A 115343-nucleotide genomic window follows, 5' to 3' on the forward strand; every position below is an offset into this window, starting at 1 on the left:
CCACGTCGAGCGACCAGCGCTGCGCCGCCTCGGGGCTCAGCGTCTTCAGGTTGCCCACGACGATGGGCGACTTGTTGATGTGGATGGTCTTGAGCGGCAGCCGCGTCGTGCCCTCGGGCAGGTCTTCGGTCTTGGTGAACATGCGATGGCGAATGGCCTCGACGCCCAGCGTGAACAGCTCGCTCGGGTCGTGCGCCAGGTCCCACACGATGACTTCGTTCTTGTTGGTCGGGTGCGGCGCGAGGGGCCACACGAGGGCGGTGCAGCCCTTGTCCACGCCGTACATGCCCGACACGTGCAGGAAGGGCCGGCCCACGCCCATCTCGCGGATGACCTCGTCTTTCTTGCGCAGGCGCAGGCAGAAGTCCCACAGCTTGGGCTGGCGCGTCTTGATGAGCTTGGCCAGCGCGATGGTCGCGCGCACATCCGACAGCGCATCGTGCGCGGCCTCGTGGGCCAGGCCATTGGCGGCGGTGAGGTGTTCGAGCTTGAACGAGGGCCGGCCGTCGTCGTGCTTCGGCCAGGTGATGCCTTCGGGCCGCAGCGCCCAGGTGATGCGCACCACGTCGAGCACGTCCCAGCGGCCGCATTCGTTTTGCCACTCGCGGGCGTAGGGGTCGATGAGGTTGCGCCAGAAGAGGTGGCGCGTCACCTCGTCGTCGAAGCGGATCGAGTTGTAGCCCACGCCGATGGTGCCGGGCCGCGCGAGCTGCTGCTCGATGGCGTCGGCGAACGCGTGCTCGGGCACGCCTTGCGCCAGGCACTGCTGCGGGGTGATGCCGGTGAGCAGGCACGACTCGGGGTCGGGCAGAAAGTCGGGCGCGGGGCGGCAGTACAGCATCACCGGCGCGTCGATCTCGTTCAGGTCGGCGTCGGTGCGCACGCCGGCAAACTGCGCCGGGCGGTCGCGGCGGGGCACGCGGCCGAAGGTTTCGTAGTCGTGCCAGAAGAAGCTGAGGTCGGCCATGCGCGTGCTCGCGGCGTGTTCGTCGGGGAAGGCGGGATTAGAACGCAGACGGGCATGGGGCTTCGGTGGTGGTCGAAGGCTTCTTACCGCCAAGACGCCAAGAACGCAAAGGGCGCAAAGGAACAACTCATGGCGCTGGGCGTAATCGGGCCTTCTCCTTGGCCTTCTCCTTGGCGTTCTTCGCGTTCTTGGCGGCTTGGCGGTGACATCTCTTTCACCCCCACCACTCGGGCCGACACCCAACCCCATCGGCTAAGCTTGCGCGCTCCGTTTCTGCCCCTTTGAAAGCCCCGCTCCATGACCCGCGTTTTCAACTTCAGCGCCGGCCCCGCCGCCTTGCCCGAACCCGTGCTGCGCCAGGCCGCCGACGAGATGCTCGACTGGCACGGCTCGGGCATGTCGGTGATGGAGATGAGCCACCGCGGCAAAGAGTTCATGTCGATCCACGCGCAGGCGATGGCCGACCTGCGCGAGCTGCTGAAGGTGCCCGCCCACTACAAGATCCTCTTCTTGCAAGGCGGCGGCATGGGCCAGAACGCACTGGTGCCGATGAACCTGCTGCGCGGCAAGACGAGCGCCGACTATGTGAACACCGGCGAATGGGCGTCGCGCTCGTTGGCCGAAGCCCGCAAGTACGGCCAGGTGAACGTGGTGGCCAGCAGCGAAGCCGATGGCTTTCGCCACGTGCCCAAGCAAGACAGCTGGAAGCTCGACCCCAACGCCGCCTACGTGCACATCTGCGCGAACGAAACCATCGGCGGCATTCAGTACCACTTCACGCCCGACACCGGCAGCGTGCCGCTGGTGGCCGACATGTCGTCTGAAATTCTTTCGCGCGCCTTCGACGTCAGCCGCTACGGCTGCATCTACGCCGGCGCGCAAAAGAACATCGGCCCCTCGGGCGTGACGCTCGTGATCGTGCGTGAAGACCTGCTGGGCCAGGCCCTGCCCATCACGCCCACGGCCTTCGACTACACGCACCAGGCCAAGAACGACTCGATGCTCAACACCCCGCCCACCTACGGCATCTACATCGCCGGGCTGGTGTTTCAGTGGATCAAGGCGCAAGGCGGCGTGGCCGCGATGGAAGCGCGCAACCGCGCCAAGGCGAAGCTGCTGTACGACGCCCTCGACGCGAGCGAGTTCTTCTACAGCCCCGTCGCCCGCGAAGACCGTTCGCTGATGAACGTGCCCTTCAAGCTGCGCGACGAATCGCTCAACGACGCCTTTCTGCAAGGCGCCGAGCAGCGCGGCATGGTGCAGCTCAAGGGCCACCGCCTGGTGGGCGGCATGCGGGCGTCGATCTACAACGCCATGCCGCTCGAAGGCGTGCAGGCGCTGGTGACCTATCTGGGCGAATTCGAGAAGACCAAGGCCTGACCGGCGCACGCCGCGCTGCAAAACGCGAAGCCCTGCCCGGTCGCCCCGGCAGGGCTTTTTTGCGCCCGGCTCGCTCAGTCGCGTTCGTCTTTCTTCTTGGCGCCGAACGGGTATGCACCGCCCGACTTGCCCTTCGGCGGGATCTTCAGCGACAAGACCATCGTGACCACGAGCGTCAGTGCCGTGAAGCCGAGTGAGGCCGCCACCGGGATCTTGTAGACGTCGATCAGCAGCATTTTCGCGCCGATGAACACGAGGATGATCGCCAGGCCATAGCTGAGCAGGTGAAAGCGCTCGTGCATGTTGGCCAACAGAAAGTACATCGCGCGCAGGCCGAGGATGGCGAACACGTTGGACGTGAGCACGATGAACGGGTCGGTCGTGATCGCGAAGATGGCCGGGATCGAATCGACCGCGAACACCACATCGACGACGGCAATCAGCAAGATCACCACCAGCAGCGGCGTGGCCATCTTCACCCCGCCCACCACGGTGAAGAACTTCTCGCCGTCGTACTCGGGCGAAATCTTGAAATGGCTGCGCACCCACTTGAGCGCCGGGTTGTTGTCGAGGTCGGGCTCCTGGCCGGCGGCCCACCACATCTTGATGCCGGTGAACAGCAAGAAAGCGCCGAAGACGTACAAGATCCAGTGGAACTGCGCGATCAGCCACGCCCCCACCAGAATCATCGCCGCGCGCAGCACGAGCGCCCCCAGGATGCCAATCATCAGCACGCGCTTCTGAAAGCCTGCCGGTACCGCGAAGTAGGTGAACAGCATCAGAAAGACAAAGATGTTGTCCACCGCGAGCGCCTTCTCGATCAGGTAGCCCGTCAAGAATTCGAGCGACTTGTCGTTGGCCACCGCGCGTGCGGCCGCGTCGCTGCCGGTGCCACCGAGGTACCACCACAGCCAGCCCATGAAGACAAACGACACACCGAACCAGACCAGCGACCAGATGGCCGCCTCGCGCGTGCTGACGCGGTGAGCGCCTTGCTTGCTCATCGCAAAAAAATCGACCAGCAGCGCGACGAGCACGAACGCCGCGAACAACGACCACATGAGAGGAGAACCGATGGATTCCATGACCGCCTTTGAAGTTGAGTGACCGAAGATCCACCGAGCCGCTCGCTGCTTGCGAACGCCAGGGGGACCTCAAGGACCCAAGGCTGGTCTTGCCTTGCCAACGATGCCGCGGTCGATGACCGGGTTCGTGGCCTGCAGCGCCGGGCCGGGTGGAGCGCACCGCGACCGTACTGACGACACTGCATCGGATGTGCGCCCTGCCCGCTGGCGACCCCGATGGCTACTCCCCAACTAGAGTTGGCGGGCAGTCTAGCAGCGCGAATTCGGCTTTGCATGCGCGGGCTGCGAGCCCGAGTGCCGCCCGGGGCTGTGCTGTGCACGAGTTGGCGTCCGCGCCCCCTGTATCCTTCGAGCTTTTACTCGAAAGGATCGACATGGCACTGTCAAAGAAGAAGCGCGTTGGCAAGAGAACCATTTCCGCCAAGCAAGTCCGCAAGACGGCAAGCGGCCGGAAGCGCCGCAAGGCCGACGGCACCCAGCCCTCGCGGGTGCTGTTCCCCACCCCGGCGCCCGCAGCGGCCTGAGGACTGAGGCAGGACCGGCGACGCGAAAGCAGTCCTCCCGCCCCAACACCAAGCCCTGCCATCAACAGCAGGGCTTTTTGTTGCGCGCTCCGAAACCTCAGAACCCGAACTTCCCATTCCCGTTGCGCCACTCGCTGCGCGGCGGGATGGCCTGCACCACGTCCCAGTGTTCGGCGAGCTTGCCGCCAGCCATGCGGAAGAGGTCGTAGAAGGCCACGGGCTTGCCGGCGAAGTGGCCTTCGCTGACGACGAGCACGAAGTTGCCCTCGCCCAGCACCCGGTGCACCTTGTCGTACTTCATCGTCACACCGGCCTTGGCCATGGCCTGCAAGGCCCCGCCCAGGCCAGACAGCTGGTCGGGGATTTGCGGGTTGTGCTGCAGGTAGTTGTCTCCATCGAAATACTGCGGCAGTCGGTCCATGCGGCCGTGCACCAGCACGTCATCGACGAACGCGGCGGCGAGTGCCTTGTTGGCCGCCGTGCGGTCGAGGTCGGTGACTTGCGTGGCGCCGTCGATCATCGTGCGCCCGCTGGGGTTGGGTCGGACCGGCAGGGTCTGCAGGTTGTCCCAGTGCTCGACGATGCGCCCGCCTTCGAAACGAAAGATGTCGAAGCCGACCTTCGGGCCGAAGAAGTCGTACTGCGTGTGCGCGAACACGAAGTCGCCGTCTTGAAACACGCGCGCCGTGTTCGCCTTGGCCGAGCCCTTGGGCAAGGCCTGCACCACCGCCGCAAAGCCGGCCCGGCCGTCGGGCACCGCGAGGTTGTGCTGGATGTACTTGTCGGGGTGAAGGACGCCAGCCGCTGCTGCGTCACCGGTCTCGATGCTCTTGAGCAGCGCGACGACCTGTGCCTTTCGGTCGGCCGCAGGTGCGGTGCCCGTCGGGGCGCCAGCGGTGGCGGCACAGCCGCCGAGGGCGAGGCTCAGCGCGGCCCATGCGAGGGCGTGGCGAAGAAAGTGCGTGCGATTCATGGAAGAAGGACCTGTGGTGTGGCGGAGCGCCGACTGTGCGTCGCACCCGCCGAAACGCCGAGGTGGGCAGCCGCCAATGCATGGTCAAAATCGAGCACACCCGGGCAAGTCCCAGCCCGTCACGCCCCCTGAAAGACCGAATGAGTGCGCCTTCCCGTTCGCTGCGCCACCAGCACTTCACCAATGCACGCCTGTCGCATGTCGGCCTTCAGGTGCTGACGCTGGCGCAATTTCGCGAGTGGTCGGCGTGGGTCGACCTGACCTCACCCGAACGCATCACGTTCTGCATCATCTTGGTGGTGACCGCCGGCCAGGGTGAACACGTGGTGGACTTTCAACGCATCGCGCTGGAACCCGGGGTCGCGGTCTTCGTGCGCCCGGGCGAGGTGCACCAGTGGTGCCTGCGCCCGGGCGTCGAAGGCGATGTGCTGCTGGTGGCGCCGCATGTCATGCAGCCTCGCGCGAAGTCGGGGCCGCCTGGCGTGGCGCACCCCTTGGGTCTCGACGACTGGCCCACGCGCTTCACGCTGTCGGCGCAAGAGCAGGCCAACTGGCAGGCGTTGCGCACCATGCTGCACCGTGAGCTGGCGCAGGCCGTGGTCGATGAGTTGTCGGTGTCGCTTGCGCACCAGCTGTACCGCTGCATGCTGCTGTGGCTGACGCGCGCCGCACGGCCCGGCCTGGCGCCTCAAACGCCGCAAGAGCTGCTGTACCGACGCCTGCAGCGCGAACTCGATGCGCAGGTGGCCAAGCGCCCGTCGGTGGCAGCTCTGGCGCAGCGGCTGCGTGTGTCGCCCACCACGCTCAACCGCGCCTGCCACGCCAAGGCCGGCCGCTCGGCCAAGGCGGTGATCGACCTGCGCATTGCACTCGAAGCACAGCGACTGCTGGTGCACAGCGGCGCGACCTCGGCCTCGATCGGCGCAGAACTGGGCTTTTCAGAGCCAACGAACTTTCTGAAATTCTTCAAACGCCACAGCGGCGTGACACCCGAGGTCTTTCGGGCCCGGCACCGGGTGGCGTGAGGCGCCCTGGGGCCGACGCGCGCCCGGACGCGTGGGCCCCGCCACGGCGCACGGCGATCCCCTGCAGCCGACAGAGGTACCGCCCGGCGCAGGTGTTAAGGTGGGTCGCCACCGGAGCCTTTATGAAATCACCCGCGTCTGCCCGCAGTCGGTCCATCGCCACGAAGGCCGCGCGTTCTGCGCGGGTCTTGCGACACGCACATTTGCGCGACCAGTTCCTGAGCACGGTCGATGCCTTGCACCGGCGGCGCGCCGACCTGGTGCCTGAAGACGTGATCACCGACTGCGTGGCACTCAACTGGCTCGAATGGAACGGCGGCGCCTTGTGCGTCACCACCACGGGCAGCAACATCTGCCAGCAGATGCGAAGCGCGCTGGCATGAGGCACGCGCACGCACCCCTGGCCTCGCCCGCTTCGCGGCACCGGCCATGATCCGGCTCGACATCGCGCTCGACCTCGACTACGACATTTCGGACCCCGGCTGCGACTTCATCTTCAACATCCACGCCGCGCACACGCCGCGGCAGCAGGTGCTGAACGAGTCGTTGGTGCTGAGCCAGAACCTGATGCCCCGCGTCGAGACCGACCCGGTCACACTCAACCGTTACCTGCGCGTGCAGGCACATGCCGGGCCCTTGCGCGTGTCGTACCACGCGACCATCGAGCTGGCGCACCACTTTGCTTCGCCAGGTGACATCGCCGAGGTGCCGATCGCGCGCGTGCCGGCCTCGGTGCTGAGCTACATCTACCCGAGCCGCTATTGCCAGTCCGACCGGCTGCACCGCCTGGCGATGCGCGAGTTCGGCCAGCTCTGGCAAGGCTACAGCCGGGTGCAGGCGATCCGCGACTGGGTGCTCGAACGCACGACCTTCGCGTCGAACACGTCCACGTCGAACACTTCGGCCATCGACACCCTGCTCGAAGGCGTGGGCGTGTGCCGAGATTTCGCGCACCTGATGATTGCGCTGTGCCGGGCGATCAACATCCCGGCGCGCTTTGCGACGGGCATCGACTATGGCGCCGACCCGGCACTCGGGCCGACCGACTTCCACGCCTACGTCGAGGTGTACCTGGGCGACCGCTGGTACATGTTCGACCCGTCGGGCACGGCGATCCCGATGGGCTTCGTGCGCTTCGGCACGGGCCGCGACGCGGCCGACGTGGCCTTTGCCACCATCTTCGGCACTGTCACCACGGGGGCGCCGGTCATCGGCATTCGGGCCGTGCCCGGGGCCGACGGCCAACTGCGCATGCCGCAGCACTGCGCCGATGCCATCTCGACCGACGGTTAGGCGATGCCCGGGCCCCGCCTGCGCGAGGCCACGGGCAACCGGCATCAGTAGAAGTAGCGGTAGATGCCGCCCTGGAAGTAGCTTGTGGCGATGAAGGCCCCCGGTGTGCCGAAGCTGCCCGGGTCGATGGCGAGGCTGCTCAGCTGCGTCATGCCCGTCCACAGCCGGTAGGTCGGGGCCAGGCCGGTCTTGTGCACGAAGGTGATCGAGTTCAGGCCCAGGCCGTTGACGATGCCCAGCTCGGCCACAGCCACCCAGTCGCCCGCGATCACGATGTCATCCAGCGCCTGGTTGATGGTGGTCTGGTAGAGCAGCACCGGAAGGCCCGCCGAACCATCGCTCTTGACCTGGATGCGGAACAGGTTCTGGCCGCCGACGTAGTACACGTGGCCGTTACTGACCGCCAGCCCATTCGGCATGATGTACAGCGGCGATCCCGGCAGCCAGGTGCCGAGGGTGTGGTCGAGGGTCGCCAGGTTGGTGATCTTGAGCTTCACGATGGCCGGCTTGGGCATGAGCGGCGTCGAGGGCGTCATCAAGATGGTGCTCTTGTCGAGCATGGTCATGCCGTTGTACCAAGCGGGCACGGCGAATGGCTTGCTCTTGACCTCGTCCGCCCCGCTGGCACCAGGCTTGATGCGAAACAGCGCGGCACTCTTGGGGGCCACCAGCTGACTCAGGATAGAACCTGATTTCCATACCGTGCACACGGCGTACAAATACGTGTGGTCGGTGGTCATGCCCGAGTAGAAGCACGAGTCGGCCCCGTAGGCTGGCGCCAGCATCTGGCAGTAGGTGAAGCCCGAAGCGGCGTCCATGCGGCAATTCGGGCTCGTATCCACCGTTCGCTTGACCTCGTGAACGCCATCGACCCCGGCGACGAAATAGCGTCCGTTCGACATGAACACACCGTTCTCGGTGTTCTTCAGGTTCGTCGGCGACACCAGTTGGTCGGCGTGGGCACCGTTGGATCCCAGCGCCAGGGCGCAGGGCAGCAGCAGCTTCAACAGGAACTTATGCATGGTTGATCCTCATGTTGTCTCTTTGTGGATGGGCCCGCCGTGGCAGCGCCTGCCGGTTATAGGCAGCCCCCCCGGTGGGCTGAATACCCAAACCGGGTTAAGCCGGCGCACCAAGCGGCCGGCTGGGCCACGCCCCGGCTCGGGCACCGCGGCGATCGGCGCGGGCACGCACATGCACATGCACATGCACATGCCCATGCCCATGCACATGCACATGCACATGCCCATGCCCATGCAGATGCGCACGCCCACGCCCAGACACGCGGGCTCGCACCGCGGCTGATGCCCCGGCGTCCTTCACGAGCAGCCATGCGATCGATCCCGCCGAAGCCGGTCGCCGATGCCGCTGAAGCGCACGCGCCGCGCATCCACGACCTGGGGTGGCTGTCCCTGCTCGATGAGCTCTATGCCCTGCTCGAAGCAGCGGACGAAGACCCTGACGACGCCGCCGGCATCGCGCCGTTCAGCCCCTTGCCCACGCACGACGCGCAGACGACGCCGTCGGGCGACGGGGCCAGTGACTGGCTCAGCGACTGGCCCCCGCCGTGGCAGCCCTTCATGCGGAGTTGGGCTGCGCGCATCGGGGCGCATTCGGTGGGCTGGGTTGCGCCGGGCTGGCTCGCATCGCTGCCGCCACCCGAAGCCGCGCTTCCACCCCGGCGAAGCCTCGTCGCATCGCCGCCGCCTGAGCAGGTCCAGTGGCCGACGATCACGGCGCTGAGCCCCTCGCCCGACGGCTTCACGCCCCAGCAGAGGGGCGAATTCCACGCGCTTTGCGCGCACCTGTGGGGCGCGCTCTCACTCAAGGCCTCGCTCGACGCGGCGCACAGCGACCTCGCTTCGCTGCGCGAGGTCATCGACGCATTGCCGCTGAACATCGCCATGCTCGACGAGCACCTGAACGTGGTACTGCTCAACCGGCAAAGCCGCGAACTGCTGGCGCGAAGCCGGCGGGTCGCGCTGCGCGGGGGGCGCCTGTGCCTGCCCGAGCAACAGGCGGCATGGGACCTCGCCCTGCAGGCGTTCGCCTCCGACATGAAGCAGTTGCATCACCAAGTGCAGGTCAACGGCTTGGACATCAAGTTGAAGCGTTTGCCCGGCCCGCATGCCCCGCCCTCGCCTGCGCGACTCGAGCCGCGGTGCGACGTGCTCGTGTTCATCCACGAACACGGCGAACCTCGGCACCTCCATGACATCACCCAGCCACCCGCCGTGCTGGCGGCCCACCTGCAGCATCACCATGCCCTGACGGACAAGGAGCTGCCACTCGCGTGGAACCTGGCCCAGGGCATGTCGCTGAAGCAGTACGCTGCGCTGACGGGGCGGTCGCTCGAAACGGCGCGGGCGCAACTCAAGTCGGTGTTCCGCAAGCTCGGCCGCAGCGGCCAGAAGGACATCGGGCTGCTCATGTTCGAGGCACTGCACGCCGTGACCCTGCAGCCGATGGGGCAGCACCTCGCCGCAGTGGCGTCCGATGGCCGCAAGGCGCGGCACCCCTCGTCTGTACCGCCGCCCCGCTTGTCCACGGGCGCGCCCCCGGCCTCACACCTCGACGACCGATGACCTCCATCACCTCGCTCGCCCCGGCGCTCGCCCTCGACCCGGGCCACGAACCGATGCCCGGTCCCGAGGGGCACGGCTCACCGACCGACGCGTTGCTGGAGGCCGTCTACCAGACCGCACTGAACCCCGAGAACCGCCTGCGTCTGCAACAGCAACTGCTGGTGCACTTTCGAGAAGACCGCAGCCGCGACGAGACCCCGCTGACCCGCGTGATGCTCAAGCACATCAAGCGGGCGCTTCGCCTGGGCGCCACGCACTCGGCCTTGCAACGTGAACGCCAACGTGTGCTCGATGTCATCGATGCGGTGGCGCCTCCGGTCATCGTGGTGGACGCGGCGCTGCGCGTGCTGGGCCTGAACCGTGACGCCGAGTCGCTGCTGGGCGGCGACAGCGCGTTCGGTGTCGAGGGCGGCGTGCTGTCGTGCCGCGAGCCCGGGACGCTTGCGCAGTTGATCGCTCAAGCCGACTGTCAGTCGTATGGCAGCGCGCGCATCGGCGGCGCCGGCCATGCAGCCGCGGGGCCCAGCACCGATGCACCCACCGGCCTGCTCGTCTACATCTACAAGAACCCGCCCACACAGGGCGGCGCAGTGGCGGCGACCTACTCGCTGCTGATGATCGACCGGCACCGTTGCATCCAGCAGTCGATTGCCTACCTGGGCAAGCGCGTCGGGCTCACGCCGCGCGAGGTCGAGGTCATCGACCTGTCGATCCAGGGGTTGGACCTCGATGCCATCTGCGCGCGAACGGGTGTCACGCTCCACACGCTGCGGCAGCACATCAAGAACATCTACACGAAGACCGGGGTGCACAACCAGAACGCGCTCTTTGCGCTGGTGCTTCGCAACATCGTGCTCGAACAGGCGGGCAGCAGCCACAACGGCAAGCTGCTGCCGCACATCACCGGCCTGGCGCACTCACGCACGCTGGCACTCGCCGATGGCCGCCAACTGGGCTATGCCGAATACGGCGCACCGAACGGCCTGCCGGTGTTGTACTTCCACGCGCTGAATGCCTCGCGCCTCGAACTGCTCATGCACGCCGACCGGCTGCGCGAGCATGGCATCCGACTGATCGCGTTCGACCGGCCGGGCTACGGCCACAGCTCGTTCGCTGAGCGCCGCGACTACCGCGAGTTCACCGCCGACGTGCAGGCACTGCTCGACGAACTGCGCATCGAGAGCGCCCATGCGCTGGGCGCATCGGCGGGGTGCGCGCACGCGCTGCATTGCGGCTGGGCCTTGCCGGACCGCATTCGCAGCGTGCATTGCACGGCGGTGGTGCCGCCGACCGAGTACATCCTCGCGTCGAACTCGCCCTCGGCGCTGAACAGCGCCATGAACCACTTCTTTCGCGTGGTGCCCAGCCTGCTGCGCCCCGCGATGGAACTGGCCCTGCTCGGGCAAAGCGTCGAATCGCTGCTGACCTCGCTGAGCCACGCGCGCGACAGCAATGCCTTCAGCCTGACGCCATCGGACATCGCCTACATCAACGACCCCGAGAACCTGCCCTACTTCGTGACCTCGATGATGGAGTCGCTGCGCCAGGGCACGCGCGCCTGGGCGATGGAGAGCGTGCTGATCAACCAGCCGTGGTCCATCGACCTGCACGACATCCGCCCGCCGATCCACCTCTGGTACGGGAAGGAAGACGGGCTCGTGCCTCCGGACATGGTGAAAGCCTTCGCCCAGGCACTGCCGAACGCCGCGCTCACGATGGTCGACAACCAGACCCACCTCTTCGTGCTGCGCAACCTCGACCAGGTGCTGCACGCGCTGCGCGCCGGCGAGCCTGCTGCCCAGGCCTGAAAAGGTGTGAACGGCGCCGCTCAGCGCCGGTTCACAGGCGACGCACTTTCACCGACTTGCCCTTCACCTTGCCGGCGTTCAGGCCGCGCATCGCGTCCTTGGCGATGCTGCGGTCCACAGCCACGTAGGTCGAGAACTCGTTGACGTTGATCTTGCCGATCAGCGCGCCGTCGAACCCCAGGTCTTTGGTGAGGGCACCCAGCACGTCGCCGGGGCGGATCTTCTCTTTGCGCCCGCCGGCGATCTGCAGGGTGACCATGGGCGGATGCAGCGGCTCGGTGTCGGACGCGGTCAACTCGCTCAGGGGCTGCCAAACGCTCGGGCTGCCCTGCATCTCTTCGATGCGGCCGACACGGCCCATCTCGTCCATGCTGGCCAGGCTGAAGGCCCAGCCTTCCTCGTCGCCCCGGCCCGTGCGGCCCACACGGTGGGTGTGCACCTCGACGTCGGGCGTGATGTCCACGTTGATGACAGCTTCGAGCTGCGCGATGTCGAGCCCGCGCGCGGCCACGTCGGTCGCCACGAGCACGCTGCAGCTGCGGTTGGCGAACTGCACCAGCACCTGGTCGCGCTCGCGCTGGTCCAGGTCGCCGTGCAGTTCGAGGGCAACGATGCCTTGACCTTGCAGCACGGCCGTGAGGTCGCGGCATTGCTGCTTGGTGTTGCAAAACGCCAGCGTGCGCGCCGGGCGGTAGTGGTTGAGCAGCAGCCCCACGGCGTGCAGCCGCTCGCTGTCCTTGACCTCATAGAAGCGCTGGCGGATCTTGCTGGTGGCATGGCGCTCGGTGAGCTTCACCTCTTGCGGCTCGCGCAGGTACTTGGCGGCGAGCTTGCTCACGTCGTCGGGATACGTGGCCGAGAACAGCAGCGTCTGGCGCTGCCTGGGCGCGTGCTTCACCACGTTGGCGATGTCTTCGGCGAAGCCCATGTCGAGCATGCGGTCGGCCTCGTCGAGCACCAGGGTGTTCAGCGCATCGAGCGACAGCGTTTCACGCGCCAGGTGGTCGAGGATGCGGCCCGGTGTGCCCACGACCACGTGCGCGCCGTGTTCGAGGCTGGCGATCTGCGGGCGCATGGTGGCGCCACCGCACAGCGTGAGCACCTTGATGTTGTCTTCGGCGCGAGCGAGCCGGCGAATCTCTTGCGTCACCTGGTCGGCCAGTTCGCGCGTGGGGCACAGCACGAGGCCCTGCACGGCAAAACGACGGGGGTTGAGGTTGGCGAGCAGCGGCAAGGCGAACGCGGCGGTCTTGCCACTGCCGGTCTTGGCCTGGGCGATGAGGTCTTTGCCAGCCAGGGCCAGCGGCAGGCTCGCCGCCTGGATGGGCGTCATGTGCTCGTAGCCCAGGCGTTGCAGGTTGGCCAGCACCGTGGGCGACAAAGGCAGCCGCGCGAAGGCCGTGGCGTCGGCGGTGGCGGCAGAGGAAGCGGTGGGCGCAGAGGCGGCCTTCTCAGGCGGCACGCCGGGGGTCGAGCGGGTATCGGTCATGCGAGATCGTAACTGCGGGCTGTCGATGCACCCACGCGCGCACCGCTGCACACGCACGCGCACGTGAGGCGCGCACGTGAGGCGCGCACAAGAGAAGAGCTCGTGAGAAGAGCGCGGTCATCGCCACCCGTTCGCAGTCATCGCAAGCTGACTCGCGGCTGACCACCAGCAGCATCTGACCGCAAAAGCCAGGTCATTTGTCACGCGAGGCGACGCAAGTCTCACAGGGGTTCACCGATACCCACTCACCCGCGGGATGTCGGGGTTGAGACGAATTTGGGGAATGCGTCACGGACGATGGGGAAGACCCCACGCATTTCACGAACTGGGGGCTTCTGGCCCCGCAAATCCACCTTAAGTCGCCTCAGCACCTCTCCGATATTCCGACGGAATGGGAAAAAGGGAGCGTGCGTTCGCGTGCGTCTTGGGCGGATCGACCGTCGATCCCCCTCCCCATGACGTCCGAAAGAACCCGTCGAAAAGCTGACATGGCCGACCCAACGCAATTCACGCCGACACCTGAGCACCGACTGGCATCACGCCAGGCCGGTGCTTTGGTGCTGACGGCGACAGCGTCGGCCGGTCTCACAAACGCCTGATCACAAAGGAAGCCTCATGGCCACGATCATTTCCGCCCTGTCCACCTCGCAAATTGCTGGCCTGGGGACTCGAACGATTGCAGGTTTGACGACCGAAGATTGGGCGGCATTCAGCACGGCGCAGATCGCCGCGCTGACCTCGGCGCAAGTGGCGGCCATTTCGACGCTGGGCATCACCGCGCTCGACACCTCGCACATGGCGGCCTTCGAGGTGCAGGACATCCGCGCCTTCAACACCAGCGCGATCCGCACGCTGAACTCGGACCAGGTCGGCGCGCTCAACAGCGCACAGATCGGTGCCCTCACGACCGGACAGCTGGCGTCGATGACGACCACGCAGATCTCCGAGATCAACACCGAAGACCTGAACGCCTTCTCGACGGCGCAGTTCTCCGGGCTGTCGACCGCTCAGATCGCGGCCCTCACGACCGACCAGATCGGCAACCTGCAGACCGACGACCTTCGCGCGCTGAGCACCAGCGCGCTTCGCGCTTTCAACAGCGACCAGCTGGCCGCGCTCAACAGCGCCCAGATCGGCGCGCTGAGCACCTCGCAACTGGTGGGCCTGAGCACCACGCAGATCGCGAACCTGAACAGCGATGACCTGAACGCGCTCAACAGCGCGCAGATTGCCGCGTTGACGTCGTCGCAAGTCGGGGCGCTGAGCACCTCGCAAATCTCGACGATGGAAACGGCCGACGTGGCCGCATTGACCAGCAGCCAGTTCGCCCGGCTCAGCAGCGACCAGGTCGCCGCGCTGACCACCGACCAGCTGCCGAACATCGAGTCGACGGACCTGCGCGCCCTCAGCACGCAGGCCATGCGCGCCCTGAACAGCGACCACTTTGTCGCCCTCACCTCTGACCAGATCGGCGCCTTCACGACCGGCCAGATCGCCGCCCTGACCACCGCGCAGCTGGCGAGCCTGACCACCGACGACCTGAATGCGCTGAACACGGCGCACTTCGCGGCGCTGTCCACCGCGCAAATCGCCAACCTCACGTCGGACCAGATCGCCGCGCTTGAGACGGCCGATGTTCGCGCCCTGACCACCGCCGGCCTGCGGGCCCTCAACAGCGACCAGCTCGCCGCCCTCAACAGCGACCAGATCGGTGCGCTGAGCACGCAGCAAGTCGCCTCGCTGACCACGACCCAAGTCGCTGGCCTCAACAGCGACGACCTGAATGCGTTCAACACGCAACAGATCGGCGCCCTGACGACCGCGCAAGTGGCCGCCATCAGCACCTCGGCCATCTCGACGATGGAGACGGCCGACCTCGCCGCGCTGAGCTCGGCCCAGGTGGCCCGCCTCACCAGCGCCCAGGTCGGTGCCCTGACCAGCGACCAGCTGCCGAGCATCGAATCGGCCGACCTGCGTGCCATCAGCACGACCGCCCTGCGTGGCCTGAACTCCGACCAGCTCGCCGCGCTGACCTCTGACCAGATGGCCGCACTGACCACCGCGCAAGTGGTGGCCTTGACGACCACCCAGATCGCCGGCCTGAACAGCGACGACCTGAACGCGTTGACGACGGCGCAGTTCGCGTCGATGACGACCGCCCAGATCGCCAGCCTGACCAGCGACCAGATCGCTGCGATGGAAACGGCCGATGTGCGTGCCCTGACCACCGCCGGTTTGCGTGCCCTCAACAGCGACCAGCTGGCCGCTCTGAACAGCGACCACATCGGTGCCCTGAGCACCCAGCAAGTCGCCTCGCTGACCACGACGCAAGTCGCTGGCCTCAACAGCGACGACCTGAACGCGCTGAACACGCAGCAGATCGGTGCCCTGACGACCGCGCAAGTGGCCGCCATCAGCACCTCGGCCATCTCGACGATGGAAACGGCCGACCTCGCCTCCCTGACGACCGCGCAAGTGGCCCGTCTGGACAGCGCCCAGGTCGGTGCCCTGACGACGGACCAACTGCCGAGCATCGAGTCGGCCGACCTGCGCGCCATCAGCACGACGGCCCTGCGTGGACTGAACTCTGACCAGCTCGCTTCGCTGAACTCCGCTCAGATCGGTGGCCTGACCACGGCGCAAGTCGTCTCGCTGACCACCACCCAGGTCGCCGGCCTGAACAGTGACGACCTGAACGCGTTGACGACGGCGCAGTTCGCGTCGATGACGACCGCCCAGATCGCCAGCCTGACCAGCGACCAGATCGCTGCGATGGAAACGGCCGATGTGCGTGCCCTGACCACCGCTGGTCTGCGTGCCCTGAACAGCGACCAGCTGGCCGCCCTGAACAGCGACCACATCGGTGCCCTCTCGACCCAGCAAGTCGCCTCGCTGACCACGACGCAAGTCGCCGGTTTGAACAGCGACGACCTGAATGCGCTGAACACGCAGCAGATCGGTGCCCTGACGACCGCGCAAGTCGCTGCCATCAGCACCTCGGCTGTCTCGACGATGGAAACGGCCGACCTCGCTGCCCTGACGACTGCGCAAGTGGCGCGTCTGGACAGCGCCCAGGTCGGTGCCCTGACCAGCGACCAGATCCCGAGCCTCGAAACCGCCGACCTGCGTGCGATCAGCACGACGGCTCTGCGTGGCTTGAACTCTGACCAGCTCGCCGCCCTGACCTCGACGCAGATCGGTGCGCTGACGACCGCCCAGGTCGCTTCGCTGACCACGGCCCAGATCGCCGGCCTGAACACCGACGACCTGAACGCCCTGACCACGCAGCACTTCTCGACGCTGACGACCGCCCAGATCGCCAGCCTGACCAGCGACCAGATCGCTGCGATGGAAACGGCCGATGTGCGCGCCCTGACCACCGCCGGCCTGCGTGCCCTCAACAGCGACCAGCTGGCTGCCCTGAACAGCGACCACATCGGCGCCCTCTCGACGCAGCAAGTCGCCTCGCTGACCACGACGCAAGTCGCCGGTTTGAACAGCGACGACCTGAACGCGCTGAACACGCAGCAGATCGGTGCCCTGACGACCGCGCAAGTGGCCGCCATCAGCACCTCGGCTGTCTCGACGATGGAGACCGCCGACCTCGCCGCCCTCACGACCGCCCAGGTGGCGCGTCTGACCAGCGACCAGATTGGCGCGCTGACGACGGATCAGATCCCCAGCATCGAATCGGCCGACCTGCGTGCCATCAGCACGACGGCCCTGCGCGGCCTGAACTCTGACCAGCTCGCCGCGCTGACCTCTGATCAGATGGCCGCGCTGACCACCGCGCAAGTGGTGGCCTTGACGACCACCCAGGTCGCCGGCCTGAACAGTGACGACCTGAACGCGTTGACGACGGCGCAGTTCGCGTCGATGACGACCAGCCAGGTCGCCAGCCTGACGACCGACCAGATCGCGGCGATGGAGACGGCCGATGTTCGTGCCCTGACCACCGCCGGCCTGCGTGCCCTCAACAGCGACCAACTGGCCGCACTCAACAGCAGCCAGGTCGGTGCCCTCTCGACCCAGCAAGTCGCTTCGCTGACCACGGCGCAAGTCGCCGGTTTGAACAGCGACGACCTGAACGCACTGAACACGCAACAGATCGGTGCGCTGACCAGCGCCCAGGTCATGGCCATCGGCACCGACGAGGTCGCCGCCATGGAAACGGCCGACCTGGCCGCGATGACCACCGCGCAGTTCTCGCGTCTGACGACGAGCCAACTGGTCGCCCTCACGACCGACCAGATCCCGAGCATTGAGACCGCTGACCTGCGCTCGCTGAGCACCGCCGCGCTGCGCAGCCTGACGACCGACCAGATCAACGCCCTCACCAGCGACCAGCTCGCCGGCTTGACCACCGCACAAGTGGCCGCCCTGAGCGCCCAGCCGCAAGTCGAATCGCTGACGAGCGACAACCTGAATGCGCTGACCACGGCCCAGTTCGCCGCGCTGACCAGCTCCCAGGTCACCTCGTTCACCACCGACCAGATGGCCGCGCTGGAAACAGCCGACTTCCGGGCCCTCAGCACCTCGGCCCTGCGTGCGTTCAATAGCGACCAGCTCGCTGCGCTGAACAGCGACCACGTCGGTGCCCTCTCGACGCAGCAGGTTTCTTCGCTGACCACGGCGCAAATCGCCGGCCTGAACAGCGACGACCTCAACGCACTGAACACCGCGCAAGTCGGTGCGCTGACCACCGCCCAGGTGATGGCCCTGAACTCGGCGCAAATCGGCACGATGGAGACGGCCGACCTGGCCGCGCTCACCACCGCCCAGGCCGCCCGCCTGACCAGCACGCAACTGGGTGGCCTGACGACCGACCAGATCCCGAGCCTCGAAACCGCCGACCTGCGTGCCCTCAGCACCTCGGCCCTGCGCGGCCTGAACAGCGAGCAGTTCGGCGCCTTCACCTCGAACCAGATCGCGGCACTGACCACCGCCCAGGTCGCCTCGCTGACGACGGCGCAAGTCGCCGCGCTGGCCACCGATGACCTGAACGCGCTGACGACGCAGCACTTCGCGGCCATGACCACGACGCAAGTCGCCAGCCTGACGACCGACCAGGTCGCTGCGCTGGAGACGGCGGACCTTCGCGCCCTGACAACGGCCAGCCTGCGTGCCCTGAACAGCGACCAGCTGGCCGCTCTGAACAGCGACCACATCGGTGCCCTGAGCACCCAGCAAGTCGCTTCGCTGACCACGACGCAAGTCGCTGGCCTCAACAGCGATGACCTGAATGCGCTGAACACGCAGCAGATCGGTGCCCTGACGACCGCGCAAGTCGCTGCCATCAGCACCTCGGCTGTCTCGACGATGGAAACGGCCGACCTCGCTGCCCTGACGACTGCGCAAGTGGCACGTCTGGACAGCGCCCAGGTCGGTGCCCTGACCAGCGACCAGATCCCGAGCCTTGAAACCGCCGACCTGCGTGCGATCAGCACGACGGCTCTGCGTGGCTTGAACTCTGACCAGCTCGCCGCCCTGACCTCGACGCAGATCGGTGCGCTGACGACCGCCCAGGTCGCTTCGCTGACCACGGCCCAGATCGCCGGCCTGAACACCGACGACCTGAACGCCCTGACCACGCAGCACTTCTCGACGCTGACGACCGCCCAGATCGCCAGCCTGACCAGCGACCAGATCGCTGCGATGGAAACGGCCGATGTGCGCGCCCTGACCACCGCCGGCCTGCGTGCCCTCAACAGCGACCAGCTGGCCGCTCTGAACAGCGACCACATCGGTGCCCTGAGCACCCAGCAAGTCGCTTCGCTGACCACGACGCAAGTCGCCGGTTTGAACAGCGACGACCTGAACGCGCTGAACACGCAGCAGATCGGTGCCCTGACGACCGCGCAAGTGGCCGCCATCAGCACCTCGGCCATCTCGACGATGGAAACGGCCGACCTCGCCGCCCTGACGACCGCGCAAGTGGCACGTCTGGACAGCGCCCAGGTCGGTGCCCTGACCAGCGACCAGATCCCGAGCCTTGAAACCGCCGACCTGCGTGCGATCAGCACGACGGCTCTGCGTGGCTTGAACTCTGACCAGCTCGCCGCCCTGACCTCGACGCAGATCGGTGCGCTGACGACCGCCCAGGTCGCTTCGCTGACCACGGCCCAGATCGCCGGCCTGAACACCGACGACCTGAACGCGTTGACCACGCAGCACTTCTCGACGCTGACGACCGCCCAGATCGCCAGCCTGACCAGCGACCAGATCGCTGCGATGGAAACGGCCGATGTGCGTGCCCTGACCACCGCCGGCCTGCGTGCCCTCAACAGCGACCAGCTGGCCGCCCTGAACAGCGACCACATCGGTGCCCTGAGCACCCAGCAAGTCGCTTCGCTGACCACGACGCAAGTCGCCGGTTTGAACAGCGACGACCTGAACGCGCTGAACACGCAGCAGATCGGTGCCCTGACGACCGCGCAAGTGGCCGCCATCAGCACCTCGGCCATCTCGACGATGGAAACGGCTGACCTCGCCGCCCTGACGACCGCGCAAGTGGCACGTCTGGACAGCGCCCAGGTCGGTGCCCTGACCAGCGACCAGATCCCGAGCCTCGAAACCGCCGACCTGCGTGCGATCAGCACGACGGCTCTGCGTGGCTTGAACTCTGACCAGCTCGCCGCCCTGACCTCGACGCAGATCGGTGCGCTGACGACCGCCCAGGTCGCTTCGCTGACCACGGCCCAGATCGCCGGCCTGAACACCGACGACCTGAACGCGTTGACCACGCAGCACTTCTCGACGCTGACGACCGCCCAGATCGCCAGCCTGACCAGCGACCAGATCGCTGCGATGGAAACGGCCGATGTGCGTGCCCTGACCACCGCCGGCCTGCGTGCCCTCAACAGCGACCAGCTGGCCGCCCTGAACAGCGACCACATCGGTGCCCTCTCGACCCAGCAAGTCGCCTCGCTGACCACCACGCAAGTCGCCGGTTTGAACAGCGACGACCTGAACGCGCTGAACACGCAGCAGATCGGTGCCCTGACCACCGCGCAAGTGGCCGCCATCAGCACCTCGGCCATCTCGACGATGGAAACGGCCGACCTCGCCGCCCTGACGACCGCGCAAGTGGCACGTCTGGACAGCGCCCAGGTCGGTGCCCTGACCAGCGACCAGATCCCGAGCCTCGAAACCGCCGACCTGCGTGCGATCAGCACGACGGCTCTGCGTGGCTTGAACTCTGACCAGCTCGCCGCCCTGACCTCGACGCAGATCGGTGCGCTGACGACCGCCCAGGTCGCTTCGCTGACCACCACCCAGATCGCCGGCCTGAACACCGACGACCTGAACGCGCTGACCACGCAGCACTTCTCGACGCTGACGACCGCCCAGATCGCCAGCCTGACCAGCGACCAGATCGCTGCGATGGAAACGGCCGATGTGCGCGCCCTGACCACCGCTGGTCTGCGTGCCCTGAACAGCGACCAGCTGGCCGCCCTGAACAGCGACCACATCGGTGCCCTGAGCACCCAGCAAGTCGCTTCGCTGACCACGACGCAAGTCGCCGGTTTGAACAGCGACGACCTGAACGCGCTGAACACGCAGCAGATCGGTGCCCTGACGACCGCGCAAGTCGCTGCCATCAGCACCTCGGCTGTCTCGACCATGGAAACGGCCGACCTCGCCGCCCTGACGACCGCGCAAGTGGCCCGTCTGGACAGCGCCCAGGTCGGTGCCCTGACGACGGACCAACTGCCGAGCATCGAGTCGGCCGACCTGCGCGCCATCAGCACGACGGCCCTGCGTGGCCTGAACTCTGACCAGCTCGCTTCGCTGAACTCCGCTCAGATCGGTGGCCTGACCACGGCGCAAGTCGTCTCGCTGACCACCACCCAGGTCGCCGGCCTGAACAGTGACGACCTGAACGCGTTGACGACGGCGCAGTTCGCGTCGATGACGACCGCCCAGATCGCCAGCCTGACCAGCGACCAGATCGCTGCGATGGAAACGGCCGATGTGCGCGCCCTGACCACCGCCGGCCTGCGTACCCTCAACAGCGACCAGCTGGCCGCCCTCAACAGCGACCACATCGGTGCCCTCTCGACCCAGCAAGTCGCCTCGCTGACCACGACGCAAGTCGCCGGTTTGAACAGCGACGACCTGAACGCGCTGAACACGCAGCAGATCGGTGCCCTGACCACGGCTCAAGTCGCTGCCATCAGCACCTCGGCTGTCTCGACGATGGAAACGGCCGACCTCGCTGCCCTGACGACTGCGCAAGTGGCGCGTCTGACGAGCAGCCAGGTGGGTGCGCTGACAACGGATCAGATCCCGAGCCTGGAAACCAACGACCTGCGCTCCATCAGCACCACCGCGCTGCGCGGTCTGAACAGCGACCAGCTCGCTGCCCTGACCTCGACGCAGATCGGTGCGCTGACGACCGCCCAGGTGTCGTCGATGACCACCACCCAGATCGCCGGCCTGAACACCGACGACCTGAACGCCCTGACCACGCAGCACTTCTCGACGCTGACCACGACGCAGGTCGCCAGCCTGACGACCGACCAGGTCGCCGCGATGGAAACGGCCGATGTGCGTGCACTGACCACCGCCGGCCTGCGTGCCCTCAACAGCGACCAACTGGCTGCCCTCAACAGCGACCACGTCGGCGCCCTGAGCACCCAGCAAGTCGCTGCGCTGACCACGACGCAAGTCGCTGGCCTGAACAGCGATGACTTGAACGCGCTCAGCACGGTGCAGATCGGTGCGCTGACCAGCGCTCAGATCGCCGCGATCAGCACCTCGGCCGTCTCGACCATGGAAACGGCCGACCTGGCTGCGATGACCACGGCCCAGTTCGCCCGCCTGACGAGCGACCAGATCCGTGCGCTGACGACCGACCAGTTGCCGAGCATCGAGACCACCGACCTGCGCGCCATCGCCACGGCCGCGATCCGCGAACTCAACAGCGACCAGCTCGCGGGGCTGACGTCCGACCAGCTCGGCGCCCTCACCACGGCGCAGGTCGGTGCGATGACCACGCAGCAGATCGCCCAGCTTGGCACCGACGACTTGAACGCACTGAGCACGCTGCAGTTCGCTTCGCTGAACACCGCGCAAGTCGGCGCCTTCACCAGCGACCAACTCGGCGCGCTGGAGTCGAGCGACCTGCGTGCGATCAGCACGGCCGGCATCCGCGGCCTCAACAGCGACCAGATCGCCGGCATGACCAGCGACCAGATCCGCGCCCTCACCGGCGCCCAGGTCGCCGCGCTGACGACCACGCAGATCTCGACGATGAACAGCGACGACCTGAACGCGTTCACCACGCAGCAGTTCGCCGCCCTGTCCACCGCGCAGATCACCTCGCTGACTTCGGCGCAGATCGGCACCCTGGAAACCGCCGACCTCGCCGCGATGACCACCGGCCAGTTTGCGGTGATCAACTCTGCGCAGGTGCCGGGCCTGACCACCGACCACATGGCGGCCATCGAAACGGCCGACCTGCGGGCGATGTCCACGGCGTCGATCCGCGCGCTCAACACCGACCAACTCGGCGCCCTCAACAGCGACCAGGTCGGTGCGATGAGCAACGCCCAAGTCGGCGCGCTGACCACCGACCAGGTGAAGGGCCTGACGACCGATGACCTGAACGCGCTGACGACCAGCCAGTTCGCCGTGCTGAACTCTTCGCAAGTCGAGGCCTTCACGACCGACCAGATGGCGGCGCTCGAAACGGCCGACCTGCGTGCCTTGTCGACGGCGGCGATCCGCGCGCTCAACAGCGACCAGCTGGCCGCACTCAACAGCGACCACATCGGCGCCCTGAGCACGCAGCAAGTGGCCGCGATGAGCAGCACGCAGATCGGCGGCTTGAACAGCGACGACCTGAACGCCTTCACGACGCAGCAGTTCGGTGCGATGAACACCGCACAGATCAGCGCCCTGAGCAGCGACCAGATCGCCACGCTGGAAACGGCAGACATCGCCGCGCTGACCACCGCGCACTTCGCCGCGCTGACCTCGGTGCAGCTCGATGGCTTGACCACCGACCAGATGTCGGCGATCGAGACCCACGACCTGCGTGCGCTGACCTCGACCTCGCTGCGCTCGCTCAGCACCGACCAGCTCAACGAGCTGACCTCGACGCAGATGCAGGCGCTGGGTGGCCAGGTGAACAGCCTCACCACCGAGCAGCTGGCCGGCCTGACGACCGACGACCTGAATGGCATGAGCGCCTCTCAGTTCTCGATCATGACGACGACGCAGCTCAGCAGCCTGACGACGACGCAGATCGCCAACCTCGAAACAGCCGACCTGCGTGCCCTGAACGCCAACTCGATCCAGGCGCTGACGACCGACCAGGTCCAGGCGATCACGACCGACCAGTTCCAGGCGCTTTCGACGACGCAGATCGCGGCCTTCACGACGGCGCAGGTGGAAGCCTGGACGACCGACCAGATCGTCGCACTGACCACCGCGCAGATCGCCGGCCTGCAAACCAACGACATCGCCGCGATGTCGATGGATCAGGTGGCGGCCTTCGAAGGTGAAGACGTCGGCCAGATGTCGGCCAGCCAGCTCGACGCGTTCTTCAGCGCCTCGCCGATCGTGCTCGACCTCGACGGCAACGGCGTGCGCACCACGGCAGCCAGCGACGGCGTGATGTTCGACCTGAACGCCACCGGCACGGTCAACCGCGTGGGCTGGGCTTCTGCCACCGACGGCCTGCTGGTGCGTGACGTCAACGGCGACGGCCAGATCAACGACGGCCGAGAGCTGTTCGGTGTGGCCACGCAGCGCGCCGATGGCACCCGCGCCGGCAACGGTTACGAAGCCATGCGCCTGCTCGACGGTAACGCCGACGGCAAGCTCGACAGCAACGACGCCGCCTTCAACGAGCTGCGCCTCTGGGTCGATGCCGACCAGAACGGCGTGACCGCCGAGGGTGAGCTGAAGACGCTGGGCGAGTTCGGAATCGCGTCGCTCGACCTGAATGGCCTGGTCGGCACCGAGGTGGACAACGGCAACCTGCTGGGCCTGGTGTCCAGCTACACGAAGACCGATGGCACCCAAGCCGCCATGGCCGACGTGTGGTTCGCCAAGGACGGTTCGACGCCGCCGGTGCAACTGAGCGACGTGCTCGCCGCACCGACAGCCGACGTGCTGCCGTCCGCCCCGGCGCAAGTCGCAGCGGTGGTGAACCCGGTCGATTCGGGCAGCGTGGCACCGAGCAGCAGCAACCTGCTCGGCCTCGATGACCCGACCAAGGCCCCGCCGCTGATCTAAGGCCCGAAAGGGCAGGCCGCAGCGTGCACTTCACCCGAGGTGTGCGCTGCGGCCTTCACACATGCCCCCGCCCTGTTCACACAGCCCGCCCTTGCCTCTTCATTTGGTGAACAGACCCTGACCCGCGCGGCCCCATGAAGTTTTTTCTTCTCAAGTGGTTCACCGGCTCGTCGCGGCTGCGCATCTTCCGATCGGGTGGCGCGGCCGCGCAGCCTGACGCGCCCGCCGGCAACGGCACCTTCACCGACGCACAGGTCGCGGGGCTCACCGCCGCGCAGATCGCCGCGCTGGCGACCGAACAACTCAACAGCCTGACGCCAACGCAGTTCGGCTCGCTCACCGCCGCGCAGGTGCCGGGGCTCACGGCGACGCAGATCCCGGCACTCGAAACCGCCGACCTGCGCTCGATCAACACCTCCGCAATCCGCGCATTGACGGCCGCGCAGCTGGACGCCCTCACCAGCGACCAGATCGCGCTGCTGACCACGGCGCAGATCGCCGCGCTCACCACCGCGCAGATCGCACAGCTGGCCAGCGAAGACCTGTCCGCCCTGACCACCGCTCAAACGGTGGCGCTCGGCACGGCGCAGGTGGCAGCCCTCACGCCCGCGCAACTGGCGGCGCTGACGACCGACGAACTCAACGCGCTGACGACCACGCAGTTCGCCGCGCTCACGCCAGCGCAGATCCAGGCGCTGTCGGTCGATCAGATCGCCGCCCTCGAAACCGCCGACCTGCGCTCGCTCAGCACCAACACATTGCGGGCACTCGATGCCTTGCAGGTGGCCGCGCTGACCACCGCGCACCTGGCCGCGCTCAGCAGCCTGCAGGTCGCCGCACTCACGCCCACGCAGATTGCGGCGATCGAGACGCAAGACCTCATTGCGATGAGCACGGCGCAGTTCGCCGCGCTCACCCCGCAGCAGGTGGCCGCGCTCACCACCGCGCAGATCGCGGTGCTCGAAACGGCCGACCTGCGCGCGCTGGGCACCGACGACATCCGCGCCCTCACCCCCGAGCAAGTGGCGGCGATGACCACCGCCGAGCTGGCTGCGCTGACGCCCGCGCAGGCGGTGGCCCTGACGCCCGAGCAGACGGCCAACCTGCCGCAAGAGGCGCTCGACATCCTCGCCCCGGCGCTCTTGCTGACCGGCACGGCGCAGATCGCCGCGCTGACCGCCGAGCAGATCGCGGCGCTGTCGGTGCCGCTGCTGCAGTCGCTGTCGCCCGCGCAGTTCGCGGTGTTCAGCTCGGCGCAGACACCCGGCTTCACGCTCGAACACATGGCCGCGATGGAAACGGCCGACCTGCGCGCACTGACCACCAGCGCGCTGCGCGGCCTGTCGGGCGACCAGCTCGGGGCGCTCGACGAGACCCAGTGGGTCGCTTTCAGCACGGCGCAGGTGGCCTCGCTCACCAGCGCGCAGCTGAACGCGCTGGCCGCCGAAGACCTGAACGCCCTCACCACCCAGCAGTTCGCGGCCATGGGCACGGCCCAGGTGTCGTCGCTGACGCCGGGGCTTGTGGCCACGCTCGAAACCGCCGACCTGCGCGCGCTGAACACCGCGCAGATCCGCGCGCTCACGCCAACGCAGATCGACGCGCTCACGCCCGAGCAGCTGGCAGCGCTCAGCACCACGCAGATCGGCGCGCTCACCAGCGCGCAGCTCGCCGCGCTCTCGCCCGAAGACCAGGCGGCGCTGGGCCCTGCGCTCTACACGGTGATGTCCACCGCACAGATCGCGTCGCTCTCGCCCGAGCAGATCGCCGCGCTGCCGGTGAGCACCTTGCAGGCGCTGAGCACGGCTCAGTTCGCCGCACTCACCTCGATCCAGACTCCGGCGCTCACTGCCGAGCAGATGGCCGGCCTCGAGACCGCCGACCTGCGTGCCTTCAACAGCAACGCGTTGCGGGCGCTGTCGGGCGAGCAACTCGGTGCGCTCACCATCACGCAGAGCGCCGCGCTCAGCACGGCGCAGATCGCCTCGCTCACCACCGGGCAGCTCAACGCGTTGCCTGCGGGTGACCTGGCCGAGCTGACCACGCAGCAGTTCGCCGCGCTCACGACCACCCAGGTCGCGTCGCTCGGGCCCACGCAGGTCGCTGCCATCGAAACTCAAGACCTGCGGGCGCTGAACACGAATCAGTTCCGCGCGCTCACGCCGACGCAGATCGACGCGCTGACCGACGAGCAATTGCTCGCGCTCAGCCCCGCGCAGATCGCCGCCATGACCACGGCGCAGTACGCCGCGCTCACGCCCGAAGACCTCGACCTGCTGGGCGCCGCGCTCTACGCGTCGATGGGCACGGCGCAGATCGCCGCGTTGTCACCCGCGCAGATCGCCGCCATGCCGCTGGCCAGCCTGCAGGCGCTGAGCACCGCGCAGTTCAACGCCCTCACCTCGCTGCAGACGCCGGCGCTCACGCTGGAGCAGATGGCCGCCATCGAGACCGCCGACCTGCGCGCCCTCAACAGCAACGCGCTGCGGGCCCTGAGCGGCGAACAGCTCGGCGCGCTCGACGCCACGCAGAGCGCCGCGCTCAGCACCGCACAGATCACCGCCCTCACCTCAACGCAGCTCAACGCACTGCCCGCGGGCGACCTGGCCGAACTGACGACGCAACAGTTCGCCGCGCTCACCACGGGGCAGATCAGCAGCCTGAGCGTCGAGCAGATCCCCGCCATCGAGACCAGCGACCTGCGCGCGTTGAGCACGGCGCAGTTCCGCGCGCTGACGCCGGCCCAGATCGACGCGCTCAGCGCCGAGCAACTGCTGTCGCTCAGCACGATGCACATCGCGGCGATGAGTTCGGCGCAACTGGCCGCGCTGTCGCCCGAAGATCTCGACGTGCTGGGGGCGACGCTCTACCTCACCATGCCCACGGCGCAGATCGCCGCGCTCAGCCCGGCGCAGATCGCCGCCATCCCGGTCGAGACGCTGCAGGCGTTGAGCACCGCGCAATTCGCGGCGCTGACCTCGCTGCAAACACCCGCGCTCACCGCCGAACAGATGGCCGGATTGCAGACGGCCGACCTGCGCGCCATCAACTCGTCGGCGCTGCGGGCGCTGTCGGCCGAGCAGCTGAACGCCCTCGATTCGACGCAGAGCCTGGCGCTGAGCACAGCGCAGGTGAGCCGCCTCACCAGCGACCAGATCGCCGGCATGACGCCCACCGACCTGGCCGAGTTCACGACGCAACAGTTCTTCGCGCTGACCACGCAGCAGATCGGTGCACTCACGCCCGAGCAGGCTGCCGGCATGGAAACGGCCGACCTGCGCGCGCTGAGCACCGCGCAAATCCGCGCGCTGTCGCCGGCCAGCATCGACGCACTGAGCGCAGAGCAGTTGCAGTCGCTCAGCAGTGCGCAGATCTCGGCCTTCACCACGGCACAGATCGCCGCGCTGTCGGCCGAAGACCTCGACCTGCTGGGCCCGACCCTGTATGCCTCGATGGGCACGGCGCAGATCGCCACGCTGAGCCCCGAGCAGATCGGCGGCCTCTCGACCTCGACGCTGCAGGCGATGACGACGGCGCAGTTCGCCGCCCTCACGCCGGCGCAGATGGGTGCGCTCTCGCCCGAGCAGCTGGCGGCCATCGAAACGGCTGATCTGCGAGCCCTCAACACCTCGGCGATACGGGGCCTGACGGCCGAGCAGTTGAGCGCCCTCGACTCGTCGCAGCTGGGCGCCTTGAGCAACACGCAGATCGGCGCGCTCACGACCACGCAGCTCAGCGGCCTGCCGTCGGAAACGCTGAACGCGCTGACCACGGCGCAATTCAACGTGCTCATTCCGACCCAGGTGCTGTCGTTCACGCCCGAACAGATCGCGCGGTTGGAAACGTCCGACGTTCGCGCGCTGGGCACCGGGGTGATCCGTGCGCTGTCCGACGAGCAACTGGCGGCGCTGGTGCCCGCGCATTGGGCCGCGCTGACGACGGCGCAGGTGGCGGTTCTGTACACGAACCAGATCGCGGCCTTGCCGGCCGAAGACCTGAACGCGTTGACGACGCAACAGTTTGCGATGCTGTCCACCGCACAGGTGCGCGCCTTCACGGTTGAACAGGTCGCGGCGCTCGAAACGGCCGACCTGCGGGCGCTGGGCACCGCCGCACTGCGGGCGCTGAGCGCCGAGCAGTTCGACGCGCTCACCGGCGAGCAACTGGCCGCGCTGTCGACGACGCAGATCGCTGCGCTGACGAGTGCGCAGGTGCAGACCTTCCTGCCCGAAGACCTCGCCGCCATGACGTCGGCGCAGGTCGCCGCGCTGTCGTCCGCCCAGGTCGGCCACCTGACGGGCAGCCTGCTGGGCGGCTTGACGCCCGAGCAGCTCAACGCGTTGAGCACCGCGCAATTCGCCGCGCTGACTTCGGCTCAGGTGCCCTCGCTCACCGTCGAGCAACTGGCCGCGCTCGAAACCGCCGACCTGCGCGCCATCAGCAGCGCCGCCCTGCGCGCGCTGTCGGCCGAGCAACTGGCTGCGCTCGACACCACGCACTGGGCGGCGCTCAGCACGGCGCAGGTGGCCTCGCTCAGCAGCACGCAGATCGAAGCGCTGGCGGCCGAAGACCTGAACGCGCTGAACACCCAGCAGTTCGCGGCCCTCTCGACCGCGCAGGTGCGCGCGATGACGGCCGGCCAGCTCGCCGCCCTCGAGACCGACGACCTGCGCGCACTCAGCACCGGCGCCGTGCGCAGCATCAGCGCCGAGAACTTCGACGCTTTCAGCGCCGAGCAACTGGCGGCGCTGTCCACCGCGCAGATTGCGGCCATCAGCACGGCGCAGATGCAGTCGCTGTCGGCCGCCGAGCTGGGCGCGCTGGGCAGCCATCAGCTGGCAGCCTTCGGCACGGCGCAGATCGGCAGCCTGACCAGCGGCATCGTCACCGACCTGCCCGTGGCCACCCTGAATGCGCTGACGAGCATGCAGTTCGCCGCGCTCACGTCGGCCCAGGTCGTTGGCCTGACCGCCGAGCAGATGGCCGCACTCGAAACAGCCGACCTGCGTGCCCTGACGACGTCCGCGGTGCGGGCCCTGTCGGCTGCGCAGCTCAACGCGCTCGACCCGACCGACTGGCCTGTGTTGAGCACCGCGCAGGTGGTGGCGCTGAGCACCGACCAGTTGCCCTGGCTGAGCGCCGACAGCCTGAACGCGCTCAGCTCGACGCAGTTCGCGGCGCTGTCGACCTCGCAACTGCGGGCCTTGAGCGTCGAGCAGGTGTCCACGCTCGAAACGGCCGACCTGCGCGCCTTGAGCACGGCCTCTTTGCGCGCGTTCACAGCGGAGCAGTTCGACGCGCTGCACAGCGATCACTTCGCCGCCTTGTCGAGTGCGCAGATGGCCTCGCTGACCACGGCGCAGATCCAGACCCTGAGCGCCGCCGAACTGGGCGGCCTGACGAGCGTGCAGCTCAACGCGCTGACCAGCCAGCAGATGGGCGCGCTGACCGGCGACCAGATCTCGAACCTGAGCCCCGCGCAGCTCAGCGCCTTCAACACCGCGCAGTTCGCCGGTTTCACCACCGCCCAGGTGCAGGCCTTCACGCCGGCGCAGATCGCTGCGATGGACACGGCCGACCTGCGCGCGCTGAGCACGTCTGCATTGCGCGCGCTGACGGCCGAGCAGCTCGACGCGGTCGATGCCTCCAACCCCACCGCCTGGGAAGCCTTCAGCACCCGACAGGTGGCCGCATTCACCACCACCCAGGTGTCGGGCCTGTCGGCGACCGACCTCAACGCCTTCACGACGCAGCAGTTCGCCGCGTTGAGCTCGCAGCAGGTGGCTTCGTTGACCGACGCGCAACTGAGCACGCTCGAAACCGCCGACCTGCGCGCCATTGCGACCGCCAGCCTGCAGGGGCTGACCGGTGCGCAATTCCAGGTGCTGGCGCCTGCGCACATCACCGCGATGACCACTGCGCAGATCGCCGGCCTCACGACAGAGCAGGCCGCCGCGCTGACGACCGACCAGATCGTCGCGATGACCACCAACCAGGTCATGGCCCTCGAAACCCGCGACATCGCCTCGATGTCGATGGAGCAGGTGGTGTCGTTCGAAGGTGAAGACTTCGGCGTGATGAGCGGCGCGCAAATCGACGCGCTGTTCAGCGTGTCGCCGATCGTGCTCGACCTCGACGGCAACGGCGTGCGCACCATGGCGGCGAGCGACGGCGTGGTGTTCGACCTGAACGCCACCGGCAACGCCGCCAAGGTGGGCTGGGCCTCGGCCAGCGACGGCCTGCTGGTGCGCGACCTCAACGGCGACGGTCAGATCAACGATGGCCGCGAGCTGTTCGGCGTGGCCACGCAGCGCGCCGACGGCACCCGCGCCGGCACCGGCTACGAGGCGATGCGCCTGCTCGACAGCAACGCCGACCTCAAGCTCGACAGCAGCGATGCCGCCTGGGGCGAGCTGCGTCTGTGGGTCGACGCCAACCAGAACGGCGAGGCCGATGCCGGCGAGTTGAAGACGCTCGCTGAATTCGACATCGCCTCGCTCGACCTCAAGGCCCAGACCGGCACCGAGGTGGACAACGGCAACTTGCTGGCCCTGGTGTCGAGCTACACCCGGACCGATGGCTCGCAGCACGCGATGGCCGACGTGTGGTTCGCCAAGGACGCGCAAGCGCCGAGCTTGCAAGAGCTGATCGCCGCGCCGTCGGCCGAGCTGATCGACGGGGCGACAACCAGCAGCGCATCGGCGGCGTCTGCACCGGGGGCCGGCGCCGCCCCGCGCACGCCGCTCGGCGACGAACCGCTGGCAGGCGGGCTGCCGCTGATCTGACCGATGCCCCGGGCGCGTCGGCCTCGCGTCAGAGGCGATGACGCGCGGCGGCGATCACTGCACGCTCACGGCCGCGCCGCAGCGGTTGGCGACGCACGCCAGCGCTGGCGGCGGCGTGATCACGGCCGCGCACACGGCATCGCTCGGGGCCAGCGCACGCGCTTGTTGCGCCAGCACGTTCTGGTCGGCCGCAGCCGCCGAGGCGGCCCCGGCCGAAGGCGCAGCGGTCGAATGAACGTGGTACGTCCAGTCGGGGCAGCGAGCCGACGGCGACAGGAAGTTCAAGGTGCCGCACTGCCCGACATTGGTACATGGCGTGTCGGTGGAGAGCGCGCGGGCTTCGGTCTCTTTGGCCAGGGCCCGATCAACGGCTTGTCGATGGGCTTCGCTGTCGTTGTCGGGACCGCCACAGGCTGCCAGCAAGAGGGCAGCCAGCCACGGGGTCACGCGAATGCAATGCATGGGTCCTCCCAGAGCGGTTGTGTTGTGTTGAACGGGTTCGCAGCTCAATGGCTGTTCGGGCCGGCACGGCACTCGGTGAACCAGACGCGCATGAGCCCTTCGGGCACGGGCGCGTCGGGTGCCGCCTCGCGGCGAAAGGCGGCGACGCGCCGGTCCAGGCAGCGCTCGACCTGCGCATCGCGTGAGGCAGCGGCCGGCACGAGGTCGCGCCGAGGCAGGCTCGCACTGGCTGGCGCCGGCGCTGCTTTCACCGCGGCGGCGCGCAAGGCCTCGGCCAGTCGTCCGGGTCGCGCGAGTTCCTGGGCCAGGCCCTGTGCGGCCTGCTGCTGCGCTGGCGACAGCTCGGCGCGCAGGCGGTCGCGATGGCTGGCCGCGGTGCGCGAGCCGTCGTCGCCCTGGCTTGCCAACTCGAAGAGGGCTTCGGCCAGCACCTTGTTCTGCGACACGCCCTGGCCGCGCTCGTGCAGCAGGCCCAGTTGCACCTGGGCGTTGTGGTCGCCCAGGGCAGCGGCCCGGCGGTACCACTCGGCGGCGAGGCGGGCGTTGGCCGGCATGCCCAGACCGCGCTCGTGCATGGCGCCCAGGCTGGACATCGCCTGCGCGATGTCTTGCGCCGCGGCTTGCCGATACCACTCGGCGGCGAGCGCGTAGTCGCGCAGCACGCCGTGGCCGCGCTCGTACATCACCGCCAGGTTGTGCTGGCCCGCGGCATCGCCCTGCACCGCCGCTTTGCGAAACCACTCGGCGGCCGCGCGGGCGTCCTGGGGCACGCCCCGGCCGGCGTAGTAGACGCCCCCCAGGCGCGTCTGCGCCGCTGCGTGACCCTGCATCGCCGCCTTGCGAAACCAGTTGATCGCCGCGGCGAGGTCTTGCGGCACGCCGCGCCCGCTGTCGCACAGGTCACCGAGCTTGAACTGGGCTTCTCGATCGCCCGCCGCCGCGGCCGGGCGGTACCACTCGGCGGCCTGCGCGAAGTCTTGCGGCACGCCCAGCCCCTGGGCATGCAGGTCGCCCACGCCGACCAACGCGCGGGCATCACCGCGCGCGGCCAGTGCCTTCCATTGCTGCATGGCGCTGGCGTAGTCGCGCGCCTGGAGGGCCGCCAACCCCTGCTCGTAGCCCGCCTGCGCGAGCGGCAGGCCCAGGCAGGCCGCCAGCAACAGTGCAGGCCAACGGGGCTTCACGACGCGAAAGAGGGGGAACGGGCGCATGCACAACTCCGGCCGCGCGGCGGCGCGCAGGGACTGTAGCGGAGGGTGATGCCGGGCCCGTCACATTGCCCACGCCAGCGCGCCGCCCGCAGGCGCCCGGGCGTTCAGGCCATCACTTCAGGCGCTGGCCGGTCACGTCCCAAACTTCCACCTGCACCGGAATGCCCACGCTTTGCGTCACCGTGCAGTAGCCCTCGAAGCTGGCGAGCACACGGTCGAGGTGCTCGAGCGCGCTGGCCGCGACCCCCAGGTGCAGGGCCGCGTGGATGCCGAGCACACGCAGGCGCCCCTCGGCGTTGCGGCCGACCTGCGAGCGCAGCACGCAACGCAGTGGCTCGGGCGACTGCTTGAACTTGCGCAACGCAAACAGCAGCGAATCGCTGAGGCAATTGGCCACGGCCGCCGACAGCAGTTGCACCGGCGATGGCCCGGTGCCCTGACCCAGCGGCGGGGGTTCGTCGGTGCGCAGGGCCGGCACGGCACCGCCGAAGTCGACCTCGAAGACGAAGTCGTGCTGCTGTTGCAGTTCGACCTGGACGGTTTGTTCACTCATGACGCAATCGGCAATGACCAAAGGGCGCCGCTTGTCAGCGGCGCGACGACAGCGGGCAGGTGTTGAGCCCGAAAAGGGTGTACAGCGGGCACCAGCCGATCAAGCCGGTGAGCAGCGGCACAACGCCAATGTAGGCCCACGGCCCCAGTTGCCCGCCGATGGCCAGGCCGATCAGCACCAGGCCGGCCAGCACGCGCAGGGCGCGGTCCAGAACGCCTTCATTCTTCTTGAACATGAGCTTCTCCTTCAACACGGGGTGCGCCCGCCTGCGGCGACATGCCGAAGCCGCGCGCCCTCTCGTTTGAAACATACCCCCGGCGAGGCCCCGGTTCGCTGACAAAACCGGCCCGAGCGACCGCGGGGCCGCACCGTTCTTGCGCCAGCGCAAAGCCGCCGCCCCACGGCCCGGGCGGGTCCGAACAAGGCCCACACGCCCGAGGGCCAAAGCGCTCTGCCTAAACTGGCCAGCTCATCGAACTCCACCCATGCAACAACTCCAGGTCGCAGGCGAGACACGCCGGCTGCTGCACCAGACCGATTGGTCAGCCACGCCGCTGGGCCCCATGGCGCAATGGCCGCGCAGCCTGCACAGCCATGTGGCGATGGTGATGGAGCTGCCCACGCCAGCAATCATTTTCTGGGGCCCCGAGCAGACGCAGATCTACAACGACGGCTACGCGGTGGTGATGGGGCCGCGACACCCGGCGTTCTTTGGCGCGCCCTACCGCGCCTGCTGGCCCGACACCTACCCGCTGATCCACCCGTGGATGCGTCGCGTGCTCGACGCCGGCGAGCTGATCGGGGTGACGCGCGAGTTGATTCCCGTGACGCGCTACGGCTTCGAGGAAGAGGCCTATTTCACCTTCACCTTCAGCCCCTTGCGCGACGACGAGGGGCGCATCGCCGGCATCTTGCAACCGGTGTTCGAGGTGACCCAGGCGGTGCTCGACGAACGGCGCGGCGCGACCTTGCGCGCGCTCGAGCCCCAAGGCCGCAGCGACGACACCGTCGCCCACACGCTGCGGGTGCTGTCGAACAACGCGGGCGACATTGCCTACGCAGTCATCCACCTGCACGACGAGGGCAGCGGCGCCGCGCTGCGCTTGGCCGGCAGCACGGCCCCGGACGAGCTGCTTGCAGCCCTCGACACCGCCGCCTCGCAGTCGGTCGTGCGGCGCGAGCCGATCCGCCTGGCCGCGCCCTCGGCCCTGGTGCTGCCCTTGTGCGACGACCCGGCCGGCCCCTGGCTCGGCACGCTGACCATCGGGCTGAGCCCACGTCTGCACTTCGACCGCAACTACCGCGAGTTTCTCGACGCATTGGCGCGCCAGCTGACGGCCGCGCTGCAACGCGCGCTCGCCTTGCAGGCCGTCGAGCGGCACCGCGCCTACCTCGACGACCTGTTTTCGCAGGCACCCGCCGGCATTGCGGTGACCGAAGGGCCCGACCACGTCTTCAGGCTCGTGAACCCGCTGTACCAGTCGTTGATCGGTCCGCGGCGCCTGCTGGGCAGGAGGCTGCGCGACGCCCTGCCCGAGCTGTTCGACCAGCCGTTCCCGCAGATGCTCGACGACGTTTTCGCCACGGGCGTCGCCCGCGTCGGGGTCGAAGAGCGCGCGCTGATCGACCGGGGTTCGGGCGCCGAAGAGGCGTTCTTCAATTTTGTTTACCAGCCACTCAAAGACGCGGTGGGCCGTACGACGGGCATCCTGATGTTCTGCTACGACGTGACCCAGCAGGTGCGCAACCGCCAGCAGACCGAAGCCCTCACCGATGAACTGCGTCGCGAGCACCGGCGCAAGGACGAGTTTCTGGCCATGCTCGCCCACGAGCTGCGCAACCCGCTGGCGCCCATCAGCTCGGCGGCCGAGGTGCTGCGCCGCGGCGACCTCGACCCCGAACGCGTTCGGCGCGCAAGCGATGTCATCGCGCGGCAGGTGCGCCACATGGCCGGACTGGTGAACGACCTGCTCGACATGTCGCGGGTCACGCGCGGCCTGGTCACGCTCGACCGGCGCGAGCAGGACATGACACGCATCGCGCTCGACGCCATCGAGCAGGTGCGCCCGCTGATCGAGGCGCGCCGCCACCGGTTGCACGTGGACATGCCCGCCGACCCGGCACACGTGTCGGGCGATGAGAAACGCCTTGTCCAGGTGCTGACCAACCTGCTGACCAACGCCGCCAAGTACACCCCCGAGGGCGGCGAGATCACCCTCGGCGTCGAGGTGCAGGCGCGCGCCCTCGTCATCCGCGTCACGGACAACGGCGTGGGCATCGCGCCCGAGCTGCTGCCGCAGGTGTTCGACCTGTTCGTGCAGGCCGAACGCAGCGCCGACCGCACGCAAGGCGGGCTGGGCATCGGCCTGGCGCTGGTGAAGAGCCTGGTCGAACTGCACGACGGCGACGTGGCCTGCAGCAGCCGCCTTGGCGAGGGCAGCGAGTTCACGTTGCGGCTGCCACGCCTGCCCACCGCACCCCGCGCGGGCCCTGCCCCGGCCGCCCCCCCGCGCGACCCGAGCCGCTGGCACGGCGCCTGGTGCTGGTGGTCGACGACAACCAGGACGCCGCCGACACCCTCGGCCTGCAACTCGAAGCGGCCGGCCACCGCGTGTTGGTCGAGCACGACTCGCGACGAGGCTTCGAGCGCGCCCAGCGCGAACGCCCCGACGTGTGCATCCTCGACATCGGCCTGCCGCACGAAGACGGCAACGCGCTGGCGCGCCGCCTGCGTGCCGCGCCCGAGACGGCGCACACGGTGCTGGTGGCCCTCACCGGCTATGGGCAAGAGTCGAGCCGGATCGAGGCGATGCAGGCCGGCTTCGACCACTTCGCCGTGAAGCCACCCGAGCCCGATTGGCTCACGCGCGTGCTTGCCAGCGTGCCGCCGGTTGCGGCGCGCTGAACCCGTCGCCCCTCGCATGGATTCGCTCACCCAATTGGCGCTCGGTGCCGCGGTCGGCATGGCCGCCATGGGCCACCGCACCGCCGCGTGGAAGGCCGCGCTGTGGGGTGGCGTCGCCGGCACGCTGCCCGACCTCGACGTGTTCATCGACCACGGGGACCCGGTCCTCAACATAGTGCTGCACCGGGCCGAATCGCATGCGCTGTTCTGGTTGACGCTCTTCTCGCTGCCGTTCGCCGCGGCCATCGCACGCTTGCACGGCGACTGGGCGCACTGGAAGCAGTGGTGGCTAGCGATGTGGCTCGCACTCGTCACCCACCCCTTGCTCGATGCGATGACGGTCTACGGCACGCAGCTCGCCCTGCCTTTCACGAACCACCCCTACGCCGTGGGCAGCGTTTTCATCATCGACCCGCTGTACACGCTGCCGCTGGCAGGGGGCGTGGTGTGGGCGCTCGTCGCCCGGGGCCACGGGCGCGGCCGGCACGCCCACCTCGTGGGCCTGGCGCTCAGCTCCGCCTACCTCGGCTGGGGTGTGGCGGCGCAGGCCCACGTCGAAGGTGTGGCGCACGATGCGCTCGCGGCACAAGGCATCAGGGCCGAGCGCGTGCTGGTCACGCCCACGGCCTTCAACAGCGTGTTGTGGCGCGTGGTGGCCGTGGGCGAGGGGCAGTACCACGAGGGCTTCTACTCGTTGCTCGACGACGCGCCGCGCATCGACTTCGACCGTTTCGACCAGGGCGAGGCGCTGGCACGGGAACTGGCCGCGCTCGACAGCGTGCAGCGCATCGCGGCCTTCAGCCAAGGCTTCTACGCCCTGCGGCAAAGCGGGCCCCAGGTGCTGCTGAGCGACTTGCGCATGGGTCAGGAGCCGAACTACAGCTTCACCTTCCTGATCGCCGAGCGGCGCAGCCAAGCCGTGCCGGTGCAGCCGCCGCAGTCGGTGGGCCGGCGGCCCGACCTGCGCCGGGCCCTGGCCTGGTTGTGGCGGCGCGCGCTCGGCGAGCGCATCGCGCCGCCACGCGGCTGACCGCCCCCGGGCGCCTCATGCGGTGATGGCCGCCCCCAGCACCACGCGGATCGCCCGGGCCAGCTCGGCACGGCGGTAGGGCTTGGCCAGCAGCACCACGCCGGGGTCGAGGCGGCCGTGGTGCACGATGGCGTTTTCGGTGTAGCCCGAGGTGTAGAGCACGCGCAATTGCGGTCGCAACTGCCGTGCGGCGTCGGCCAGGTCGCGACCCGACATGCCGCCGGGCATCACCACGTCGGTGAAGAGCAGGTCGATCTCGGGGTGCTGCTCGACGAGCACCAGCGCGCTCTTGCCGCTGTCGGCCGAGAGCACGCGGTAACCCAGCGCCTGCAGTTCGTTGACCGCATAGCGGCGCACCAGCTCGTCGTCTTCGACCACGAGGATGGTTTCGCTGCCGCCCACGATCTCGCGCTCGTGGCTCGTGTCGCGGACGCGGTTCTCGGTGCCCAGGCTGCGCGGCAGGTACAGCTTCACCGCCGTGCCCTGCCCCGGCTCGGAATACACGTTGACATGCCCGCCGGTCTGCTTGATGAAGCCCCAGACCATGGCGAGCCCCAGGCCGGTGCCCTTGCCTTTGGGTTTGGTGGTGAAGAAGGGCTCGAAGACCTTGGACAGGTGCTCGGGCTCGATGCCACCGCCCGTGTCAGACACCGCCAGCATCACGTACTGCCCGGCCGTCACCTCGGGGAAGCGGTCCGCGTAAGTTTGGTCGAGCGCGACGTTGGCGGTCTCGATGGTCAGCCGCCCCCCCGAGGGCATGGCGTCGCGTGCGTTGAGGCACAGGTTGAGCAACGCGTTTTCGAGCTGGCCGGCATCGACCATGGCCTGCCACAGGCCGGCACCGCGGATGAGCTCGATGTCGATGTGCTCGCCCAGCGTGCGACGCAGCATCGGGTCGAAGCTCGCGACGAGCTGGTTGATGTCGGTGGCGCGCGGGTCGAGCGCCTGCTTGCGTGCAAAGGCCAGCAGGCGCTGCGTGAGTTCGGCCCCACGCTGCGCAGCGTTGCTGATCATCTCGGCCAGCATGCGCTGCTGCGATTTCTCGGCCGCCTGCTCCGCCAGCAACTCGGCATTGCCCATCACGACTGTGAGCAGGTTGTTGAAGTCATGCGCCACGCCGCCGGTGAGCTGCCCCACCGCTTCGAGCCGCTGCGACTGCAGCAGGCGCGCATTGAGCTTGGCGATGTCGTCGCGCTGATGTTCGAGCGACTGCGCGGTCTGGTTCAGCACCGCCATCAACTCGCCCAGCTCACCTTTGGGCAGGGGTGGCGCGATGCGCGCGGCGAGGTCGCCCCGGGCAAGCTGCTGCGCCATGCTGGTCGCGCGAGAGATCTGTTTTCTCACCGCCACCTCGGCCATCACCCACACGGCCAGGAAGAGCCCGCAGGCCATCGCCACCAGCGCGATCAATTCTTCTTTCAGCGCATGGTCGGCCTCGGCCAGCAGCGCGTCTTTCGAGGCGCCCACCAGCACGTAAAGGCCTGCCTTGTCGGTGCGGGCCGGTTGGGCCAACGCCCAGCGCGAGCTCTGTCCCTGCGGGCCGTCGATGTCGGTGCTCAGCGCGTCGCTGCCGCTCGACGCAAAGCGAAACAGCGCCGAGTCGGCGATCGACGCACCCGGCTTCATCTCGCTGCCGCGCTTGGGCGATGAGGCCAACACGATGCCCTGGTGCGACACCAGCAGCACACGCGCACCCGGCACGCCCAGGGGCTCGATGTCGGCCAGCTTTTGCAGGTCGAGCGATGCCAGCTGCACGAACTGCAACTCGCCCGTCGATGACCGCACCGGGTAGGCGATCTGCAGCACCGCAATGCCCGTGAGCCGGCCGAAGGTCGGTTCGAGCACCACCTCGCCGCGGGTGTCGATGGCGCGCCGGAAGTAGTCGCGGTCGTTCAGGTCGAGCTCACGCCGCGTGCGCAGCGAGTCGCAGAACAGGCGCCCGTCGGGCTTGATCGTGAGGATGCCGGTGTACTGCGGGTAGGCCTCGCGCACCTCGGACAAGAACTTCGAGCACGCTTCGCGGTCACCGCTGGCCAGGTCTTGCGCACGCGCCAGCCCGTAGTGCAGTTGCGCCGTGCCCTGGATGCGCCGCGACAGCACTTCGGCGGTTTGCTCGGCCACGGCGGACAAACGCGCCGTGTGCGCCGCGACATCGCTGCGGCGATGCTCGAGGTAGTGAATGAACAACAGCAATGCCGGGGCCAGTGTGGCCAGCAGCGCAATCAACAACAGCCGTGCACGAATGCTCATCGCCTGTGGCACCATGCCGCGACATTGGCGAGCCGAGCTCGTCGCAGCTTTCTTGTGTGCCCCCCTCGGTCGCGATGATAGGGACCGAAGACGGTTCACGACACGCCAAGGTGACACATGCAGAGCGGTCGATTGTTGGTTCTAGACGACGATGCAGCGGTCGGACAGATCCTCGTGATGGGGGCGCAGGCCGTGGGCTTTGAAGCCCGCTTGTGTCTCGATGCGGGTTCGTTCTTCGAGCAACTCAGCCCCTGGACGCCGACCCATGTCGCCATCGATTTGACGATGCCCGACATCACAGGCATCGAAGTGCTGCGCCGCCTCGCATCCAGCGACTGCCGCGCGCACGTGATCGTGTGCAGCGGGGCCGACTCGCAAGAGATCGGCGAGGCGCTCGCCCAGGTGCAGCTCTTGGGCCTGGGCACGGCCCGGGTGCTGCGCAAGCCCTTCACGCTGTCGGCCTTGCGGCAGTTGATTGCGCAGGCGCCGTGAACGCCTGACAGCCGTTCAAACCAGGCCGCGCAGCCTCACACCAACCCCAACCCGGCCACCTGCTGCTGTCGTGCCACACCGCAGCGCTTGCCGCCTTCGAACTTGAAGATGTCGAAGCCGTTGGTGTAGACCAAGTCGCCATTGGCGCGCAGGTCGAAGCAGGCCACGTGCGAGGCGATCACCTGCGGCGCCGCGCCCGGCGCATCGACGCGGATCAGCTCCCAGTCGCGCGGCACGAGGTTGCCGCCGTACTGCGGGTCGCCTTTCACCTTCGACAGTTCGATCATGCGGCCGTGCAGCCACAGGCGGCCGAGGTCCTGGTCGAGCGCCGGGGTGCGCGGGCCGCCGGCCGAGCGCAAGGGCTCTTTGCCGTAGACCATCGAGAAGAAGTTGAGGTAGCCGAACACCGCCTTCAGCAGCCGGAAGGGCATCAGCAGCGTGTCCATCAGGGCGCTGCCCGCGCGGTCGGTCAGCGGCTTTTCAGCCGGGCGGCGAATCGCGTACAGGCGGTTCTGCGCATCCATGCGCGGCGAGACGAAGTCGAAGCGCCGGTCGTCGAGCAGGGTCTGGATCTGCCCGCTGCCGTAGTCGAGCATGTGCACGCAGGCATGCGCCAAGGCCATCATCTGGCCCGACTGCGCATGCCGCGCGACACCGCTCGACGAGTAGACGATGGTCTTGGCCCGGCCCGGCACCAGCGCGGGCGAGCCGTCCACGCAGTCGCCATCGGTGATGGCGCCGCGGCGGTTGCCGTCTTCGTCATACACCTCGACGTGCGCCGTGCCATCGGCGTTGCGCGAGGCCACGACCAGGCGCTGGTCGCCCGGGTTGTACGAGAAGCCTTCGCAGTCCCAGCCGGCGCGGTGGAAGAGCCGCACCTCGCGGTCTTCGCCCAAATGCCGGCGAAACAGCCCGGTCGTGTTGCCCACCGAGAGCACGTAGTAAAGGGTGTCGTCGTCGGGGCCCTTGCACACGTGAACGAAGCGGATCTGCATCACCGTCTCGGCCCCGCCGCGCTGGCCCCACAGGGTCGAGGTCGGGATGACGCCCGTCTGCTCTTCGCGCGGCGCATGCTTCCAGCCCGTGGTGCGGCGGCTCGCGGCGGCGCGCTCGACCAGCTCTTTGGCGAAGGGCGACTCGATCTGCTTCGGCGCCTGGCCGTCCTGGTGCAGCCAGAGTTCGCCGTTGGCGATGGACAGGGTGCGCATGGAAACCTCCCGTGGTGCTATCTTGCTCTGATGGGGCAACGCCTGAGACGGCGGCGATGGTATCGCCCCGGCTCGCATCACACACCTAGACTTGCGCGATGAAACAACCCCTCCCCCTGGCGCACGCCTGCCGCCTCATCAACCACGGGCCCACCGTGCTCGTGGGCAGCGCCCACGGCGGCCGGCGCAACGTGATGGCCGCCGCGTGGTCGATGCCGGTCGAGTTCACGCCGCCGCGCGTGGCGGTCGTCATCGACAAGAAGACCTTCACGCGCGAGCTGGTGATGGCCAGCGGCGGCTTCACGCTCAGCGTGCCCTGCCGCGCGCTGATCGACGCCACCTACACCGTGGGCAGCGTGTCGGGCCGCGACCTCGCCGCGAAAGGCGCCCCCGACAAGTTCGCCGCCTACGGCATCGACCACTTCGACAGCCCGACGCTCGGCCTGCCCTTCGTGGCCGGCTGCGTGGCCTGGCTCGAATGCCGGCTCATCCCCGAGCGGCACACCGAAGCGGCCTACGACACCTGCTTCGGCGAAGTCGTCGCGGCCTTCGCCGACGACCGCGTGTTCGACCAGGGGCGCTGGTCGTTCCGCGACGACAACCCCGAGCTGCACACGCTGCACCACCTGGGCGGCGGGCAGTTCGTGATGCCGGCGTTGACCGCGCAGGCCCAGCCGCTGCCCGCGCGCTGACCTGCGGGCCGACCGCATCGACCCGGCCCACGGCCTCGGTGCCCGGGGTCAACGGCATGGCGGGCCGGTGGCCGTACTCGCCGCGCACCATCTCCAGGTCGTGGGTGTGGATGGGCGCGAGGATCAGCGCCAGCCGCACCTCGCCCGGGCCGGGCGTGGGCCGGGCCTGCGCACAGGTGCCGAGCACCTGGGCCGGGTCGCCGAAGCCCACGGCCACCACGGCGCGCAGGGGTGCCGCTCTTTGGTCGGCGGTTTGCACTGGCAAGTCGTCGTCGCACCGGGCATGCGCATTCATGCCCGGGTCACCAAGGATTGCAGGTGCCGGAAGCCGGCCGCCGCCGTCACGTCGGGCAGGCGCCAGATCGCGTCGCCCGCGCCCCACTGGCCCTCGGGCACTTCGAGCAACAGCGTCGAAAGCAGCACGCGGCGCGTGTCGGCCGCCGGCCGGGCGCCCTCGAACGCGGCATTGAGGCGCGACACATAGGCCGCGCGCGAAGCACCGTCGAGCACACCCGCCGGAATGAACGCCTGCACCAGGCACTGCAGCACGCGGTCGGTGACGTCGTGGCCGCCGGCGGTGATGCCACCCGACGGCATCTCTTCGATCACCACCCAGGTCATGGCCTGCTGCTGCGGGCTGCCACCGACCTGTTCGACATCCACCGCGACGGCGGTGATGGCCTTCGACAAGGCCTGGCGGGCGGCACCGGCAAAGCTGCCGTGGGGAATCTTCACGAGGATGTTGGGCATCAGGGGGCTCCAGGGTTGACGAGAGCCGCCATTGCGCCACGCCGGGTGCTTGCCTACCATTGTCTGAAATATCAATTTCAGTGCCGAACCAGACAATGTTCGATTTCACCGTGCTGGCCCTGCCCGGGGCCTATGCGAGCAGCGTGGCCACCACGCTCGACCTGCTGAATGCCGCGGCCGCCGTGGCGCCCCGGCTCGGCGTGGCCGTGCCGCGCTGGCGGGTGCTGGGGGTGGGCGACGGGGTGGTGCCGCTCGGCAACGGCCTGACGCTCGCCGCCAAGCCGCTGCCCAAGGCCCCGGCCAACGACGGCGCCGTGTGGGTCGTGCCGGGGCTCGGCCTCGACTCGCCCGGCGCGGCGCGCGAACGCCTGCAGCGCGCCGACGTGCAGGCCGCCGTGCGCGCGCTGCGCACGCACGCGGGGCGCGGCGGCACGGTGGCCGCGTCGTGCTCGGCGGTGTTTGTGCTGCAGGCCGCCGGGCTGCTGGCGGGCCGCAAGGCCACCACCTCGTGGTGGCTGGCCGCCGGCCTGCGCGAGCTGGAGCCCACCTGCACCGTGGACGCCAACCGCATGGTCTGCGCCGACGGCCCGGTGGTCACGGCCGGCGCAGCCTTCGCGCAGACCGACCTGATGCTGCACCTGCTGCGCGCACGCTTCGGCGCGCCGCTGGCGAAGGCCGTGTCACGGCTGTTGCTGGTCGATGGGCGCGAGGCGCAGGCCCCGTTCGTCGTGCCCGAGATGCTGGCCGATGGCGACGAGCTGATCGCCCGCATCATCGAACGGGTCACCGCGGCCTTGCCCGAAGTGCCCAGCATCGGCGCGCTGGCGCAAGGCTTCGGCATGTCTGAGCGCACGCTGGCCCGCCACGTGCGCGCCAAGACCGGCCAGAGCACGCTGGCCCTGGTGCAAAGCGTGCGACTGAACCGCGCCCGCGCGCTGCTGGAAGGCAGCCGCCTGTCGGTCGAGCAGGTCGCCGAACAGGTGGGCTACGGCGACGCCACCGCGCTGTGGCGGCTGATGCGCCGCGTGACCGGCCTCACCCCGCGCCAGATGCGCAGCGCTGGCGCGCCGGCCTGACGCGGCGGCCGCAAGCGGCTACGACGGCAGCAAATCGAGCGGCCAGGTCACGACCATCTCGTTGACGTCTTTCGCGCCGAAGTCGAACTGGCGAATGCGCGCGACGAGCTTGCGTTCGAGGTCGTTGGCGTTGAGTTCGCTGCTCACCACGCGGCAACCCACCACCTCGCCGGTCGAGGCGATCTTGAGCTCGACCACCACCTTGCCTTGCAGCGTGGGATCTTCGCGCAGCGCACGGTTGTAGATGGCGTAGATCGCGCCCTTGTTGCGCTCGAACACGAGGCGAACGTCTTCGAGCGAACGCGAGGCCTTGCCGCCCTGGCCGCGTTGCACGGCGCCACCGGCGCCGCCGCCGCCACCGCCCTTGCCCGCGCCGGTGCCGCGCCCGTTGAGCGCGCCACCACCACCCGGGCCGCCACCGCCGCCACCACCCGCCACGCCCTCGACGAGCGTGGTGGCGCGGCCGGCGAGGCCGCCGCCGCCGGTGTCGCGGCTGTAGCCGGCGGTGTTGATGCCGCCGCTGCCGCCGGTGGCGTTGCTGGTGATCATCGAGCGGTCGGGCAGACCCGGGGCGGTGCCCGCACCGACGCCCACTCCGACGCCACTGCCCACGCCGGGGCCGGCCTTGATGTCTTGCCGCAGTTGCGGGGCCGCCGGGGCACCGCGCAGTTCGGCGAGGTCGTCTTTCGCGGCCAAGAGGCCGACGCCAGCCGCACGCCGGCGTGCGCCTTCGACTTCACCGGGCGGCCGACCGGCGATGGGGTTGCGTGCTTCGGGCGCGTTGGCGCGCGGCAGCGGTTCGCGGTTGGCGCGCTCGGGCTTCGGGTCGGCCTTCGCCTCGGGCTTGTCGGCCGGTTTGTCGGCCGCCGGGTCTTTCTTGGTCACCGTCTCAGGCTTGGGCACGGGCGGTGGCGGCACCGCCGCGCGCTCAAGCATCATCTTCACCACGCGCGCGGGCACGGCCTGTTCTTTCGGCGCCTTCTTGGGCACCGGCACGAACAGCACCAGCAGGCACAGGATGACCAGCAGCGCCAGCATGACGCCCTGGATGCGCCGGAAGCGCGCCTGGTCTTCGGGGGTGACCGACCAAGCGAAGACGCCCTCGCGAAAGGACACAGCAGCAACGCTCATGCGCCCCCCTTCGGCCGCACCGCAAACGCGACTTCGGTGAAGTTGGCCCGCGCCGAGGTGACCATCACCTTGCGCAGCAATTGGTAGGGGATGTCCTTGTCGCCCATGATGGTCACGGCGCGGCCTTCTTCCTTGTTGCCGGTGAGCAGCGGCGTGCGGGCGGCGTAGTCCTGCAGCTCTTGCTGCAGCGGCGCGATGATGTCGCCCTGCATGTTCATCACCTCTTGCACGGTGGCCACGGTCGTGCCCTGCACGAGGATCTCGTTGCCGCTGACGATGACAACGACGGTTTCTTTCGGCGCCTTCTCGGTGATGCTCTCGGGCAGCTTGACCGCGCGGGCGCTGGGCAGCACCTCGACTTCGGTGGCGCTCGAAAGCAAGAAGAAGATCAGGATGGTGAACACGTCGATCAGCGAGACGAGGTTCATGTCCATCACCGCCTGGTTGCGCTGCTTGCGTATCGCGCGCTTCTGGATGGGGGTGAGCATCGGCATGGTGGGGCGTCCTTTGGGGGCCTGCGGCCGGGCTTAGCGCTTGCGCACCGGCGCGTCGCCGATGGAGATGTCGGTGAAGAGGTCAGCAGTGATGACCTTGTTGCCCTCGGCCATGACCTTGCCGGTGCGCACCGCGTCCATGGTCTGCACGAGCACGTCGTAGGGCGTGTCTTGTTCGGCCAGCACGGTGGCGGTGGTCTTGTCCGGAAACTTCTGCTTGATCTGCACCATCAGGCCCGACAGGCTGCGGTAGTCGTGCCCGCCCGGCACATCGGGGATGCGCTGGATCAGCCCGCCGATGCGGTCACCCACCTCGATGGCGTCGGGGCGCAGCACGATTTCGAGCTGCAGGTTGTCGGTGCTCAGCTGCTGCAGCGCGCCACTGGCCTGTGCGGGCAAGGTGAGGTCGAGCACCGCGAGGCGCGAAAACACGGCGGTGGACAGCAGAAAGGGCACCAGCACCACGATCAGGTTGATGAACGCGGTGAGCTCCAGGTGGGCCACTTCTTTGCGCAGACGGCGGACTCTCATCGGTCAGTCCTTTGAACCCGAAGAAATGAAACAGGGAAAGCGGCGATCAACACGGCGCAGGTCTCGTCGCGCGCCTCAGCGCACGGCGGCGGCCGACTGGGCCGCGACCACGCCCTCGGGCGCGATCTTCTGCACCTGGTTCAGGAAGCTGATCTTCGCGGCCTCCAGGCCGTCCACGATCTCGGAGGTGCGCGCCTGCAAGAAGGCGTGGATCAGCAGGAAGGGGATGGCCACCATCAGCGCGAACGCGGTGTTGTTCATCGCGATCGAGATCGACGCCGACAGCATCTCGGCCTTCTCGGACGGGTTGACCGCGGCCACCGCCGTGAAGCCCTTGATCAGGCCGATGATGGTGCCCAGCAGGCCCACCAGCGTGATGACGTTGGCGAAGGTGGCGATGTAGTGGGTGCGCTTTTCAAGGCGCGGCACGATTTCCATCATGCCCTCTTCCATCGACGCGTCGAGGTCTTCGCGGCGGCGCGAGCTGTGCAGGCGGTTCAGGCCGTTGCTGACGATCTTGCCGATGGCCGACTCGGAACTCAGGCTCAGGCCCAGTGCGTCTTTCAGGCGGCCGTTCTGCAGCAGGGGCTGGATCTGACCCCAGGCCTTGCGGTTCTCGGCCCGCGCCTTGTTGAGGAACAACAGGCGCTCGATGGCAATGGCCGAGCCCATGGCGGTGAGCAACAGGCTGGGGATGATGAAGGGGCCGCAATCCAAGAAGAACTTGACGACCGTTTGGAAGGTGTTCATCGCGCTTTCTCCGCTGACAAGACAGGTACAGGAACAGGACAGGAACTGAGGGGACTGACGAAACCGGGGACCGGGTCTTACTTCTTCGCACCCGGCTCGGCGGCCGGGCCCGAAGGGGCATTCTTGGCGGCGGCCACCTGGGCCGCGTAATTGAGTTCGCGCCGGAAGACGTCGCGATCCACCGGCGCGAGCGCCTCGTCGATCACGCTGACCGGCGGGCGGCCGGCCAGGTCGCTGGGCAGCGGCTTCTTCCAGGGCACGATGTACAGCACCTTGGGCAGCTCGCGGTTGCCGATGATCTGCGCGCGGTCGATCTCGGCGCGGTCGGTGGTGGCGGCAGGCGCCGGCGTGGCCGTGGGCTTGGGGGACGGCTGGGCCTGCGCCGCAGCGGCCAGCGTCAGCAGCGCGAGCGCCGTCGAGAGCGTCTTCATGGCTTGTCCTTGTCTTTCACCGCGGCCGTGGTGGCTTGCGCGGCCTTGGCGCGGTTCTTCAGGTCGGCGGCCCACTTGGTGACGGTGGCGTCCTTGTGCAGGGCGAGGTACTTCTCGTACTGCTCGAGCGCGCGTTGCGGCTGCCACAGGTACAGGTCGTAGAGGATGCCCAGGTTCAGCGTCGCGTCGGCATGGTTGGGCTCGACGGCGAGCGCGCGCTCGTAGGCGTCGCGTGCCTTGTCGAAGCGGCCCAGCTCGCGGTAGACGATGCCCAGCTGGTTGGCATAGGCCGGCTGGCGCGGGCTGGCTGCGACCGCGCGTTCGAGCGCTTCGGCCGCCTCGGGCAGGCGCCCGGCCTTCTGGTGCATCACGCCCAGGTTGGCGTGCGGGCCACCCAGGCCGGGGTGCGACTGGGCCAGCGCGCGGAGCGCGCGTTCGGCGTCTTCGGTACGGCCGTTGCGCAGCAGGCGCAGCGCGTCGTCGTAGGCGCGCATCACGCGCGCATCGACCGGCGCTGCGGGCGGCTCTTGCGGTGCCGGGGCGGCCACGGCGGCCGCGCGTTCGGTGGGCGCGGACCCGGCGCTCGGTGCCGCCGCCTGCGCTGGCGACGAGACCACCTCGCCCACCGTCGCCGCGATCGACTGGGTGATCGAGCTCACGCGCTCGCCCAGCAAGGCGCAGCCGGTGCTGGCCACGCACAGCCCCAGGGCCACCAGGCCGCGCATGCTGCGTTCAACGGATCGCATCGATCACCCCTTCGCTGCGCTCGTTCTTGCCGTAGCGCACCGGGCGCAGTTCGCGCAGCGCCGCGTAGCTGTTCTTCACCCAGGTGTCGTAGACGCCCTGGCCCGAACGCCGCACGTTCACCTCGTGCAGCTCGATGGCCTTTTCTTCGAACGGGAAGGCCTGCTCTTCGAGCATCACGTTGTACTGCTCCAGTTCGAGCTTGGACAGCTTCTTCGGCCGCTGTGAGGTCATCATCGCGCGGCCGAAGTCCTGGTACAGCGCGGCCGTCTGGAAGGTCGCCGCCGTCACCGCCTCGGCCACGCCGTATTCGCTGGCCACGGCGTAGGCACGCAGCACCTCTTCCATCTTGGCCTTCTTGAGCTTGAGCTGTTTGGCCAGCGGCTCGACCAGTGCGATCTTCTTGTAGGCCTCGAACACCGGCTTGGCCGCGTGCAGCGCGCCCATCGCGCCGAGCGTGCGCGTGCGGTCGGTGCGCGCGGTGCCGCCTGCGCGGTCGGCCTCGAAGATCTCTTTCATCAGCGCCGATTCGCGCGCCGCGTTGCCCTCGGCTTTGGCGATGCCGGCGAGCCGGTACCGTGCTTCGAGGTTGAGTTCGAGCGGCTGCGGGTAGGTCTTGGCGAAGCGCTCGTAGGCGCGCGCGGCGTTCGTGCGCGAGCCGCCCTTCTCGTACAGCTCGGCGGCTTGCCACAGGGCGTCGCGCGCCACCTTGGCGTCGGCGCTGGTGGTGGACAGGCGATCGAGCTCGCCCGCCGCCTGCGCCCATTGTTGCTTCTCAAGGTAGGCCACCACGAGCTTCGGGCCGACCTCGGCCTGCAAGGGGTGCTGCGGGTGGCGCTGGCGGAAGTCTTCGAGCGACTTGATCGCGCCGTCCCAGTCTTTCAGGCCGATCAAGGCGGCCGCCGCGTCGTACTGCGCGTTGATGCGGATCGGCGAGCTGGGCGCGAGCGCGCCGACGCGCTCGAAGTGGCCCACCGCGCCGCGCAGGTCGCCGCTCGCACGGGCCGCTTCGCCCTGCTTGTAGACCGATGCGGCCAGGCGCTCGGTGAACTCGTGGCGTGCCTTGTTGTTGGCGGCGGCTTCGGCCGACAGCTGCGGGGCGACGGGTTCGACCGCCCGCGCCTTGCCGCGACCGCGGCCCGACGACACGGCCGGCGCGGGTGCGGCCACCGGCACCGGCGTGGCCGGCGGCATCAGCGCCAGCACCTCGCCGTAGGCCTTCTCGGCCCGCAAGAAGTCGTTGCGCTCGAAGGCCGTGTGGGCGGCCACCGTCCAGGCCACGCGGCGTTGCTCGGGCACGGCCGGCGGGTCGAGCGAGAGCACGCGCTCGGCCACGCCCGAAGCGCGCTCGCCTTCGCCCAGCGCGTAGAGCTGCTCGGCCGCGTTGGTGAGCACCGGGGCCACGCGGGCGTCGGCCTTGAAGGTGTCGGCGAAACGCAATTCGCTTTCGACCAGCGCGCGCTGCAGCGTGGCCGCCTCGGGGCCGCTCGCGGCCTTGCGCTGCCGCTCGTGGCTGAGGATGGCCGAGTAGCCGGCATCGGCCGCCTTCGGGTGCGCCGGGTACTCGTAGGCGGTCTTGGCGTATTCGACCGCCGACTCGGCGAAGCGCTTGTCTTCGAACAGCAGCTCGGCCAGCAGGAAGTTGCTCTGCGCGGCCTCGGGGTCTTTCGGGAAGGACGTGAGGTAGGCGCGGTACCACTTCACCGCCTCTTGGTAGTCGGCGCTGTTCTTGGTTTGCTGCGCGGTGGCGTGGTGGTGGCGGGCCAGCTCGGACAGGTGCGTCTTCACCAGCGGCTGCGCACGCTCCCAGCCCTCGGGGTTGCTCTTGCGGAACTCGCTGTTGAGCCCGTAGTTGGCGACGTACTCTTTCTTCGCGTCGAGCGCGAGCGCGGTGAAGCCGCCATCTTGGTAGATGTCGATCACGCGCGCCTGCAAGAGCGGCGCCTGCGGGTGCAGCGGCTGGCGCTTGGCGAAGGCCGCGTAGGCATCGGCCGCGTCTTTCACGCGCTCTTGCTTGATGTAGAGCTGGCCCAGCTGCTGGTACACGCGAAACTCGTACGACTTGCGCGTGTCGCTCGTCATGTACGCCGGGATCGACTCGGCCCCTTGCAGGCTTTGCAGCGACAGGCTGGTGACGCGGAAGGTGTCTTCGACCAGCTCGCGCTCGCTGCGGCTCAGGCCCTTGACGGTGTCGAGGTCTTCTTCGCCGTTGCCGCCCTGGTCGCGTTGGGCGATCTTCAGGTCGAGCACGCCGAAGAACGACTTCAGCGCCTCTTCGAGCTTGGCCTGCTTGAACAGCGACCAGCCGTGCATGTAGAGCGCGCGGTCGAGGTAAGGGTTGCCGTCTTCACGCTTGAGCACGATGCCGAAGGCCTGCTCGGCCGCCGCGTAGTTGCGCATCGAGAACAGCATCTCGCCGCGGCGGAACTGCGCCTCTTCGGTGAAGCGCGTGGTCGGGTGCTCGGCCACCAGGCGGTCCAGCGTCTTGAGCGCGGCTTCGAGTTCGCCGCCCTGCTCTTGCGCGCGCGCCAGTTGGTACAGCACGCGGTCGTTGCCGGGGTCTTTGGGGTAGGCGGCGAGGAAGTCCTGGTAGCGCGTGACGGCGGCGCGGTAGTCCTCGGGCGTGCCACCGGCGGCCTTGCCGTCGGCGATGCGCTGGTCGGCGCTGTCCATCTCGAGGTCGCCGAGGCGGCGCATGGCTTCCGAGCGCTGCGCGGCCTTGGGCGCCACGGCGAGGAAGTCCTTGTAGGCGGTGATGGCCTTGTCGAGGCTGGGCGGAATGCCGGCGTCTTTATCGACCTGCACCTCGCGGCCGGCCAGTGCCTTGAGCGTGGGCTCGTTGTCGGGCGTGCTGCCGGCCGGGCGCTTGCTGGCGCAGGCGCTCAACAAGGCCAGCACGGCCAGGGCGACGAGGGTCTTAGCGTTTCGTCGCATGGTCTTGAAGGTCTGTCGCGCTGAGGTTGGCGCGGTCTTGCAACTGCGCCACCGCGAAGCGGGCCTGGGTGATGTAGCCGGCGAGCCGCTCTTTCTGCTGCGTCAGTTCGGCGACGGCCATGTCTTGCACCTGCTGCTGCTGTTCGAGGCGCAGCGAGGCGACCTTCGGGCTCAGCGTCTGCAGGCGTTTGTCGAGTTCGGCGATGCGCGCGGCGAAGTCTTCGAAGCGCTTGGGTTCGTCTTGCTGGGCCTGGGCCAGCGCCGCGTCGCGGCGGCGCGCTTCGGCCACGCCGCCTTCGATGGCGCGCACGTTCTTCTTGGCGTCCCACAGGCGGGTTGGGTAGTCCTGCGCGAGCTGCCAGCTCAGCGCACCGGCCACGCGGCGCAAGCGCTCGCGGGCGTTGGCCACGTCGGGGTCGGTGTTCGATGCGCCGGCCTGGGCCAGCACGCCTTGCACCCGCTGCAGGCGCTCTTGCAGGCCGCGCTGGCGCGCGTCGGCCAGGGCCGCGGCATCGCCTTCGGCCTCGACCCGCTGCAGCTCGGTGGCCAGGGCCTGGGCGCGGCCTTGCAGGGCCGCGAGGCCGCTGCCTTCGGCACCGGCACGCACCTTGGGCAGGCGCTCGGCAAAGGCCTGGCGACGTGTGGCGAGCATGTCGCCGAAGACGCCGAGGTTGTCGGTCCAGGCCTGCAGGTTGCGCGACAGGAACTGCAGGTCGCGCACGTTCTTGAAGGCCTCTTGGAACTCGTGCTGCGCGAGCACGGGCGTCAGGTGCGTGGTGTGCGGCATCTGCGGCAGCTGGGTGATGTTCCAGGCCCAGCCGAGTTCTTCGCCGGGGTTGGCCTGCAGCAGGTCTTCGACCAGCTTGCCCGAGCGGATGGCGGTGATGGATTCATCGAGCGCGCGGTTCTCGCCCTCGAAGGTGGCGATGGCCTGCTGGTAGCGGTCGAGCGACTGGCCGTAGGCACCGAGCTCGGCGAAGGCGTAGGCCACGGCGATGCGACCTTCGAGCACGGCCGGGTCGCTGACCTCGCGCTCGGCAAGTTCGGTCCAGGGCACGAGGGCGAGCTTGGCGTTCTTCATCGACGAGGCGGCCCAGCCGAAGCCGAGCAACGCCTTGGTCGCGTGGCGCCCGCCGAGGCGCACGCGTTCGAGGTAGACGCGAGCCTTCTCGGGCTGGTCGTCTTGCAGCGCGGCGTAGCCGAGCGCGACGTTGGCGCGGTCGCGCAGGGCGCGGTATTCCTCGTTGCTGGCGGGCAGTTGGCCCAGTTCGTCGAGCAGGGTCGTGCCCCGGGCTTCGTCACCCCCGCGCAGCAGCGCCACGCCGAGGTTGAAGCGCGCGTAGCGGCCTTTCTCTTCTTTCTTGTTGTCGCTCAGGGCCCCGGGCACGGCTTCGAGCAAGCGCGCGGCGCCCGCGTAGTCTTGCCGCGCCATCAGCAGTTGGGCATGCAAGAGGCCGCGCTCTTCTTCCATCGCGGGCGGCAGGTTCTTGCCGATGCGCGTGACGGCGTCTTCGGCCTCGGGGTACAGGCCCCGCTGGTAGCGGATCTTGGCCAGGTAGTACCAGGCGCGGTCGCGCACAGAGGGCTGCTGGGTCTTCTCAAGCAGCGCGTTGAAGATGTCGCCGGCCTCGCGGTGCTGGCCGTAGGCGAGCAGCATGCCGCCGCGCAGCACCTCGGCCTCGTCGGCATGGCGCGCCACGCGGTTGAAGTGCTGCGACACCATCAGCCCGGTGATCGCGCTGAAGTGCTTGCCTTGGTAGAAGTGGTAGAGCGTGTCGCCGTAGTGCGGGTCGTTGACGAGCTTCGGCCCGGGCTTGGGGTCGGCGGCTTGGCCGGCCGTCGCGGCCAACAGCATGGCGGCTGCAAGCGTGGCGCGCTTGAGCGAGGGGGCTGCGGTGGTCGAAGCTCTTTTCAATGCAAAGGCGCAAAGAACGCCAAGGTCGCCAAGAAGAGAAAACCGCTCTGCCTTTCCCCTGCGTTCTTTGCGTTCTTCGCGCCTTTGCGTTGAACCTGCCGGCCCAACAGACGAACCCGACCGCAGGCACGGCAGCACCGCCGGCAGGCCGACATAACCCAGCAGTTGCATGAAGCCGCCGTCGCTCACTGCCAAACCTTGACCTCGAACTCGGGCTGCAGCTTGCCGGTCGAGTCTTTGATCTGCAGTTCGATGTATTTCGGGTCGGTGCCCTTGTCGAACTTGATGGTCGCGCCGCGCTTGTAGTCGCGCTCGTGCGGGCCCTTGCCGGTGAAGAAGGCGACGACTTCGTGCGTGCCCGACTTCAGGTTGCCGAGGTAAAGGCGCTGCACGCCGCCGCGGTGCAGGGCTTCGACTTCGAGCGGTGTGTAGAGGTAGTTGGCCACCACCTTGTCGTCGAGCTTGATCTGCACCGAGTCGAGGCTGAAGAGCTTGCCCACGTCCATCGACACGAACACAGCCACCTGCGTGCTGGCCGGGAAGAGCAGCTCTTCTTCGAGCACCAGCAGGTCGCGGTTGAGGCGGATGACCTCGCTCTTGACGTCCTGGATGCGCGTGTCGAGCGCGGCGGCTGGGGCAGCCGCGCTGGCCGCCGCGTCGGGCGCCGAGGCCGCAGCAGGTGCCGCCGAAGCGGCGGCGGCGACCGGCACTGCGGTGGCAGCCGGTGCCGGTGCAGCGGCCAGGGCCGCCTGCGGTGCGGCGGCCACGGTGGCGCCCCGCACGGGTTCGTTCGCGACGACCCAGGCCGGCGCGGTGAGGGTCGCGAGCACGGCCAGCGTGGCCGCGCAACGTTGAAGGTAGGTGGAATGGGTCATGTGGGCGATCCTCAGAAAGTCGCCGTGAGGAAGAGCTGCAACACGTGGGCGTTGTGGCTGTACGGGCTGCCGCTGCGCACGTCGGTGAAGTCTTTGAAATTGAAGCGGACGAACTCGTAGGCGGCGCTCAGCTTGGCCTGGAAGGGGCCGACCGGCTGCGAGAGGCGGTAGGTCGCCTGCCCACCCAGGCCCAGCGTGTTGAAGGTGCTGAGTTGGCGGTTGCGCGAGATGTAGAGCGTCTGCTGCGTGGCGTCGTCGCTGTAGAAGAGCGCCTTGTTCTGGCTGTGGTGGCGCAGGTGGAAGTCGGCCAGCCACTGCTCGCCGAAGTAGCGGCTGTAGCCGACCTCGAAGGTGTGGGCCTTGATGTCCCAGTTGTCCCAGAAGTAGCGGTACTCGCCGTGCACGGCATGGCCCGTGGCCACCTCGCCCTTGGTCGAGAGCTTCACCGCCCGGCTGCTGCGGGTGCGCGGGTTGCGCTCGGGCACCGTGGTGCCGACCACGCGAGCCGCGCGGTACGGGCTGCCGAGAAAACCCTCGTCGGACACGGCCTCGTAGGCGCCGGTCAGCAACCAGCGCGGGGAAAGGATTTGCGTGACGCTCGTGCGCCAGCGCCAGTGGGTGGCGGTGTCGCGCCAGTTGGGTTCGCTCTTCTTGCGCACCTCGTCGGAGCCGCGCGTGAAACCGATGGCCACGGTGGTCATGCCGCCGAAGGTTTCTTGAGAAACGTCCATGCTGAAGGCCCGCGCCGTGTAGTCGGGCTCTTCGCTGTTCGAGACACCGAGCGTGACGATGGCGTCGCGGTGCGCGTAGTCCATGCTCAGGCCGTACTCGGTGCGCTTTTCCTTGAAGGGGCTGGCGGTGGTGACCACGTCGATCGAGGCGTTGCTCACCATGTCCACGTAGTACGAGCCCGAGAACGAGAACTTGTCGGCCACGCGCTTGCGCACGAGCAAGGCCGGGCCGGTGGCGCGCACGCCACCGCCGTCGTAGACGTGGAACATGGCGTCGGCACGGTCTTCGGGCAAATCGACCGCCTGCGCCGTGCCAGCCGCGAGCGTGCCGCCGAGGACACCCACCCAGCGCAGGCGCCCGCCTTGTACTCGCACGCCGGCCATGCGGCGACGCACGGCGCGCCACAGGGCGGCGAGGCGACGCCAGCCATCGCGCAGGGTGGCGATGTCACGCACGGTGTCGCGGCGATCAGTTGCAGCCACAGCCGCCTCCTTGCACGCCAGTGGCGCCACGTGCGCCTTCGCGCACGTCGCGCACGTGTTCGCGGTGCTTGGCCGCCAGCGGGTCGCGGTTGAGCTTCATCACGGGGTCGGCCAGACGCTCGCGCTCGTAGGGCTTGACCCAGGGTTCGGTGGCGCAACCGGCCAACAGCGCAAGGGTCGCCAGCGCGGCGGCGCAACGGGGCGCGGCTAAGAGCATCTTCATTCCTTCAGCAGCGCGCGGATCTGTTCGTCGTAGGTGTTCTCGTAACCCTCGCGGTAGCCACGGTGGATGTGGCGCACGCGGCCGTCGCGGTCCACCAGCACGGTCGCGGGCATCGAGTTGAGGTCGTAGAGGCGGCTGACGGCCTTGTCGCCGTCGTGCAGGATGGGGAACTTGAGCCCCATGCGCGTCACCAGGTCGCCCGCCTTGCGCGCGTCTTCGTCGATGTTGACGCCCAGCAGCACGAAGCCCGAGCTGCGGTACTTCTCGTACAGGCGGTTGAGGTGCGGCATCTCTTGCTTGCAGGGGCCGCACCACGTGGCCCAGAAGTTCACCAGCACGACGTTGCCGCGCAACTCTTTCAGGCGCGTGTTGCGACCTTCGAGGCTGCGCAGCGTGAAGTCGGGCGCAGGGGCCTGGGCCGAGACGGCGGCCACCGCGCCGAAGCTCTGTACCGCGAGGGCCACGGCGCTGAGCGTGCCGAGGGCACGCAGGGCGCGGCGACGTGAATCGAACGAGGGGGTGCGACGCATGGGGCGGTCTCCGTGCGGTCAGAAGAAGAAGCTGAGGCCGGCGCTCATCTCGATGTTCTGCGTGCGCTGGTTGCGCCCGAGCAGGTCGAGCGAAAAGATGTGGTCGCGCACGTCGACCTGGGCCGACACCCACCGGGCGAGCATCACGCGGTAGCCGAAGCCGAAGTTGAGGGTCTGCTTCTTCTGGTCGGCGAACTTGGTGCTTCCGGTGCCCATCACCAAGTACAGCGCCGACGCCTTGGCGTACTTGCGGCCGATGAAGCTCTCACCGGGCAGCACGTTCACGCCCAGCGAGATGTTGTAGTAGGTGAGCTTGTTCTGGTCACCCGGAAACAGCCCGCCCGGCGGCAGCAGCCCCGGGAAGGGCTCGTCATCGACCGTGGTCTGGCCGTAGGTGCCTTCGATGAAGAAGTCTTCGGTGATGTGGTAGCCCGCCCGCACGCCGCTGACGGCGCTGGTGCCGAAGTTCTGCGTCGCGTAGCTGCCCGCGAAGAGGCCGATCGAGAAGTCGTTCGAGGGAATGCGCACGGGCTTGATGTCGCGCCGATCGACCTGGGGCACGATGGGCTGCTGCGCGACCGAGCCGCTGTTGTTGGGCGCCTCGGGGGCCGTGGGCGTGGCCCCGCCCTGGGCGAATGCGCCACCCAAGGCAAGACCGAGGACGAGCGCAGCGGCGGTGTGGCGAAGTGGCATGGTGAAGGGGCCGTGAAGAAGCAGGTCAGAAGAAGAACGACACGCCCAGCGACACCGAGTGGAACTCGCGCGAGCTGGTGTCGGAAACGAAGGTGGTGTAGGTGGTGTAGTCGACCCGCGCGACGAAGCGCTCGCTGAGGTGGTAGCGCAGCCCCACCGAGGCATCGGCCAGCGTCGTGTTGACGGTGATGGCACTCACCAGGCTGGCGTTGGGCACGTTCTTGAAGCGGCCGAAGCCCACGGCGAAGAAGGGCGAGAGACGCTTGTCGGACCAGGGCTCGGCCATCAGGTTGGCGTGCCACAGGTCAGAGCCCGAGAAGGTGCCTTGCACCTGGCCGATGGTGAATTCGGCACTGAGTGCATCGCTGAAGCGGTAGCCCGTCCAGACCTTGAGCATGGGCTCGCCCTTGAAGCGGCCGAAGGCAGTGCCCATTTCGAGGCGGCGCTTGAGGTAGTCGTCGAGCAGCACGTCGCGGAAGGTCTTCTGCACGCCGCCCTCGGTGAGGGTGCGTTCGAGCTGCGCCCGGTGGGCCCAGCCCTCGCGCCCGTCGGCGGTGCGCAGCTTGAACCAGTCGGTGTGGCGCATGACGACTTCGATCCATTCGGCACGCTCGGCCACATGGAACACCGGAAAACCTCGGCCCGGGCCGGTGTGGATCTCGACGTAGGGGTCGGTGACCTGCAGCCGCTCGACGCGCGGCGCGGCATGGGCGACCTGCGGCAGCACGAGCGCAGCCCAGGCCAGCACCAGCACCACCGACATGAACAGAAGCGAGACAGTGCGCCGGCGATCGACGCGCGTGGGGGCCGCGCTGGAACGAGAACAGGTCATGGACACGGGCGGCTTCTCAGTTGGTCAGGCAAGTCGTGGGGCTCGCGACGCCGCCCGCGAACATCGAGCTCTCGAGGCTGCGGCTGAATTCGTCCTGCCCTTCGGGCATGGGGCGCTGCAGCCAGAAGCGGATCGTCCGCACATGGGGGTCGCTGTCGGTCTCGAAGATGACGCCCCCGCCGTGCAGCACGTTGTTGACCCGCGGCTTGTTCAGCAGCAGGCTTTGCGCCGGCGAGCCAATGACCACCACCGCCTGGGCCGACACGAAATTGCGGTAGATGGACCGACCGGCGCGCAGTGCGTCGATGTCGGCCTGCGGCAGCGGCGCGGTCCCCGCGGGGTAGGCCTGAGGTGTGGCCCCGGCTTCGAGCGTCAGTGCGCCGCCGGTGCTCACGCCGGCCGCGTGGCAACCCGAACTGCTGCAGGTGTTGTTGGAGGTGACCTGGTGCGTGACCGGGTCGCGCACGGGCAGCAGCAGGTCGAAGATCGGGTTGACGCAGTACTGGAAGTAGAGGAACGACAGCCGACGCCCCCCGGTGCTGCTGGGGTTGTCGATGGTGTCGGCGTTGTCGAGTGGGTTGCCGCCCCCGCCGCAGCCTGACAGGCCGGCGAGGGAGCAGACCACCGCCACCGCGGCGAGCCGGAAGGAACGCAGGGTCGTCGAGAGGAAAGCGGAAGGCGTGGCGGCTCGGCTCGCGGTGGTCTTCGTCATGGGTTGCAGGCGCTGCTGATCCAGTTCGCGATGGCGGTGTAGCCCGCCCCGGTGAGCGGCGGGGTCGTCTGACCCGTGGCGCCCGCCGGGTGCGGCGCGGTGCCGGCACGCGAGATGAGGTAGTTGCTGCTGAGGTTGCACACGTCGGTGATCATCGACAGCGTGGCACCGTAGTCGCCTTCCGGGCTGCCGGTCAGCACATAGCGGTTGCCTCGGAAGCTGGTGCCTGCGCCCGGCGTCGGGGCGACGCGGCCGGCCTGGTGGCAGCCGTCCATGCAGTTGGTGGCCAGCACCGGCATGACCTGGGTGCGGAACGTGGTCTCGCTCAGCGCGGGCAGCATGCGCACCCCGGTCGAGTCGAACGGGTTGTTGTAGTACTGCCCGCCCAAGTCCATCCACTCCACCAGCAGGCGCTTCTCGGCGCGGTTGAGCATGGTCGAGTGGTCAGGTGCCGTGCCGGGGGGGTTGGGATGCGCGGTGCGCGCGGCGTTGCCGGCCAGCAGCGTCTGCCCAAAGAGGATCTCGGTCAGGCGGCTCTTGCGGGCGATGCCGGCGGTGTTCATCGCGCCGGAGCTGTTGTCCACCAGCGGAATGCCCCGCTCGACCATCGGCACGCCATCGCGCAGGCGGATCACCGGCTGGCCGTTGGTGTCGAGCAGCGGGTCACCGAGCATCAGTTCGTCGTACGAGGTCATGCGACCCGAGCCGCCGACGCTGCCGCGCAGGTCGAGGCGTTGTGCGTCGTTGTGGCAGGTGGTACAGGTGTTGGCGCCGCGGTCGCGGTTCCAGATCGGCTGGATGTTCGTCGGGTAGTTGACGATGCCGTTGACCGGTGCCGGCACGCCGGCCGGCAGGTCGTCCGCCGGATCGGCGTTGCCGGTGTACCGGATCTCGATGCTGCGGCGCGCGGTCACACCGGTCTGCGTGGTGTCGGCCCACACGTCGGTGTAGCGCATGTCGGTGCTGGTCTGCAGCTGGGTGGGGTTCAGCCGGGTGCGCAGCGCGGCCAGGGTTTCGCCCGACAGGTGCTGGCTGCGCAGTTCGCTGCGAATGCCGGTCGAGAGCGTGTTGGCCACGTCACCCGAATTCAGCGCGGCGCCGCGGCGCGGGCTGTGGCAGCCGTCGCAGGTGCGGCGCTCGCCCGGGCGCACTTGAATCCAGTTGGTGTGGGTCTGGTAGGCACGGCCCTCGGCGTCGATCACCTGGAAGCCGATCGGCACGTCGGCCGGCACGCGCAGCTTGAACGAACCGTCCGGCTCGATCGGCGCGTAGCCGAGGATCTGCTGCTGCTCGAACTCGGTCTCACCGATGGCCGAGCGCATGCCGGTCATGCCGGCCGGCGGCGAAATGCCACGCACCGCGCGCACGAACCAGGCCGGGCCGCAGCGGTAGGCGGGGTTGGTCGGGTCTTTGAGGCGGCGGATGTCGGGCACCGAGCTGCGCGTTTCTTCAGCCAGCGCGGGCGGCGTGGTCTGTGCGATCGCGGTGCTGCAACCGGCTTCGAGGTCGGTCGCGGCAAGCATTTGAGCGGCCATGCGGTTCAGGCCGTCGGTGTCGTACACGCTGCGCACTTCGATCAGGCCCATCGGCGGGGTCATGGCGGCCAGCGCCGAGTCGCGCGGGCTGGGCTCGGTGACCTGCGGTTCGGGGCGTGCTTGCAGCGCGATGGGGTCGGTGTACATGTAGCCGGTCGGCGGCAGGGCCACCGGCAGCCAGGTCTGGGCGCCCGGGTCGAACATGTAGATGCCGTAGCGGGCAGGTGCGTTGTCTTGCACGGCTTGTGCGCGACGCGCCTCACGCGTCATGTCGCCAGCCGCTTCGAGCTGGGCGCGCTCGGCCGTCGTCAGCCCAGAGCAGGGCACGACCTCGCCATTGCGCGTGACTTCACAGGGGCGCCAGGCCACCAGCACGCGGTTGGTGCCGTCCCACAGCGGGTACGGCGTCGTCGCCCGGCCGAACGGCGAGAAGCCGCGTCCGTCTTCGAGTTGCTTGGCCGGGTCGGCCACGGCCTGGGTTTGCCCGCCCTGGGTGGGCACGCTGCGGTTGGCCGGGGTGTTTTGCTCGGAGTAGTTGGCCGCGTCGATGATCATCAGCGCGCCGCCCTCTTGCGTGCCCGACAGGGGCATCAGCGACGAGACGAGCTTGCCGTTGTAGGCGCCACGCGGGTCCATGTCGCGCGGGTGCAGGAAGCTGTTGCCGCCGCTCTGCGCGCCATAGAACACGAACATGTTCGCGCCGTCGGGCTTGGCGGTGAAGACGGCGAAGCGGTTGCGGTCGGCCACGTGCTCCCAGCGCGAGAACATGATGGTGCCGTCGGGGCGCACGACAGGGTTGCGGTCGTGGCTCTGGTTGAAGGTGATCTGCTCGATGTCGCCGCCGTTGGCGTTCATCGTGTGCAGGTTGAGCACGGCCTCGCGCTCGTACTCGTCAAGGCCCTTGTAGTCGCGGCCGAAGGGGTTGTTCAGGCGCGAAACCGTCTGGCGGTTCGAGGCGAACACGAAGCCGCGGCCGTCGGGCAGGTAGTACGGGTCGACGTCGTCGTCGGTCGTCGAGCTGGTCACGCGACGCAACGTGCCCGTGCTGGGGCTGCGCCCGGTCATGTCGTATTCCCAGATGTTCCAGCGGCCCGTGCACAGCGCCTGGCCGATGGCGGCGTTGTTGGCCGTGGGGCAGCGCAGCGCGAACACGATCTTGCGACCGTCGTACGAGGCCTCGGGGTCGGACACGTCGCCCGTGCCGCGCGTGATGTGCGCCGTCACGTTGTGTTCGGTGGCGCTGGCCGAGGAGCGCTCGCGCACCATCAGGTCGCCTCCGGCCGCCGTGGGCGTGCCATCGGTGGGGTTCATATCGAGCTCGACCGAGCGCTTGGCGTAGGCCACGGCGACGTCGCCGTTGATCGTGACGGACTCGTCGGCGCTGGTGGTGGTGGAGTCGCCACCGCCGTCACCGCAGGCGACAAGCACGAAGCCCAAGGCCAGTGCCAGGGCAGTTCTGAGAATCGGGTTGTTCATTTTTTCCTCCTGCATAACTTGTGAACCATCGAGCGAGGTGGTCGGGTCTTTCTAGTGTTCTGGTCTGTGTTGGTTTCAGTGCGCGGGCTGGCCGTCGCCGCCGGGCAACAAGCCGGCTGAAAAGTGCAAGCGGCCCTGGTCGTCGATGACGACCGCGTCGGCCCCGGGCTGCGATTCGACGAGCCGCAGCCCGTCGCGCACCCCCATCACGAAAACGCATTTCGACAGGGCTTCGCTGGTGAGGCCGTCGTCGGCCAGCACGGTGACGCCGCGCACATGCAGCGGCGACTTGCCCGTCTTCGGGTCGATCAGGTGGTGGCAGCGCACGCCGTCGCGCTCGAAGAATCGCTCGTAGTCGCCCGAGGTCGAGATCGCCACGTCGGCCAGCGGCAGCACGGCGACCATCTCGCCTTCGCGGCGCGGGTCGCGCACACCGATCATCCAGGGCCGCCCGCGGCGGTCGCCGAGCACGCGGCTGTCGCCGCCGGCCGTGACGACCGCGTGGCGAATGCCGCGCGCCGCGAGGATGGCCGCGGCGTTGTCCACCGCATGGCCCTTGGCAAAACCGCCCAGGTCGATGCGCACGCCTTCGCGGGCGAAGCGCAAGGTGCCGGCGCTGGCGTCGAGCTGCAGGTGGCGCCAGCCGATGGCCGCACGCGCCTGGGCAAGGGCCTCGTCGCTGGGGCCCGTGCCGGCACGGTAGTCGTAGAGGTGGCCGGCGCTGGCGTAGGTGATGTCGAAGGCCCCCGCCGACAGCTCAGAGAAGTGCAGCGCGCGCTGCAGCAGGCGCGTCATCTCTTCGCTCAGCGGCACCGCGTGCTGCGCGGCCTCGCGGTTGATGCGCGAAAGCTCGGAGTCAGCCTTGTGCGGGCTCATCGCGCGGTCGATGCGGTGCATCTCGGCGATCACCGCCGCCATGGCCGCCTGGGCTGCGGCGGCGCCGTCGCACCACAGCTCGACCTTGATGGCCGTGCCCATGATGGCTTCTTCGCGGGTGTACCAACCGCCCGATGCGCGCACTCCGGCCGACCCGTGCACGGGTGCAGCAGAACGCTGACGGAAGTCGGAGGTACCGCTCAACATGAATCCCTCGCTCGTGCTCGCGGCCGGGGCGGCGCATCGGCACAGTCCTTGATCGACGTCGATCCCGGTCCTCGGGGTGAACGGGCTTCAGGCAAGAGGGACCTGGCCGTTCCGGGTGGGCTTGAACGTGGCGCGATTATTCGAGCGGGGTGTTGCAGGCTTCGTCGCCATGCGTAACCGATTGAACGTGCGCAACAGAAAAGGCGCGCCGCCGATGCCAGCGCCGCGCCTTCGGGTGAGCCCTCGCCCGCCCCTCGAAATGCGGGGGGCTTGAAGGCGTCAGCCGTGACAAATCCCGCAGGCTCGCGGACTATGGGGCGCGCTAGGTCGGATCATTTGGGAAAAATCTCCCACGAATGTGCCGCCATCGTTCAATCAATTAGAAGCCGCTTGTCACCATTTGCGCGCTCTGCCACGCTGACCAGCGTCGCTTGAAGACAACCCGATGATCCGAACCCCAACGCCTCGAATCGCCGCGCTGCTCTCGACTTGCTTGGCCGGTGTTTCGGCCGCCTGCGCCACCGAGCCTGCACCGCCGTACGCGGGCGCGTGGCGCGGCACCGTGGGCACGCTGACCGCAGGCAGAGCAAGTCCGCGTCGTTCGAAGGCCGGCCGTACGTGGAGGTCCTGCAGGGCGGTTCGACCGGCTTCGAGCTGACCGAAGGCTCACCGCAAGCGGCGACCGGCCAGCGCACGGATGTTCGCCGCTGGTTCAGGCAGAAGGCGGACGCGTCGGGCATCAAAAGCGACGCCCCGCGCCTGATGGCGCTGCTTCACAAGGCCGAAGCGGCGCAGAAGGCCCACGAGGCTTGCGAAGGGGGCCGCTTCGCCCACCCCTACCCCTCACGGCGCGGCATGGCGCTCTGGTTGACCCACGGCCACGCAGGCCGGGCCCGCGACGCCGAGGTGGTCTTGCCCTACGAAAAGGTGATGCCCTTCCTCACGCGCAGCGGCCGCGAAGCCGTGCGTTCACTGACGACGCAGACGCGTTAGGCCGCAGGGGCAACAGGCGCCACCGGCACCGCCACCTTGCGCATCACCGCGAAGATGTGCGGGCCGCGCCACTCGTGCACCTGCATCTGGAAGGCGCCCTTGAAGCCGTAGATCGACGCCCAGCGGTTGGTGTCGTCGAAGTACAGCGGGAAGGTCTCGTCGGTGATGAAGTTGACGTGCGTGGGGTCGCGGAAGGTCACGGCGTGCGGGTAGGCCGGCGTCGACGACAGGAACAGGCCACCCGGCTTCAGCACCCTGTACACCTCGTTCATCAGCTCGATGAAGGCGTTGCGACGCTTGGGTGCGTAGACGAGTCGCGGGATGTGCTCGATGAAGTCGAACGCGGTGACGAAGTCGAAGCCCTCGTCTTCGAACGGGATCGGCTCGACCACCAGGTCGGCCCCGCGCACGAAGCCTTCGACATCGTCGCGCACGTCCACGCCGTACAGCTCGTCGGCATTGAAGGGGTTCTTGGGGCGGCTGCCGCAGCCGAGGTCGAGGGTCTTGGTGGCCATGCGCGTCTCCTTGCGTGTGTGGTTTTCTGGGTGATGGGTTCAGGCGGCCGCGGCCAGCACCTCGGGCATCAGCCCGGTCGTGGCGAGGCACCCGCGGGCGCGCGCCATGCGCTGTTCAGCCTGCTCGATGTGCTCGGCCGGCCACTCGCCCCGCTTCGAGTCGAGAAAGGGCTTCAGGCCGGCGAGCATGCGCAGGCCCTTCAACGCTTCGGCCTCGTAGACCTCGCGCGCGAAGCCGTGCTCTTTCAGCAGCTCGTACAGCCGGTAGAAGGTGTACGGCAGGTCGAAGGTCTTGTAGGTGACGGTCTTGGTGATCGCCGCGGCGTTGTCTTGCCGGTACAAGAACTGGCCTTCGCTGAACGCCACCTGCGCGCAGTTGAGGTACAGCACGCGGCCGGTGTATTCGTCGGCGTTCACCGCGAAGTCGTGAAACTTCACCCGGCGGATCAGCTCGGCGCGCCACAGCGCATTGCCGGGGATGGACCAGTCGAGCGACAGCTGCGCCGCCTCACGCCCGGTGATGACCGGGCGGCGGTCGCCATGCACGCCGACGATGGCGCGGTTTTTCGCGGGCTCATGCTCGTGAAAGAAGATCAGGTCGGGCACCACCGCGTCGGCCCCGGTCTCGACGGCGCGGGCGTGCATCTTGGCCAGCCAGTCGGTCGAGAAGAGGTCGTCTTGCGACGAGTAGACGAAGTAGTCGCCGCGCATGTGCTCCATCGCCCAGTTCAGCACGCGGGGCACGGCGCCCAGGTTCTGCGGGGTCTTGAAGACGCGCACGCGGGCGTCGCGTGCGGCGTACTGCTGCAGCACGGCGTGGCTGCCGTCGCTCGAACCATCGTCGATGCAGATCAGCTCGAAGTCTTGAAAGCTCTGCGCGAGCACCGCGTCGAGCGTGCGCGGCAGGTAGGCCCCGCCGTTGTAGACCGGAATGAACACGCTGATCTTGGGCGCACCGACCGGCGCGGCCACGACCGGCAGCTTCTGCAGCATCACCAGCAGTTGCTCGCCGCGCAGCTCTTGGCGGCCCAGCGCGAACTGCCCCGCGAAGCCATAGATCGAGGCCCAGTGGTTGGGCGCCGCGAAGTACAGCGGAAAGGTCTCTTCGGTGATCACGTTGACCTGCAACGGGTCGCGCATGGCGAGCGCGTGCGGGTACAGCGGCGTGGCCGACAGGAAGGTGCCACCCGGCTTCAGCACGCGCGCCACCTCGTTCATCAGCTCGATGAACGCGTTGCGGCGCTCGGGCGCGTAGACGAGCTGCGGCACGAACTGCAGGAAGCTGTACGCCGTGACGCTGTCGAACGACGCGTCGGCGAAGGGGATCGGCTCGACCACGAGGTCGGCCTCAATGACATTGGGCCGGCCGGCGGCATGCAGCGAAATGCCCACCACCTCGTCGGCATTGAACGGGTTGTGCAGCGCGCCGCCGCAACTCAGGTCGAGACTTCTGGTCATGCGGCGGCCCCGTTCAGGGTGTCAGGAAGAAGAGGTTCAAGCCGCCCGGACGGCATCGAAGGCTTCGATGACGGCGCCGGCGACGGTGCGCACTTCCATGCGCGTCATGCAAGGCGACATCGGCAGGCTCAGCACCTCGGACTGCAGGCGTTCGGCCACCGGCAAGGCAGGCCACGACTGGTTCGCATAGGCCTTCTGGCGGTGGCAGGCGATGGGGTAGTGAACCATGCTGCCGATCGCGCGCTTGCCGAGGTGGGCCTGCAGCTCTTCACGGCGCGTGCTGCGCACGACGAAGAGGTGCCAGGCCGACTCGACCCCCGGCAGCACCACGGGCGAGACCACCTGCGCGCTCTTGAGCGCGGCGAGGTATTCGTCGGCCAGCATGCGGCGGTGGGCGTTTTCTTGGTCGAGGTGCGGCAGCTTGGCGCGCAGCACGGCGGCCTGCATCTCGTCGAGCCGCGAGTTCGTGCCGGCCACGTCGTGGCGGTACTTCACGCTGCTGCCGTAGTTGCGCAGCTTGCGCAGCGTGGCGGCGAGTTCGGGGTCGCGGGTGACGATGGCGCCGCCATCGCCCAGGCAGCCCAGGTTCTTGCCCGGGTAGAAGCTGAAGCCGGCCGCGTCGCCCAGCGACCCGGCGCGCTTGCCCTTGTAGCGCGCGCCATGCGCCTGCGCGGCGTCTTCGATGACCTTCAGGCCGTGCTGGCGCGCCAGCGCAAGGATCGGGTCCATGTCGGCCGGCTGGCCGTACAGGTGCACCGGCATGATGGCCCGGGTGCGCGGCGTGATGGCCGCAGCGATGCGCGCGGGGTCGATGTTGTGGGTCAGCTCGTCCGGGTCCACCGGCACGGGCGTGGCCCCGGCCTGGCTGACCGCCAGCCAGGTGGCGATGAAGGTGTTCGACGGCACGATGACCTCGTCACCCGGGCCGATGCCATAGCCACGCAGGATAAGGTGCAGCGCGTCGAGCCCGTTGGCCACGCCGATGCAGTGCTCGACCTCGCAGAAGGCGGCGAACTCTTGCTCGAAGGCCTCGGTCTCTTGGCCGAGCACGTACCAACCGGAGTCGATGACGCGCTGGATGGCCTCGCGGATGGCCTGCTCGTGCGGGGCATTGACCCGCTTCAGATTCAGAAAGTCGATCATGGCGGCGGGGGATGGGCGGTCAGGCGCTCTTGCACCAGCGGGCGTGCATGAAGTCGGCGTAGTCGCGGTAGTAATCGGCTTCGTCGTAGCGGTGCGACGCGAGCACCATGCACACCGAGCCGGAAGAGAAGTTGTCCAACTCGCGCCAGATCATCGGGCAGATGTACAGGCCGTTGTACGAACGCGAGAGGTGCACGCGCTTCTTGTCCTTGCCATCGTCGAGCACCACGTCGAAGCTGCCCGACATGGCGATGATGAACTGGTGAAGCTCCTTGTGCGCATGGCCGCCCCGGTCCGAGCCGCCGGGCACGTCGTACAGGTAATAGACGCGTGCGATGTCGAACGGAACGTGGACATGGCCTTCGACGAAGGTCAGGTTGCCGCGAGGATCATGGATCTTCGGCAGTTCGAACATCTGGCATTTGTCGAGCGACATGGGGGCTCCGGGGAGTGCCTGGGCAGTATTCCCGGAGTGGCCGCTCACCAAAGCGGTGAGGAACGGGGGGAAAGCGGGGGTATTTCGCCCGCAGATCGGCCCATGGCCCGGGCGGCGGGGCGGAATCTCGCCCCTCGACGCCCCCCTGCCCCGCCCCGCGCGGCCGCCATCGACGGTCGGCACACGCCGAGCGGGCTCAGCGCGGCGCGGCCGCCGCCCAGTCGCGGTACGGCCGCTCGGCCAGGCTCGAATTGAAGTAGCGCGCGTCGTGCGTGACTTCGGCCCCCAGCCACGGCGGCGGCGTGAAGCGCTCGGCCTCGTCGCCGAGTTCGATCTCGGCCACCACGAGCCCGGCGTTGTCGCCGAGAAACTCGTCCACCTCCCAGCGGTGGCCTTCGTGCGTCACCAGGAAGCGCGTCTTCTCGACCACCGGCCCCTCGCACAGCGCCAGCAGCGGCGCGGCATCGGCCAGCGGAATCTCGTACTCGAACTCGGCACGCGTCGCCCCGGTCGAGAGGCCCTTGATGGTGAGAAACGCCCGCTCGCCCGCGATGCGCACGCGCACCGTGCGGTGCTTGTCGCGGTTGAGGTAACCCTGGCTCAGGCGCTGCCCTTGCGGCGGTTGAGCCGCCTGCCGCCAGCGCGCGTCAAGCACGAGGAATTTGCGTTCGATTTCGATGCCCATGGCCAGGGACGCGGGCGCGCAGAGTGAAGGGCCCTCGATTTTCACGGGTGCCCCCATCGAACGAGCGCAGCGAAGTTCAAAGCGTGAGCCCAACTTGGGGGCAAGGGGCAAAGCCCCATCCGCGTTCAACAAAGCGCGAAGCGCCTGACCGAGCTTTGCTCTTGAGCCCCGTAGAGGCGTCGAGAAGCGCAGGGCTTGAGGGCGGCGCGCGTGAGCGCGCTTCCACCTCTGACTTCGCCGACTGTTCGACTCGCAGTGACCGAAGGGAACGGAGGGAGTTGTCGGCGACCCGCCCTCAAGACCGAGCATCGCAGAGCAGTCCCGCGCAGCGGGACCGCCGGCCCGGGGCCGTTTCTTTGCCCACTTTCTTTCTGAAAGAAAGTGGGTGCGCTGCCGGGCGCATGTCCCGGCGCCGACTTCCGTATGGGGAAGAAGGAGCCCACATGCCACGAACGGAGCGAGGCCTTCGACAAGCTCAGTTAGAGCGGAGATGGGCGCCGTGCGGGCGGGCCCTTCGATACAGGGCGAACGGGAGGGAGGGTGGTGTTCGCCCCCTCACCCCACCGCCCGCCGCAAATCCAAGGTGAACGGAAAGTTCGGATTGCGCTCCTCCACCGGCACCCGCATCCCGCCCGGCGTGTGCCCCACGCGGAAGAAGCGCGCCAGCCGCCGCGCCTCGGCCTCGTAGGCGTTCACCGGCGCCGTGTCGTAGTTGCGCCCGCCCGGATGCGCCACGTGGTACTGGCAGCCACCGACCGACCGGCTCATCCACGTGTCCACCAGGTCGAAGGTCAGCGGCGCATGCACCCCGATGGTCGGGTGCAAGGCCGACGGCGGCGCCCACGCGCGGTAGCGCACCGCGCCGACGAACTCGCCCACCTTGCCGGTGGGTTGCATCGGCACCACCCGCCCGTTGCAAGTCAGCACATGCCGGTCGCTCACGAGCCCCGTCGCCTTCAGCTGCAAACGCTCGACCGACGAGTCGACAAAACGCACCGTCCCCCCCGGCGCACCCTCTTCGCCCATCACGTGCCAAGGTTCGAGCGCCAGGCGCAACTCGACCTCGGCCCCGAGCGCGGCAAAGTCACCCAGTTTCGGAAAGCGGAACGCCAGGTGCGGCGCAAACCACTCGGCCTTCATCGCATAGCCGCAGGCGTTGGTCTCTTCGATCACGTCGCAGAGGTCTTGCCAGATGAAGTGCGGCAGCATGAAGCGGTCGTGCAGCTCGGTGCCCCAGCGCTTGAGCCGCGGCGGCTGGTACGGCTGCTGCCAGAAGCGGGCGACCAGCGCACGCATCAGCAACTGCTGCGTGAGGCTCATGCGTGCATGCGGTGGCATCTCGAAGGCGCGCATCTCCAGCAGGCCCAGCCGGCCGGTGGGGCCATCGGGCGAGTACAGCTTGTCGATGCAGAACTCGGCGCGGTGCGTGTTGCCTGTCACGTCGATCAGCAAATTGCGCAGCACGCGGTCTACCAGCCACGGCGGGCAGGCGTTCGGCCCTTCGGCCATCTTGCGTTTGATCTCGGCGAAGGCGATCTCCAACTCGTAGACCGAGTCGTTGCGTGCTTCGTCCACACGCGGCGCCTGGCTGGTCGGCCCGATGAACAGGCCCGAGAACAGGTAGCTCAGGCTCGGGTGGTTGTGCCAGTAGGCGACCATGCTCGCCAGCAGGTCGGGCCGGCGCAGGAAGGGCGAGTCGGCCACCGTGGCACCGCCAAGCACGAAGTGGTTGCCGCCACCGGTGCCCGTGTGGCGGCCATCGACCATGAACTTCTCGGTCGAGAGCCGCGTTTCGTGGGCGGCCTGGTACAGGTGGGTCGTCTGATCGACCAGCTCTTCCCAGCTGTGGGCGGGGTGGATGTTGACTTCGATGACCCCGGGGTCGGGCGTGACGCGCAGCGTCGAGAGGCGCGGGTCTTTGGGCGGCTCGTAGCCTTCGAGGACCAGCGGCAGCCGCATCTCGAGCGCCGTGTCTTCGATGGCAGCGACGAGTTCGAGGTAGTCCTCGAGCGCGCTGGTGGGCGGCATGAAGACGTAAAGCCGGCCGCCGCGCGGCTCGGCCGACAGCGCGGTGCGGGTGATGGCCCCGGCCGACTGGAACATCACCGGCGGCGGCGCCGGTTGAACGAGCTGCTCGGGGTGCGGCGAGCGGCTGGCGGGCGGCGTGCCCAGGCCCTGCGCGGCGCGCGAGCGATCGCCGAAGCTGCCCCAGGCCGCGGCCGCGTCGTGCGCGCCACCAGGCTCGGCAGCCAGCGGCGCGCCAGCTTCGGTGGCCCCATGGGCATAGCGCAGGCGCTGGTAGGGCGGCAGCGGCACGAAGGGCTGGCTCTGGTCGGGCTGATGAATCCAGGGGTAGTCGCCCGGTGCGGCCCAGGGCTGCGAGTCGAGCGGCAGGCGGTAACCCATCGCCGAGTCGCCGGGGATCAGGTAGCAGCGCTCGGCCCGCAAGAACCACGGCCCCGATTGCCAGCGCGGCGCGCCGGCCGGGTGCCGCATCACCGGCAGGACGTGGCCGACGACCTTGTCGAGCCCTTGCGAGAACACCTTTCGGATGCGCTCGCGCTCGAGGGCGTCGTCGAGACGGGCGTCGAACGGGTCCACGTTGGTGGGCAGCTTGCGTTCACGCCAGAGGTAGTACCAGACGTCTTCGTAAGCCGGGAAGACGTACTTCGCATCGAGCCCCAGGCGCGCCGCCACGCCACGCAAGAACTTCTGCGCGTGCAGCTCGGTGACGCCGTAGTCCTGCTTCTCGCTGGCGAACAGCTCGGGGTGCGTCCAGATGGGTTCGCGGTCTTTGCGCCAGAAGAGGTTGAGCGACCAGCGCGGCAGTTGCTCGCCCGGGTACCACTTGCCCTGGCCGTAGTGCTGCAGGCCGCCGTCGCCGTATTTGGCGCGCAGCTTGTCCATCAGCTCGGCGCTGAGCTGGCGCTTGGTGGGGCCCAGTGCGTCGGTGTTCCACTCGGCGCCGTCGCGGTCGTCCACCGACACGAAGGTGGGCTCGCCGCCTTGCGTGAGGCGCACGTCGTGCTTGCGCAGGTCGTCGTCGACGGCGTGGCCCAGGGCTTCGATCTCGGCCCACTGCGCGTCGCTGTAGGGCAGCGTCACACGGGGGGCTTCCCAGATGCGCGTGACCTGCATGTGGTGCTCGAAGGTGGTCTCGCATTCGTCGAGCGCGCCGGTGATGGGCGCGGCCGACGACGGGTCGGGCGAACACGCGAGCGGGATGTGCCCTTCGCCCGCCAGCAGGCCCGAGGTCGGGTCGAGGCCGATCCAGCCGGCGCCGGGCAAATACACCTCGCACCACGCGTGCAGGTCGGTGAAATCGACCTCGGTGCCGCTCGGGCCGTCGAGCGACTTCACGTCGCTCTTGAGCTGGATCAGATAGCCCGACACGAAGCGGGCCGCAAAGCCCAGGTGGCGCAGCAACTGCACCAGCAGCCAACCCGAGTCACGGCACGAACCCGACTTGTTGGTCAGCGTTTCTTCGGGCGTCTGCACGCCGGGCTCCAGGCGGATCAGGTAGCCGATGTCGCCTTGCAGCCGCTGGTTCAGCGCGACGAGGAAGTTCGTCGTCTGCATCTTCTCGCGCGAGATGCTCTTGAGGTAGGTCTCGAAGGCCGGCGTCAGCGGCGCCTTGTCGCGGTAGGGCTGCAGCTCGTGCGCAAGCGACGGGTCGTACTCGAAGGGAAAGTGCTCGGCCGCCGGTTCGAGAAAGAAGTCGAAGGGGTTGAGCACCGACATCTCGGCGACGAGGTCGATCTCGATGCGCAGCGAGGTGGTCTTGTCGGGAAAGACCACCCGCGCGAGGTAGTTGCTCTGCGGGTCTTGCTGCCAGTTGATGAAGTGCGTGGCCGGCTCGATGCGCATCGAGTAGCTGAGGATGCGCGTGCGCGAATGCGGCGCGGGCCGCAGGCGGATCACCTGTGGTCCCAGGTTGATCGGTCGGTCGTACCGATAGTGGGTCACATGGTTCAGCGCGACGTGAATGGACATCAGGACTCCAACGGGGACAGCAGCGATTCTTCTTCGCGCGAGGTTTCGGTGATGTGAATCTGCACCCGCATCGACTCGTCGCCCCCGCCCTCGCGCACGCCGCGAATGGGTGAACAGGCGGCGTAGTCGGGGCCGACGGCCAGGCGCACGTGGCGCTCGTCCATCAGGCAACCATGGGTCACGTCCACGCTGACCCAGCGGCCTTCGGCCGGGTCGGCGCACACGTCCACCCAGGCGTGGCTGGCCAGGTGCGGGGCATTCGGGGCATGGAAATAACCGCTCACGTAGCGCGCCGGCACGCCCTGGCTGCGGCAGGCGGCGATGAACACGTGGGCGTGGTCCTGGCACACCCCGGCGCCGTGGGCCAGGGCCTCGCGCGCGGTGGTGGCGACCGAGGTGATGCCGGTCTCGTAAGGCACGCGGCGCAGCACCTCGTCGGCCAGGGCCAGCAGGGTGCGTTCGTTCAGCCCGTCGGCGAGGTAGTGGCGCGACAGCGTGGCGAGCGCGCCGTCGTGCGCCGTCAGGTGAGTGGGCCGCAGGTACATCTGCGGCGGCGGGCCGTCGTCGCCGCGCAGCCAGGGCGAGGCATGGGTCTCGACCTCGCCGCGCGCGACGACGCGTCCGCTGAAGGCGCGGCGCATCAGCGTCCAGGTGTGGGCAAGGTTGCCGTAGCCGTCACGCTGTGCGAACAGGGGCCCGGGCGCGCTGAGCGCCCAGTCGTGCACCGTCTGGTGTGCGCTGCCCTGCGGTGTGAGGCACAGCGACTGGTGCGCATATTTCAGCGCCACGCTGTAGTCGTACTGCGTGACGTGTTCGATGCGCAGTCGCACGGTCAGCCCCTCGCCCGATGGCTGCGCCGGGCGATGTCCCAGGGGAGGCCGGGCCGACTGGGGTGCGGTCGCGCGCTCGACCTGGCCATGGCAGCTGACCGGGTGTTCATCACGCGGACACGGGCACGAGGAAGTCGCGGCTGATGCCGAAGCCCAGGTCGCTCACGCGTTCGAGAAACTGCGTCAGGAAGGCATGCAGCCCCGTCGCCAGGATCTCGTCGATGCGCCCGAAGCGCAGGTCGGCCTGCAGGCGGCCGGCGCGGCGCAGCGTCTCGCCCGACTGCTCGTTGGCGACCTTGGCCAGGTTGGCGACCACCTCGTCGATCGACGCGGCCAGCGAGCGCGGCATGTCGCTGCGCAAGATCAACAGCTCGGCCACCTTCTCGGGGCGAATGACGTTGCGGTACGCCTTGCGGTAGACCTCGAAGGCCGACACCGACCGCAAGATGGCCGACCAGTGATAGAAGTCGTATTCCTGGTCCTTGCCGTTGTTGCCGTTGCCATTGCCTTGGCTCTGCATCTGGCCGGTGCCGAAGAACTCGCTCTTGGCGGCGTGGAACTTCACGTCGAGCATTCGCGCGGTGTTGTCGGCGCGTTCGAGAAAGCTGCCGATGCGCAAGAAGTGGAAGGCCTCGTCCTGCAGCATCGTGCCCACCGTCACGCCGCGCGACAGGTGCGAGCGGAACTTCACCCATTCGAAGCCGTCGCCCGGGTCTTTCTGGAACGACTTGTTGCGCAGCATGCGCTGGAATTCGAGCCAGGTCTGGTTCTGCGTTTCCCAGACTTCGGTGGTCAGCGTGCCGCGCACGGCGCGTGCGTTCTCGCGCGCCGCCATCAGGCAGTTGTAGATGCTCGACGGGTTTTTCTCGTCGCTGACCATGTAGTCCATCACCTTGTGCGCGGTGATCTCGCCATGGCGCTTGGTGTAGTCGTCGGTCAGCTCAGAAATGCTGAGCAGGCCGCGCCAGCCCTTCTCGGCGGCGTCGGCCGATTGCGGAAGCAGCGAGGTCTGGTAGTTGACGTCGAGCATGCGCGCGGTGTTTTCGGCCCGCTCCATGTAGCGGGCCATCCAGAACAAGTGGTCGGCTGTGCGAGAGAGCATCGCGTTAACTCCAGTGGGCCGAAAACCCCGCCGTGGATCGAGACAGCATCGGCGTCTCCCGGGCATGTCTCGATCCGAGGGCGGCGTAAAGAAGGTTGGTGGGCATGCTCAAAGTTCTTACCGCAAAGACGCCAAGGGAATACCAAGCTCGCAAAGACAAACCCAAAGACTGAGGCGAATCACGGAGGGACCGCTTTTCTTGGCGGCCTTGGGAATTTCCTTGGCGCCTTTGCGTTGAAAGAGGCATGCCATCGGCTCGGGCAGTCCACAGGCTGAGCCTCATCTCATGCCTCCAGCACCCAGGTGTCCTTCGTGCCCCCGCCTTGCGACGAGTTGACCACCAGCGAGCCTTCCTTCAAGGCCACGCGGGTCAGGCCGCCCGGCACCATCTGCACGCTCTTGCCGCTCAACACGAACGGCCGCAGGTCGATGTGGCGCGGGGCGATGCCGCTTTCGACGAAGGTCGGGCAGGTCGAGAGGCTCAGCGTCGGCTGCGCGATGTAGCCCGTGGGGTTGGCTTCGAGCGCCTTGCGGAAGTCGGCGATCTCGGCCTTGGTGGCCGCCGGGCCGACCAGCATGCCGTAGCCGCCGGCCCCGTGGACCTCTTTCACGACCAGCTCGTCGAGGTGGTCGAGCACGTACTTGAGGTCGTCCGCTTCGCGGCACTGGTAGGTCGGCACGTTGTTGAGGATGGGCTTTTCGCCCAGGTAGAACTCGATCATCTTGGGCACGTAGGCGTAGATCGACTTGTCGTCGGCCACGCCAGTGCCGATGGCGTTCGACAGCGTCACGTTGCCGGCGCGGTAGACACTCAAGAGGCCCGCGCAGCCGAGCGTCGAATCGGGCCGGAAGGCCAGCGGGTCGAGGAAGTCGTCGTCCACGCGGCGGTAGATCACGTCCACGCGCTTGGGGCCTTGCGTGGTGCGCATGTAGACGAAGTTGTCCTTGACGAAGAGGTCTTGCCCTTCGACCAGCTCGACGCCCATCTGCTGCGCCAGGAAGGCGTGCTCGAAGTACGCGCTGTTGTACATGCCGGGCGTGAGCACCACGACCGTCGGGTCGTTGACCGCCGCCGGCGCCACGGCGCGCAGGGTTTCGAGCAAGAGGTCGGGGTAGTGCGCGACCGGCGCCACACGGTGCTGGCTGAACAGGTCGGGAAACAGCCGCATCATCATCTTGCGGTTTTCGAGCATGTAGCTCACGCCGCTGGGTACGCGCAGGTTGTCTTCGAGCACGTAGTAGCTGCCGCTGCCGTCGGGGTTGGCGGCCCGCACGATGTCGATGCCGCTGATGTGCGAGTACACGCCGCCGGCGACATCGACGCCCATCATCTCGGGCCGGAACTGCGCGTTCTGGAAGATCTGGTCGGCCGGCACCACGCCCGCGCGCACGATCTCTTGCTGGTGGTAGACGTCGTGGATGAAGCGGTTGAGCGCCGTCACGCGCTGCACGAGGCCGCGTTCCATCTCGGCCCATTCGTGGGCGGGAATGACCCGCGGGATCAGGTCGAAGGGAATGAGCCGCTCGGTGCCCGAGCCGTCTTCGTCTTTGGCGCCGTAGACCGCGAAGGTGATGCCCACGCGGCGGAAGATCATCTCGGCTTCTTCGCGCCGCGAGCGCATCACGTCGCGCGGCTGTTTGGCCAGCCACCGGTCGTAGGTGCGGTAGTGATCCCGGACCGTGGTGCTCGTGGCTTGCATCTCGTCAAAACTGTGCTTCATCAGCAAGGCTCCTCGCACAACAAGTTAGCAATATCCAGGCCACTTCGGTGCGCGTGCACACCGCGTGGGGCTCAGGGCATGTCGAGCGCATCGGCCTGCACGGTCCGATGCCAATAACGCGAGGCGATCTGACGTTGGCACGTGCCTGATGCAGCCGGCTCGCCCGGCCCCCATCGCCACGCACCACAGGCCGCGCTGGTTCTCACCTCGGCCGCGTGCGCATGGAGCCGGCGCACGACCTCGGGAGCCGGGTGGTTGAAGCGGTTGCGGTACCCGGCCTGAACCACGGCCACATGGGGTTGTACCGCTCTCAGGAAGTCCGGGGAAGACGAGGTGCGACTTCCGTGGTGCGGCACCAGCAGCATGTCGGCTTTCAGCGACTGGGCTTGCGCCGCGACCAAAGCCGCCTCTTCGTCGCGCTCGATGTCGCCGGCCAGCAAGGCGGTGCCCTGCGCGGCGCTGACGCGTAGCACGCACGACAGCGCGTTGGGCTTCAAGGGGCGGTCGTGGTCGGCGGGCTGCGGGTGCAGCACGTCGAAGCGCACGCCGTCCCAGGTCCACCCCTGCCCGGCCTCGCAGCGCACAAAGGGCGCGCCGGCCTCGCGCAGCGGGTGGCCGCCTTCGAGCGAGCCGTGCAGTGCGCGCACCTCGCGCTGGGTCAGCAAGGCGTGGGCACCGCCGACGTGGTCGATGTCGCGGTGGCTCAGCACCAGCCGGTCGATGACGGGCTCGCCGCGCGCCTGCAGCAGCGGCAGCAGCACGCGCTGGCCGGCATCGCTCTCGCGGCTGTACTGCGGGCCGGCGTCGTAGACCAGCAGGTGGTGGCGCGTGCGCACGAGCACCGCACTGCCCTGCCCCACGTCCACCGCGAGCAGCTCGAACTGCCCGTCGGCCGGCGGCTCGGGCACCGGCATCAGCAGCGGCCAGGCGAGCGGCAGCGCCAGCATGCGAACCCGCCACGGGTTGGGCACGACCAGCAAGGCGGCAGCGGCCAGCCCGGCAACTTGGGCCCAGACCGGCGCGGCGGGCACCGTCCACACCGCAGCGGGCCACGACGCCGCCCAGGCCAGGCCCGCCGCCAGGCCGCGTTCGAGCGCGGCCGCGAGTGTCCACAAGGGCGGTGCGATGGCCCCCAGCAGCGCCAGCGGCGTGATCGCCAGCGTGACCAGCGGAATCGCCACCAGGTTGGCCACGAAGCCCACCACCGAGAGCTGCTGAAAGAACACCAGCGACAGCGGCGCCAAACCCAGCGTCGCCACGGCCTGCGTGCGCACGCCGCCGGCGGCCAGTCGAGCGAATGCAGTGACGCGGCCACGCCAGCCGGGGGTGTCGGCGGGCCGGTCGTCCGCGCCGTGGCCTGCGGGCTCGGACGCCATCAACAGGCCCACCGCGACGAAGGACAACCAGAAGCCCGGTTGCAGCAGCGCCCAGGGGTCGAGCGCCGTGACGACCGTGGCCGCCGCCAGCAACACCATCGGCCAGGGCCAGCGCCGGCCCAGCTGCTGCAGCAACACGGCGGTGGCGAGCATCCACACCGTGCGCTGCGCCGGCACGCCCCAGCCGGCGAACACGGCATAGGCCACGGCCAGCGCAAGCCCGCCCCAGCGCCCGGCCACCGGCGCGGGCACCCACAGCATCGCGCGCGGGCTGCGCCGCCAGAGCCAGGCCACGAGCAGGCCCGCCAGCCACGCGAACATGGTCACGTGCAGGCCGCTGATGCTCATCAGGTGGGCGACGCCGGTGGTGCGGAAGAGCTGCCAGTCGTCGCGCTCGATCGCGCCCTGGTCGCCCACCGCCAGCGCAGCCAGCACGCCGGCGGCACGCGGGTCGTCCACCCGGCGCTCGATGGCGTCGCGCACGGCCTGGCGCAGCCGGTGCACCGGCTGGCCGGCGTGGGGGTCGATCAACTGCGGCGGCGGGTCGCTCTGCGCGCGCACGTAGCCGGTGGCGCGCACGCCGCGCTCGAAGAGGTACAGCTCGTGGTCGAAGCCATGCGGGTTCTGGCCGCCGTTGGGTTGGCGCAAACGCACGACGAAGCGCCAGGCCTGGCCGGCGCGCACGGCGGCTTGCGCGGCCCCGGGCGCGGGTTCGTCATAGCGCCCGGCGTACCAGGCGAGCGATAGGTGCCGGGGCACGGCGACCGGCTGGCCGTTGAGGCGCGCCTCGCGAACCTCGAAGTCGAAGCTGGTGCCCTGGCCGGTGAGCCTGGGCAGGCCGGCGACCACGCCGTGCAGTTCGATGTCTTGCCCTTCGAGTGCGGCGGGCAGGGCGTCGCCCAGGCGGTCCTCCGCACGCCAGCCGGTGCTGGCCGCCCCGAGCAACGCCGTGCCCGCCACCAGCAGGCCGATCGACAGCCCGCGCCACGCCGCCCGGCGCAGCCACAGCCCGCCAAGCGTGAGCGCCAGGCCCAGCGCGCAGCCGGCGGCATACAGCCCCCAGGGCTGCAAGGCGCGCTCGTGCATCTGCGCGAACGCCCCGAGCCCCCACGCCAAACCCATGGCGGCCAGCCGCCGGGCGATGTCTTGTCCTCCCATGCCCGAGTGTAGGATTTGCCTTCCGCCGAACGGCCCCCATCTTCATCGCGCCATGTCTGTCTACGACCGCCTCCAAGAACTCGGCATCCAGCTGCCGCCCCTGTCCGTGCCCGTGGCGGCCTACGTGCCTTTCGTGCGCACCGGCTCGCTGGTGTTTCTATCGGGCCACATCGCCAAGCAAGACGGAAAGCCCTGGGTCGGCCAACTGGGCCGCGACATGGACACCGCCACCGGCAAGCAAGCTGCCCGCGCCGTCGCCATCGACCTGATGGGCACGCTGCACGCAGCGGTCGGCGACCTGAACCAGGTCAAGCGCATCGTCAAGCTCACGAGCCTGGTCAACAGCACCGGCGACTACACCGAGCACCACCTCGTCACCAACGGCTGCAGCGAGTTGCTGGGCCAGGTGTTCGGTGACAAGGGCGTGCACGCGCGCGCCGCCTTCGGCGTGGCGCAGATTCCGCTCGGTGCCTGCGTCGAGATCGAGCTGATTGCCGAGGTGGCCTGAGGTGTCGGCCCACCCCGCCAGCCCCCGCGCGGCCCAGGCCCGCAACACCCTGCGCCTTGGGGCCATCGCCTTTCTGGCGCTCGCGTCGGTCGGCCTCGCGCTCCTGGCGCAGTACCGCTTCGACATGCAGCCCTGCCCGTGGTGCATCCTGCAGCGGGTCATCTACCTCGTGATTGCCGCCGTGTGTCTGGTCGGGCTGGTGCTGCCCATGCCGCGTGCCCGCATGGCCGCGGCCGGCGTCACGCTGCTGCTGTGCGCGGCCGGCGCAGCCTCGGCGGTCTACCAGCACGTGGTGGCCGCGAAACTCTACTCGTGCAATCTCACGCTGGCCGACAAGATCCTCAGTGCCCTGAAGCTCGAAGCGCTGTGGCCCTCGGTGCTGGGCGTCACCGCCACCTGCGCCGATGCCGCCGTGTCGGTGCTCGGAGTGCCCTTCGAGTACTGGAGCCTCGCGCTCTTCGCCCTGCTCGGGCTGCTGTCGCTGGCGGTGCTGGTGCGGCGCTGAGTGGTGCCCGTCGGGGCTCGGCAGGCGGGGCCAAAGCCCCGCCTGCCCTCCATCATTTGCCGGCCGGCGGGGTCGCCTGAGCAGCCACCTCGGTCTTGGCGACGCACGGCTCGCGCACGCCATCGCGGGTGGGCACGGACATCATCCACCCGCGAAGGGTCTTGATGATCAGCCGACCGCAGCCCTCGGCCACGATCTGCGCACGCTCCATGCGCTCGGCACCGCCCTCGGGGTAGCGGACGGTCTTCTGCGCCTCGCTGCTCGGCACGAGAGTGCCGACCGCCATGCCCATCGCCATGTCAAGCGACTCGGCAAAGAGTTCGGCACTTTCGTTCTTGAGGCGGTTGCCTTGGTCTGCGGTCCAGTGGGCCGCCAGATCGGTGGACTCCTGCGGATGAGACACGACGCGGATCACGCCCTGGTATGCCAGAGCCTCCGGGTTCTGCGGCGAGCGCAGGACCACCACGTTGTCGAGCACCAGCGCGCGCTGGTCCTGTGTCAGCGTGAACATCGGCGCGCTCTCCACGATCCAGCGCCCGGCGGGCCTGGGCTCGGTGCTCGGCAACAGGGTCCGGTCACCGCCGAAGCGGCTGCGCGACAGGCCGTTCTGCATCAGGTCCTGGTGTCGAAAGCCCTCGAGCACCGGCTGGTAAGGTACCAGCACCTTGTCGGCGGCCTCCTGGATGCGAGCCTTCTCGGCTTTCTGCGCCGAATCCGCCATGACGCTGTGCGTCAGCACCGCTGCCAGCAGCCCCACCAGGTTGGGGGCGGGGTAGAGCATGGCGCCCGTCCCGCCACCTGCCTGGTCGAAACTGACGCCGCCGCGGAAGCCGACCTTCTCGTCCTTCGGCAAGAGCACCGACCAGCGATGCACGACCGCCGCCGGGGCGGTGACTGCGGGGCTCGCGGCCCCGTCGGCCGTCGAGGCGACGGCCAACCCGCTGCAGGCCGACCACGCCAGCCCGGCGACGGCGCATCGGACACGCGATTTCAGTTTCATGGTGAGGCTCCCTCTGCGGTGCTGACGAGTTCTTGTGTCGCCTGGCTTCTCAACTGCCGAACGGCTTGAGGACGCTGTCCTTGCTCAGTTCGATGGCCTGGAAGTAGGCATTCGTCAGACCGGGGAACTTCGGGGACTCGTCCCAGGCGCCCTCGGCGCTCTTGGTCACGTTGATCGGCAAGTACCACTCGTAGGCGTTCGTCTTCAGGTTGACGAGATAGCCCGCGCCTTGCACCGTGCCCTTGGGCTCGCTGGTGGGAACGTAGGCCGAATAGGTTCTGACGAAACCCAGCGTGGTGACATCGATCACGAGCAACTTGTCGATGCCGTGCTTCTTCTGAAGCGCAGCGAAGTCTTTGGCAGCCAGGTTGGGGCCCTTGTTGGCCGCGTCCGGCACGGTCTTGAGGTCCAGCGGCTCGGCAATCACGACCGCGTCGGCGCCCTTCTTGCGCAGGGCGGCCGCCACTTGGTTTTTGAGCTGCGGCAGGTCTTCGGGGGTGAGCGTCTTCGCATGGCTGGTCAGCGACGCGTTCGCCACCGAGGCCGCGGCCATGCACAGCAGGCAGCTCGCGCCGGGCAGGTGCGTATCGACCGCAGGCATGGTGGACATCACGACCCCCACACGAGCGCCCGTCAGGGGCGTGGCGGCGTTGAACTGCACAGGCTCTTGCGGCACGGTGGCGCACCCCACCATTGCAAACGCCATCAGCAGACCTGCGAAACGAGTAGCGACTTTCATGGACCCTTCCTCCGTGTGTATGTTTGGGAGCGGCGATTCTGGCCGAGACTTTGTCGCCACCGGCCCACGAAGTTGCAGCCTCGCCACGCCGGTTGGGGCTCACCACCAGAGCGCCTGGCAGGCTGACTCCGATCAATCTCTGCATGGACTTTGCTGGCGTGCACCGAGCGTGCGGGCTAAGCTGCGCCTCGACCCGCCCCCTGCCTCACAACCCTGGAGAAGCGCCATGCTCCACTGGAATTCACTTTGGGCCCCGACCGAGCCCAACGGCAAGACCGAGCTGGAAACAGCCCCTGTCTGGAAGGAACCCTGGCCGGCCGAGCAGATGATGGCTTGGCAGACGCTCACCTGGGAGCAATGGCTCAACGCGAGTCATGCGTGGCTGAGCCTGTGGAGCGCGATGTGGGCCATGCCTGCCTGGGCCACGCAGGGGCTGGGCGCCAATGCCCTGCCGAGCGCCGCCAACGACGCGACGATGGCCAGCCAGCCCGATGCCCTGCCGCCGCGCACCGGCACCAAGCGCGGCTCGCGCAGCACCTCGCGCTGAGGGCGACGCCCCCAAACGAATCGGCGCGGTCGCCAGACAGGCCACCGCGCCGATGCGCCAAAACGGTGCAGCCCGTTCAGGCTGCGCACCGCCCCTCGTTCACTTCTTCTTCGCGTAGGTGATCTTCTTCGAGCCACCTTCGCAGCTGCCAACGACCTTGGCCGCGCCGACCTGGTCCTTGGCCACGATTTCCAGCGCATAGCCTTTGACGTTCGAGGCGTCGAGCTTGGCCGCGATCTCGGACTTCAGTTCTTCGCAAGGCTTGGCGGCCTGGGCCGCCACAGCGGTGAACGTGGCCAGCAAGGCGATGGCGATGTGCTTCATTCGAAAACTCCCTCCGGTTGAACAGGTCGGGCGAGTGTAGAAGCGCGCCCGCGCCGCCGCGCCCCTCCTCGGGGCGTGTGCACCACGCGGGCCGGTGCCGGCCCGTGCAACACGCCCGGCCCCGTCACAAGGCCAGCAAACGCTGCGGCTTCATCCCGATGTCGAGCGCCTTGCCCTTGCGGGCCCGCTTGCCGGCATAGACCGCGAGCGAGGCGCCCTTCAGGTCGTCGTCCTTCGGCTTCTGGCCACGGCCCAGGCCCTGCACCTTGAGGCCGGCGGCGCAGGTCGCCACCGACACCAGCGGGTCTTTGGCGTCCACGTCCATCAGCGTCAGGCCGCGCCCGCCGTTCGATTGCAGCTTCAACTCGTCGCGCGGGAAGACCAGCAGCCGCCCGCTCAAGCTCAGGCAAGCCACCTGCACATGCGCCGGGCCCACCGGCACCGGGGGCAGCAGCTTGTCTTCGGCTTCGAGCGACAGGAAGCTCTTGCCGCCCTTTTGCCGGCTGGTCATGTCGGACAGCTTGGCCATCAGGCCATAACCACCGGTGTTGGCCAGCAGCAGCGTCGTCTCGCCGGCGGCCGCGAAGTAGTGCAGCGGCTGCGTGCCGGTTTCGAGGTCGATCAGGCTCGTGATCGGTTGGCCGTCGCCACGCCCACCGGGCATGCCGCTCACGGCCGTCGAGTACACGCGGCCGTTGCTGCCGAAGACGAGCAAGGTGTCCACGCTGCGGCATGGAAAAACACCATACAGCCCATCGCCCGCCTTGAACGCGAGCGTGGCCGCATCGACCTCGTGGCCCTTCAGCGCGCGCACCCAGCCCTTCAGGCTGACCACCACCGTCACCGGCTCGTCGATCACCTTCACCTCGGCAACCGCGCGCTTCTCGGCCTGGATCAGCGTGCGGCGCTCGTCACCGAACTGCTTCGCGTCGGCTTCGATCTCTTTGACCATCACGCGGCGCAGCGAGGCCGGGTTGCCGAGGATGTCTTCGAGCTTGGCCTGTTCGCCACGCAGCGTCGCCAAGTCTTGTTCAATCTTGATCGCTTCCAGCCGCGCGAGCTGACGCAAACGCAACTCAAGGATGTCTTCCGCCTGCCGGTCGCTCAGGTTGAAGCGCGCGATCAACGCCGGCTTCGGCTCGTCCGAGGTGCGGATGATCTGGATCACCTCGTCGATGTTCAGCAGCACGAGCTGCCGGCCTTCGAGCACGTGGATGCGTTCGAGCACCTTGTTCAGACGGTGCTGCGTGCGCCGCTGCACCGTCTGCATGCGAAAGCCGATCCACTCCGTCAGCACCTGGCGCAGGTTCTTCTGCGTCGGCCGGCCGTCGGCGCCGATCATCGTCATGTTGATCGGCGCGGAGCTTTCGAGGCTGGTCTGTGCCAGCAGCACGTTGATCAGCTCCTGCTGGTCGATGCGGCTGCTCTTGGGCTCGAACACCAGACGCACCGGTGCATCCTTGCTCGACTCGTCGCGCACGGCGTCCAGCACCGACAGCACGGTGGTTTTCAACTGCACTTGGTCGGCGCTGAGGGCCTTCTTGCCCGCCTTGACCTTCGGGTTGGTCAGTTCCTCGATCTCTTCCAGCACCTTCTGTGCGCTGGTGCCTTGCGGCAGCTCGTTCACCACCAACTGCCACTGACCGCGCGCCAAGTCCTCGATCTTCCAGCGCGCCCGCACCTTCATGCTGCCGCGGCCGGTCGCGTAAGCCGCGCGGATTTCTTCGGCGCTGCTGATGATCTGGCCGCCGCCGGCGTAGTCGGGGCCGGGGATCAGGGTGGCGAGCTCATCGTCCGTCAGCCCATCGTTGCGGATCAACGCGACTGCGGCGGCCGCCACTTCGCGCAGGTTGTGCGAAGGCACCTCGGTCGCCAGGCCGACCGCAATCCCGCTCGCGCCGTTGAGCAGCACGAACGGCAGCCGTGCCGGCAAAAGCTTCGGCTCGTCGGTGGTTCCGTCGTAGTTGGGCACGAAGTCGACCGTACCTTCGTCCAGCTCGTCGAGCAGTAGCCGCGCGATCGGCGCGAGCCGGGCCTCCGTGTAGCGCATCGCCGCCGCGCCATCGCCGTCGCGCGAACCGAAGTTGCCCTGACCGTCGATCAACGGGTAACGCTGCGAGAAGTCTTGCGCCATGCGCACCAGGGCGTCGTAGACGGACTGGTCGCCATGCGGGTGGTAGCGCCCCAGCACATCACCCACCATGCGCGCGCTCTTCATCGGCTTGGCACCGGACGCGCCGGTGAAGCTGAGCCCCAGGCGTTCCATCGCGAACAGGATGCGCCGCTGCACGGGCTTCTGGCCGTCGCACACGTCCGGGAGGGCGCGGCCCTTCACCACGCTCAGCGCGTATTCGAGGTACGCGCGCTCGGCGTAGTGCGCCAAGGTGATGGCGTCGGGGTTGCCACCATCGCCGCCGCCCGTGGGGGCTGCGTCGTCAATCGTCATCTGGTTCATGCTGGGTTTATTCAGGACGCCTCGGCGCCGCAGAGAGATTCACGTTGCCGTTTCGAACGGCGCAATCAAACGTCCACTTCGACGTCGTCGCCGTGCAGTTCCATCAGGTCACGGCGCGCCTGGGCTTCGCCCTTGCCCATCAGCTTGGTCAACGAATCGACCGTGGCCAGGAAGTCGAGTTGCCCGAATCCCACCTGCAGCAGGCGGCGGGTTTCGGGGTTGAGCGTGGTGTCCCACAGCTGCTCGGCATTCATTTCACCCAGGCCCTTGAAGCGGCTGATGCTCCACGAGTTTTCGCGCGCGCCTTCCTTGCGCAGCTTGTCGAGCGTGGCGGTCAACTCGCCTTCGTCGAGCGCGTAGATCTTGGCTGCCGGCTTCTTGCCGCGCGCAGGCGCATCCACGCGGAACAGCGGCGGCTTGGCAATGTAGATGTGGCCGGCCTCGATGAGCTTCGGGAAGTGGCGGAAGAACAGCGTCAGCAGCAGCACCTGGATGTGCGAGCCGTCCACGTCGGCATCGCTCAAGATGCAGACCTTGCCGTAGCGCAGGCCGCTCAGGTCGGGCGTGTCGTTCGCGCCATGCGGGTCGACGCCCACCGCCACCGCGATGTCGTGAATCTCGTTGTTGGCGAACAGGCGGTCGCGCTCGACCTCCCACGCGTTCAGCACCTTGCCGCGCAGCGGCAAGATGGCCTGCGTCTCCTTGTTGCGGCCCATCTTGGCGCTGCCGCCGGCCGAGTCGCCCTCGACGAGGAACAGCTCGTTGTGCAGCAGGTCGCGGCTCTCGCAATCGGTCAGCTTGCCGGGCAGCACGGCCACGCCCGAGCCCTTGCGCTTCTCGACCTTCTGGCTCGCGCGCTGGCGCGTCTGCGCCTGCTTGATGACGAGGTCGGCGAGCTTCTTGCCCAGGTCCACGTGCTGGTTGAGCCAGAGTTCGAGCGCCGGTTTCACGTAGGTGGACACGAGGCGCAGCGCATCGCGGCTGTTGAGCCGCTCCTTGATCTGCCCCTGGAACTGCGGGTCGAGCACCTTGGCGCTCAGCACGAAGCTGGCGCGCGAGAACACGTCTTCGGGCATCAGCTTCACGCCCTTGGGCAGCAGGCTGTGCATGTCGATGAAGCCCTTGACCGCGCCGAAGAGGCCGTCTTTCAGGCCCGACTCGTGCGTGCCCCCGGCCACGGTGGGAATGAGGTTGACGTAGCTCTCGCGCATCGGCGAGCCTTCTTCGGTGAAGGCCACGCACCAGGCGGCGCCCTCGCCCTCGGCGAAGTTCTCGGTCTCGCCACCGTCGGCGTAGTGCTCGCCTTCGAAGAGCGGAATCACCGGGTCGGCATTGAGCGTCTGCATCAGGTAGTCGCGCAGGCCACCCTTGTACGTCCAGGTCACGACATCGCCGGTCTTCTCGGTCGTGAGCTTGACCGTCACACCCGGCATCAGCACGGCCTTGCTGCGCAGCAGGTGGATCAGCTCACCGCGCGGGAAGTCGGCGCTCTCGAAATATTTCGCATCGGGCCAGGCGCGCACGGTGGTGCCGCTCTTGCGGTCGCCGCTCGCCGCCTTGCGCGTGGTGAGCGGCTCGATCACGTCGCCGCCCGAGAAGGTCAGGTTCGCCACCTGGCCCTCGCGCCACACGCTCACTTCGAGCCGCTTGGCCAGCGCGTTGGTCACGCTCACGCCCACGCCGTGCAGGCCGCCCGAGAAGCTGTAGGCACCGCCCGCGCCCTTGTCGAACTTGCCGCCCGCGTGCAGCCGGGTGAACACGATCTCGACCACTGGCACCTGCTCTTCGGGGTGCAGGCCGAAGGGAATGCCCCGGCCGTCGTCTTCGATGCTCACCGAGCCGTCGGCATGCAGGGTCACGTCGATGCGCTTGCCGTGGCCGGCCAGGGCCTCGTCGGCCGCGTTGTCGATCACCTCTTGGATGATGTGCAGCGGGTTGTCGGTGCGGGTGTACATGCCCGGACGCTGCTTCACGGGCTCCAGGCCCTTGAGCACGCGGATCGACGCCTCGCCGTAGGTGCTGGGGCTCGTGCTGGGTTTGCTTGGTTTACTCGCCATAGGGCGCGGATTCTAGGAGCGCGGTCCGTGGGCCTCGGGCCACATTCCCGGAGGTGTGAATTGCCGCACGGCCAGCGTGCGGGTTACGCTTACCGCCGCCTCGCGCCGGGCCGCGCCCGCGCTGCTTCTTGCAGGGCACGCCTGCGCCCCCACTGATCCACCCCACACCAGGACGCGTCATGACCCGCACCCTCCGCCCCTCGCTGCTGGCCCTCGCGCTCGCCGCCGTCGCACCGTTCGCCCAGGCCGGCGACCTCAACGCCCTGCAGTTGCTGAACCAGCAGCAGTTCCGCCTGCTGTCCGAAGACCTCGGTTCGGCGCTGTCGTACAAGCCGCTGATCCCTGCCGAGAGCATGGGCATCACCGGCTTCGACATCGGCATCGCCGTCACAGGCACCCAGCTCGAACACAAAGACCAGTGGGCCCAGGCCGCCAGCGGCGACGTGCCCAGCACCCTGCCCGTGCCCACGCTGCGCGTGCACAAGGGCCTGCCGTTCAACATCGACATCGGCGCGTCGTACGCGGCGGTGCCGTCCACCAACATCAAGCTCGCCGGCGGCGAACTGCGCTGGGCCGTGCTGCCGGGCAGCACCCTGGTGCCGGCCGTGGCCCTGCGCGCCAGCGTCACCTCGCTGTCGGGCGTCGATCAGCTCAAGCTGCGCACGACCGGGCTCGACGTGTCGATCTCGAAGGGCTTCGCGCTGCTGACGCCCTATGCAGGCGTGGGCACCGTGAAGGTGAACAGCACGCCCGATGCGTCCACCGGCAAAACGAAAGAGAGTTTCTCGCTGAGCAAGGTGTTCGCCGGCGTGAACGTGAACTTCGGCCTGGCCAACCTGGCCTTCGAAGCCGACAAGACCGGCGACGCATCGAGCTACGGCGTGAAGTTCGGCTTCCGGTTCTGAGAGACTGAAGCTTCCTGCGGCGCGAGATCAAGCGGCGTCTTCGTCGCGACAGGCAGACGACGGCGCATTTGGCTACATTGCGCCGATGACTGCCGCCGCTGCCTCAGAGCGCCTCGCCCGGGCCCCGTTGTCGATGCTGCAGGTGCTGCTGTGCGGCGCCTTCATCGTCAGCCTGTCGATGGGCATCCGCCATGGCTTCGGCCTGTGGCTGCAGCCCATCACGATGGACCGGGGCTGGTCGCGCGAGACCTTCGCGTTCGCGCTCGCGGTACAAAACCTCGCGTGGGGCGTCAGCAGCCCCCTCGCCGGCATGCTGGCCGACCGCTTCGGGGCCTTCCGCGTGCTCATCGTCAGCAGCGTGCTCTACGCCGGCGGCCTGGTGTTGATGGCCCTGGCGACCAGCGGCCTCGCCTTCACCGGCAGCGCCGGGCTGATGTTGGGCATGGCCCAGGCCGGCACGACCTACGCCGTGGTCTATGGCGTCATCAGCCGCAATGTGGCGCCCGAAAAGCGCAGCTGGGCGATGGGCGTGGCCGCAGCGGCGGGCTCGTTCGGGCAGTTCCTGATGGTGCCGGTCGAAAACTGGCTCATCGGCGGGCTGGGCTGGCAAACGGCGCTGTTCGCCGTCGGCTGTCTGGCGCTGGCGATCGTGCCGCTGGCCTTCGGCATGCGCGAGCCGCCCTTCCAACCCGCGCCGGGCGCCCACCAGAGCATCGGCACCGCGCTGCGCGAGGCCTTTGGATACCCGAGCTTCCTGTTGCTGATGGCGGGCTACTTCGTCTGCGGTTTTCAGCTGGTGTTCATCGGCGTGCACATGCCGAGCTACCTGAAGGACCACGGCCTCACACCCGACGTGGCCACCACCGCGCTGATGCTGATCGGCCTGTTCAACGTGTTCGGCACCTACGTGGCCGGCTCGCTGGGTGAGCGCATGCCCAAGCGCTACATCCTGTCGTCGATCTACACGCTGCGCTCGCTGGCGATCATTGCCTTCTTGCTGCTGCCCTTGACGCCGTGGAGCGTGTACGTCTTCTCGGCCGCGATGGGCTTTCTGTGGCTCTCGACCGTGCCGCCGACCAACGCCGTGGTCGCGCAGATCTTCGGCGTGCAGTACCTGTCGATGCTGAGCGGCTTCGTCTTCTTCAGCCACCAGGTCGGCTCATTCATCGGCGTGTGGCTGGGCGGCCGGCTGTACGACACCACCGGCAGCTACAACGTGGTGTGGTGGATCGCGGTGGGGCTCGGCTTCTTCGCCGCGCTCGTCAACCTGCCGGTACGCGAGACGGCCATCGTGCGCGTGCAGCCACAGGCCGCGTGAGGGCCCGCGCCATGCACACCCGAACGCGCCGCCTGCTCATCTGGACGCTCATCGTGCTGGCGCTCGGCGCGGTGGCCCTGGCCTACCTGCAGCCCGAGATGGCGTTCACGCTCGCCAACCAGATCTGGAACTGCTTCTGAGGCTCACCCCACCATGCGCGTGATCGTGATCACCGGCGCGTCCGACGGGATCGGCGCCGAGATGGCCCGCCAGTGGGCCGAACGCGAGCGCTCGAAGCTCGCCCTGGTGCTGGCCGCACGGCAGGCGGACAAGCTCCAAGCCGTCGCCCAGACCTGCCGCTCGCACGGCGCCCAGGTGCTGGTGCAGCGCTGCGATGTCGGCGTGCAGGCCGACTGCGTGGCGCTGATCGACGCCGCCGTGCGCACGTTCGGCCGCATCGACCTGCTCGCCAACAACGCCGGCATGTCGGCCCAGGCACTGCTCGCCGAAGTGAGCGACCTCGGCTGGTACGAAACGCTGATGCGCATCAACCACTGGGGCAGCGTGTGGTGCACGCACGCCGCGTTGCCGCACCTGAAGGCCAGCCGGGGGCGCATCGTGGCGGTCTCGAGCCTCGCGGGGCTGGTGGGCGTGCCGGGGCGCACGGCCTACAGCAGCACCAAGTTCGCCATGACCGGCTTCTTCGAGGCGCTGCGGGTCGAACTCACGCCGGTGGGTGTCGGCGTGACGATCGCCTACCCTGGCGTCGTGGCGACCGACATCCGCCACCGCGGCTTCGACGCGCAGGGCCGCGCGGCCGGCCGCAGCGGGCTCGACGAATCCGGCGCGATGAGCGTCGAGACCTGTGCGCGGCTCATCATCGAAGGCGCCGAGGCCGGCCGGCGCGACATTGTGATGACCACTCAAGGCCAGCTCGGCCGCTGGCTCAAGCTGATCGCCCCGGGCCTGGTGGACCGCCTCGCGCTCAAGGCCCTGAACCAACACGCGAGGCCCGAATGAGCGGCACACCGTCCCCCTGGGTCGCGCGCTGGGCGCACCTGGTGCCCGCAGGCGCCGAGGTGCTCGACGTGGCCTGCGGCTCGGGCCGGCACCTGCGCTTCTTCGCCGGCCGGGGCTGCCGTGTCGTGGGCGTAGACCGCGACGGCGAGGCGCTGGAACCGCTGCGCCGGGTCGGGGAAATCCACCTCGCCGACATCGAAGGCGGCCCCTGGCCCTTCGGCGCGCGCCGGTTCGATGCCGTGGTCGTCACCAACTACCTGTGGCGCCCCTTGCTGCCCACGCTGGTGGCGGCGCTCAACGACGGCGGCCTGCTGATCTATGAAACCTTCGCGCACGGCAACGAAGCCTTCGGCCGCCCGCGCAACCCCGACTTTCTGCTCGCCCCCGGCGAGTTGCTGCAGGTGGCCGCGGGCCTGCGTGTCATCGCCTACGAGGACGGCCGCGTTGAGGGCCCGTCGCGTTGCATTCAGCGCATCGCAGCACGCCGCCCCGCGCCGGGCGAAGCCCCTGGAGACAGCTGCCCGCTGGAGCCGGCCGGGCCCGGCGGCGCCGGCTAAAATCCGCCGATTCCCCGAGGAAATCCCCCCATGAGACCCATTGTTGGCAGCATCGTCGCTCTCGTCACGCCGATGCAAGAAGATGGCGCCGTCGATTACGACGCCCTGCGTCGCCTGATCGACTGGCACATCGCCGAAGGCACCGACTGCATCGGCGTCGTCGGCACCACGGGCGAATCGCCCACCGTGTCCGTCGAAGAGCACTGCGAAATCATCCGCGTCGCCGTCGAGCAAGCCGCAGGCCGTGTGCCCGTGATGGCGGGCACCGGCGCGAACGCCACCCGCGAGGCGATCGAGCTGTCGCGCTACGCCAAGAAGGCCGGCGCCGATTGCACCCTGTCGGTCGTGCCGTACTACAACAAGCCCTCGCAAGAAGGCATCTACGCGCACTTCAAGGCCATCGCCGAAGCCGCCGACATCCCGATGGTGCTGTACAACGTGCCCGGCCGCACGGTGGCAGACATGCAACCCGACACGGTGCTGCGCCTCGCGCAGATCCCTGGCATCGTCGGCATCAAGGAAGCCACCGGCAACATCGAACGCGCCTGCTGGCTGATCAAGCAAGCCCCGAAGGGCTTCTCGATCTACTCGGGCGACGACCCGACCGCCATCGCGCTGATGCTGCTGGGCGGCCACGGCAACGTGAGCGTCACCGCCAACGTCGCGCCGCGTGCGATGCACGAGCTGTGCATGGCCGCGCTGGGCGGCCGCGCGCAAGAGGCGATGGAAATCCACAAGAAGCTCTTGTCGCTGCACAAAAACCTCTTCATCGAGCCGAGCCCCGCACCGACCAAGTGGGCGCTCAAGCGCATGGGCCAGTGCGGCGAGACCCTGCGCCTGCCCATCCAGCCGATCACCGCCGCCAGCCAGGCGGTCGTGGAACAAGCCTTGCGCGAAGCGGGTCTGATCTGACCCTTGCGCGGGTGCGGTCCATGTGGATCCGCCCCGTTCGCCCCGCGCGGCCCGATGGGCTGCGCCCCCATTCCCCGGAGAGTCGAACGTGACCCGTTTCCCCCTTGCCCGCCCCGCGCTGATGTCGGCCGTGGCCTCGCTGATCGCCCTGACCGCATGCGGATCACTCGAAGGCGTTGCCGACAACCGCGTGGACTACCGGGGCACCAAGGTCCGCCAGACCCCGCTGGACGTGCCGCCCGACCTGTCGCAGATCAGCGCCGAGAGCGGCCGCTACCAGCCGCAAGGCGGCACGGTAAGCGCCACCAACTTCCAGACAGCCGCCGCGGCCACACCCGCCTCAGCCCCGAGCAACGTCGCAGTGCAGGCGGCCGGCACCTTCCGCATCGAACGCAGCGGCGACATGCGCTGGCTCGTCACCTCGCTGCCTCCCGAGCAGCTGTGGCCCCAGCTGCAGGCCTTCTTCAAAGAGCGCGGCCTGACGCTGGTGGTGGACCAGGCCGATGTGGGCCTGATGGAAACCGAATGGGCCGAGAACCGCGCCCGCCTGCCCAGCGACGTGATCCGCCGCACGCTGGGCAAGGTGCTCGAAGGGCTCTACTCGACCGGCGAACTCGACAAGTACCGCGTGCGCGTCGAGCGCACGGGCAGCGGCTCCGAGGTCTACATCACCCACAAGGGCCTGCAAGAGGTCTACAGCGGCAGCAACAAAGACACCACCGTGTGGCAGCCCCGCCCGCGCGAGCCCGAGATGGAATCCGCGATGCTGTCGCGCATCATGCTCAAGCTCGGCGCCCCGGCTGAGCAGGCGAAGGCCGTCGAAGCCGGTACCGCTGCGGCCGCCAACCCCGCCGCGCCGACACAGGCCGCCCGTGCTCGGGCGCTGCCGGGCCGTCCGGCCGCCTCGCTCGAGGTGGATGACAGCTTCGACCGCGCGTGGCGCCGCGTAGGCCTCGCGCTCGACCGCAGCGGCTTCACCGTCGAAGACCGTGACCGCGCCCAAGGCGTCTATTTCGTGCGCTACGTGGACCCGGCCCAGGCCGGCAAAGAAGAGCCCGGCTTCTTCAGCCGCATCTTCCGCGGCAGCACGGGCCCGACCGGCCCGGTGCGCTACCGCGTCTCGGTCAAGGCCGAAGGTGCAGGCACCGTGGTGTCGGTGCTCGACGCACAAGGCGCCCCCGAGAACGGCGACGCGGGCCGCCGCATCGTGGCGCTGCTGATCGAAGACCTCAAGTAAGCCGCGCGTTCAGGTTTCGGCACCGGCGGGCAGCGCGCCATGCGCTTTTGCAGCCTGGGCAGCGGCAGCGGCGGCAATGCCACGCTGGTCGAGGCCCGCAGCGGCAGCACCGTCACGCGGGTGCTCGTCGATTGCGGTTTCTCGCTCAAAGAGTTGCAACTTCGGCTCGGCCGCCATGGCCTTTCAGCGACCGACATCGACGCCGTGTTCGTCACCCACGAGCATGGCGACCACGTCGGCTGCGCACTCACGCTGCAGCGCCGCCACCAAGTGCCGCTGTGGACCAGCCGCGGCACATGGCGCGCCCTCGGCGAACCCGAGCTGCCCGGCATCGGCTTCGCACGCGACGGTCAGACCATCGCCATCGGAGACTTGCAGCTGACCCCGTTCACCGTGCCGCACGACGCCAATGAACCGCTGCAATTGCGATTCACCGACGGCCAATCGCACCTGGGCGTGTTGACCGACCTGGGCTGCGCCACGCCCCACGTGACCGGCCACCTGCAGGGGTGCGATGCCCTGCTGCTGGAGTGCAACCACGACCACCAACTGCTCGCCGACTCGGCCTACCCCGCGTCGCTGAAGGCCCGCATCGGCGGGCGGCTCGGACACCTGGCGAACGAGGTCTCGGCGCAGATCCTGGCAGCCTGCCACCATGCCGGCATGCGACACCTTGTTGCGGCCCATTTGAGCGCCCAGAACAACCGCCCTGAACTGGCCCGCGCGGCGCTGGCCCAGGTGGTCAATGCCACCCCGCAAGACATCGTCGTCGCCGACCCCGACCAGGGTTTCGATTGGCTGTCGCTGCGCTGAGAACACAGGCCTGCGAGGCCCAAGCGGGCGATGCTTTTGCGTCGGCACAATGAAAAAAGCCGCCCACTGGGCGGCTTTTTTCGAATGGCCGGATCGAATCAGTTCGAGGCAGCGGAAGCGGCCGGGGCAGCAGCCGAAGCAGCGTCGGCAGGAGCCGAGGCAGCCGAAGCAGCGTCAACGGCGGGAGCCGGGGCGGGGGCCGGAGCTTCAACGGCGGGGGCCGGAGCAGCGGGAGCCTCTTCAGGCTTCTTGCCGCAGGCGGCCAGGGTTGCAGCGGCGAACAGGGAGGCCAACAGAAGCGACTTATTCATTACTTATCCTCAATAAGGTTCAAACAATTCGGTGATTGCGGGAACCCTCCTCTCGGCCGATCCCCAGCTCATTCAGGCTCAGAACGCACATGCGTTCCAATGCCAGCCCGCGAGTATACCCGGGCTAGGGAACTTCCCTAGAGGCCCGCAGTCGAGGCCGCAAAGGAAATCTCTGACCGTTGTAGACACGCATCAAGTCGCTCGCGGGCGCGCAACTCGTCGCCAGGATCGCTCGAGATCACCGTGCGGTGAGACTCTGCATCGAGCACACGCAAGGTCAACACGCCAGTGGCAATGATCATCGACGGAAACTGCTCGACTTCAAGTTCCGTCAATGCACGACAGTCGATCACGTGATCCCAGCGCCTGCGCCAGTCGACAAAGCGGGGATGCCGGCGCAGCACCTCATCGTAGTGGTGCGCCAGCATGGTGAACCTCCGATGCGCATAGGCCCACTGCGTGAGGCTTTCGATCACCGCGCGCTCGCCGAGCGGCCAATCGGCGAAGTCGGCATCGCTGATGAAGATTTCGCGGCAGCCCTGCGCAGCGGCTTGTGCGAAGGCCTCGCGAATGGCGTCGTGCAATTCACCGCGCGAGGTGAGGATGCGCGAACTGCTGTCAGTCATGTGTCAGCTCCGTGAATGAATGCTTAATGGGCGTGCAACCACCCGGCTTCGGCCCATTGGCCGACCAACTCGGCAGCATCGTCGCTGAGTTGGGCGACGGCACGCGCGGGCAATGTGCGCTCGTCGGCCAATTGGCGCATCAGGCGCGCATCGCGTCCGCCGGCACAGAACGATTCGCCATTGATGAAGACATGATGCTCGTCATACATCATGCGCGTCTTGCGGTCGAGGCGAATGCCACGATCACGCGGGAGGGGCTCGCCCGCTTCGAACCACACCTGCGGCTTGGGTTCGCTGAGCGCTTCGCCCAGCGCACTGGCCAAGGCTTGGGGGTCGTCGATCAGGCGTCGCACCGCATCCAGAGCGAAGGCTTGCAAGGGCTCGGGCACGCGGCCAGGCGCATCGCTTGCCGGCATGCCGGGGTCGCGGTAAAGCGGGTCCTTGGGCGGGGGCTCGAACGCATCAAGCAAGCGCAGCAGCACCTCGCGGCCGAGTTCGCTGCGCGGGGCCGAGCGAAAGCCGATCGACGCCGTCATGCATTCGCCCTCGGCCACGCCGTCGTGGCCCCAGCGCGGCGGCAGGTACAGCATGTCGCCCGGTTCGAGCAGCCACTCTTCGCTGGGCTCGAAGTCGCTCAGGATGCGCAGCGGCAAGTCGGGTACGAGTGCGTCGTTGCGCACCGGCCCGATGCGCCAGCGCCGGCGGCCGTGCACCTGCAAAAGAAACACGTCGTACGAATCGATGTGCGGCCCCACGCCGCCGCCGTCGCTCGCCCACGACACCATCAGGTCATCGAGCCGTGCGTCAGGGACAAAGCGAAAGCGCTCCAGCAACTCGCGCGCCGGGTCGTGGTGAAGGTCCAGCCCTTGCACCAGCAGGGTCCAGCCAGGCTTGGCCACCGGGGGTAATGCGCGACGCGGCAAGGGCCCGCGGCGCAGCTTCCAGCGCGCGGCGTCACGCACGATAAGGCGCGACTCGACGTCGTCGCGCGAGGCCAATTCAAAGAGCTCCCGGCGGGTGATGAAAGGCCAACCGCCGGGCACCGCTTGGCGGATCAGCAAAGGCTTCTTTTGCCAATGCCGACGCATGAATGTTTGCGGCGAAAGCCCCGCCAGCAATGGCGTTGGGTCGTGGATGTTCATGGGGTTGATTGTGCGATCATCGCGCGATGATCATCACTGCCCCCTGCGTCGTCAGCCTCACTTGGCGACTCGAAGATGCCCAAGGTCAACTCATCGACGAGCTCGAAGCGCCGATGGAATTCTTTGTCGGCGGTGACGACTTGCTGGCCAAGGTCGAAGAGGCATTGACGGGGCAAGAGACGGGGTTCGAAACCAGCCTGCACCTCGAACCCGAACACGCGTTCGGCGACTACCAATCCGACCTGGTGTTCTTCGAAGAGCGCTCGATCTTTCCCGAATCGGTCGAGCCGGGCATGCAGTTCGACGGCCCGCCCGAAGGTGCCGCGACCGAAGGCCTGCCGGCCGATGCGGTGTACACGGTCACCGAGGTTTACGAGACGCACGTGGTGCTCGACGGCAACCACCCGCTCGCCGGCATTGCCTTGCGGCTGGACGTGAAGGTGCTCGACGTGCGCGAGGCGACCGACGACGAGATCGAGGCCGGCACCGTGAGCCAGGCGGCGATCAGCGTGGTCACCGAATCCAACGGCAACACGCTGCATTGAGCGGCTGAGCCGCCCCCGCCGCGGGCCGCCGCCCGCTCTCAGTGCTTGCCGGTCGAGCCGAAGCCGCCCTCGCCGCGGTCGCTCGCCGCGAAATCATCCACCCGCCTGAAGCTCGCCTGCACCACGGGCACGATGATGAGCTGCGCGATACGCTCCATCGGCTGCACGGTGAAACTCGTGTTGCCACGGTTCCAACAGCTCACCATCAGCGGGCCCTGGTAGTCGGAGTCGATCAGACCCACCAGGTTGCCGAGCACGATGCCGTGCTTGTGGCCCAGGCCCGAACGCGGAAGGATCATCGCCGCGAGGCCCGGGTCACCGATGTGAATCGAGATGCCGGTCGGGATGAGCACGGTCTGACCCGGCTCAAGCACCAGCGGCTGGTCGAGGCACGCGCGCAGGTCAAGGCCGGCGCTGCCGGGGGTGGCATAGGCCGGCAGTTGCTCGGCCATGCGCGGGTCGAGCACCTTGAGGTCGATGGAATGGGTGGTCATGCGTGGAGACTCGGGCAAGGATCAGGCGAGGGGTCAGGCAAGAGCCCGGGCCAGCCGGGCCGCGATGTCTTGCACCAGGGTGCGGGCGAGCGTGAGCTTGTCGGCCTGCGGGATGTCGCGCTGCCCGTCGGCATCGACCAGCAGCAACGCGTTGTCATCGCGACCGAAGGTGGCGGGGCCGAGGTTGCCGACGATCAACGGCACCTTCTTGCGCAGCAACTTTTCGCGCGCATGCTTCAGCAGGTCGTGGCTCTCGGCCGCGAAGCCCACGCAATAGGGCCGGTCGGGCAAGGCCGCCACGGCGGCCAGGATGTCGGCGTTCTCGGTCAGCTCGAAGGTCGGCGCGACCTTGTTGCCGTCTTTCTTGATCTTGTGGTCAGACAGCGCCGCCGGCCGCCAGTCGGCCACGGCGGCGGTGGCGATGAACACGCCGTGCTGCGTCGCCTGCGGCACGACCGCGTCGAACATCTGCTGCGCGGTCTGCACGTTGACGCGGCGCACGCCACGCGGCGTGGGCAGGTGCACCGGGCCGGCGACCAGCGTGACGTCGGCGCCGGCCTCGTGCGCCGCGCGGGCCAGCGCGAAACCCATCTTGCCGCTGGAGAGGTTGGTGATGCCCCGAACCGGGTCGATGGGCTCGAAGGTCGGACCGGCGGTGATCAGCACCTTGCGACCGGCCAGCACCTTGGGCTGGAAAAACGCGACCACGTCTTCGCACAGCTCTTCAGCTTCGAGCATGCGGCCATCGCCGATCTCGCCGCAGGCCTGGTCGCCGTTGCCGGGGCCGAACACGGTGGCGCCATCGGCCTGCACCTGGGCCACGTTGCGTTGTGTGGCGGGGTGCGCCCACATCTCGCGGTTCATCGCCGGGGCGATGAGCAAGGGGCAGCGCTCGACCGGCCGCGCCAGGCACATGAGGCTCAGCAGGTCGTCGGCTCGGCCCTGCGCCAGCTTGGCGATGAAGTCGGCGCTGGCGGGCGCGACGATCACGGCATCGGCCCCGCGCGTGAGGTTGATGTGCGCCATGCCGTTGGGCTCGCGGGCGTCCCACTGACTGCTGTAGACCTTGCGGTTCGACAGCGCCTGCATCGTGGCAGGCGTGATGAAGTGTTCGGCGGCTTCGCTCATCACCACCTGCACGGTCGCGCCGGCCTTGGTGAGGGCGCGCACCAGTTCGGCGGACTTGTAGCAGGCGATGCCACCGCTCAGGCCCAGCACGAGGTGCCGGCCGGCCAGATCGAGTCGTTCGTTCATGCTCAGGGCGCCCTTCGGCGCATGTCGGCTGAGAAAACCCTGCGCGGGCGCGCTGGCGAGAAGGCCGCGATTATGGACGCCACCCAGGCACATGCCTTGCCATGGGCAAGCCACACCGCGTGTCACAGCGGTGCTACAAGCCGCGTGCACGCTGCCTCGCGCACCGCCACGGAAAAGGAGACCCATGAGCCGCCCCGCCACCGTCCGCGAGCCCCGCTTCATCCAGACCCACCACGGCGACGCCGACGCGGTGCGCGAAGAGATCGTCGAAGGCCTGCTGCGCAAGCATGCGGCGCTGTCGCCGAAGTTCTTCTACGACCGCCTCGGCTCGGTTCTCTTCGACGCGATCACCGAGCTCGACGAGTACTATCCGACGCGCACCGAAGCCGCAGTCTTTCGCGCGCATCGACTCGACATGGCGGCGGCCGTCGGGCGCAACGTCACGCTCATCGACCTGGGCGCCGGCAACTGTGCCAAGGCGGTGTCGCTCTTCGACGCACTGCGCCCGCAACGCTACGTCGCCGTGGACATCTCGGTGGAATTTCTGCGCGACGCCTTGCAAACCGTGCAGCACCGCCACCCGACGCTCGACGTGGTCGGCCTCGGTCAGGACTTCTCGTCGCGCCTGTCCATCGACGCCGAGCTGCGTGGCGAGCGCCCGGTTTTTTTCTACCCCGGTTCGAGCATTGGCAACTTCGACACCGACGCGGCTGAACGCCTGCTGACGCACATCCGCGAGCAGGCCGGCGACGGCGGCCTCTTGATCGGCGTGGACCTGCTCAAGCCGCTGGACGTGCTCGAAGCCGCCTACGACGACGCACTCGGCGTGACGGCCGCCTTCAACCGCAACGCGCTGCGCCACGTCAACCGACTGATCGGCAGCGACTTCAACGCAGCACATTGGCGTCACTTGGCCCATTTCAACCGCGTGCGTTCATGCGTCGAAATGCACCTCGAAGCTACGACCGCACAGCACGTGCAATGGCCCGGCAACGAACGGCACTTCGCGGCCGGCGAGCGCATCCACACCGAGTGCTCGCACAAGTACACGCTGGGCACCTTCGAGGCGCTGCTGCGCCATGCCGGCTTTCGACAAATGCGCCACTGGACCGATGCACGCGGCTGGTTCGCCGTGTTTTGGGCCCAGGCGTGAACAACGCACGCAAGACCCCACACTCCAGTGCATCTTGAATTTTCAAGAATTACTGAAAATTCAAATAGAATTTGCGGCAGGTCAACGAGGCTCGCTTCGCGCGGCGACCGCGGCGCGCAGGCGGCTTCACCGTTTGGAGTGTCCGCATGAGCAGCATGTCGCCCCTGGTCCACAGCTTCGTCAGCCACTTTGGCGAGATGGGCAGCCGCTGGGGCATCAACCGCACGGTGGGGCAGATCTATGCGCTGATCTACGTCTCACCCCGCCCCTTGAATGCCGACGATATCGGCGAAGCGCTGGAGTTTTCGCGCTCCAACGTCAGCATGGGCCTCAAAGAACTGCAGGCCTGGCGGCTGGTGCAGTTGCGCCACCAGCCCGGTGACCGCCGCGAGTACTTCGAGGCGCCCACCGACGCGTGGGAAATCTTTCGCACCCTGGCCGAAGAGCGCCGCCGGCGCGAGGTCGAGCCCACGCTGTCGATGCTGCGCAATGCGCTGATCGAAGAGCCGCGCACCGAAGACGACCGCGTGGCGCAAGAACGCATGAAGAGCATGCACGACCTCATCGAGCTGATGACGACCTGGTTCGACGACGTGCGCGACATGGATTCGCAGACCTTGTCCAAGCTGATGAAGATGGGCTCGAAGGTGCAGCGCGTGCTCGAATTCACCGGCAAGATGAAAGTCATCGCCGGCGGCAAGCCGGCGCAGCCGAAGGGAGCCAAGTGATGATGGACGCCCTGCTCCTGGCGCGCATGCAGTTCGCCGCCAACATCACCTTCCACATCCTCTTCCCGACCATCAGCATCTCGCTCGGCTGGGTGCTGCTGTTCTTTCGCCTGCGCTGGCTCTCGACGCACGACGAAGCCTGGCTCACCGCGTATCGCTTCTGGACCAAGGTGTTCGCACTGACCTTCGCGCTGGGCGTGGTCAGCGGCATCACGATGAGCTTTCAGTTCGGCACCAACTGGCCCGGTTTCATGGAAAAGGCCGGCAACGTGGCCGGGCCGCTGCTGGGCTACGAGGTGCTGACCGCGTTCTTCTTGGAGGCGAGCTTCCTGGGGATCATGCTGTTCGGCCACGGCAAGGTGAGCGAACGCGCCCACCTGGTGGCGACCTTTCTCGTGGCCTTCGGCACCACGCTCAGCGCGTTCTGGATCCTGAGCCTCAACTCGTGGATGCAGACGCCCACCGGCCACGAAATCATCAACGGCGAGTTCCATGTGAAGAGCTGGATGGAGGTGGTGTTCAACCCCTCGCTGCCCTACCGCCTGGGCCACAAGCTGCTGGCCTCGGCGCTGACGGTGGCCTTCTTGCTGGCCGGCATCAGCGCGTGGCAGTTGCTCAAGGGCAAGGCCAACCGCTCGACGGCGCGTGTGCTGCGCACCGGGCTCGTGATGGGCGCGCTGCTGATCCCGGTGCAGATCTTCGTGGGCGACCTGCACGGGTTGAACACCTTGAAGCACCAGCCGGCCAAGATCGCCGCGATGGAAGGCATCTGGCACACCGAGCGCGGCGCACCGCTGCTGCTGTTTGCGTGGCCGAACGAAGCCGATCGGCGCAACGACTTCGCCATCGGCATACCGCGCGGGGCGAGCCTCATCCTCACGCACGAGGCCGACGGCGAGTTGAAGGGCCTGAACGAGTTCGAAGGCGCGCATCCGCCGGTCAAGCCGCTGTTCTTCGGCTTTCGCCTCATGGTGGGCGTGGGCATGCTGATGCTCGCGGTGAGCTGGTCGGGGCTGTTCGTCTACAAGCGCCGCGCGTGGGTCGCCGAGCGCTTGCCGCGCTGGTTGTTGTGGGCGCTGGCCGGGATGACCTTCTCGGGCTGGGTCGCCACGGTCGCGGGCTGGTACGTCACCGAGATCGGGCGGCAGCCTTTCATCGTCTACGGCCTGCTGCGCACCGCCGACGTGGCCTCGACCGTGCCCTCGCCGATGATCGCCTTCACGCTCGCGCTGTACGTCACGCTGTACCTCGCGCTGATCGTGGCCTACATCGGGGTGCTCAAGTACATGGCCGAAAAGCCCGAGCAGGTGCTCGCTGACGAAGCGCGCGAACGCGCGGCCACCCCACCCGGTGCGATCACCGCGCCGCTGAAGGCCGAAGGAGGCCCGCGATGAGCTTCGATCACATGCTGCCCGTCATCTTCATGGCCTTGATGGGCGTGGCCATGCTGACCTACGTGGTGCTCGATGGCTACGACCTCGGCGTGGGCCTGTTGATGCACCGCGCGAGCGATGTGCAGAAGGACACGATGGTCGCGTCCATCGGCCCCTTCTGGGACGCCAACGAAACCTGGCTGGTGCTGGGCGTGGGCATTTTGCTGATCGCCTTTCCCAAGGCGCACGGCGTGGTGCTGACCGCGCTGTACCTGCCCACGGCGCTGATGCTGATCGGCTTGATCCTGCGCGGCGTGGCCTTCGACTTTCGCGTGAAGGCGCATGCCGCGCACAAGCCGCTGTGGAACCGCCTGTTCTTCGCCGGCTCGGGCTTGGCCTCGGTCGCCCAGGGCTGGATGCTCGGGCGCTACATCACCGGCCTCGAAGAAGGCTGGCAGTACACGGCCTTCGCCGCGACCATCGCCGTCGCCCTGCCCGCCGCCTATGTGCTGATGGGCGCCGGCTGGCTGATCCTGAAGACCGAAGGCGAGCTGCAACGCCGCGCCGTCGGCTGGGCCAAGCTCGCGTGGCTGCCGGTCGTGCTGGGCATCGGGCTCATCTCGATCGCCACGCCCTGGGTGAGTGAGACGGTGCGCGAGCGCTGGTTCAGCATGCCGGCGTTCATTGCGCTGCTGCCCATTCCGCTGACGACGCTCGCCGCGCTCGTGGTGCTGCGCATGGCCTTGAATGCGCCGCGCATCCTTGGCAAGTGGTGCTGGGTGCCGTTTGCGCTGACGGTGGGCATCTTCGTGCTGGGCTTCTTCGGCCTCGCGTACAGCCTGTACCCGTTCGTCATCATGGACAAGATGACCATTTGGCAGGCCGCGTCGGCACCCGCCTCGCTGAAGGTGATCTTGATCGGCACCGCGATCACCGTGCCGATGATCGCGGGCTACACGGTGTTCGCGTACCGCGTGTTCCGCGGCAAGGCGACCGAGTTGCGCTACGCGTGATCGCGCCGGCGGCAGTCAGCGCACCGGCTGTCCGTCGGGCGTGTAGTTGACCGCCGCCGCCTGCGGCTGCAGGTGCAGCAGTTGCGTGCCCGGGCTGTCGGTGAGCGTCGTCGCAGCACCCAGCGCGAAATCTTGCGTGCCGCCGACGCGGCGGTAGCGCCACTGCGCCTGGTGGCGCCAGGCGCCGGCGCGTTCGACCGGCCGGTCGATCTGGGCCTGGACGCGTGCGCCTTTGGCGGTCAACTCACCCACCATCGCCGCAAAGGCCAGGCGCACGGCCGGGCCCAGGGCCTGGTCGGCCCATACGCTGCACCCCCGGCCCTCGGCCATCACCAAGAGCACCTGGCCGCCACTGGCCGGCGCCGCGAGCACGGTGCCGCGCTGACCGCTCAGCAAGCCATCGCCCCGGCCACCCTGTTGCAAGTCGGCCGGCTCGTAGCCGCGCGCCAAGGCCCAGTCAGCAGCCGCGCCCGGCTCACCTTCGTGCAGCACGCAGGCTTCACGGAAGGCTTCGACCAGTTGCTTCGGCTCCCAGGCCGCGGCGGGCGGCGGCCGGGGAGCCAACACCGGGCCGGGGCTGACCAAGCCACCCGGCGGCACGTGCTGCCAGGCCGATTGGGCCCACGCGCCACCGGCCCCGGCCAGCAGCACGGCCATCCAACCGATGCGCAATGAACGCTTCGTGCTCATCGCGCGGTCTTGACGACCCGAAGCGTCACACCCGCTCGGCCACCCAGGCCTGCACCGAGGCCAGCGCCAGCGCCAGCTTGGAGGGGTCGGTGCCGCCGGCCATCGCCATGTCGGGCTTGCCACCGCCCTTGCCGCCGACCTGCTGCGCGACGAAATTCACCAGCTCGCCGGCCTTGACCTTGCCAATGCTGTCGTTGGTGACGCCGGCGGCGAGTTGCACCTTGCCGCCGTCCACCGCGGCCAGCACGATGGCAGCGGTCTTGAGCTTGTCTTTCAGCTTGTCCATTGTCTCGCGCAGCGCCTTGGCGTCGGCGCCTTCGAGCATGGCGGCCAAGACCTTGAGGCCCTTCACATCGACGGCTTGGGCCATCAGTTCATCGCCTTGCGACGACGCCAGCTTGCCCTTGATGGCGGCCAGCTCCTTCTCGAGCGCGCGCACCTGATCGAGCACCTGCGCCAAGCGGCCAGCGGCTTCGGCAGGCGCCGTCTTCAGCGTGCCGGCGATCTGGTTCACCGTGCCTTCAAGCGACTGCAGGTAGGCCAGCGCGTTCTCGCCCGTCACGGCTTCGACGCGGCGGATGCCGGCGGCCACGCCGCTCTCGGCCACGATCTTGAAGAGGCCGATGTCACCGGTGCGTTGCACGTGCGTGCCGCCGCAGAGCTCGCGGCTGCTGCCGATGTCGAGCACGCGCACTTCGTCGCCGTACTTCTCGCCGAACAGCATCATCGCGCCGACCTTCTGGGCCTCGTCGATGGGCATCACGCGCGCGTTGGTGGCGTGGTTCTGCAGGATCTCGGCGTTGACCAGCGCCTCAACCTGCTTGATCTCGGCGTCGCTCAGCGGTGCGTTGTGTGCGAAGTCGAAGCGCGTGCGTTCCGGCGTGACGAGCGAGCCCTTCTGCTGCACGTGCGCGCCCAGCACCTCGCGCAGCGCCTTGTGCATCAGGTGGGTGGCGCTGTGGTTGCGAACCGTCTTGGCGCGGCGCTCGGCATCGACCTTGGCGTTGAGCACGTCGCCGACCGACACGCGGCCTTCGGCAATGTGGCCCTGGTGGCCAAACACGGCCGCCTGCACCTTGATCGTGTCTTCGACGACGAAGCGAGACGTGGCGTTGCGCAGCTCGCCGGTGTCGCCGACCTGGCCGCCGCTCTCGGCGTAGAACGGCGTGTGGTCGAGCACGACCACCGCGTCGTCGCCGGCGTTCGCGGTCTGCACGGGCGAGCCGTCCACGTAGATGGCGGTGACCTTGGACGAATCGCGCGTCAGGTGCTCGTAGCCGTGGAAGGTGGTCGCGTCGCCGCTGTATTCGAGGCCCGCGGCCATCTTGAACTTGCCAGCGGCTTTGGCGCGGTCGCGCTGCTCGGCCAGCAGTGCGTTGAAGCGCGCTTCATCGACGGTCACATCGCGCTCGCGGCACACGTCGGCGGTCAGGTCCACCGGGAAGCCGTAGGTGTCGTGCAGCTTGAAGGCGGTGTCGCCGTCGATCTGCTTGGCACCGCTGGCCAGCGCCTTCTCGAGGATTTCCATGCCATTCGCGATGGTGCGGAAGAAGCCTTCCTCTTCGGTCTTCAGCACCTCGGTGACGCGCTTCTCGGCCTGCCGCAGCTCGGGGTAGGCGTCGCCCATCTCGGCCACCAGCGCCGGCACGATGGCGTGGAAGAAGGGCTTGCGCGCACCCAGCTTGTAGCCGTGGCGGATGGCCCGGCGCGCGATGCGGCGCAGCACATAGCCGCGGCCGGCGTTGCTGGGGATCACGCCATCGGTCACCGTGAAGCTGCACGCGCGGATGTGGTCGGCGATCACCTTCAGCGAAGGCGAGTCCTTGTCGCAATCGCCGGCGCCCGCCGCATCGACCGCCTTCTTCGCCGCCGCCAGCAGCGCCACGAAGGTGTCGATTTCGTAGTTGCTATGCACGTGCTGCAGGACCGCGGTGATGCGCTCCAGCCCCATGCCCGTGTCCACGCTCGGCTTGGGCAGCTTGTGCATCACGCCCGCTTCGTCGCGGTTGAACTGCATGAACACGTTGTTCCAGATCTCGATGTAGCGGTCGCCGTCTTCTTCGGGCGAGCCCGGGGGGCCGCCGTAGATGCCCTCGCCGTGGTCGTAGAAGATCTCGGTGCAAGGGCCACAGGGGCCCGTGTCGCCCATCATCCAGAAGTTGTCGGACGCATAGCGTGCGCCCTTGTTGTCGCCGATGCGGATGATGCGTTCGGTGGGCACGCCGACTTCCTTGTGCCAGATGTCGTAGGCCTCGTCGTCTTCGGCGTACACCGTGACCCAGAGCTTCTCTTTGGGCAGCTTGTAGACCTCGGTCAGCAGCTCCCAGGCGTACTTGATGGCGTCGTGCTTGAAGTAGTCGCCGAAGCTGAAGTTGCCCAGCATCTCGAAGAAGGTGTGGTGGCGCGCGGTGTAGCCCACGTTCTCGAGGTCGTTGTGCTTGCCGCCGGCGCGGATGCACTTCTGCGACGTGGTGGCGCGCGAGTACGGGCGCTTGTCGAAGCCGAGGAACACGTCCTTGAACTGGTTCATGCCGGCGTTGGTGAACAAGAGCGTCGGGTCGTCGCCCGGCACCACGGGGCTGGACGCGACGATCGTGTGGCCCTTCGACTCGAAGAACTTCAAAAACAGGGCGCGGATTTCGGAGGCTTTCATCCGAGGCTTTCTGATGTGGGTGACCGGGGGCGCGGGGCGGCATGCCATGGGCGCGAAGGCGGGATTTTCCCACGGCGCGGCGGCGCGGGCACCCCGGCCTATGATCCCCGGCATTCGCTTGCACGGGCCCTCGATTTCCCTGGTTGCGGCCCCTCGGAGACCTCTGCCATGAACACCCCCACCTCGCCGCTCGCCGCCCTCGCCGACCCGACCCTGCTGAAGACCGACGCGCTGATCGGCGGCCAGTGGGTTGCCGGGAGTGCCCGCTTCGACGTGACCGACCCGGCCACGGGCCACAAGCTCGCCGAGGTGGCCAACCTCGGCGTGGCCGAGACCGAGCGCGCGATCGCCGCCGCCAACGCCGCCTGGCCGGCGTGGCGCAACACCACCGCGAAGGCGCGCGCCGCCATCCTGATGAAGTGGTTTGCGCTGCTGAATCAGCACGCCGACGACCTGGCGCGGCTGATGACCGCCGAGCAAGGCAAGCCGCTGGCCGAGGCCAAGGGCGAGGTCGGCTACGGCGCGAGCTTCATCGAGTGGTTCGCCGAAGAAGGCCGGCGCGTGTATGGCGAGGTCGTGCCGACCACCGACGCCACCAAGCGCTACCTCGTGCTGAAGCAACCGGTCGGCGTGTGCGCGGCGATCACGCCGTGGAACTTCCCGATCGCGATGATCACGCGCAAGGTCGCACCGGCGCTTGCCGCCGGCTGCCCGGTGGTCATCAAGCCGGCCGAGCAGACGCCGCTGTCGGCGCTGGCCGTGGCCGAGTTGGCGCAGCGCGCGGGCATGCCGCCGGGCGTGTTGAACGTGGTCACGGCCGATGGCGACCAATCCATCGCCGTGGGCAAGGTGCTGTGCACCAGCGACACCGTGCGCCACCTGTCGTTCACCGGCTCGACCGAGGTCGGCCGCATCCTCGCCGCCCAGTGCGCGCCGACGATCAAAAAGCTCTCGCTCGAACTCGGCGGCAACGCGCCCTTCATCGTCTTCGACGACGCCGACCTCGACGCCGCCGTCGAAGGCGCACTCGCCAGCAAGTATCGCAACGCCGGCCAGACCTGCGTGTGCGCGAACCGTTTCTATGTGCAAGACGGCATCTACGACCGTTTCGTGGACAAGCTCGCCGAGCGTGCGCAGGGCCTGAAGGTCGGCAACGGCTTCGAGGCCGGCGTGAACGTGGGCCCGCTGATCGACGACCAGGCCGTCGCCAAGGTCGAACGCCACATCGCCGACGCGCAGGCCAAGGGCGCCCGCCTGCTGACCGGCGGCCACAAGCTCGCGGCCCGCTTCATCGAACCCACCGTGCTGGCCGACGCCACGAGCGACATGCTGTGCGCGCGCGAAGAGACCTTCGGCCCGGTCGCCCCGGTGTTTCGCTTCAAGACCGAAGAAGAAGCCATCCACCTGGCCAACGACACCGAGTTCGGGCTGGCCAGCTACTTCTTCAGCCGCGACGTGGGCCGCATCTTCCGCGTCGGCGAAGCGCTCGAATACGGCATGGTCGGCGTCAACACCGGCCTGATCTCGACCGCCGAAGTGCCCTTCGGCGGCGTGAAGCAATCGGGCCTCGGCCGCGAAGGCGCGCGCCAGGGCATCGAGGACTATGTCGAGGTGAAGTACCTGTGCCTGGGCGGTCTTTGAACGGACGGGCTGCGCGCTGGATTGCAGCGATCACGGCCCTGGTGGTCAGCACATTCGCAGGGGCTGCACCCTGCCAGCCGAACCCCCAGGCCTACGACGACGGGGCCTACACGGGCCTCGACGAAACGGCGGACGGGCGCCTCGTGCGCAACCCCGTGTGGTTCAAGCATGTGCGCACGCTGTCGCTCACGCCTCACATGGAAGGCCACCGGGGCCGCTTCGTGCTGCGGAAGGCACCCAAGCCGCGCACGGTGTATCGCTCGGTCTACCCGATCGCTCTCGGCGGAGGCCATCACGGCTTTCTGGCTTGGCGACAAGGCTGCTCGACCCTGGTCGATGCCCGGGGCCAAACGTTCGGTCTCGCGCCTTTCGACGCTGCGTATCCCGAGCCTGCGCCCGCTGAGCAAGGCGGCGCATCCGAGCGCGTGCTGTTGACCCTGGCCGAGGGTGACGGCGGTACCCGCCTCGCCTTGTTCGAGCGCGGCCGCCTGGTCGCCCGCACGCCGGGCAGCTTCGTTTCGGTCGATGCCCAAGACACCGGCTTGAAACCTCTCGGCCTCATTTCCATCGAGACGCGGGACGGCCGGGGCGTGCTCGCGCGGGCGACGCTGCGCGAGGTCATCGCGCCGCAATGGCGCAGCGTCGAGGCGTTCGGCATCGAAGGCCCCGGGCTGAAACTCGTGCACCTGCTGGCGCGTGCCTTCGATGGCAAGGGCAGCCAGCTCTATTCAACGGACGGTCAGCCCCTGAGCCTGCCTGGGGCACCTGAAGGCTTCGGCGACATGCGGTGGCTGCACGACTTGCAGAACCCGTACAGCGGGACCACCTCGCCCGAACGTGCCGTGCTGGTCACCACACGCTGGCCCGACGGCCGCTGCCAGGTGTTCGACGCGGGCCTCAAGCCCTTGCTCGACCAGCCCCTCGCGCCGGGCTCGCAGCGCTGCGTCGCCCTTTTCAGCAGCCAGCACAGCGCCTACGTGAGCGGTCGCGATGAGGACGGGCGCCTTCGCGTGTACCGCAAGGACGTCCCCGCCGCGATGACACCAACGGCAGTGATCGAAGGCGAGGTGGTCATGAGCTTGCGCACCGGGATGATGGTTCGGCGCCTGCCCGAACCCGCCGGAGGTCGGTACCAGGTCATCTCACCCGAGGGCGGCCACCCCGTGAACCAGGAGACCTACGAAGACTTTCGCCACCTGGGTTGCGGCTTCACCGAGGTCAAGGAAGACGGGCGCTGGGTGACGCTCTCTCACGACGGCACCACGACCGAGAAACGGTTCTACCCGTTCAGTTGCTGATCCCCCGCTGCTGCGCAGCCCCGCGCAGCAGCGGGCGCAGCGCTCGGCACGTGCCCGCGTCAGGGCGCGAGCAAGCGGAGCATCAACTCCACACGCGCCTTCACCGGCGACAGCGTGCCGCCGGCTTCGAGCGTGTCGTCGGGTTTGGCGAGCACGGGGCCACTGGGCACGCGGCTGCATCGCAGCACCTGCACGCCCGCGGCCTGAGCGCGCAGCAAAGCGGTTTCGAGCGACGCGTGCAAGGTGCCATTGCCGGTGCCGGCGGCGACGAGGCCCTGCACGCCCGCCGCCACGGCGGCATCGACCAGCAAACCATCGGCGCCGGCATGGCTGCTCACGATGGCAACTCGCGGCCACGCCTGCGGGTCACGGCCCACATCGGCCCCCGCCGGCTCGCCTTCGGGCCACCCGCGCAGTTCGCGCAAGCGCCCCGCTTCGATCCACGCGATGGGGCCGGCGTCGCCGGAGTCGAACGCGTCGATGCGCACGGTGTGGGCCTTGCGCACATCGGCGGCCGCATGCACCGCGCCGGCCATCACGGCCACCACGCCGCGGGCCTGGGGCGTGCGGGCCACGGTCACGGCGTCGAGCAAGTTCTGCGGGCCATCGGCCTGCAAGGCGGTGGCGGGGCGCATCGCGGCGGTCAGCACGACCGGCTTGGTGGGCGCGAGCACGCGCTGCAAGAAGTAGGCGGTCTCTTCGAGCGTGTCGGTGCCGTGGGTGATGACGACGCCGGCGACTTCATCGCGGCCGAGGTGGTGTGACACGCGCCGGGCCAGCGCCTGCCACACGGTGAAGTCCATGTCTTTGCTGTCGATCTGGGCGACCTGCTCGCATTCGAGCGGGGTGCCGGCCAGCGGCGGCACGGCCTGGACGAGTTGCTCGATGCCCAGTTGCGCGGCGCGGTAGGCGAGCGCGTCGGCCGCGCCCGTGGCCGTGCCGGCGATGGTGCCGCCGGTGCCCAACACCACGACAAGCGCACGAGTACTTTTCATTTTCGTGAGGCTGGATGAAAATACAGTGGTTGAGTTGCCGCCCACCAACCGCAGGACGCGCCATGCAAGACACGCCCAAACTGACCGACCGACAACAGCAGATCCTCGATCTGGTGCAAAGCGCCATCGAGCGCACCGGGGCTCCGCCCACCCGCGCCGAGATCGCCAACGAGCTGGGCTTTCGCTCGGCCAACGCCGCCGAAGAGCATTTGCAGGCCCTGGCCCGCAAGGGCGTCATCGAACTGGTCGGCGGTACCTCGCGGGGCATCCGTTTGAAGTCTGACACATTGCGTGCGCTCAACGAGAGCCGCGGCAAGCAGTTCTCGCTGCCCCTGCCCTCGCTCGCGCAGCTTTCGCTGCCCCTGGTGGGGCGTGTGGCGGCGGGCCACCCCATCCTCGCGCAAGAGCACATCGACCAGACCTATCTGGTCGAGGCGAGCATGTTTCCGCGCCGGCCCGACTACCTGCTCAAAGTGCGGGGCATGAGCATGCGCGACGCCGGCATCATGGACGGCGATCTGCTCGCTGTGCAGCGCGCCAAAGACGCCAAGAACGGCCAGATCGTCGTGGCGCGCCTGGGCGACGAGGTCACGGTCAAGCGCTTCAAGCGCACGCGCACGACCATCGAGCTGCTGCCCGAGAACCCCGACTTCGAACCCATCGTCGTGCCCTTCGGCGATGTCGATTTCGAACTCGAAGGCCTGGCGGTCGGGCTCATCCGCAACAACATGCTGATGTGAGGCCCCCGTGAGCCGCACGGCCTTCGCCACCAAACCCCTGCGCAAGGCGCTCAGCGCCGACGAATGCGAGCAGCTCGAACAGCTGCCCAACATCGGCCCGGCGCTGGCCGAAGACCTGCGTTTGATCGGCATCCAGCACCCGCGTGAACTCGCGGGGCAAGACCCGTTCTCGCTCTACCAGCGCCTGTGCCAGGCCACCGGCCTGCGGCAAGACCCGTGCGTGCTCGACACCTTCATGGCCGTGGTCGATTTCATGGGCGGCGCGCAGAAGGCGCCGTGGTGGGCCTACACGGCGCGGCGCAAGGCCGAGTTCGGGGCGGTGTGAGGGGCTGACCCCTCAAGGCGCCCCGGGGGTCAACACCAGCGCGTGCCCGGCCGAACCGTCGCCCCACACCGGCACGTCTTTCACCTCGCGCCACAGGTCGAGAAAGCCCCGGTAGCTCGACGAGAACACCAGGCCCGACTGCCCGGTCGAATGCATGAAGCGTGACTTCGACGGGTCGCCCAGGTCGTAGAGCGCGCGCAGCGAGGGGCCGTGCTCGGTGCGGTAGGGCATGCCAATCCGGGCATCCGCCCGCATGGCCACCTTCGACACGTTGAGCGTGTGGGTGTCGCCGCCCACCGGCGTGCGCAGCTCGAACCAGCGCGCCAGCGGGCCGACCTGACTGAACGGCCGGTGCTCGGCGCGGGCAATGTGGGCGCGGCCCCACTGCCATTTCGACACATCGGGGCCTTGCAGGGTCTGCAGTTCGTCGAGCGCGCGGGTCAGGGCCGCGTCGCTCTGCTGGGCGCAAGTCTCGGCGACGGCGGCGGTGGCCTTGTCGTCGCACCACCACGCGTCGTTGCGGTCGAGCACGCCTTCGAGGGCCTCGCGGAAGTTGCGCGACCCCACGCTGCGGTCGTAAGACGCCTGGCCGATGTCGTCGGCCAGCACGGCCTGCGTGAGCTGGCGCACCCAGGCCCAGAAGACCAGTGGCGCCGCACGTTCGGCGGCCATCGTGCCGTCGAAGCCCGTCAACTCGCGCTGCGCCGCTGCCGCCAGCGGGTGCACCGATTGCGCCTTGCGCAGGTGCGGCAGCAACCGCTGCGCGGCCAGCGAGAGCTCGTCGCCCTGCATGGCGCGCAGGCTGTCGAGATCGTGCTTGGGTTTGCCTTCGAGCATCTGCTCGATGCGTTGCATGCGGTAGGGCGTCGTCCACTCGCTGGCGATGTAGTGCGGGTACTCGGGCGGGTGGATGCGCTGGTTGGCGCTGCCCAGCCAGCCGCGCGCGGGGTCGCGTTCGCGCGGGGTCTGGTCGCCCGGCACGAAGCCGGTCCAGTCGTAGCGGGCCTCCCACCCGGGCGCGGGCACCAGGCCTTTCAGGTCGTGCTGCGGGCCGCGCTGCGGCACCCGGCCGGCGGCGACGAAAGCGATGCGGCCGGCGGTGTCGGCCACCACGACGTTCTGCATCGGCGCGATGTACTTGCCCGAGTGGGTGAGAAAGTCGTCCACCGACTGCCAGCGGTTGGCCAGCAGCGGGGCTTCGAGCAGGTCGGCGTCGCTGTCGAGGGCCGTCCAGCGCATCGCCAGCACATAGCCCGGTCCGCCTGGCGCACCGGTCAAGCCGTCGGCCGGGCCGCCGACGTCCGAGATCACCGGCCCGTGGCGCGTGCCGCGCACGGTGATGGACACGTCGGCCCCACCGCGCACCTTGATGACCTCGTCGAAGCTTTCGAACCGGGCCCAGCCGTCGGGCGTCTGGTACTGCGCCGGGTCGTCGGCGTGCACGCGTTCGAGGTAGAGGTCTTGCACGTCGGGGTTGGTGTTGGTGAAACCCCAGGCCACGCGCTCGTTCTGCCCCAGCACCACGCCGGGCAGGCCGGGCATGGTGGCGCCCGCGACCTTCAGGCCAGGCGCTTCGAGCCGTGCGAAGTACCACAGCGCCGGCGTCGTGAGCTTCAGGTGCGGGTCGTTGGCGAGCAGCGGCTTGCCGGTGGTGGTGCGCGAGCCGGCCAGGACCCAGTTGTTCGAACCCACGCCTTCGACGCCCGACTCGGGCGCGTGCAGCAGCGCCTGCTTGCCGAGCGAGCCATCGACCTTGAGGCCGCGGAACAGCGCCGCGTAGTCGGCCGTGGCGAGCGGCTTTTCGCCGGGGTACGGGGGCAGCAGCTCGTTGATGCGCTCGACCGGCATCTTCAGCGCGAGCCGCATGCGCAGCAACTCGTTGTTCCAGTTGCCGCCCAGGTCCCAGGCCATCATGATCGTCCAGGCGAGCGTGTCTTCGGGCGTCCACGGCTCGGGCTGCACGCCGGTCAGCAGCATCTCGGGCGGACGCGCCTTGAGGCCGTGACGAAGGTAGGCGTTGATGCCGTCGGTGTAGGCCAGCACGGCGGCTCGGGTTTCAGCCGAGGCCGATGCCCACTGCGCCGTGGCGGCGCGCTTCACGCCCAGCGCGCGCAAGAACTTGTCGCTCTCGACGGCCCCCGGCCCGAAGGCCTCGGCCAGCCGGCCCGAGCCGATGCGGCGGTGGGTTTCGAGCTGCCAGAGCCGGTCTTGCGCGTGGGCGAAGCCCAGGCCGAACATCGCGCCCTCGCGGGTGGCCGCGCGGATGGTCGGGATGCCGTGCGCGTCGCGCTCGATGCGCACCTTGCCTCCCAGGCCCGACACCGGCAGTTCCCCTTCGACCTGCGGCAGCGCCTGGTGCACGTAGATGGCCATCGCGAGGCCTCCCCCCGCCACCACCAGCCCCACCGTCCACAGCGTGCGTTTCAGCCATAGGTTCATCGCGTGTTCCTTCTTGTTCGAGCGCGGACGCCGAGGTTAGCGCGTGTGTGCACCGGCCCGAAATGGCCTTGGATCGGGTCGCTATTCCCCGCTTCGCTTCGTGGCGTGGTTCACAGAATCGCCGACACAGATTCACACAACTGCGCCACCCCCGGAGGGACTGCCGACATGCGAAGAAACTCGCTCGACACCGCCCGCGCGCCCCAGCGGCCGCTCGTGCCCGCCGTGCAAGGCCGGCTCGGCGCCTGTCCGCCACCGCCGCTGAGCCGGGGCTCGTTCGGCGCCCGCATGCAGTTGCTGTTGCAGACCTGCCTGGGACTGCTCAACCCGTCGCACCTGCCGGCGCATGTGCGCGCCCGCAAGAGGCAGCGCGAACGCGAACTGGAAGTGCTGGCCGACGCCCGCGAAGAATTCATCATTGCCGTGCGCGACATCTGGGCCGCCGACGCCAGCGCCGTGCGCGCCCAGGTGCACGATGCCCGCTCGCTGCAAGAGTTGTGGCATCTGCGGGTCACCATCTTCGGCCTCGTCTCGTGCCACCACAGCCAGGACGAAGCGCGCGAGCGGCTTGCGCAACTCAACCGGCACTTCCCGACGCGCTCGGCCGGCTCGGGCTTCACCCCGCTGGACGGCGCGCGATGAACCCCGCCGCAAGCCCCGCCCCCTACCCCACGCCGGACCCGGCCTTTCGGCACGACGCGGTCTGGCACGTGAGCGGCACGCCGCAAGAGCGGCTGGCCCGCGTGGCCGCACGCCGCGCCTTCGTCGAGATGAAACAGTGTTTTCTGGACGCTGCCGCCGACTTCACCGGCGGCCAGGCCGAGTGGCTGCGCCACCAGGTGCGCCAGGCACCCGACGTGCAGGCCCTGTGGCAGTTGCACCGGGCAGTGTTCGCCGCTCTGCCTGGTGACACCGAGCGCGGCAGTCACTGGCGAGGCCAGTTGCGCCAGCAGCTCGAAGCGGCCTTTCCCGACGCCGGGGGCGACACCGAGTTCGCGCCGCTCTGAAGTGCCCCGGCTCAGCGGGCGCCGAGGAAATCGGCCTTGCCCAGTTCGACACCGTTGTGGCGCAGCAGGCCGTAGGCCGTGGTCACGTGGAAGTAGAAGTTCGGCAGCGCGAAGAAGCGCAGGTAGTCCTCGCCGGCCATCGTGACATTGCCACTGCGCTGGGGCACGTTGACCTCTCGCGCTTCGCTGCCCTCGAACTTCTCGGCCGGCACCGATTGCACGAATTCGATGGTCTTGGCGATACGCGCCTTCAGTTCATCGATTGACGCCTCGTTGTCTTCATGACGTGGGGCCTCAACGCCGGCCAGCCGCGCCGTGCCGAACTTGGCCGCGTCGCAGGCGATCTGCACCTGGCGCGTGAACGGCAGCATGTCGGGCGCCAAGCGGGCTGCAAGCAGCACGCCGCTGTCGAATTTCTTGGTCTCGGCCAGGGCCTGCGCCTTGTCGAGCCAGCGCGACAGGCTCTTGAGCGTTCGGATGAAAACCGGCACGCTGGCCGAGTGCATGGTGATCGCCAAATTCGTCTCCCGATTGAAAGAAGGGACGATGCTAAAGCGACAGGCCCCGGCGCGCTCAGCGTGCACAATCTTTCACCGCCCCTGATCGCAGCCTTCGAGCCCCCCTGCCTGTGAACATCATCATCCTCGACGACTACCAGGACGCGGTGCGCAAACTCAAGTGCGCCGCCCGGCTGGAGGCCCTGAACGCCAAGGTCTTCACGAACACCGTCAAGGGCATCGGCCAGCTGTCGGTGCGGCTGCGCGACGCCGAGGTGCTGGTGCTGATCCGCGAGCGCACGCAGTTCCCGCGCGCCCTGCTCGAAAAGCTTCCCAAGCTGCGGCTCATTTCGCAGACCGGCGGCGTCGGCTCGCACATCGACCTGGACACCTGCACCCGCCTGGGCATCGCCGTGGCCGAGGGCGTGGGCTCGCCGGTCGCCCCGGCCGAGCTGACCTGGGCACTCATCATGGCGGCGATGCGCCGGCTGCCGCAGTACATCGGCAACCTCAAGCACGGCGCCTGGCAGCAATCGGGGCTGAAGGCCGCGTCGATGCCGGCCAACTTCGGCATCGGCATGGTGCTCAAGGGCAAGACGCTGGGCCTGTGGGGCTACGGGCGCATCGGCAAGATCGTCGCCGGCTATGGCCGCGCCTTCGGCATGCAGGTCACCGTGTGGGGCAGCGAGGCCTCGCGCGCCGCGGCGCAGGCCGACGGCTTCGAGGCCGCCCCCTCGCGTGAAGCCTTCTTCGAAGGATGCGACGTGCTCTCGCTGCACCTGCGGCTGGCCGAGGGCACACGCGGGCTGGTGACTTTCGAAGACCTGTCGCGCATGAAGCCCACCGCCTTGCTGGTCAACACCTCGCGCGCCGAGCTGATCGAAGAAGGCGCGCTGGTGTCGGCGCTCAACCGCGGCCGCCCCGGCATGGCGGCTGTCGATGTGTTCGAGAGCGAGCCCATCCTGCAAGGCCACCCGCTGCTGCGGCTCGAAAACGCCGTGTGCACGCCGCACATCGGCTATGTCGAGCAAGACAGCTACGAGCTGTACTTCGAGGCCGCCTTCCAGAACGTCGTGAACTTCATCAACGGCACGCCCACCGGCATCGTCAACCCCGAAGCGTTGAAGGTGCTGCGGGGATGAACCCGGACCTGAGTGCGCACCAGCGGCTCACGCAGGCGCGCTGGGCGCTGATGTTCGGCAACTTCGCCATCGGCTGCGGCGTGATGGTGGTGGCGGGCTCGCTGAACAGCCTGATCCGCTCGCTCGAGGTCAGCGTGGCGGTGGGTGGGCAGCTCATCTCGGCCGCCGCCATCGTGATGTGCTTCGGCGCGCCGCTGCTGGCCGCGCTGGTGGGTGGCTGGGACCGCCGCCGCCTGCTGGTGCTGTCGCTCGTCTGGTACGCCATCGGCCACGCCCTGTGCGCGCTGGCGCCCAACTACGCGGCGCTCTTGCCGCTGCGCGTGATCAGCGTGGTGGCGGCGGCCGTGTTCACGCCGCAGGCGGCGGCCGCCATCAACAGCGTGGCGCCCCCCGAAGAGCGCGGCCGGGCGGTGATCTTCATCTTTCTCGGCTGGTCGGTGGCCTCGGTGATCGGCATGCCGGTGCACAGCTTCATCGGCGAGGCCTTCGGTTGGCGCTACGCCTTCGCGGTGGTGGCGGTGCTGGCGAGCATCGCCGCGTGGTGGATCCACCGCGTCATGCCGGCCGGCATCAAGCCCCCGGCCATGAAGCTGGCCGACTGGCGCGAGCTGTTCACCCACCCGGTGCTGATGGCCATGGTGGCCGTGACGGCCCTGTCGGGCGCGGCGCAGTTCACCCTGTTCGCCTACTTCGCGCCCTACTACCGCCAGGTGCTGGGGGCCGACGCGGCGCAGACCTCGGGCCTGTTCTTCTGGTTCGGCGGACTGGGCCTGCTGGGCAACCTGCTGCTGTCGCGCTACATCGACCGCATCGGCGCGGCGCGCATCGTGGCGCTGGCGCTGTCGGCCATGGCGTTCAGCATCCTGATCTTTCCGCTGGCGGTGGGCGTGGTGTCGATGGCGCTGGTGATGCTGCCCTGGGCGCTGGGCGGCTTCGCGTCGAACTCGGCCCAGCAGGCGCGCATGGGCGGCGCCGCACCGACGCGCGCCTCGGCGCTGCTGGCGCTCAACACCTCGGCCATCTACCTCGGCCAGGCGGTGGGCGCGGCCGGTGGCGGCGCCATCGTGGCGGCGCACGCGGCCAACAGCGCGGTGGGCAAGGCGCAGTTCGCGGGCCTGAGCTGGGTGGCGCTGGTGT

The 115343-nt window shown here is 68.4% G+C and carries 91 protein-coding genes and 2 pseudogenes (2 of these 93 cut by a window edge); 39 read left to right on the forward strand and 54 right to left on the reverse strand.

The annotated features are described in order from the left end of the window. Window positions 1-967 carry the 5' portion of an exodeoxyribonuclease I gene (gene sbcB / locus AC1KAT_RS07890; protein ID WP_480324538.1) on the reverse strand. It extends 467 nt beyond the left edge of the window, so 967 of the gene's 1434 nt are visible here — the first part of the coding sequence; the start codon lies at window positions 965-967; its stop codon lies off the left edge, out of view. A gap of 297 nt (window positions 968-1264) precedes the next feature. On the opposite strand from sbcB, the gene serC reads away from it, so the two are divergent. Beyond that, window positions 1265-2347: a 3-phosphoserine/phosphohydroxythreonine transaminase gene (gene serC, locus AC1KAT_RS07895; protein WP_480324540.1), complete on the forward strand. Its 1083-nt coding sequence runs from the start codon at window positions 1265-1267 to the stop codon at window positions 2345-2347. A gap of 74 nt (window positions 2348-2421) precedes the next feature. Here serC and AC1KAT_RS07900 read toward each other — a convergent pair whose 3' ends face one another. Together AC1KAT_RS07900 and AC1KAT_RS07905 are read right to left on the reverse strand one after the other, a co-directional pair. Next, a complete protein-coding gene (locus AC1KAT_RS07900) occupies window positions 2422-3432 on the reverse strand; it encodes a TerC family protein (protein ID WP_480324542.1) in 1011 nt (336 codons plus the stop codon). Between the two features lie 621 nt (window positions 3433-4053). Next, window positions 4054-4929: a nuclear transport factor 2 family protein gene (locus AC1KAT_RS07905; protein ID WP_480324544.1), complete on the reverse strand. Its 876-nt coding sequence runs from the start codon at window positions 4927-4929 to the stop codon at window positions 4054-4056. 140 nt (window positions 4930-5069) lie between these two features. Here AC1KAT_RS07905 and AC1KAT_RS07910 point away from each other — a divergent pair, with 140 nt between their 5' ends. The 3 genes from AC1KAT_RS07910 to AC1KAT_RS07920 all read left to right on the forward strand — a co-directional run bounded on the left by AC1KAT_RS07910 (window position 5070) and on the right by AC1KAT_RS07920 (window position 7247). Next, window positions 5070-5954: an AraC family transcriptional regulator gene (locus AC1KAT_RS07910; protein WP_480324546.1), complete on the forward strand. Its 885-nt coding sequence runs from the start codon at window positions 5070-5072 to the stop codon at window positions 5952-5954. A 188-nt stretch (window positions 5955-6142) separates the two neighbouring features. Beyond that, a complete protein-coding gene (locus AC1KAT_RS07915) occupies window positions 6143-6337 on the forward strand; it encodes a hypothetical protein (RefSeq protein WP_480324548.1) in 195 nt (64 codons plus the stop codon). 46 nt (window positions 6338-6383) lie between these two features. After that, complete coding sequence (locus AC1KAT_RS07920) at window positions 6384-7247, forward strand: transglutaminase-like domain-containing protein (RefSeq protein WP_480324550.1); 864 nt, start codon at window positions 6384-6386, stop codon at window positions 7245-7247. Window positions 7248-7291: 44 nt separating this feature from the next. Here AC1KAT_RS07920 and AC1KAT_RS07925 read toward each other — a convergent pair whose 3' ends face one another. After that, a complete protein-coding gene (locus AC1KAT_RS07925; protein ID WP_480324552.1) occupies window positions 7292-8269 on the reverse strand; it encodes a hypothetical protein in 978 nt (325 codons plus the stop codon). Between the two features lie 309 nt (window positions 8270-8578). Between AC1KAT_RS07925 and AC1KAT_RS07930 the strand changes: the two genes are divergently transcribed. Both AC1KAT_RS07930 and AC1KAT_RS07935 read left to right on the forward strand, forming a co-directional pair. Next, a complete protein-coding gene (locus tag AC1KAT_RS07930; protein ID WP_480324554.1) occupies window positions 8579-9832 on the forward strand; it encodes a helix-turn-helix transcriptional regulator in 1254 nt (417 codons plus the stop codon). After that, complete coding sequence (locus tag AC1KAT_RS07935; protein ID WP_480324556.1) at window positions 9829-11640, forward strand: bifunctional helix-turn-helix transcriptional regulator/alpha/beta hydrolase; 1812 nt, start codon at window positions 9829-9831, stop codon at window positions 11638-11640. The genes AC1KAT_RS07930 and AC1KAT_RS07935 overlap by 4 nt, the downstream gene beginning before the upstream one ends. Window positions 11641-11671: 31 nt before the next feature. On the opposite strand, the gene dbpA is transcribed toward AC1KAT_RS07935, so the two are convergent. Beyond that, entirely contained in the window at window positions 11672-13129 is a 1458-nt protein-coding gene (gene dbpA / locus AC1KAT_RS07940) for an ATP-dependent RNA helicase DbpA (RefSeq protein WP_480324558.1), read from the reverse strand. 615 nt (window positions 13130-13744) lie between these two features. Here dbpA and AC1KAT_RS07945 point away from each other — a divergent pair. Both AC1KAT_RS07945 and AC1KAT_RS07950 read left to right on the forward strand, forming a co-directional pair. After that, entirely contained in the window at window positions 13745-24376 is a 10632-nt protein-coding gene (locus AC1KAT_RS07945; protein WP_480324560.1) for a hypothetical protein, read from the forward strand. A gap of 134 nt (window positions 24377-24510) precedes the next feature. Continuing rightward, on the forward strand, window positions 24511-31161 hold the full coding sequence (locus AC1KAT_RS07950) for a heme utilization protein (protein WP_480324562.1): 6651 nt from the start codon (window positions 24511-24513) through the stop codon (window positions 31159-31161). A gap of 54 nt (window positions 31162-31215) precedes the next feature. Here AC1KAT_RS07950 and AC1KAT_RS07955 read toward each other — a convergent pair whose 3' ends face one another. The 4 genes from AC1KAT_RS07955 to AC1KAT_RS07970 form a co-directional block, all read right to left on the reverse strand. Then, the gene (locus AC1KAT_RS07955; protein WP_480324564.1) at window positions 31216-31623 is read right to left on the reverse strand and encodes a hypothetical protein; all 408 of its coding nucleotides are present in this window, start codon (window positions 31621-31623) and stop codon (window positions 31216-31218) included. A gap of 44 nt (window positions 31624-31667) precedes the next feature. Further along, window positions 31668-32834 carry an SEL1-like repeat protein gene (locus AC1KAT_RS07960; protein WP_480324566.1) on the reverse strand — a complete coding sequence of 389 codons (1167 nt, stop codon included), beginning with the start codon at window positions 32832-32834 and terminating at the stop codon, window positions 31668-31670. A 112-nt stretch (window positions 32835-32946) separates the two neighbouring features. After that, complete coding sequence (locus AC1KAT_RS07965; protein ID WP_480324568.1) at window positions 32947-33387, reverse strand: OsmC family protein; 441 nt, start codon at window positions 33385-33387, stop codon at window positions 32947-32949. Window positions 33388-33421: 34 nt separating this feature from the next. Then, a complete protein-coding gene (locus AC1KAT_RS07970; protein ID WP_480324570.1) occupies window positions 33422-33622 on the reverse strand; it encodes a YgaP family membrane protein in 201 nt (66 codons plus the stop codon). Window positions 33623-33995: 373 nt separating this feature from the next. On the opposite strand from AC1KAT_RS07970, the pseudogene AC1KAT_RS07975 reads away from it, so the two are divergent. The 3 genes and pseudogenes from AC1KAT_RS07975 to AC1KAT_RS07985 form a co-directional block, all read left to right on the forward strand. Next, a pseudogene (locus AC1KAT_RS07975) lies at window positions 33996-35840 on the forward strand (sensor histidine kinase); the annotation flags it as partial. Between the two features lie 92 nt (window positions 35841-35932). Beyond that, window positions 35933-36292: a response regulator gene (locus AC1KAT_RS07980; RefSeq protein ID WP_480324572.1), complete on the forward strand. Its 360-nt coding sequence runs from the start codon at window positions 35933-35935 to the stop codon at window positions 36290-36292. 16 nt (window positions 36293-36308) lie between these two features. Next, a complete protein-coding gene (locus AC1KAT_RS07985) occupies window positions 36309-37322 on the forward strand; it encodes a metal-dependent hydrolase (protein WP_480324574.1) in 1014 nt (337 codons plus the stop codon). A gap of 15 nt (window positions 37323-37337) precedes the next feature. Here the strand turns inward: AC1KAT_RS07985 and AC1KAT_RS07990 are convergent, their stop codons facing one another. Beyond that, window positions 37338-39572: an ATP-binding protein gene (locus AC1KAT_RS07990; protein WP_480324576.1), complete on the reverse strand. Its 2235-nt coding sequence runs from the start codon at window positions 39570-39572 to the stop codon at window positions 37338-37340. A gap of 117 nt (window positions 39573-39689) precedes the next feature. Between AC1KAT_RS07990 and AC1KAT_RS07995 the strand changes: the two genes are divergently transcribed. Beyond that, window positions 39690-40064 (forward strand): response regulator, encoded by a 375-nt coding sequence (locus AC1KAT_RS07995; protein WP_480324578.1) that lies wholly within the window; start codon window positions 39690-39692, stop codon window positions 40062-40064. A gap of 35 nt (window positions 40065-40099) precedes the next feature. Here the strand turns inward: AC1KAT_RS07995 and AC1KAT_RS08000 are convergent, their stop codons facing one another. After that, window positions 40100-41272, reverse strand: coding sequence for a TolB-like translocation protein (locus AC1KAT_RS08000; protein WP_480324580.1), 1173 nt, complete (start codon window positions 41270-41272; stop codon window positions 40100-40102). A gap of 98 nt (window positions 41273-41370) precedes the next feature. Here AC1KAT_RS08000 and AC1KAT_RS08005 point away from each other — a divergent pair, with 98 nt between their 5' ends. Next, window positions 41371-41964 (forward strand): flavin reductase family protein, encoded by a 594-nt coding sequence (locus AC1KAT_RS08005; protein ID WP_480324582.1) that lies wholly within the window; start codon window positions 41371-41373, stop codon window positions 41962-41964. A gap of 52 nt (window positions 41965-42016) precedes the next feature. Here the strand turns inward: AC1KAT_RS08005 and AC1KAT_RS08010 are convergent. Both AC1KAT_RS08010 and AC1KAT_RS08015 read right to left on the reverse strand, forming a co-directional pair. Beyond that, window positions 42017-42259, reverse strand: a pseudogene (locus tag AC1KAT_RS08010) (hypothetical protein); the annotation flags it as partial. After that, window positions 42256-42714: a tautomerase family protein gene (locus tag AC1KAT_RS08015; protein ID WP_480324584.1), complete on the reverse strand. Its 459-nt coding sequence runs from the start codon at window positions 42712-42714 to the stop codon at window positions 42256-42258. The pseudogene AC1KAT_RS08010 and the gene AC1KAT_RS08015, both read right to left, overlap by 4 nt. A 95-nt stretch (window positions 42715-42809) precedes the next feature. On the opposite strand from AC1KAT_RS08015, the gene AC1KAT_RS08020 reads away from it, so the two are divergent. Next, on the forward strand, window positions 42810-43790 hold the full coding sequence (locus tag AC1KAT_RS08020; RefSeq protein WP_480324586.1) for a GlxA family transcriptional regulator: 981 nt from the start codon (window positions 42810-42812) through the stop codon (window positions 43788-43790). Between the two features lie 18 nt (window positions 43791-43808). Here AC1KAT_RS08020 and AC1KAT_RS08025 read toward each other — a convergent pair whose 3' ends face one another. From AC1KAT_RS08025 to AC1KAT_RS08105, 17 genes are all read right to left on the reverse strand, one after another. Beyond that, window positions 43809-44921, reverse strand: coding sequence for an AgmX/PglI C-terminal domain-containing protein (locus tag AC1KAT_RS08025; protein ID WP_480324588.1), 1113 nt, complete (start codon window positions 44919-44921; stop codon window positions 43809-43811). Beyond that, window positions 44918-45415: an ExbD/TolR family protein gene (locus AC1KAT_RS08030; RefSeq protein WP_480324590.1), complete on the reverse strand. Its 498-nt coding sequence runs from the start codon at window positions 45413-45415 to the stop codon at window positions 44918-44920. Before AC1KAT_RS08030 ends, AC1KAT_RS08025 begins: the two co-directional genes overlap by 4 nt. 33 nt (window positions 45416-45448) lie before the next feature. Next, window positions 45449-45946: an ExbD/TolR family protein gene (locus tag AC1KAT_RS08035; protein WP_480324592.1), complete on the reverse strand. Its 498-nt coding sequence runs from the start codon at window positions 45944-45946 to the stop codon at window positions 45449-45451. A 75-nt stretch (window positions 45947-46021) separates the two neighbouring features. Then, on the reverse strand, window positions 46022-46696 hold the full coding sequence (locus tag AC1KAT_RS08040; protein ID WP_480324594.1) for a MotA/TolQ/ExbB proton channel family protein: 675 nt from the start codon (window positions 46694-46696) through the stop codon (window positions 46022-46024). 77 nt (window positions 46697-46773) lie between these two features. After that, entirely contained in the window at window positions 46774-47127 is a 354-nt protein-coding gene (locus tag AC1KAT_RS08045) for a hypothetical protein (RefSeq protein WP_480324596.1), read from the reverse strand. Further along, complete coding sequence (locus AC1KAT_RS08050) at window positions 47124-47873, reverse strand: tetratricopeptide repeat protein (protein ID WP_480324598.1); 750 nt, start codon at window positions 47871-47873, stop codon at window positions 47124-47126. The genes AC1KAT_RS08045 and AC1KAT_RS08050 overlap by 4 nt, the downstream gene beginning before the upstream one ends. Further along, the gene (locus tag AC1KAT_RS08055; RefSeq protein WP_480324600.1) at window positions 47860-50805 is read right to left on the reverse strand and encodes a tetratricopeptide repeat protein; all 2946 of its coding nucleotides are present in this window, start codon (window positions 50803-50805) and stop codon (window positions 47860-47862) included. Before AC1KAT_RS08055 ends, AC1KAT_RS08050 begins: the two co-directional genes overlap by 14 nt. Next, window positions 50789-52660: a tetratricopeptide repeat protein gene (locus AC1KAT_RS08060; RefSeq protein WP_480324602.1), complete on the reverse strand. Its 1872-nt coding sequence runs from the start codon at window positions 52658-52660 to the stop codon at window positions 50789-50791. The genes AC1KAT_RS08055 and AC1KAT_RS08060 overlap by 17 nt, the downstream gene beginning before the upstream one ends. Before the next feature lie 245 nt (window positions 52661-52905). Further along, the gene (locus AC1KAT_RS08065) at window positions 52906-53595 is read right to left on the reverse strand and encodes an AraC family transcriptional regulator (RefSeq protein ID WP_480324604.1); all 690 of its coding nucleotides are present in this window, start codon (window positions 53593-53595) and stop codon (window positions 52906-52908) included. Between the two features lie 11 nt (window positions 53596-53606). Beyond that, window positions 53607-54809, reverse strand: a complete 1203-nt coding sequence (locus tag AC1KAT_RS08070) for a DUF3570 domain-containing protein (protein ID WP_480324606.1) — start codon at window positions 54807-54809, stop codon at window positions 53607-53609. Continuing rightward, entirely contained in the window at window positions 54796-55032 is a 237-nt protein-coding gene (locus AC1KAT_RS08075) for a DUF4266 domain-containing protein (protein ID WP_480324608.1), read from the reverse strand. Before AC1KAT_RS08075 ends, AC1KAT_RS08070 begins: the two co-directional genes overlap by 14 nt. Next, on the reverse strand, window positions 55029-55562 hold the full coding sequence (locus AC1KAT_RS08080) for a peroxiredoxin family protein (RefSeq protein WP_480324610.1): 534 nt from the start codon (window positions 55560-55562) through the stop codon (window positions 55029-55031). Before AC1KAT_RS08080 ends, AC1KAT_RS08075 begins: the two co-directional genes overlap by 4 nt. Before the next feature lie 18 nt (window positions 55563-55580). Then, window positions 55581-56255: an outer membrane beta-barrel domain-containing protein gene (locus AC1KAT_RS08085; protein WP_480324612.1), complete on the reverse strand. Its 675-nt coding sequence runs from the start codon at window positions 56253-56255 to the stop codon at window positions 55581-55583. 25 nt (window positions 56256-56280) lie between these two features. Beyond that, the gene (locus tag AC1KAT_RS08090; RefSeq protein WP_480324614.1) at window positions 56281-57087 is read right to left on the reverse strand and encodes an SH3 domain-containing protein; all 807 of its coding nucleotides are present in this window, start codon (window positions 57085-57087) and stop codon (window positions 56281-56283) included. Between the two features lie 16 nt (window positions 57088-57103). Further along, window positions 57104-57799 carry a hypothetical protein gene (locus AC1KAT_RS08095; protein WP_480324616.1) on the reverse strand — a complete coding sequence of 232 codons (696 nt, stop codon included), beginning with the start codon at window positions 57797-57799 and terminating at the stop codon, window positions 57104-57106. Further along, window positions 57796-60810 (reverse strand): HzsA-related protein, encoded by a 3015-nt coding sequence (locus AC1KAT_RS08100; RefSeq protein WP_480324618.1) that lies wholly within the window; start codon window positions 60808-60810, stop codon window positions 57796-57798. Before AC1KAT_RS08100 ends, AC1KAT_RS08095 begins: the two co-directional genes overlap by 4 nt. Window positions 60811-60885: 75 nt before the next feature. Further along, the gene (locus AC1KAT_RS08105) at window positions 60886-61893 is read right to left on the reverse strand and encodes an FAD:protein FMN transferase (RefSeq protein WP_480324620.1); all 1008 of its coding nucleotides are present in this window, start codon (window positions 61891-61893) and stop codon (window positions 60886-60888) included. A gap of 618 nt (window positions 61894-62511) precedes the next feature. On the opposite strand from AC1KAT_RS08105, the gene AC1KAT_RS08110 reads away from it, so the two are divergent. After that, window positions 62512-62886, forward strand: a complete 375-nt coding sequence (locus AC1KAT_RS08110; protein WP_480324622.1) for a hypothetical protein — start codon at window positions 62512-62514, stop codon at window positions 62884-62886. Here the strand turns inward: AC1KAT_RS08110 and AC1KAT_RS08115 are convergent. The 10 genes from AC1KAT_RS08115 to AC1KAT_RS08160 form a co-directional block, all read right to left on the reverse strand. Beyond that, complete coding sequence (locus AC1KAT_RS08115; protein WP_480324624.1) at window positions 62883-63401, reverse strand: methyltransferase domain-containing protein; 519 nt, start codon at window positions 63399-63401, stop codon at window positions 62883-62885. The two genes, AC1KAT_RS08110 and AC1KAT_RS08115, sit on opposite strands and share 4 nt — an antisense overlap. A 39-nt stretch (window positions 63402-63440) precedes the next feature. Next, window positions 63441-64859: a glycosyltransferase gene (locus tag AC1KAT_RS08120; protein ID WP_480324626.1), complete on the reverse strand. Its 1419-nt coding sequence runs from the start codon at window positions 64857-64859 to the stop codon at window positions 63441-63443. 36 nt (window positions 64860-64895) lie between these two features. Beyond that, on the reverse strand, window positions 64896-66002 hold the full coding sequence (locus AC1KAT_RS08125; protein WP_480324628.1) for a DegT/DnrJ/EryC1/StrS family aminotransferase: 1107 nt from the start codon (window positions 66000-66002) through the stop codon (window positions 64896-64898). A gap of 19 nt (window positions 66003-66021) precedes the next feature. After that, window positions 66022-66438, reverse strand: a complete 417-nt coding sequence (locus tag AC1KAT_RS08130) for a sugar 3,4-ketoisomerase (RefSeq protein ID WP_480324630.1) — start codon at window positions 66436-66438, stop codon at window positions 66022-66024. A 196-nt stretch (window positions 66439-66634) separates the two neighbouring features. Then, on the reverse strand, window positions 66635-67123 hold the full coding sequence (locus tag AC1KAT_RS08135; RefSeq protein WP_480324632.1) for a CYTH domain-containing protein: 489 nt from the start codon (window positions 67121-67123) through the stop codon (window positions 66635-66637). Window positions 67124-67678: 555 nt separating this feature from the next. Next, window positions 67679-71116, reverse strand: a complete 3438-nt coding sequence (locus AC1KAT_RS08140) for a transglutaminase family protein (RefSeq protein ID WP_480324634.1) — start codon at window positions 71114-71116, stop codon at window positions 67679-67681. Then, on the reverse strand, window positions 71116-71946 hold the full coding sequence (locus AC1KAT_RS08145) for a transglutaminase family protein (protein ID WP_480324636.1): 831 nt from the start codon (window positions 71944-71946) through the stop codon (window positions 71116-71118). Before AC1KAT_RS08145 ends, AC1KAT_RS08140 begins: the two co-directional genes overlap by 1 nt. Window positions 71947-72055: 109 nt before the next feature. After that, complete coding sequence (locus tag AC1KAT_RS08150; RefSeq protein WP_480324638.1) at window positions 72056-73048, reverse strand: alpha-E domain-containing protein; 993 nt, start codon at window positions 73046-73048, stop codon at window positions 72056-72058. Window positions 73049-73332: 284 nt separating this feature from the next. After that, the gene (locus tag AC1KAT_RS08155; RefSeq protein ID WP_480324640.1) at window positions 73333-74769 is read right to left on the reverse strand and encodes a circularly permuted type 2 ATP-grasp protein; all 1437 of its coding nucleotides are present in this window, start codon (window positions 74767-74769) and stop codon (window positions 73333-73335) included. 71 nt (window positions 74770-74840) lie between these two features. Further along, window positions 74841-77303, reverse strand: a complete 2463-nt coding sequence (locus AC1KAT_RS08160; protein WP_480324642.1) for a DNA internalization-related competence protein ComEC/Rec2 — start codon at window positions 77301-77303, stop codon at window positions 74841-74843. Between the two features lie 52 nt (window positions 77304-77355). On the opposite strand from AC1KAT_RS08160, the gene AC1KAT_RS08165 reads away from it, so the two are divergent. Together AC1KAT_RS08165 and AC1KAT_RS08170 are read left to right on the forward strand one after the other, a co-directional pair. After that, complete coding sequence (locus AC1KAT_RS08165; RefSeq protein WP_480324644.1) at window positions 77356-77811, forward strand: RidA family protein; 456 nt, start codon at window positions 77356-77358, stop codon at window positions 77809-77811. 1 nt (window position 77812) lies between these two features. Beyond that, window positions 77813-78316, forward strand: a complete 504-nt coding sequence (locus AC1KAT_RS08170; protein ID WP_480324646.1) for a disulfide bond formation protein B — start codon at window positions 77813-77815, stop codon at window positions 78314-78316. A gap of 52 nt (window positions 78317-78368) precedes the next feature. Here the strand turns inward: AC1KAT_RS08170 and AC1KAT_RS08175 are convergent, their stop codons facing one another. Both AC1KAT_RS08175 and AC1KAT_RS08180 read right to left on the reverse strand, forming a co-directional pair. Continuing rightward, a complete protein-coding gene (locus AC1KAT_RS08175; RefSeq protein WP_480324648.1) occupies window positions 78369-79316 on the reverse strand; it encodes a hypothetical protein in 948 nt (315 codons plus the stop codon). A gap of 49 nt (window positions 79317-79365) precedes the next feature. Further along, entirely contained in the window at window positions 79366-80055 is a 690-nt protein-coding gene (locus AC1KAT_RS08180; protein ID WP_480324650.1) for a hypothetical protein, read from the reverse strand. Window positions 80056-80281: 226 nt separating this feature from the next. Between AC1KAT_RS08180 and AC1KAT_RS08185 the strand changes: the two genes are divergently transcribed. Continuing rightward, window positions 80282-80602 carry a hypothetical protein gene (locus AC1KAT_RS08185; RefSeq protein WP_480324652.1) on the forward strand — a complete coding sequence of 107 codons (321 nt, stop codon included), beginning with the start codon at window positions 80282-80284 and terminating at the stop codon, window positions 80600-80602. 99 nt (window positions 80603-80701) lie between these two features. On the opposite strand, the gene AC1KAT_RS08190 is transcribed toward AC1KAT_RS08185, so the two are convergent. The 3 genes from AC1KAT_RS08190 to AC1KAT_RS08200 all read right to left on the reverse strand — a co-directional run bounded on the left by AC1KAT_RS08190 (window position 80702) and on the right by AC1KAT_RS08200 (window position 85438). Beyond that, window positions 80702-80926, reverse strand: a complete 225-nt coding sequence (locus AC1KAT_RS08190; RefSeq protein ID WP_480324654.1) for a DUF1161 domain-containing protein — start codon at window positions 80924-80926, stop codon at window positions 80702-80704. A 124-nt stretch (window positions 80927-81050) separates the two neighbouring features. Continuing rightward, complete coding sequence (gene parC / locus AC1KAT_RS08195) at window positions 81051-83381, reverse strand: DNA topoisomerase IV subunit A (RefSeq protein ID WP_480324656.1); 2331 nt, start codon at window positions 83379-83381, stop codon at window positions 81051-81053. 65 nt (window positions 83382-83446) lie between these two features. After that, entirely contained in the window at window positions 83447-85438 is a 1992-nt protein-coding gene (locus AC1KAT_RS08200; protein ID WP_480324659.1) for a DNA topoisomerase IV subunit B, read from the reverse strand. Window positions 85439-85617: 179 nt separating this feature from the next. Here AC1KAT_RS08200 and AC1KAT_RS08205 point away from each other — a divergent pair, with 179 nt between their 5' ends. The 8 genes from AC1KAT_RS08205 to AC1KAT_RS08240 all read left to right on the forward strand — a co-directional run bounded on the left by AC1KAT_RS08205 (window position 85618) and on the right by AC1KAT_RS08240 (window position 92140). Further along, complete coding sequence (locus tag AC1KAT_RS08205; protein WP_480324661.1) at window positions 85618-86343, forward strand: hypothetical protein; 726 nt, start codon at window positions 85618-85620, stop codon at window positions 86341-86343. An 85-nt stretch (window positions 86344-86428) separates the two neighbouring features. Further along, window positions 86429-87661, forward strand: coding sequence for an MFS transporter (locus tag AC1KAT_RS08210; protein ID WP_480324663.1), 1233 nt, complete (start codon window positions 86429-86431; stop codon window positions 87659-87661). Between the two features lie 11 nt (window positions 87662-87672). After that, window positions 87673-87801 (forward strand): hypothetical protein, encoded by a 129-nt coding sequence (locus AC1KAT_RS08215; RefSeq protein WP_480324665.1) that lies wholly within the window; start codon window positions 87673-87675, stop codon window positions 87799-87801. A gap of 13 nt (window positions 87802-87814) precedes the next feature. Beyond that, window positions 87815-88621: an SDR family oxidoreductase gene (locus tag AC1KAT_RS08220; RefSeq protein ID WP_480324667.1), complete on the forward strand. Its 807-nt coding sequence runs from the start codon at window positions 87815-87817 to the stop codon at window positions 88619-88621. Beyond that, window positions 88618-89178 (forward strand): class I SAM-dependent methyltransferase, encoded by a 561-nt coding sequence (locus tag AC1KAT_RS08225; protein ID WP_480324669.1) that lies wholly within the window; start codon window positions 88618-88620, stop codon window positions 89176-89178. Before AC1KAT_RS08220 ends, AC1KAT_RS08225 begins: the two co-directional genes overlap by 4 nt. A gap of 30 nt (window positions 89179-89208) precedes the next feature. Further along, window positions 89209-90090 (forward strand): 4-hydroxy-tetrahydrodipicolinate synthase, encoded by an 882-nt coding sequence (gene dapA / locus AC1KAT_RS08230; protein ID WP_480324671.1) that lies wholly within the window; start codon window positions 89209-89211, stop codon window positions 90088-90090. An 88-nt stretch (window positions 90091-90178) separates the two neighbouring features. Next, window positions 90179-91327, forward strand: coding sequence for an outer membrane protein assembly factor BamC (bamC, locus tag AC1KAT_RS08235; RefSeq protein WP_480324673.1), 1149 nt, complete (start codon window positions 90179-90181; stop codon window positions 91325-91327). A gap of 39 nt (window positions 91328-91366) precedes the next feature. Further along, a complete protein-coding gene (locus tag AC1KAT_RS08240; protein ID WP_480324675.1) occupies window positions 91367-92140 on the forward strand; it encodes an MBL fold metallo-hydrolase in 774 nt (257 codons plus the stop codon). Window positions 92141-92588: 448 nt separating this feature from the next. Here the strand turns inward: AC1KAT_RS08240 and AC1KAT_RS08245 are convergent, their stop codons facing one another. Then, window positions 92589-93077 (reverse strand): hypothetical protein, encoded by a 489-nt coding sequence (locus AC1KAT_RS08245; RefSeq protein ID WP_480324677.1) that lies wholly within the window; start codon window positions 93075-93077, stop codon window positions 92589-92591. A 23-nt stretch (window positions 93078-93100) separates the two neighbouring features. Continuing rightward, window positions 93101-94219, reverse strand: coding sequence for a JmjC domain-containing protein (locus AC1KAT_RS08250; RefSeq protein ID WP_480324679.1), 1119 nt, complete (start codon window positions 94217-94219; stop codon window positions 93101-93103). Between the two features lie 26 nt (window positions 94220-94245). On the opposite strand from AC1KAT_RS08250, the gene AC1KAT_RS08255 reads away from it, so the two are divergent. Continuing rightward, the gene (locus AC1KAT_RS08255) at window positions 94246-94764 is read left to right on the forward strand and encodes an FKBP-type peptidyl-prolyl cis-trans isomerase (protein ID WP_480324680.1); all 519 of its coding nucleotides are present in this window, start codon (window positions 94246-94248) and stop codon (window positions 94762-94764) included. Between the two features lie 38 nt (window positions 94765-94802). Here the strand turns inward: AC1KAT_RS08255 and dut are convergent, their stop codons facing one another. Together dut and coaBC are read right to left on the reverse strand one after the other, a co-directional pair. Then, window positions 94803-95258 (reverse strand): dUTP diphosphatase, encoded by a 456-nt coding sequence (dut, locus tag AC1KAT_RS08260; RefSeq protein ID WP_480324682.1) that lies wholly within the window; start codon window positions 95256-95258, stop codon window positions 94803-94805. A gap of 33 nt (window positions 95259-95291) precedes the next feature. Further along, the gene (coaBC, locus tag AC1KAT_RS08265) at window positions 95292-96512 is read right to left on the reverse strand and encodes a bifunctional phosphopantothenoylcysteine decarboxylase/phosphopantothenate--cysteine ligase CoaBC (RefSeq protein WP_480324684.1); all 1221 of its coding nucleotides are present in this window, start codon (window positions 96510-96512) and stop codon (window positions 95292-95294) included. Window positions 96513-96696: 184 nt separating this feature from the next. Between coaBC and egtD the strand changes: the two genes are divergently transcribed. The 4 genes from egtD (at window position 96697) to AC1KAT_RS08285 (ending at window position 100779) form a co-directional block, all read left to right on the forward strand. After that, complete coding sequence (gene egtD, locus AC1KAT_RS08270) at window positions 96697-97665, forward strand: L-histidine N(alpha)-methyltransferase (protein WP_480324686.1); 969 nt, start codon at window positions 96697-96699, stop codon at window positions 97663-97665. Window positions 97666-97811: 146 nt separating this feature from the next. Then, window positions 97812-98393: a GbsR/MarR family transcriptional regulator gene (locus AC1KAT_RS08275; RefSeq protein WP_480324688.1), complete on the forward strand. Its 582-nt coding sequence runs from the start codon at window positions 97812-97814 to the stop codon at window positions 98391-98393. Between the two features lie 2 nt (window positions 98394-98395). Beyond that, complete coding sequence (locus AC1KAT_RS08280; RefSeq protein ID WP_480324690.1) at window positions 98396-99787, forward strand: cytochrome ubiquinol oxidase subunit I; 1392 nt, start codon at window positions 98396-98398, stop codon at window positions 99785-99787. Continuing rightward, window positions 99784-100779 carry a cytochrome d ubiquinol oxidase subunit II gene (locus AC1KAT_RS08285; RefSeq protein ID WP_480324692.1) on the forward strand — a complete coding sequence of 332 codons (996 nt, stop codon included), beginning with the start codon at window positions 99784-99786 and terminating at the stop codon, window positions 100777-100779. Before AC1KAT_RS08280 ends, AC1KAT_RS08285 begins: the two co-directional genes overlap by 4 nt. A 15-nt stretch (window positions 100780-100794) precedes the next feature. On the opposite strand, the gene AC1KAT_RS08290 is transcribed toward AC1KAT_RS08285, so the two are convergent. Beyond that, complete coding sequence (locus AC1KAT_RS08290; protein ID WP_480324693.1) at window positions 100795-101469, reverse strand: NMCC_0638 family (lipo)protein; 675 nt, start codon at window positions 101467-101469, stop codon at window positions 100795-100797. A 25-nt stretch (window positions 101470-101494) separates the two neighbouring features. Continuing rightward, window positions 101495-104122 (reverse strand): alanine--tRNA ligase, encoded by a 2628-nt coding sequence (alaS, locus tag AC1KAT_RS08295; protein ID WP_480324695.1) that lies wholly within the window; start codon window positions 104120-104122, stop codon window positions 101495-101497. Window positions 104123-104290: 168 nt separating this feature from the next. Here alaS and AC1KAT_RS08300 point away from each other — a divergent pair, with 168 nt between their 5' ends. Then, on the forward strand, window positions 104291-105763 hold the full coding sequence (locus AC1KAT_RS08300; protein ID WP_480324697.1) for an NAD-dependent succinate-semialdehyde dehydrogenase: 1473 nt from the start codon (window positions 104291-104293) through the stop codon (window positions 105761-105763). A 41-nt stretch (window positions 105764-105804) separates the two neighbouring features. After that, entirely contained in the window at window positions 105805-107061 is a 1257-nt protein-coding gene (locus tag AC1KAT_RS08305) for a hypothetical protein (protein WP_480324699.1), read from the forward strand. A 59-nt stretch (window positions 107062-107120) separates the two neighbouring features. On the opposite strand, the gene AC1KAT_RS08310 is transcribed toward AC1KAT_RS08305, so the two are convergent. Then, window positions 107121-108056, reverse strand: a complete 936-nt coding sequence (locus tag AC1KAT_RS08310; protein ID WP_480324701.1) for an asparaginase — start codon at window positions 108054-108056, stop codon at window positions 107121-107123. A gap of 62 nt (window positions 108057-108118) precedes the next feature. Here AC1KAT_RS08310 and lexA point away from each other — a divergent pair, with 62 nt between their 5' ends. Both lexA and AC1KAT_RS08320 read left to right on the forward strand, forming a co-directional pair. After that, window positions 108119-108796: a transcriptional repressor LexA gene (gene lexA / locus AC1KAT_RS08315; protein WP_480324703.1), complete on the forward strand. Its 678-nt coding sequence runs from the start codon at window positions 108119-108121 to the stop codon at window positions 108794-108796. Between the two features lie 7 nt (window positions 108797-108803). Next, window positions 108804-109121: a helix-hairpin-helix domain-containing protein gene (locus tag AC1KAT_RS08320; RefSeq protein ID WP_480324705.1), complete on the forward strand. Its 318-nt coding sequence runs from the start codon at window positions 108804-108806 to the stop codon at window positions 109119-109121. A gap of 12 nt (window positions 109122-109133) precedes the next feature. Here the strand turns inward: AC1KAT_RS08320 and AC1KAT_RS08325 are convergent, their stop codons facing one another. Continuing rightward, window positions 109134-111560: a penicillin acylase family protein gene (locus AC1KAT_RS08325; protein ID WP_480324707.1), complete on the reverse strand. Its 2427-nt coding sequence runs from the start codon at window positions 111558-111560 to the stop codon at window positions 109134-109136. A 168-nt stretch (window positions 111561-111728) separates the two neighbouring features. Between AC1KAT_RS08325 and AC1KAT_RS08330 the strand changes: the two genes are divergently transcribed. Together AC1KAT_RS08330 and AC1KAT_RS08335 are read left to right on the forward strand one after the other, a co-directional pair. Continuing rightward, entirely contained in the window at window positions 111729-112202 is a 474-nt protein-coding gene (locus AC1KAT_RS08330) for a hypothetical protein (protein WP_480324709.1), read from the forward strand. Beyond that, entirely contained in the window at window positions 112199-112567 is a 369-nt protein-coding gene (locus AC1KAT_RS08335; RefSeq protein WP_480324711.1) for a hypothetical protein, read from the forward strand. The genes AC1KAT_RS08330 and AC1KAT_RS08335 overlap by 4 nt, the downstream gene beginning before the upstream one ends. Window positions 112568-112578: 11 nt before the next feature. Here AC1KAT_RS08335 and AC1KAT_RS08340 read toward each other — a convergent pair whose 3' ends face one another. After that, entirely contained in the window at window positions 112579-113085 is a 507-nt protein-coding gene (locus tag AC1KAT_RS08340; protein ID WP_480324713.1) for a DUF1993 domain-containing protein, read from the reverse strand. 110 nt (window positions 113086-113195) lie between these two features. On the opposite strand from AC1KAT_RS08340, the gene AC1KAT_RS08345 reads away from it, so the two are divergent. Further along, a complete protein-coding gene (locus tag AC1KAT_RS08345; protein WP_480324715.1) occupies window positions 113196-114206 on the forward strand; it encodes a D-2-hydroxyacid dehydrogenase family protein in 1011 nt (336 codons plus the stop codon). Beyond that, on the forward strand, window positions 114203-115343 hold the 5' portion of the coding sequence (locus AC1KAT_RS08350; protein WP_480324717.1) for an MFS transporter. The gene runs 71 nt beyond the window's last position; the window shows 1141 of its 1212 coding nt (coding positions 1-1141); it begins with the start codon at window positions 114203-114205; the stop codon falls past the right edge of the window. Before AC1KAT_RS08345 ends, AC1KAT_RS08350 begins: the two co-directional genes overlap by 4 nt.

The sequence above is a fragment of the Piscinibacter sp. PDB5-1 genome (assembly GCF_056676035.1).

Excerpts from the sequence above, each read along its gene's own strand:
- AC1KAT_RS08000 (WP_480324580.1), bottom strand. The coding sequence starts at position 41,272 with ATGCGCACCCTGTCCATCGCCAACGGCGAACTCTGGCTGCACCAGGAC.
- AC1KAT_RS08335 (WP_480324711.1), top strand. The coding sequence starts at position 112,199 with ATGAACCCCGCCGCAAGCCCCGCCCCCTACCCCACGCCGGACCCGGCC.
- AC1KAT_RS08310 (WP_480324701.1), bottom strand. The coding sequence starts at position 108,056 with ATGAAAAGTACTCGTGCGCTTGTCGTGGTGTTGGGCACCGGCGGCACC.
- AC1KAT_RS08135 (WP_480324632.1), bottom strand. The coding sequence starts at position 67,123 with ATGGGCATCGAAATCGAACGCAAATTCCTCGTGCTTGACGCGCGCTGG.
- AC1KAT_RS08215 (WP_480324665.1), top strand. The coding sequence starts at position 87,673 with ATGCACACCCGAACGCGCCGCCTGCTCATCTGGACGCTCATCGTGCTG.
- AC1KAT_RS08020 (WP_480324586.1), top strand. The coding sequence starts at position 42,810 with ATGTTCGATTTCACCGTGCTGGCCCTGCCCGGGGCCTATGCGAGCAGC.
- AC1KAT_RS08330 (WP_480324709.1), top strand. The coding sequence starts at position 111,729 with ATGCGAAGAAACTCGCTCGACACCGCCCGCGCGCCCCAGCGGCCGCTC.
- AC1KAT_RS07905 (WP_480324544.1), bottom strand. The coding sequence starts at position 4,929 with ATGAATCGCACGCACTTTCTTCGCCACGCCCTCGCATGGGCCGCGCTG.
- AC1KAT_RS08015 (WP_480324584.1), bottom strand. The coding sequence starts at position 42,714 with ATGCCCAACATCCTCGTGAAGATTCCCCACGGCAGCTTTGCCGGTGCC.
- AC1KAT_RS07910 (WP_480324546.1), top strand. The coding sequence starts at position 5,070 with ATGAGTGCGCCTTCCCGTTCGCTGCGCCACCAGCACTTCACCAATGCA.
- AC1KAT_RS08255 (WP_480324680.1), top strand. The coding sequence starts at position 94,246 with ATGATCATCACTGCCCCCTGCGTCGTCAGCCTCACTTGGCGACTCGAA.
- AC1KAT_RS08075 (WP_480324608.1), bottom strand. The coding sequence starts at position 55,032 with ATGAAGATGCTCTTAGCCGCGCCCCGTTGCGCCGCCGCGCTGGCGACC.
- AC1KAT_RS08280 (WP_480324690.1), top strand. The coding sequence starts at position 98,396 with ATGGACGCCCTGCTCCTGGCGCGCATGCAGTTCGCCGCCAACATCACC.
- AC1KAT_RS08045 (WP_480324596.1), bottom strand. The coding sequence starts at position 47,127 with ATGAAGACGCTCTCGACGGCGCTCGCGCTGCTGACGCTGGCCGCTGCG.
- AC1KAT_RS08240 (WP_480324675.1), top strand. The coding sequence starts at position 91,367 with ATGCGCTTTTGCAGCCTGGGCAGCGGCAGCGGCGGCAATGCCACGCTG.
- AC1KAT_RS08160 (WP_480324642.1), bottom strand. The coding sequence starts at position 77,303 with ATGGGAGGACAAGACATCGCCCGGCGGCTGGCCGCCATGGGTTTGGCG.
- AC1KAT_RS08300 (WP_480324697.1), top strand. The coding sequence starts at position 104,291 with ATGAACACCCCCACCTCGCCGCTCGCCGCCCTCGCCGACCCGACCCTG.
- AC1KAT_RS08205 (WP_480324661.1), top strand. The coding sequence starts at position 85,618 with ATGACCCGCACCCTCCGCCCCTCGCTGCTGGCCCTCGCGCTCGCCGCC.
- AC1KAT_RS07970 (WP_480324570.1), bottom strand. The coding sequence starts at position 33,622 with ATGTTCAAGAAGAATGAAGGCGTTCTGGACCGCGCCCTGCGCGTGCTG.
- AC1KAT_RS08275 (WP_480324688.1), top strand. The coding sequence starts at position 97,812 with ATGAGCAGCATGTCGCCCCTGGTCCACAGCTTCGTCAGCCACTTTGGC.
- AC1KAT_RS07955 (WP_480324564.1), bottom strand. The coding sequence starts at position 31,623 with ATGCATTGCATTCGCGTGACCCCGTGGCTGGCTGCCCTCTTGCTGGCA.
- AC1KAT_RS08060 (WP_480324602.1), bottom strand. The coding sequence starts at position 52,660 with ATGCTGTTGGCCGCGACGGCCGGCCAAGCCGCCGACCCCAAGCCCGGG.
- AC1KAT_RS08200 (WP_480324659.1), bottom strand. The coding sequence starts at position 85,438 with ATGGCGAGTAAACCAAGCAAACCCAGCACGAGCCCCAGCACCTACGGC.
- AC1KAT_RS08120 (WP_480324626.1), bottom strand. The coding sequence starts at position 64,859 with ATGACCAGAAGTCTCGACCTGAGTTGCGGCGGCGCGCTGCACAACCCG.
- AC1KAT_RS08225 (WP_480324669.1), top strand. The coding sequence starts at position 88,618 with ATGAGCGGCACACCGTCCCCCTGGGTCGCGCGCTGGGCGCACCTGGTG.
- AC1KAT_RS08175 (WP_480324648.1), bottom strand. The coding sequence starts at position 79,316 with ATGAAACTGAAATCGCGTGTCCGATGCGCCGTCGCCGGGCTGGCGTGG.
- AC1KAT_RS07935 (WP_480324556.1), top strand. The coding sequence starts at position 9,829 with ATGACCTCCATCACCTCGCTCGCCCCGGCGCTCGCCCTCGACCCGGGC.
- dbpA (WP_480324558.1), bottom strand. The coding sequence starts at position 13,129 with ATGACCGATACCCGCTCGACCCCCGGCGTGCCGCCTGAGAAGGCCGCC.
- AC1KAT_RS08165 (WP_480324644.1), top strand. The coding sequence starts at position 77,356 with ATGTCTGTCTACGACCGCCTCCAAGAACTCGGCATCCAGCTGCCGCCC.
- AC1KAT_RS08080 (WP_480324610.1), bottom strand. The coding sequence starts at position 55,562 with ATGCGTCGCACCCCCTCGTTCGATTCACGTCGCCGCGCCCTGCGTGCC.
- AC1KAT_RS08125 (WP_480324628.1), bottom strand. The coding sequence starts at position 66,002 with ATGATCGACTTTCTGAATCTGAAGCGGGTCAATGCCCCGCACGAGCAG.
- AC1KAT_RS08190 (WP_480324654.1), bottom strand. The coding sequence starts at position 80,926 with ATGAAGCACATCGCCATCGCCTTGCTGGCCACGTTCACCGCTGTGGCG.
- AC1KAT_RS07985 (WP_480324574.1), top strand. The coding sequence starts at position 36,309 with ATGGATTCGCTCACCCAATTGGCGCTCGGTGCCGCGGTCGGCATGGCC.
- AC1KAT_RS08025 (WP_480324588.1), bottom strand. The coding sequence starts at position 44,921 with ATGAGCGTTGCTGCTGTGTCCTTTCGCGAGGGCGTCTTCGCTTGGTCG.
- AC1KAT_RS08095 (WP_480324616.1), bottom strand. The coding sequence starts at position 57,799 with ATGACGAAGACCACCGCGAGCCGAGCCGCCACGCCTTCCGCTTTCCTC.
- AC1KAT_RS08220 (WP_480324667.1), top strand. The coding sequence starts at position 87,815 with ATGCGCGTGATCGTGATCACCGGCGCGTCCGACGGGATCGGCGCCGAG.
- AC1KAT_RS08290 (WP_480324693.1), bottom strand. The coding sequence starts at position 101,469 with ATGAGCACGAAGCGTTCATTGCGCATCGGTTGGATGGCCGTGCTGCTG.
- egtD (WP_480324686.1), top strand. The coding sequence starts at position 96,697 with ATGAGCCGCCCCGCCACCGTCCGCGAGCCCCGCTTCATCCAGACCCAC.
- AC1KAT_RS08090 (WP_480324614.1), bottom strand. The coding sequence starts at position 57,087 with ATGACCTGTTCTCGTTCCAGCGCGGCCCCCACGCGCGTCGATCGCCGG.
- AC1KAT_RS08065 (WP_480324604.1), bottom strand. The coding sequence starts at position 53,595 with ATGACCCATTCCACCTACCTTCAACGTTGCGCGGCCACGCTGGCCGTG.
- AC1KAT_RS08115 (WP_480324624.1), bottom strand. The coding sequence starts at position 63,401 with ATGGCCACCAAGACCCTCGACCTCGGCTGCGGCAGCCGCCCCAAGAAC.
- AC1KAT_RS08105 (WP_480324620.1), bottom strand. The coding sequence starts at position 61,893 with ATGTTGAGCGGTACCTCCGACTTCCGTCAGCGTTCTGCTGCACCCGTG.
- coaBC (WP_480324684.1), bottom strand. The coding sequence starts at position 96,512 with ATGAACGAACGACTCGATCTGGCCGGCCGGCACCTCGTGCTGGGCCTG.
- AC1KAT_RS07945 (WP_480324560.1), top strand. The coding sequence starts at position 13,745 with ATGGCCACGATCATTTCCGCCCTGTCCACCTCGCAAATTGCTGGCCTG.
- parC (WP_480324656.1), bottom strand. The coding sequence starts at position 83,381 with ATGAACCAGATGACGATTGACGACGCAGCCCCCACGGGCGGCGGCGAT.
- AC1KAT_RS07920 (WP_480324550.1), top strand. The coding sequence starts at position 6,384 with ATGATCCGGCTCGACATCGCGCTCGACCTCGACTACGACATTTCGGAC.
- alaS (WP_480324695.1), bottom strand. The coding sequence starts at position 104,122 with ATGAAAGCCTCCGAAATCCGCGCCCTGTTTTTGAAGTTCTTCGAGTCG.
- AC1KAT_RS07900 (WP_480324542.1), bottom strand. The coding sequence starts at position 3,432 with ATGGAATCCATCGGTTCTCCTCTCATGTGGTCGTTGTTCGCGGCGTTC.
- AC1KAT_RS08030 (WP_480324590.1), bottom strand. The coding sequence starts at position 45,415 with ATGCCGATGCTCACCCCCATCCAGAAGCGCGCGATACGCAAGCAGCGC.
- AC1KAT_RS07990 (WP_480324576.1), bottom strand. The coding sequence starts at position 39,572 with ATGAGCATTCGTGCACGGCTGTTGTTGATTGCGCTGCTGGCCACACTG.
- dapA (WP_480324671.1), top strand. The coding sequence starts at position 89,209 with ATGAGACCCATTGTTGGCAGCATCGTCGCTCTCGTCACGCCGATGCAA.
- AC1KAT_RS07930 (WP_480324554.1), top strand. The coding sequence starts at position 8,579 with ATGCGATCGATCCCGCCGAAGCCGGTCGCCGATGCCGCTGAAGCGCAC.
- AC1KAT_RS08035 (WP_480324592.1), bottom strand. The coding sequence starts at position 45,946 with ATGAGAGTCCGCCGTCTGCGCAAAGAAGTGGCCCACCTGGAGCTCACC.
- AC1KAT_RS07965 (WP_480324568.1), bottom strand. The coding sequence starts at position 33,387 with ATGAGTGAACAAACCGTCCAGGTCGAACTGCAACAGCAGCACGACTTC.
- AC1KAT_RS07960 (WP_480324566.1), bottom strand. The coding sequence starts at position 32,834 with ATGCGCCCGTTCCCCCTCTTTCGCGTCGTGAAGCCCCGTTGGCCTGCA.
- AC1KAT_RS08150 (WP_480324638.1), bottom strand. The coding sequence starts at position 73,048 with ATGCTCTCTCGCACAGCCGACCACTTGTTCTGGATGGCCCGCTACATG.
- AC1KAT_RS07995 (WP_480324578.1), top strand. The coding sequence starts at position 39,690 with ATGCAGAGCGGTCGATTGTTGGTTCTAGACGACGATGCAGCGGTCGGA.
- AC1KAT_RS07950 (WP_480324562.1), top strand. The coding sequence starts at position 24,511 with ATGAAGTTTTTTCTTCTCAAGTGGTTCACCGGCTCGTCGCGGCTGCGC.
- AC1KAT_RS08250 (WP_480324679.1), bottom strand. The coding sequence starts at position 94,219 with ATGAACATCCACGACCCAACGCCATTGCTGGCGGGGCTTTCGCCGCAA.
- AC1KAT_RS08140 (WP_480324634.1), bottom strand. The coding sequence starts at position 71,116 with ATGTCCATTCACGTCGCGCTGAACCATGTGACCCACTATCGGTACGAC.
- AC1KAT_RS08325 (WP_480324707.1), bottom strand. The coding sequence starts at position 111,560 with ATGAACCTATGGCTGAAACGCACGCTGTGGACGGTGGGGCTGGTGGTG.
- AC1KAT_RS07925 (WP_480324552.1), bottom strand. The coding sequence starts at position 8,269 with ATGCATAAGTTCCTGTTGAAGCTGCTGCTGCCCTGCGCCCTGGCGCTG.
- dut (WP_480324682.1), bottom strand. The coding sequence starts at position 95,258 with ATGACCACCCATTCCATCGACCTCAAGGTGCTCGACCCGCGCATGGCC.
- AC1KAT_RS08055 (WP_480324600.1), bottom strand. The coding sequence starts at position 50,805 with ATGCGACGAAACGCTAAGACCCTCGTCGCCCTGGCCGTGCTGGCCTTG.
- AC1KAT_RS08130 (WP_480324630.1), bottom strand. The coding sequence starts at position 66,438 with ATGTCGCTCGACAAATGCCAGATGTTCGAACTGCCGAAGATCCATGAT.
- AC1KAT_RS08245 (WP_480324677.1), bottom strand. The coding sequence starts at position 93,077 with ATGACTGACAGCAGTTCGCGCATCCTCACCTCGCGCGGTGAATTGCAC.
- AC1KAT_RS08155 (WP_480324640.1), bottom strand. The coding sequence starts at position 74,769 with ATGAAGCACAGTTTTGACGAGATGCAAGCCACGAGCACCACGGTCCGG.
- AC1KAT_RS08040 (WP_480324594.1), bottom strand. The coding sequence starts at position 46,696 with ATGAACACCTTCCAAACGGTCGTCAAGTTCTTCTTGGATTGCGGCCCC.
- AC1KAT_RS08085 (WP_480324612.1), bottom strand. The coding sequence starts at position 56,255 with ATGCCACTTCGCCACACCGCCGCTGCGCTCGTCCTCGGTCTTGCCTTG.
- AC1KAT_RS08285 (WP_480324692.1), top strand. The coding sequence starts at position 99,784 with ATGAGCTTCGATCACATGCTGCCCGTCATCTTCATGGCCTTGATGGGC.
- lexA (WP_480324703.1), top strand. The coding sequence starts at position 108,119 with ATGCAAGACACGCCCAAACTGACCGACCGACAACAGCAGATCCTCGAT.
- AC1KAT_RS08180 (WP_480324650.1), bottom strand. The coding sequence starts at position 80,055 with ATGAAAGTCGCTACTCGTTTCGCAGGTCTGCTGATGGCGTTTGCAATG.
- AC1KAT_RS08050 (WP_480324598.1), bottom strand. The coding sequence starts at position 47,873 with ATGCGATCCGTTGAACGCAGCATGCGCGGCCTGGTGGCCCTGGGGCTG.
- AC1KAT_RS08210 (WP_480324663.1), top strand. The coding sequence starts at position 86,429 with ATGACTGCCGCCGCTGCCTCAGAGCGCCTCGCCCGGGCCCCGTTGTCG.
- AC1KAT_RS08100 (WP_480324618.1), bottom strand. The coding sequence starts at position 60,810 with ATGAACAACCCGATTCTCAGAACTGCCCTGGCACTGGCCTTGGGCTTC.
- serC (WP_480324540.1), top strand. The coding sequence starts at position 1,265 with ATGACCCGCGTTTTCAACTTCAGCGCCGGCCCCGCCGCCTTGCCCGAA.
- AC1KAT_RS08185 (WP_480324652.1), top strand. The coding sequence starts at position 80,282 with ATGCTCCACTGGAATTCACTTTGGGCCCCGACCGAGCCCAACGGCAAG.
- AC1KAT_RS08005 (WP_480324582.1), top strand. The coding sequence starts at position 41,371 with ATGAAACAACCCCTCCCCCTGGCGCACGCCTGCCGCCTCATCAACCAC.